Source organism: Flavihumibacter solisilvae (assembly GCF_000814475.1).
In the GTDB taxonomy this organism is placed as follows: Bacteria; Bacteroidota; Bacteroidia; order Chitinophagales; family Chitinophagaceae; genus Flavihumibacter; species Flavihumibacter solisilvae.
In genome coordinates, this window is record NZ_JSVC01000008.1 from 57,672 (window position 1) to 173,014 (window position 115,343).

Sequence of the window (115,343 nt, forward strand, 5' to 3'; positions counted from 1 at the left end):
GGCGTGGGAGTACGGGTATGGGTACACTGGCAGGCTCTTTACCCTAAACTGGATGAAGCATTTGCCTTGTTTGAGAAATGGGGACTTCAAGGCATGATGGTTGATTTCATGGACAGGGACGACCAGCAAATGGTAAACATCCAGGAAGAAATCCTGAAAAAAGCTGCCCGCCATAAGCTGCACATCCAGTTTCATGGTGCTTACAAACCAACAGGAATGCACCGTACCTATCCTAATGAATTTACCCGTGAAGGCACTTTGAACTATGAGGTGAATAAATGGGATACGATCATGAATGCAGATCATGACATCAATATACCCTTCACCCGGATGCTTGCCGGATCTACAGATTATCACCTCGGCGGCTTTCGTGCCGTGGCTGAAAAAGACTTCAGGGTACAATACCTGAAGCCACTGATGATGAGCACCCGCTGCCATATGCTGGCCATGTATGTTGTTCTGGAAAACTACCAGGGAATGTTATGCGATTATCCTGAAGCCTATGAGGGGCAGCCCGGGTTCGATTTCCTGCGCGGGGTACCCGTGACCTGGGATGAGACACGCGTTTTACACGCCGTTCCCGGAAAATATATCTGCATCGCCCGGCGCCGAAACAACGACTGGTATCTCGGTGCAATCACCAACAGGGAGGCGCGGAATATAACTGTCGACCTCGGTTTTCTCGGAACCGGAACCTTCAATGCTGAAATTTATACGGATGCCGCTGACGCAGGCAAGCATCCAGACCATCTGCAGCAAAGGAGCATGCCGGTTACGAAGAAAAGCACGATCGCCCTTCCCCTTGCCATTGGCGGAGGTGCAGTTATACATCTGAAGAAATCGCTATAGCATCCGGAATAGATTTCACTTTTTCATAATTTACTGCACCACGCTGACTGTCAAGTATATATGTTGATGTCTTCGATTGGTGGACAAATTTTGAACTTTGCATTTTCCCTTTTGACTTCATAATCGCGTACATTTGCGGCCCGAAAGGGCGAATGCCCAATCGGCGATTATTATTATGAATATTAGAAACATTGCAATCATTGCGCACGTTGACCACGGTAAGACTACACTGGTTGACCGTATTCTCCACACAACCAAGGTATTCCGCGACAACCAGGAGACCGGGGAGCTGATCATGGATAACAACGACCTGGAGCGTGAAAGGGGTATCACCATCTTCAGTAAGAACGCGGCCGTTACCTATAAAGACGTGAAAATCAACGTGATCGACACGCCTGGCCACGCCGACTTCGGCGGGGAGGTAGAACGCGTACTCAAAATGGCGGATGGCGTGATCCTGCTGGTAGACGCCTTCGAAGGGCCGATGCCACAGACCCGCTTTGTATTGCAGAAGGCATTACAACTCAACCTGAAACCCATCGTGGTGATCAATAAGGTCGACAAGCCCAACTGTCGCCCTGATGAAGTACACGACGCGGTTTTCGAACTCTTCTTCAACCTCGACGCTACTGAAGAGCAGCTGAACTTCCCCACTTTCTACGGAAGTGGTAAGAATGGCTGGTTCAACGACAGCCTCACACAATGCGAGGATATTACACCACTTATGGATGGTATCCTGAAATATGTTCCGGAGCCAAAAGTCAGCGAAGGACCCCTGCAGATGCAGATCACTTCCCTCGATTACTCTTCCTTCCTCGGCCGTATTGCCATCGGTAAAGTAAGCCGCGGAACCATTAAGGAAAACCAGCAGATCGCGCTCATGCAGGGCGATGGCGTGGTGAAAAAACAACGTGTCCGCGAACTGTATGTGTTTGAAGGCATGGGCAAGCGTAAGGTCTCCGAAGTAATGGCTGGTGACCTTTGTGCTGTTGTAGGCCTTGAAGATTTCAACATCGGAGATACGATTTCGGATCCTGAAATTATGGAGGCGCTGCCGGTTATCAGCGTTGACGAACCAACCATGAACATGCTGTTCAGCATTAATAACTCTCCTTTCTTCGGTAAGGATGGTAAGTTCGTTACCTCGCGTCACCTGCGCGACCGCCTCATGAAAGAAACTGAAAAGAACCTCGCACTTCGCGTATACGATACAGACAGCGGCGACAGCTTCCAGGTTTACGGACGTGGAATTCTTCACCTTGGTGTACTCATCGAAACGATGCGCCGTGAAGGATATGAACTCACAGTTGGCCAGCCGCAGGTGATCGTGAAAACGATCGATGGCAAAAAAAATGAGCCATATGAGATCCTCGTGGTAGACGTTCCGCAGGAATTCGCTTCCAAGGTGATTGACCTCGTTACCCGTCGCAAAGGCGAAATGCATGTGATGGAAACAAAAGGTGACATGCAACACCTCGAATTTGAAATTCCGTCACGCGGATTGATCGGACTCCGCACCCAGATGCTTACAGCAACAACTGGTGAAGCAGTTATGGCTCACCGTTTCAGCGAATACAAGCCCTGGAAAGGACCCATCCCCGGACGTAACAACGGCGTACTGATCTCGAAGAACTCAGAAAAGACGACGGGTTACTCCATCGATAAACTGCAGGACAGGGGAACTTTCTTCGTTGATCCGGGAGAAGATGTGTACGCCGGCCAGATCGTTGCCGAGAACATCAAGCCTGGTGATCTCGTTGTTAACGTTACAGAAGGTAAGAAGCTGACCAACCACCGTGCGAGCGGAAGTGACGATGCCACCCGCATTGCACCGAAAACATTGATGACGCTTGAAGAATGTATGGAATATATCCAGCATGACGAGTGTATCGAAGTAACTCCGAATTTTATCAGGATGCGGAAAATTTACCTCGATGAAAACGAGCGGATCAGGTTCCAGAAAATGATGAAGACAGAAGAAGTTGGATAACATTCTTTTTTAATAGATTCAGGCCCGGCATACCTACTTGCCGGGCTTTTTTATATCGCTTTCTTTTTCGTTATTTGCGGCCGGATTGGCCAGCATCGCAATTTACATGAAGGTAGCACCCCCATATCAGCACGTATTCCAGCAACGCAAGGCCTGCGTGCTTATACCCACCTACAATAACGCTTCCTCCCTGGCAGGCGTGATCGAAGATGTCAGCCGCTTTACGCATGACATTATCGTGGTAAATGATGGCTCAACTGATGAAACACTTTCCGTTCTTGAGGCTTACCCCCAGGTTCAATTGGTCAGCTACCAGAAGAACCGGGGAAAAGGCTGGGCCCTACGGAAAGGATTCGCTTTTGCACTTGACAGCGGCTATGAATATGCCATTACACTGGATGCCGACGGCCAGCATTATGCGTCTGATCTTCCAGCCATGCTGGATATGATCGTCAGCAATCCCGGATCGATCGTAATCGGAGCAAGGAATATGAATACCGACAACGTTCCGGGCAAGAGCAACTTCGGCAACAGGTTTTCCAATTTCTGGTTTCATCTCTACACAGGAGTAACTGCACCAGATACCCAAAGCGGGTACCGCCTGTATCCTTTAACGCGACTGCAGCCGATCAGATTTTTCACGACCCGCTATGAATTCGAGGTGGAAGTTCTGGTAAGGGCAGCCTGGAACAATGTTGATGTGCTGTTTGTTCCGGTAAAAGTTTATTATCCGCCTGCCGAAGAAAGGGTGAGCCACTTCAGGCCATTCAAGGATTTTTCGCGGATAAGTGTACTTAATAGCCTGCTGTTTTTTGTTGCCTTTTTATATATAAAGCCGAGGAATTTTTTTCGCTCGATCATTGAGGCGGATAAAAGGGAGCAACTCTACCTGAAACTGCTGGAGCCCACGCAGTCTGCCGAAAGAAAAGCATTCAGTATCGGGTTCGGCATCTTTATGGGCATCGTTCCGATCTGGGGATTCCAACTTATGATCGCTATTTTCTTTTCAGTCCTGCTGCGTTTGAACAAGGCATTGGTTATTGCCACTGCCAATATCAGCATTCCACCCATGATCCCGGTAATCTTATATGCCAGCTTTATAGCCGGTGCGCCATGGATGGGTGACAAGGCCGCCACAATTCCACTTAGCTCTGATCTTTCCTTTTCAACGATTGAACATAACCTGCAGCAATACCTGGCAGGCAGTGTCACGCTTGCTCTTGTTGCCGGCCTCACAATCGGCCTGGTTTCCTATGCATTCATGAAACTGTTAAACAGAAAGACCGGTGCTGCCATTTAATCACCGGACAGCCTATGGAAAATATTTTTGTGCTGATCGACAGATTCTTCAAAAAATACCGGGTGTTGTTCTGGTGCTTTTTTGTTTTGTCATGCGGCATTCCTGCGTTTATCGCAAAGGACATAAGGCTTGAAGAGGATATTACTGCAATCATCCCACAGGATTCTGCCACCCGGCAGCTGAACGAGATTTTTCAGCGATCGAAGCTGCTCGATAAAATGATCGTTACGGTTTCGCTCACCGATAGCATCAATGCCGACGCCGACAGCCTCGTCGCTTTTGCCGATGTACTGGCAGGTGAATTGACCGGGCAATTGCAGCCTTATGTCAGCCAGGTCATGCACCAGGTCAGTGATTCCTCTTCGCTACGCATGATGGAGATGATCAATGAACACCTTCCGGTCTTCCTGGAAGAAGGAGATTATGCGGCAATCGATTCAATGATCAGCGCGGAAGGAGTGCGCACAACACTTGAAAGGAATTACAGGTTACTCACATCGCCTGCTGGTCTCGCACTTAAACAGTTTATCGCGCGCGACCTCAGCGGTATCTCAACGCCGGCACTGAAGAAATTACAGCTTCTCCAGTTTGATCCGCAGTTTGAACTGTACGATAATCATATTCTCACCCGGGACAGGAAAAATCTCATAATGTTCGTGAGTCCTGCATTCCCGAAAAATAATACTGGCGCCAACGCGGAATTTCTAAAAAGACTCGATGCTGTTCTCGATAGCCTGCATGCTAATCAGCCTTCGATAAAAGCTACCTATTTTGGCGGTACTGCTGTTGCAGCAGGCAACGCCGTGCAGCTACGCCGCGACACGCTGATGACACAGGGGATTACCTTAGTTTTCCTGGTCATTTTCCTCGCCTGGTATTTCCGGCGGCCCGAAGCGCCAATTGTAATTCTCGTTCCGGCAGTATTCGGCGCTGTGTTTTCGATCGCCTGCATAACCCTGCTGAAAGGTTCATTGTCTGTCATCGCCCTGGGAACAGGCTCCGTCATCCTGGGTATCGCAGTCAATTATTCGCTTCACGTTTTCAACCATTACCGGCATCACCCGGACATGGAAAAGGTGTTACGCGATCTCAGTCATCCCATGACCATCGGTGGCATTACTACCATCGGTGGATTTCTCTGCCTGCAATTTGTTGAATCGAATATGTTGCGTGACCTCGGATTGTTCGCCGCATTAAGCCTGGTAGGCGCCTCACTTTGTTCGCTTGTCTTCCTTCCCCAGCTGATCCGGAAAAGAAAAGTGACAGCAACACATGCACCTGGCTGGGTTGACCGTCTTGCCACCTGGCGTCCCCGTTCGCATAAATGGATTATTCTTTCCATCCTGGGATTGACAGTTTTCTTTGCCTTCTTTATGGACAGGGTTCAGTTTGAACCGGATATGAACCGGATGAATTACGTGTCGCCACAGCTGCGTGAAGCGGAAAAACAGGTTAATAACATTAACGCCTACGCGCTTCAGTCGCTGTACGTGGTGTCGTCCGGACCTGACCTCCAACACGCTTTGCAACAGAATGAAATTGCAGTACAGAAACTTAACAGCCTGGCGGCTTCCGGCACCATAAAAAAATATACCGGCGTTTCTGCGCTTCTCGTATCCGATTCACTTCAACAAAAGCGAATCGCACAGTGGAATGCTTTCTGGACTCCCGAACGCAGAACGCAGTTGCTGAAAAATCTCGATGAACAGGGAAAGCTTGCCGGCTTCAGTACAAAAGCATTTGAGCCCGTAAAGCAGTTGCTGGAAAAACAATACAGTGTGATACCGGCCGAAAAGGCAATTGAAGCAGGAGGCGGGCTGGTGGAAAATTATCTTATCAGCAAACCGGGAGAAGTACAGGTATTGTCGATGGTCAGGACCGAACAGGCTTCAAGGAATGAAGTGTACAAATCATTCCGGCAGCTGAACGGTGTGTCGGTGATCGATATGCAATATGTGACCGGCAAACTGGTTGAAATGGTACGGAATGATTTTAACAGCATCAGCTGGATGGTTGCATTGATAGTTTTCACTGTTCTGCTAATCTCTTTCGGCCGGCTGGAACTTGCCCTGATCGCATTTATCCCCATGCTCATTACCTGGGTATGGATCCTGGGTATAATGGCGTTGTTTGGAATCAAATTCAACATCGTCAATATTATCATCTCTGCTTTGATCTTCGGACTTGGTGACGATTACAGCCTGTTCACACTCGACGGCCTGCTGCAGGAATATAAGACCGGCGAAAAGATCACGTCGTCATTCCGTTCCTCGATCCTGCTTTCTGCAATTACGACGGTAGCAGGACTTGGAGTGCTCATCTTTGCAAAGCATCCGTCGCTTCAAAGCATTGCACTGATAGCAATCACAGGCATCCTCTGTGTAGTCCTGGTTTCACAGGTTATGATTCCCTTTCTTTTCCGCGTACTGATCAGCAACCGCACGAATGCCGGCAAACCTCCGCTTACTATCTGGACAGCCATCAAATCTGTATTTGCCTTCCTTTATTTCACGGTCGGTGCGTTGATTCTAAGCTTGCTGGGGTTTTTACTGCTGCGTGCAAATCCATTTGCAGGGGAGCGGGCGAAATACTGGTACCATGTACTTGTGTCAAAATTCGCGTGGAGCCTGATGTATGTTATGGGCAACGTGAAAAAACGCATCATAAACCCCTTGCGGGAAAATTTTGAAAAGCCTTCTGTCATTGTCAGTAACCACCAGTCTTTCCTGGATATTCTTTTGCTGATCATGCTGCACCCGAAGATCATCCTGTTGACAAATGACTGGGTCTGGAAATCACCGGTGTTTGGATATGTTGTCCGCCTCGCGGATTACATGCCGGTAACAACCGGCGTGGAAAATAATATGGCCATGCTTGCCGACAGGGTGAAAAACGGTTATTCCATTGCTGTGTTTCCTGAAGGCACCAGGTCACCTGACGGCAAAATGAAACGGTTCCATAAAGGGGCTTTTTTTCTCGCAGATCAACTCGGTGTTGACGTACTCCCCATCCTGCTGCATGGAACTGGTTACACCATGAGCAAATATGATTTTATGCTCAAAGACGGAACAGTAACCGTGGAGTTCCTGCCCCGGATAACCCCCGACAACCAGGCATTTGGAAAGGGTTATGCAGAACGCACAAAGATGATCAGCCGTCATTTTAAAAGCGTTTACCAGCAACGGCTGGAACAATATGAGCATACCGGATTTTTCCGTGAACAGCTTATTGCGAACTATCTTTACAAAGGGCCTGTGCTGGAATGGTATATCCGGATCAAAACAAAGCTGGAGAAGAACTACACGCTTTTTGACCAGCTGGTGCCCAAATCAGGAAAGATCCTGGATATCGGTTGTGGTTACGGTCCGATGACTTACATGTTACATTTCATGTCATCGGAACGGGAGCTGACCGGCGTGGATTATGATGAGGAAAAAGTCACGACAGCAAATCATTGTTTCAGCAGGAACGGTCAAATCCGTTTTGTGCAGGGCGATGTGACAAAGTTTGAATTTGAGGCCCATGATGCCATCCTGTTGTGCGATATGTTACACTACCTTGATCCCGCGCAGCAGGAACAGGTGATTGAAAAATGTATGCGTCAGCTTCTTCCCGGTGGAAGAATAATTATCCGCGAAGGCAATAGCGAAATGCAGAAACGTCATGCAGGTACCAGGCTGACAGAATTTTTCTCAACCCGGGTATTCGGGTTCAATAAAACACGTGAAGGAGGATTGTCCTTCCTGTCCGCAAGCATGATCCGGTCCCTGGCCCGGAAGAATGGGTTCAGGTGCAGTGAAATTGATGAAAACACATTTACCTCCAATATAATTTTCATACTGGAGAAAATCGAAACCTCGAATGAAAGCTGAATACGATATCGTGATAATCGGGAGCGGGTTGGGAGGACTCATCTGCGGTGCGATCCTTAGCGATGCGGGTTTCAGCGTTTGCATGCTTGAGAAAAATCGCCAGCTGGGTGGCAGCCTGCAGACGTTCGCAAGGGACAAGGTTTTATTTGACAGCGGCGTGCATTATATCGGTGGACTGGCAAAAGGACAGAATCTTTACCAGGTGTTCAAATATCTCGGTCTCATGGATGCAATGAAACTGCAGCGCATGGATGAAGAGGTGTTCGACCGGATAGTATTCCTGGAAGACGGAAAGGAATATTCAATGGCCCAGGGTTATGAACGTTTTATTGCAACCCTGTCGGCCGACTTCCCCGAAGAGGAAGAGAACATCCGCAATTACTGCGACAAGATCCGCGAAGTGTGCAGTAAGTTCCCTTTATATAATCTCCGGATCGGTGATGGCTATGCTGAAAAGGCAACAGTTCTGGAGATCGATGCCAAATCATTTATTGAATCGGTCACTTCAAATGTTCGCCTGCAGGAAATTCTCGCCGGGAACAATATCCTGTATGCCGGCGTTGCCAATAAAACGCCCCTATATGTACATGCCCTGGTAACAAACAGTTATATCGAAAGCTCCTGGAAATGCATTGACGGCGGTTCACAGATCACAAAACATCTTGCATCGCGGATAAGAAAAAATGGCGGTGTGATCAGGAATTACAGTACCGTTGCCCGCATTGTGGAAGGAGAAGGTAAGGTCAGCCATGTTGAACTTGCCGATGGTGAAAAAGTCTATGCTAAACAATTCATTTCGAATTTGCATCCACAGCAGACTCTTGAAATGACCAGCTCCACCATCCTCCGTAATATGTACCGGAAAAGGATCGCTTCACTCGAAAACAGTGTTTCATCTTTTACTATCCATGCAGTTCTGAAGCCGGGAACCATGCCTTATTTTGGTCATAACTTCTATCTCCACGAAAAAGATGGTGTGTGGGACGCGATCAGTTGTGATGAAGAAATGTGGCCGCACAGCTGCGGTGTTTTCTTCGCAGCTTCCTCCCGCACGTCAGCTCACGCCGAATCTATATGCCTGCTCGCCTATATGCGGTTCGATGAATTCAGTGAATGGCAGCATACATTCAATACTGAAGCGGCTCCCGCCGGCAGGGGAGAAGCATACGAAGCATTCAAGAATGAGAAAGCAGAAAAGTTAATCGCATTTGCAGAACGAAAATTTCCGGGGCTGAGAAATAATATTCAATCCTATTATACCTCAACTCCCTTGTCATACCGTGATTATATCGGCAGCGCCGACGGTTCTATGTATGGTATCAGCAAAGATTACCGTGATCCGGTTAGTACGTTTATTGCCACCCGGACAAAAATTCCGAACCTTTACCTGACGGGACAGAACCTGATGCTGCACGGCATCCTTGGGGTAACAATCAGTGCCCTGACCACCTGTGGGGAATTCATTGACCTGGCACCATTGGTTGAAAAGATAAAAAACGCGTAACGAAGAATGAGGCAACTGAAAAAAATTGGGAAGTGGTTATTGTATCTCACCTGCACATTGTTGTTGCTGCTGGTGATCCTTTTCATCTACCTCTACAATGTTTCGAAAATTGATCCGCCGCAAATTGCTGATACTTCAATTATGAAGCAGCAGCGCACGGATGCAGGTAATGGGTTCTATTACCTTGGAAACAGCTGGTTCCGGAAAAGTAATTCCGGGCTGTATGAACTTTACCTCGAAGGCGATTCATTCGAGAGAGGAGTGGTTAACGGGAAGCTTACAAAAGAGCTGGTCCAGCGCCAGGAAGATCATTTCAGTGAGCAGATCAACAAAATGATCCCGTCAAATTTTTACCGTCATTTCCTGAAATATTTTATTGGCTGGTTCAACCGCAATCTGCCAGGGCAGGTTAAAGATGAATACAAGGAAGAAATTTATGGTGTATCTCTTGCTGCATCTGATAAATATAATTATATCGGCACCCCCTACCAACGGATCCTGAATTACCATGCGGCTCACGATATCGGCCACGCGTTGCAAAGCATGGCGCTCGTTGGCTGCACGTCCTTCGCAACCTGGAATGGTCATTCGAAAGACAGCGCATTCATCATCGGAAGGAATTTTGATTTTTACGTAGGCGATAAGTTTGCCGAAGACAAGATCATCGCATTTATCAGGCCTTCGGATGGGTATGGTTATATGACCGTGACCTGGGGAGGATTTACAGGCGCGGTTTCTGGGATGAATGAGAAAGGGCTTACTGTCACCATTAATGCTGCGAAAACAGCCATGCCTTCAGGCTCGGCAACTCCTGTGTCGCTGGTCGCACGCGAGATCCTGCAATATGCTTCCAATATAAGCGAGGCCTATAAAATTGCCCAATCAAGGCATATGTTCGTCTCCGAATCATTTCTCGTAGGATCTGCAGCCGACAATAAAGCTGTGGTGATTGAAAAGACCCCGGACTCTCTTGATATGTATGATCCGAACCAGGATTATATCGTTTGTGCGAATCATTTCCAGAGCAAGTCCATGGTGAATTCAGTAGCAAATGTCCAACAGATGAAAGAAAGCGCTTCGCCTTATCGCTATCGTCGGGTAATGGAACTGCTGGCGGCCGCACCACAAAATACCGTTCAGCAGACCGTCGACATCCTCCGTGATTACCAGGGAGTAGGTGGTGCGGACATAGGGATGGGTAATGAAAAAGCGATCAACCAGCTGATCGCACACCATTCGATCGTGTTTGAACCCAAAAAGCGACTGGTCTGGATTTCAACTTCGCCCTGGCAGGTTGGAAAGTTTATTTGCTATGACCTGTCAAAAGTGCTTGGCCTGTCCGGGATGCGTACCAACCATGAAGTAAGCGACAGCTCTCTTAATATTGCGCCGGATAGTTTGTTATTTTCGCGCCGGTTTGCAGAGTTCAACAAATTCAGGCATTATCGCCAGGAGATACTTGATGGGGGAACAGCAGTGCCCGATAGCATAGTGGCGAGCAACCCGCAATATTATCATAGCTATGTACTTGCAGGAAACATAAGCATGAAGAATAAGGAGTATGCGGCAGCGAAGAAATATTATGAAACTGCACTAACCATGGAGATCGCGACAATGCCGGAAAAGGAATATATCCAGAAACAGTTGGCCACCTGTAATGAGCGGCTCAGGTAATATGATATTAGGAATCGGAACAGATATAATCGAAGTGGAAAGGGTTGCCGGCAAGATCGGCAGGAATATCGGTTTCCGTGAAATGGTTTTCTCTGCTGAAGAAATCAGCTACTGCGAAAAGCAAACCCATAAGTTCGAACACTATGCTGCGAGGTTTGCTGCCAAGGAGGCATTCCTGAAAGCGTTAGGTACGGGGTGGATCAATGGTACTGCTTTCAATGAAATAGAAGTAACTCACAATATTGAAGGGCAACCGCAGATCATCCTCAGGGGTGAAACTGCTGTAACGCTTGCTTCAAAAAACATTTCCCGCATCCACGTCTCCTTATCTCATCAAAAAACTATGGCCGTAGCTTTCGTCCTGCTTGAACAATAATATGTACGCTTCAGAAATTGCATACCAGAACCCCGAACTGATCAGCAGCATGCAGGCAGAGAAACTGCAGGAGCTGATGCGCTACCTGCAACAACATTCGCCGTTCTACCGCGAGATGTTTGCTGCTTCAGGAATTGATCCGATGCAGGTAAAAAAGCTGGGTGACCTGGCCGCCCTGCCTGTGACCAACAAGGAAGACCTGCAGCGCCGGAACTGGGATTTTTTATGTGTTGACCGGAACAGGATCGCAGAGTATGTGGCAAGCTCCGGCACCCTTGGAACCCCTGTAACCATAGCACTTACTGCTAATGACCTCGACCGGCTGGCATACAACGAATATTGCTCTTTCACTATGGCCGGCGGTTCTGAAAATGACATTTACCAGCTCATGCTTACCCTCGACCGGCAATTTATGGCCGGTATTGCCTACTACCTTGGCATCCGCAGGCTTGGTGCCGGCCTGGTGAGGGTAGGACCCGGTGCGCCTTTCCTGCAATGGGAGACCATCAAACGGTTATCGCCAACTGTCATCATTGGTGTGCCTTCTTTTATCGTGAAGCTGATCGAATATGCAGAAAGTGCCGGTATTGATCTCAATTCATCGTCGGTCACTACAGCGATCTGCATCGGGGAAAGTATCCGCAGTGCCGACAACAGGCTAAACCTCCTCGGCCAAAGGATCAGTTCAGCCTGGAATATCAGGCTGGTCAGTACTTATGCGTCAACGGAAATGCAGACCGCCTTTACTGAATGCCCCGAAGGAGCGGGCGGACACCTGAACCCCGAACTGCTGATCGTTGAGTTGCTTGATGAATACAATAATCCTGTTGGTCCGGGTGAAGAGGGTGAAGTCACCATTACTACCCTCGGCGTGGAAGGAATGCCGTTACTCCGGTACAAAACCGGTGATATCTGCAGGTTTCATGGTGAACCATGCAAGTGTGGCAGGAAAACGCCCCGCCTTTCCTCAGTAATAGGCAGAAAACAGCAGATGATCAAACTGAAAGGAACCACTTTCTACCCACCGATGCTCTATGAAGTGTTGCACGAAATCAGTGAAGTGAAGGATTATGTGGTTGAATTGAAAAGTAACGAATGGGGAACTGATGAAGTGTTCCTTCACCTGCATATAACACGTGAGGATGAATCGGTTCTGCAAAAAATTAGGGAACTCCTTCGGTCGCGGCTAAGGGTAATCCCTGATATCCGCATCGTATCCGGGGCCGAACTTCACCAACTGCAATTCCCCGAAGGCGGGAGGAAGGCACAGAAACTGATTGACAACCGGTGAAATATTTGCCCACTGCGCATTTCAGCGGATTTTTGCTTATAATAGCATGAACATGTTATACATCTTGTTTCAGCTTTTCCCTATTTTTGACGGCTTAAGATAACTGCTCAATAACTGATGAAATTGATAACTGAAAAACACCTTGGTCTCGCGGACTTCAAGGCTATTGTCTGCGACGAACAAATGATTTCAATTGACAGTTCCGTACTCGGGAAAGTGTCGAAGAACCATGATTTCTTGAAAGGATTCGCATCCAACAAGATCATATACGGGATTAATACAGGTTTCGGCCCGATGGCGCAATACAGGATCAGCGAGGATAACCTGGTTGAATTGCAATATAACCTGATCCGCAGCCATAGCTCAGGCAGCGGTAAGCCCATCGATCCGGTGCTCGTACGCGGACTCCTGCTTGCACGTTTGAATAACTTCCTGCAGGGCTATTCCGGTATTCATCCTGAACTGGTTGAATTGCTGGTAAACCTGCTCAATAAAAAAGTTTATCCATGCATCTATGAGCATGGCGGTGTTGGCGCAAGCGGCGACCTCGTTCAGCTCGCGCATCTCGCACTGGCACTCATCGGTGAAGGAGAAGTCTGGTATCAGAACGAGTTACGTCCAACAGCCGAAGTGTATTCGGAACTTGGCATCAAACCTCTCCGGATCCATGTCCGCGAAGGTCTCGCGCTTATCAACGGAACCTCAGCCATGACAGGCATTGCCATGATGAACCTGCTGCAGGCGAAGAAGCTTCTCGAGTGGTCTGTACTGATGTCGGCCATGACCAACGAGGTTGTGGAAGCATATGACGATCATTTCTCACATGAACTGAATCACGTAAAGCATCATCACGGCCAGCAGACCGTTGCTGCGATGATGAGGTCATTGCTGGGCGACAGTAAAATGATCCGCTGCCGTAAGAAACACCTGTACGAAGGCGACAAGATGGATCAGGACGTGTTTGAAGACAAAGTGCAGGAATATTATTCCCTCCGCTGCATTACACAGGTGCTCGGACCCATCATGGACACGATCCAGCATGCGGAAAAAGTGATCGTTGCAGAATTTAACTCCGTTAACGATAATCCCATCATTGACCATGAGAACGCAAACATCTTCCATGGCGGAAACTTCCATGGAGACTATGTTTCGCTTGAAATGGACAAGCTGAAAATTGCTATTACAAAATTGTCGATGTTGTCGGAAAGGCAGTTGAACTATCTCCTGAATGCAAAGCTGAATGAGAAGTTCCCGCCATTCCTGAATCTTGGGGTACTGGGTCTCAACTTTGGCATGCAGGGAATGCAGTTCACTGCTACTTCCACTGTTGCTGAGAACCAGACATTATCAGGTCCGATGTATATCCATAGCATTCCGAATAACAACGACAACCAGGATATTGTGAGCATGGGCTGCAATGCTGCTTTGCTCGCGAGGCGGGTGATCGGAAATTCATTTGAAGTGCTGTCCATCCAGATGATGACCCTGCTGCAGGCCGTGGATTACCTGGAATGCCAGGACCGGATGGCAGATGCAACCGTAAGGATGTACAGGCAGATCAGGGAGATCTTCCCTTTGTTCACTGAAGATCAGCCAAAATATAAAGACCTGGAAAGAGTGAAGCGCTTTTTTGAAGCGGCAGATCCGGTGGTAAGCAATTCCGCAAGGTCAACAACCGGTAAAGCGGTATTTGCTTCATCATAAAATAAAAGCGATAACGATCTTATCTATGAAATGTGTTTTGGTTACAGGCGGCTCAAGAGGTATCGGACGTGCGATTTGTTTAAAAATGGCAACGCTCGGCTACTATGTACTGGTAAATTATAAAGGAAATGAGGTGGCAGCACTAGAGACATTGTCGCTGCTTAAAACAGCGGGTGGTGATGGCGAACTGATTCCTTTCGACGTACAGAATAAAGAACAGGTAAAATCCGTTTTAGGGGCCTGGCAGGAACAGCACCCCGATAAAACGATCGAGATTCTCGTGAACAACGCCGGTATCAAAGACGATACGCTGATGATGTGGATGAAGGACGAGCAATGGGAAAATGTACGGAGTACCAGCCTTGATGGATTTTTTTATGTTACCCGTGAAGTGCTCAGCGGAATGCTGATGCGCAAATCGGGCAGAATAATAAATATAGTTTCACTATCCGGACAAAAGGGTATGGCCGGCCAGACCAATTACTCTGCCGCAAAAGCAGGAGTGATCGGGGCAACAAAGGCACTCGCCCAGGAGATTGGAAAAAGAGGGATAACGGTAAATGCGGTAGCTCCCGGATTTATCCAGACCGATATGACGGAGGGACTGAATGAAAAGGATCTGAAGACAATGATCCCTGCTCAGCGTTTTGGCCAGCCTGAAGAAGTAGCTCATGCGGTTGCTTTCCTTGCTGCACCGGAATCCGCTTATATAACGGGAATTGTATTACCGGTAAACGGGGGACTATATACTTAATACAGGTATGAACAGAGTTGTGATAACAGGCATGGGGATTTATTCCTGTATCGGGAAGAACCTGGAAGAAGTGAGGCAATCACTTTTTGCAGGAAGATCAGGTATCATCCTGGACCCGGAACGGAAATCCTTTGGATACCGCTCCGGCCTTACTGGCTTCGTGGAAAGGCCGAATCTGAAAGGAATCCTGGACCGTCGGGCCCGGGTTATGCTTCCCGAGCAGGGGGAGTATGCCTACCTGGCAACTCTGGAAGCACTGAAACAGGCCGGGATCGGTGAAGACCTTCTCCTGAAAAAGGAGATCGGCGTATTGTATGGCAACGACAGTTCAGCAGAACCTGTCGTGACTGCCACTGATACGATGCGTGAAAAGAAGGATACCACGCTGGTGGGATCGGGTTCTGTTTTCCAGACCATGAATTCCACCGTTACCATGAACCTGGCAACCATCTTCCATCTTAAAGGAATCAACTTTACGATAAGCGCGGCCTGCGCAAGCGGGTCACATTCCATAGGACTTGGATATCATTTTATCAAATCGGGACTGCAGGAAGCAGTTATCTGCGGTGGCGCACAGGAACTGAACATTTACTCAATGGGAAGTTTCGATGCACTTTCTGCATTTTCCATCCGCGAATCGGAGCCCGAGCGCGCTTCAAGGCCCTTCGACAAAAATCGCGATGGCCTTATTCCCAGCGGCGGTGCCGCAACCGTCATCCTGGAAAGCCTCGACTCCGCATTGGAAAGAGGTGCAACAATCCTCGGTGAAGTGGTTGGTTATGGCTTTTCGTCAAATGGCGGACATATCTCAAATCCCACTGTCGACGGACCGGTAAGGGCACTGAATATGGCCCTGAAGGATGCCGGCCTTCAGCCGGGCGATATTTTTTATATCAACGCCCATGCAACTTCCACTCCGGCAGGAGATTCAAGTGAAGCAAGGGCGATTGATACGGTATTCGGGGAAACAAGGCCCTATGTGAGTTCAACCAAGTCAATGACCGGGCACGAGTGCTGGATGGCCGGTGCAAGTGAGATCATTTATTCCATGCTGATGATGCAGAACGGATTTATTGCACCCAATATAAACTTTGAAGAGCCGGACGAAGATTCCGCCCGTCTTAACATTGTTACTGAAACCATAGAGACAGAATTTAACTGCTTTTTGTCCAACTCCTTCGGGTTCGGCGGAACAAACAGTTCGCTGATCGTAAAGGCATATACCCCCTAAACCATCTTAACTATGACAGTTGAAAAAATTATTGAAAAAGTAAATCGTTTTCTTGTGGACGAATTCGAGGTTGCCCCTGAATTGATTTCACCGGAAGCAAACCTCCAGGAAACGCTGGAACTTGACAGTCTCGACTATATTGATATGGTTGTTGTACTTGAGAGCAATTTTGGATTCAAGGTTAAGCCTGAAGATTTTGTGGGCATAAACAGTTTCCAGGATTTCTATGACTATGTGTGCGACCGTGTAACCGCTAAAGAACTGGTATAATGCCTTCCTGGGAAGGAAAAAGTAAAACGACCCCGCTGGGTTACCGGATCTTTGTAGGCATATTAAAAATATTCGGCCTCAGGCCAGCATACTGGCTCTTGTATTTTGTAGCTGCTTATTATGTTATCTTTTCCCGGAAAACCACTACAGTTCTTTACCAGTTCTATCACAACCGTTTGGGATACGGAAGGTGGAAAACTTACCGGTACATCTACCGCAATTATTATCGTTTCGGCCAGACGCTGATCGATAAGGTGGCTGTTCAGTCGGGGATCCTGAACCCGTTTACCTATGACTTTGAAGGTGAACATTACCTGCGCGGGATGGTGGCCGAAGGAAAAGGTGGTCTGCTGATCAGCGCTCACATCGGGAACTGGGAAATTGCAGGGCACCTGCTAAAAAGACTCAATACCACTATTAACGTGGTAATGTACGATGGTGAGCATGAGCAGATCAAGGCCTACCTCGAACAGGTTACGGGAGGTAGAAATATGAACATCATCCTGATCCGCGAAGATCTTTCACATATTTACGCCATTAGTGAGGCGCTGCAGAACAACCAGCTGGTTTGTATGCATGCCGACCGTTTCATGGAAGGCAACAAGACCCTTCAGGCCGTAATGCTCGGAGAGTCGGCTGCACTACCCGCAGGTCCGTTTATCCTTGCCTCAAGGTTCCAGGTGCCAGTCTCCTTCGTATTTGCATTCAAGGAAACTGCCAGGCATTACCACTTATATGCAACCGAACCTCTTCCGCTTCAACAAATGGATAAGAAGGAAAAAATGGACCGCCTGCTGAAAGACTTTGTAAAGGAAATGGAAAACCGGGTGCTTCAATACCCTGAACAATGGTTCAACTATTTTGATTTTTGGAAACAATGACGGTTAACGCCGAAAATATAACATCCCTGATCCCGCAGCGGGATCCGTTCGTAATGATCGATAACCTGCTCCACGATGATGAAGTACGTACCAATACTAACTTCACCATCCGTGCAGAGAATATTTTTATGTCAGGGAATCACCTGTCCGCGGCTGCACTGGTAGAGAATATCGCGCAGACTGCCGCAGCAGGCGCTGGCTATAAAGCCATCAGCCAGGATTCGCCGGTACTGGTTGGGTTTATCGGGGCAATCAAAAACCTTGAGATTGGAGAGCTCCCCGAAGTGGGCGATGTGCTGGAAACCGAAACGAAACTGGTTAATACCGTATTCAATGTATCAATCGTAGAGGGCGTCGTAACCTGCAACGGCAGGAAACTCGCCTCCTGTGAAATGAAGATTTTCCTTCAACCGAAACCATAAAGATCAAATCTTCATTATGAAAAGTATGTTGAAAAAGCTGTTGTGTGTGTTACTGGTCGCAGGATCAGTTAATACAGGCTTCGCGCAGAAAGCAAAACCGGTCTTTGCACCGGAAACTCCCATTGTGTACCTGGGAATTGACTTCACGGAAACCCGTGTGGTGAACGATGCTGTTGCAACGGCAACTGATATAAAGGCACGTTTTTTCCCGGGCATCAACCAGGTAGTTGTGAATGAAGCAGAAAAGAAGTACGACTGGCAAAAGGCATTGGATAAATCCAACCTGTCAAACGACCTGAGCCTGGTGACTGCAATGAATGAGACTCTTGATGAGAGTAAGATCCGTTCTACCAACACTGCCGATGAAAGAAGACTGACGGAAGCAGATGTGAAGAAGGTCATTGCGAAATATAATTTCAAGGGTAAGGAAGGCGTAGGCCTGATGCTGGTAATGGAATCACTCAGCAAAACAGCCGAGGCGGGCACCATGTACGTTACTTTCATTGACATGCCTTCCGGCAAAGTGTTGATTACGGAAAGAATGACAGGAAAGGCGCAGGGTTTCGGATTCCGTAACTATTACGCCTACACGGTTTACAAAGTGATCCAGGAGATTAAGAAGAATAAAATAAGCGAATGGAGGACAAAATACGCCTCCAGGAAATAATGGAAAAAGCAACTCTGTCATACAAAACTGAAGTAGCGGTAAGGTTCAATGAAGCGGATCCACTGGGTATCGTCTGGCACGGGCATTACGTTCGGTATTTTGAAGATGGGCGCGAGGCATTCGGCCAGGAATACGGGCTGAGTTACCTGCATGTATACAACCAGGGTTACGCTGTTCCCATTGTGAGCCTGCAATGTGATTACAAGCGGTCTCTCCGTTATGGCGACAGGATGATCATCGAAACGATCTACACACCCTGCGAGGCAGCCAAGCTATTGTTCAACTACCGCCTATACAATGCGGCAACAAAAGAACTGGTGGCAAAGGGATCATCCGTACAGGTATTTCTTGACCTGAAAAACAACAGTCTTCACCTTACCAACCCGGCGTTTTTTGTCGAGTGGAAAGAAAAATATAAAATGACCTGAGGAATGGCGAAGAAGGGAACATACGTGGTTGCTGACAACGTGGTTACGCCATTAGGGTACTCCACCGCTGCGGTTCTGCAGGAGATCACTGCGGGCAATACCGGCGTGCAGGTGAATGAAGGTCAGCAGTTTCGTGACCAGCCAGTTTGCGCTTCACTGTTTTCAGCGGGCCAATGGTCAGAAATTGAAGCCGCCACCGCCCCCGGGTTTACACAGTTTGAGCAACTGTTGCTGTTTTCAGTACAACAGGCCATGCAACAGGCAAACATTGATCTCAGTGACGATCGTACGCTTTTACTGATCGCATCAACAAAAGGAAATATCGGTCTGCTTGAAGCAGGGAGCGATGATCCCGAAGGCACTACAGCCCTGTACCTTTCCGCTGCAAAAGTGGGGGTACAACTGAAATACCATTCCACACCAATCGTGGTTTCGAATGCATGCATTTCGGGCATGACAGCCCTTCTGGTCGCAAAAAGACTTATGGAATCAGGGCACTATGATCATGCCGTGGTGACTGGCGCAGATGTGATCTCGCCATTCATAGTCGCAGGATTCCGTTCATTCCAGGCATTGAGCGATGAAGTCTGCCAGCCATTCGACCAGCACCGCAAGGGGATAAATCTTGGGGAAGCAGCGGCTACCATCATCCTGTCGGTGAACCCTTCCGGGATCCGCCTGTCGGGTGGAAGTTCCAGCAGCGACGCCAACCATATTTCAGGTCCTTCACGCACCGGCGCAGAAATGGCCCAGGCCATTAGAGCAGCGCTGGAATCTTCGGCTGTTGATGCCCGCGAGATTGGTTTTGTGTCGGCTCACGGAACGGCCACGCCATTCAATGATGAAATGGAAGCAAAGGCCTTTATGCTTGCCGGTCTCAACGAATCACCGGTGTTCAGTCTCAAAGCTTATTTCGGCCATACCCTTGGAGCAGCCGGGTTATTGGAGTCTGCCGTTTCCATCGAAGCTATGCGCCGTGATACTATAATTGCTTCGAAAGGTTACAGCACGCATGGGGTAAGCCAACCTGTAAAGGTTTCAAACAGTACCACACATTCCGAAGGAATCAAACATATTTTGAAAACAGGATCCGGCTTTGGCGGGTGCAATGCTGCACTCGTCTTCAGTAAAGCCGGGTAAAATTTTTTTAGAGAGAAAATGAATCATTTTTCGAAGGATACCAGGACGGCAGTAGAAGCCAAGGAAGAAGCACAACGTATAGCATTCGGACCCGTTATGTTCCAGGCCGCTCAGGCAATGAGGAAGAACGGACTGCTGATGATTCTGCGCAATGCAGGCAAAGCCGGCATCACCGTTGAAGACGCTGCAGAAAAAGCGGGATTGTCTGTATACGGCGCCAGGGTATTGCTGGAAGCAGGGCTGGGTATGGGTGTATGCATCATAAATGAAGAGAAATACACCCTGACAAAGACCGGGTTCTTCCTGCTTGCCGACCCGCTCACGGCAGTGAACATGGACTTCATAGACGATGTATGTTATGACGGACTTGCCAGCCTCGAAGAAAGCGTCGCTACCGGCAAGCCGGTCGGGCTTAAGGTTTTCGGCGAGTGGCCAACTATCTATGAGGGCTTGTCCAAGCTTCCTGAAAATATCCAGCGTAGCTGGTTCGCCTTCGATCACTACTATTCAGACGGCTCATTCCCGCTCGTTCGCAAACACGTGTTTGACCTGGGAGTGAGAAAAATGATCGACATCGGTGGCAATACCGGCAAATGGGCAATCTCAGCGGTAACAAATAATCCTGACCTGCACATCACTATGATGGATCTGCCCGGTCAACTTGCGGTGGCGCAGAAGAAAATTGCCGACCTCGGTCTCGGCGAAAGGATCAACTTTCATCCTGTAAACATCCTGGATGAAAAAGAGCAGTTCCCTAAAGGACATGATGCCATCTGGATGAGCCAGTTCCTCGATTGTTTCTCTGAAGAGGAAATAACATCTATCCTCAGGCGCTGCTACGATGCCCTCGATGAAACAGGGTACCTGCTGATCATGGAGAATTTCTGGGACTGCCAGAAGTTCGCAGCCGCTGCATTCACGCTCCAGATGACCTCCCTGTATTTCACTGCCCTGGCTAATGGCAACAGCCAGTTGTATCATTCAGAGGTATTCAAGAAATGCGTGTATGCAGCCGGATTTAAAATTGAAAATCAAATTGACCATATTGGTGAAGCGGGCCACACCCTGCTCATCTGCCGGAAAAACTGATCCGGAACCGATTGCAAAACATTAAAAAACACCTTACGTGAAAAGCATTAAAACAGATGTATTGGTAATTGGTGCCGGTCCTTCCGGTACCGTAGCTGCGTCAATCATTAAACAGGCTGGCTATTCTGTGGTAATCGTGGAGAAACTGCGATTTCCACGCTTCGTGATCGGCGAAAGCCTGCTTCCGCGCTGCATGGAAGCGCTTGATGAAGCCGGGTTCCTCGATGCCGTAAAAGCTAAGGGATTCCAGCAGAAATACGGTGCCAAGTTCGTAAAGGACGGTGTTATATGCGATTATCTGTTTGAAGATCAGTTCACGAAAGGCTGGACCTGGACCTGGCAGGTACCACGGGCCGAATTCGATAAGACGCTGGCAGATTGCTGTGAGCAAATGGGTATTCCCCTTCATTATGAAACTACGGTAACAGATATCCAATTCAATGGGACCGATTCCGTAACAACTGTGGAAGACATTGAAGGCAACAAATGGACAATCGAAGCAAAATTCATCGTTGATGGCAGCGGATACGGAAGGGTAATTCCCAAATTGTTCAATCTCGACAAGCCTTCTTCCCTGCCAGGAAGAAAAGCATTGTTCACCCATATGCGTGACCTCAACAGGCTGTCCGTTCATGAGCCAAACCGGATCACTATCGTAACCCACAAGCCCGGTGTATGGATCTGGGTGATCCCATTCTCCTCCGGCATAACATCTGTAGGTTATGTTGGCGACCCTTCTTTTTTCAAGGACTACGAGGGTAACAATACCGAAGTGTATGATCAGCTGATCGAGTCACAACCTTATCTCGCAGACCGATTCCGTGGTGCAGAGAAAATGTTTGAGACAAGGGTGCTTGAGTCGTGGTCATCAACTACTGACAAATTTTACGGTGATGGATTTGTGCTCACGGGGAATGTAACGGAGTTTCTCGACCCGATATTCTCATCCGGTGTAACACTGGCGACCGTTTCAAGCCAGAACGCTGCACACCTCGTTATCAAAAAGCTGAAAGGAGAGGAAGTGAATTGGGAGAAGGAATATATGGAACCTGTAATGCAGGGTGTGAACACTTTCCGCACCTATGTGAACTGTTGGTATGATGGCACCCTGGATACCATCTTCTTTGCGAAGAAGCAGGTTCTTGAGTACAAAAAGATGATCTGCTCAGTACTTGCAGGGTATGTGTGGGACCTGGAGAACCCGTTTGTGAAGAGACATTTGCATGAAGTGAAAAAACTGGCGCGGGTTATAGAAATGAAACAGGCGCTGGAGGAAAATAATTGATTTTGAGTAATACGTCACCACTATATATTCACGGGACCAGTCGTATTTCTGCTGGTACTACATGGAAGGATGAACAGCAGCGATTCCGGCATCCGGACCCTAAAACGGAGTCATTCCTGCCGGCTTTGTACCATGCATTGCAACTGAATTATCCGAAGTGGTATAAGATGGACAGGTTGTCACAGCTGGGAATACTTGCCGTTGACCTGTTGCTTAAGGATAGTTTCAATAGTGAAGACTATGATCCGTCGGAAGTGGCCATTGTGTTGTCCAACAGTCACTCGAGCCTCGATACCGATGCACGGTTTGTTGAGCAGCTGGCCGACATTCCGAGTCCTGCAACTTTCGTGTACACGTTGCCCAATATTATGATCGGTGAGATCGGCATCCGGCATGGGTTTAAGGGAGAGCAGGGTTGTTTTGTGACAGCCGCACCCGATGTAAAATTCATGGAGCAGTATGTACAGTCACTTTTCGCGGAGGGCAGAACAAAACGCTGCATAACAGGATGGATCGACCTGTTCAGGGATGACTATGAGGCCGTGCTTTTCCTGGTCGGCCCGGAAACAAAGGATAACATTATACACAGCGCATTTAATAAAGAAAATTTATATCAATATCTATATCATGAGCAGGGAGCAGTTAATTGAAGACCTGAAACGCCAGATTGTTGCACAATTGAATCTGCAGGTGCAACCGGAATCGATAAATGCAGATGAACCATTGTTCAATGAAGGACTCGGACTCGATTCCATTGATGCATTGGAACTGATCGTATTGATGCAACAGAACTACAAGATCAGGCTTGTAAATGCAGAAGACGGGCCGAAAGTATTTCAGTCAATCGGTACGATGGCTGATTTCATTCTTGAAAACCAGGCCGAACAAAATTGATTATGTCAGCACCGGTTTATATAGCAGGTCTCGGGGCGATTTCCGGCATCGGTAACGATGTTGCGGAGAACTTTCGTGCACTACGGGAAGGCCGTGCCGGACTCAGTGCTATACGTTACCTCGATACTGTTCATAAAAACACTTTTCCTGCCGGTGAAGTAAAATCCTCCAATGAGGAACTTGCAGAAAGATGTGGCTGGATGGGCAGCGACAGCCGTACAGCAATGCTCGGCTACCTTGCAGCCCGCGAAGCTCTCGACGATGCAGGAATCAACGGCTCTGTGGCTTACCGGACAGGCCTGATCTCCGCCACTTCTGTAGGCGGAATGGACCTGACCGAACATTTCTACCCGCACTTCCTGGCAAATAATTCCGGTGGTAAACTGCGTCAGGTAGTGGAACACGAGTGCGGTGCTGTAACTGAAAAAATGGCTGCAGCATTGCAGGTAACCGATTTCGTTTCCACTGTAAGTACAGCCTGCTCCTCTTCGGCTAATGCAATAATGTTGGGAGCACGAATGATCCGGAACGGGCTGCTCGATGTCGTTATCGCGGGTGGTACAGACGCTCTGTCCTGCTTTACACTTAACGGTTTCAATGCATTGATGATTCTCGACCAGCAGCTGTGCCAGCCGTTTGATCAGCAGCGGCGTGGCCTCAACCTCGGTGAAGGTGCCGGGTTTATTGTACTTGTCAGTGAAGCAGTGGCAAAAGATTTGTCTAAACCCGCCTATGCAAAGCTTACAGGTTATGCCAATGCCAATGATGCGTATCACCAGACCGCTTCCTCACCGGACGGTACGGGATCATTCCTGGCGATGAAGGGGGCATTGGAAATGTCCGGGCTCCAGGCTTCAGACATTGATTACATCAACCTGCATGGTACAGGCACCCAGAATAACGATGCGTCTGAAAGCACGGCAATCAGGCGGATCTTCGGCAACAGCCTTCCACGCATGAGTTCGACTAAATCTTTCACCGGTCATACTCTTGCAGCATGCGGCGGACTTGAAGCTGTTTATTCCATCAAAGCTATGGAACAGCAGTGCTTGTTACCTGGTCTGCGGATCTCCAAACCGGTAATCGAAGAAGAAGGTGTAATGGTAAACGAGTTTACTAACGGTATACCGGTTAAAAACATCCTCTCCAATTCATTTGGATTTGGAGGTAATTGTTCATCCCTGATTTTCTCAGCCATCTGACATGTTCATTACAGCAGCATCAGCCATATCGCCACAAAAGAGTTTCCGTAATGCCGATGGATTTACTGCGGTGCCCCTTACCGGAGGCAATAGATTATTGTGCTCGGAGCCCGATTACAGTTCATTGATCGAGCCCAAGCTTATCCGTCGTATGAGCCGGATCATCCGGATGGGCGTAGCTACTGCAATTGATGCCCTGCAGCAGGCAGGTGTAACTGATCCTTCCGCAATCATAACCGGTACCGCTTATGGATGTCTGGAAGACACCGGCATTTTCCTAAAGCGGATGGTGGAGAACAAGGAAGAAATGCTCACGCCAACGGCCTTTATCCAATCTACCCATAACACGGTTGGCGCGCAGATCGCACTCATGTTGAAGTGTAACTCATATAACAACACCTACGTGCACAGGGCTTTGTCGTTCGAAACGGCATTGCTCGATACCATGATGTTATTGAAGGAGAATGGTACTTCGCAGGTTTTGGTAGGTGCAGCAGATGAATTGACAGACCAGAGTTTTATTATCCTCGAGCGTTTCGGGCTTTTCAGGAAACAGCCTGCAGGTGAAGGAGCCGCATTCTTTGTTGCGAAAGCCTCGCCGGATGCGGCAATTGCAGAAGTGAAGGGGATAAGGACTTTGATCAACCCTGGTACGCAACAGGTGGAAGATGCAGTGAAAACTCTTTTACAAACTCATGGCCTTGGAGCCGATGATGTCCAGTTACTGCTAAGCGGTCGCACTGCTGATACTGCAATGGATCAGTATTATAACGTTGTGGAGCAAACGATAGGTAACGAAGCTGCAGTGATTCAGTTTAAAGCTCTTTGCGGCGAATACCCTACTTCCACTTCATTTGCACTATGGCTGGCCTGTATCACCATGCAGGGAAAAACGATGCCTGGTATGACTGATGCCAGCCACGTACGTTATGCCGTAATATATAATGCTGACAAATCAGGTTACCACTCCATTATGCTGATCAGCAAATGTTAACCTTCCGTAATACATCATTCATATTCCTGGCGATACTATTTGTCGTCCTGCTGGCAGACCTTCCATGGTATATAGCAGCATTAGTTATTTTCGTTTACTCATTAATGTTATACCTCGGTAGTTACCGGGTGAATTCACAATTTTTCCTGCCGGCTGTTTGCAGCGGCGACGGTAAAAAAAAGCAAATAGCGATAAGTTTTGATGACGGCCCGGTCAGTCCGCAAACTCCTGAATTACTTGACCTGCTGAAATCTAAGCAAACACCCGCGGCATTTTTCTGTATAGGAAATCGGATCCGTGGCAAAGAAGCTCTTATTAAACGGATCCATGAAGAAGGACATATAATAGGCAACCACACTTACAGTCACTCTGCCTGGATAGATCTCTCCATGACTTCAGCCTGGAAGCATGAACTGGCGGCAACTGCCTCGGAAGTGCAACGGGTAATTGGCTTGCGTCCCAGGTTATTTCGTCCTCCCTATGGCGTTACCACACCGAATCTTGCGGGGGCTGTAAAGCAGGAGGGACTTGTAACAGTCGGCTGGAATGTCCGTTCGCTGGATACAGTAATAAAGGAAGACGGGAAATTGTATGACCGCGTAATGCGATCTTTGCAGCCGGGTTCAATTATCCTTTTTCATGATACCGCTCATGCAACCCTCAGGATCCTTCCGTCTGTCATTGATGACGCCAGGAAGCAGGGCTATGAAATAGTGAGGCTCGATACCCTGATCAATGAACAACCATATGCGTAAGACAATATTGACATTTTTAACCCTTATTTCTGTGCTGATGGCAACGGCCCAGCATAAGGGCTTCCAGCCGGTCGCAGATATGAATGGCTTCCGTAACGCCTTTAGTACGGCATCAGCAGCGATCCATTCCATCACCAGCAATTTCACACAGGAAAAAAACCTCAGCCTGCTGTCGGAGAAGATCACCTCAAAGGGCAAATTCTGGTTCAAAAAAGAGAACCTGGTGAGGATGGAATACCAGCAACCATTTAATTACCTGATGATTATAAATGGTAACAATGTGTATATCAAGGATGGCCAGCAGGAAAACCGGATCTCGGTAAAATCAAATAAACTCTTCCAGAAGATCAATAAGATCACCATTGATTGCGTTAAAGGAACAGTTTTGTCCAATACGGATTTCAAAACGAAGGCTTTTGAGAACAGCCAGTATTACCTGATCGAAATGGTACCGGTTGCGAAAGACCTGAAAGAATTTTTTTCGATGATCCTGGTTACGGTTGACCGGAAGGACTACTCTGTTTCAAAGATCAATATGATCGAACAGGGCGGTGACAATACACTGATAAGTTTTCAGCAGAAGGAGATCAACACAACTATTGCCGATGCGGTATTTGCTGTTAAGTAATGTTATGCTTATGCTGGCAGGATGTTCGTACCCCTACAGGTCGCTCCGCAGTTTACCCGCGGACCAATTATGTGCTTCGCAGTTCAGGCCGGAGTTCAGCAATGAATTGTATAATACCCATGTAAATATTTCGGGCAGGCATTTAAGTGGATTGCTGCTTGTAAAACAAATGCCAGATACCACATACCGGGTTGTTTTTTCTACCGAAACCGGGGTTAAATTCTTCGATTTTGCTTTTGGCGGACAGGAAGACTTCAAAGTGCATTACATAATGCGGAAGCTGGATAAGAAAGTTGTGATCAATGCATTGCGGAACGATTTCAATTTCCTGCTCATGAATAACATTCCGGCCACTGCCGCACAGGTCATGAAAGGTAACGGCATGCTTTACCATGCATACCCCATGCGTGAAAAGACGGTATACTACCTTACCGACACCCTGTGTAAGAAATTCGTCCGTGCTGAAATGGGCAGTTCAAAAAAACCGCTGGCAGAAGCAACCTGGACGCCGGCAGGCAAATCATCTCCTGACTCGATCACTATCCGTCACCATAATTTCGACTTTTCCATTACCCTTAAAAAACTTGAACGCTAATGCTGATAGGAGATTTTTGCACAACCAGCCAGCCTACGCTGAAAGAAGACACTGTCGTCACCAGGCTAAAGTGGAATGAATCACATGCCATCTTCAAAGGCCATTTTCCGGGTCAGCCCGTAGTGCCAGGCGTCTGTATGATCCAGTTGGTCATGGAAGTCATGGAAGCCGCCCTCGGTAAAAGATTACAACTGCTCAGGAGCGATAATATCAAGTTCCTGCACTTTATCGATCCCGGGGTTCACCAGGATTTAGACATGCAGATCCGTTTTACCCATCCGGATGAAAAGAGTTTGTCCGTGTCAGCTTCCCTGCAGAAAAATGACCTTACTTTTTTCCGTTTCCAGGGAAATTATCTGAAAGCCGGATGAGTGAATAGACAAGCTGCAGGGAGCGTGCACGGAGGAAGAAGAGGCCCAGGCCCTTTCCACCCCCTTTCCACCCCCTTTGCAGGCCCTTTGCAGACCCCGGTTATTCGCCGCCTCTTTTTGAATTTTTTACGAAGGAGTTTACTCGCAGATCAAAGTGAAGTACAGCTCCTCCTTCATATTCTTGTACCCGCCATCAAACACGCGCTTCCATTCCTGGCAGAACTTTTCTTTCTCTGCGGTCGACATCCGCTGCCCCAGTTCCTTGGCATCACGGGTCTTGTGTTTGTCCTGCATCACCCGGGTAAAAGCATTCGCCCGGAGCTTATAAACAGCCTGTTTGTCGGAAGAAGTTTCCAGCGCTTTGTCGTAATTCTCGAATGCTGCCGTAAGGTCTCCTTCCTTCGCTTTGAAATCGCCGCGCATGATCAGGTAATCAGGATTGCCCGGGTCCAGTTCAATTGCCTTCGAAATATTGTTATATGCATCTTCCTTCATGCCCTGCTTCCAGTCAAGCTCCGCGAGTTTTGAAAAGATGCTGGCCCTGTCCTTCACATTCTTATTTTTTTCGGACATGGCGGTAATCTTCGCGTAATCGGCCTTGGCATCAGCAAGCTGGTTCAGGGAATAATTGGCATCAGCCCTTTCGAATAAGGCTGCAATGCTGGTATTCTTAGATGCCTTGATCGCTGCATCTGCAGCCGCTTTTGCTTCATCATGGCGTTTCAATCCATTAAGTGCATGCGCTTTTCCCACGTTACCGCTTTCCTTGGCATCCTTCGCTGTACACTTTGAAAGCATGGCATCAAATGTCTTCAATGCTTCATCATACTGACCGGCATCGTTTGCCTTATTACCAGTTTTCATCATCTCGTAACATTTGTTCGACATCGTGATCAGGCTTTGTGAGAAACCATGCATAGACATCACAAAGCACAACATCAGGAAGGAGATCTTTTTCATAAGCCTGTTATTTTTAAACTCTTTTATAGTGCGGAAAATTACCATATTTCGGTCGATGGCAAACTGTGCCACTTGCCTTAATTTTGTACAAATATCCGGGAATGAAGAAGAGCTTTTACATACTGTTTACTTTACTTCTGTTAGCAACGTATACCGGTACCCGGGCCCAGTGTTCTATCTGCACAAAAACCGCGCAGCAATTGGGTGAAAAACCTGCCCGCGCCCTTAATCTTGGAATTGTATACCTCGCTGCCACACCCCTCGTAATCCTCGGAATCATCGGTTTCCGCTGGTGGAAGGCCAACAGGGATATGTTTTAATGAGTTGATACCTCCCCTAATTGTGAAATTGCTGGACGAACTTGTAGAGGTTGAAGGCGTTCTTTTGCTGCAATTGTTCGATCGCTTCTTTCAGCCGTTGTTTATTGACGTCTTTCATGCGGTTCCGCTCGATCAGGTGATATGCCCGTTCAGCGAGCAGCCAGGATTTCCTGTCAGCCATTTCGTGGTGGCGTAATAGTTCTTCGAGGCTTGCATGCAGTTCGCGGATTCCTTCCTTCGCGGATGCAGTAGTCTTGATTATCGGAACAGCGGCGGTGTGGCGGCTGAAGGCCGGCGCCAGCATCGTTTTCAGGTTTTTCACAAACCTGTCCGCATCGGGACGGTCACACTTATTCACGACAAAGACGTCAGCAATTTCCATCAGGCCAGCTTTCATTGTCTGGATTTCATCGCCTGCTTCCGGAACAAGAACAACTGCAGTAACATCGGCAAGTCCTACGATTTCAATTTCACTCTGTCCAACACCGACAGTTTCAACGATAATATAATCATAAGGGGCAACCTTAAGCAACTCAGTGATCTCGATGATATGGGGATGCAATCCGCCCAGGGATCCTCTCGTCGCCAGTGAGCGGATAAACACGGCGGGGTTATTGTACCATTCACTCATCCGTACCCTGTCCCCAAGTACCGCACCCATGTTAAAAGGGGAGGAGGGGTCAACACACAATACCGCTACTTTTTTATCGGTGGCCACAATTGACCCGATCAGGGCGTCAACAAGCGTGCTCTTTCCGGCACCTGGGGGACCGGTGATCCCGATTATCGGCGTTTTGAAATGCGGCAGTGACTCCATTAGTTCTTCATAGCCGGGCACTTCATTCTCGATCAGGGATATTGCGCGTGCAATGCTTCTGACATCACCATGTAAAATATGTTGCAACATATTGATCGGCATACAGGGCAAATTAAGTTGTTGCCAGCAATGAATGGAACAAAGTTTCGTATTGCGCGGCGCAGGTGCTGATGCTGTGATGCAGGAAAAGATATTCCTTCGCCTCAGCAGTCATGGTCTCAAAAAGTTCGGGTGATGAAAGAATGGCATTAATATTATTTGCCAGGCAGGCTGCATCCGCTACTTCACAAAGCAGGCCCCTTCCTTCATCCAGCAGGTTCGCCAGTCCACCTGCCGCTGTAGACACCACCGGCACACGATTATAGAACGCATCCAGAACGCTGCTGCCGAGACCCTCTTCAACTGAACTCATTACATACACATCAAATGCCGGATAAATCGTTTCCGGATCGTGGGTGTGACCAGGTAAGAGATAAGTTGTTTCGAGGCCTTCTTTCCTTACCAGCTGCCGGATCTCTTCCTTCATTGGACCATCGCCAAAATGAATAAATACAAAATCATCCCTTTTTTTACGCAGCCCGGCAATGGCACGAACCATCGTGGCCGGATCCTTTTCGATCGTCAGGGCAGCTGCTGTTGCAACTATCTTTTTACCCCCCGGGGCAAATTGTTCGCGCAATTCAGTGATCCTGGCCTGGTCCGGTTCAGCGGGGAGGAAGGCACTGGGAATAACCGACACGTTTTTTACGCCAAACCTGTTCAGCGTCTGCCGGATGGCTTCGCTTACTCCCACTATTGCACTTGCGTGGTCGTACTTCCATTTTGTAAGCCCGCCCTTCGGTGCGAAGTTCACGCGACGGCTAAGGACAACCGGCCGACGATGAAAGCTTTTTGTGATGACGCACCAGGTAAGTTCCTTTGATCCCTGGCAATGAAGTATATCAAACTTCGAACCATTTGCCGCCAGCCACGCGGCCAGTGAAGCAGCTCCCGAAAAATCCTTTACAGGGATGCCTTTCAGTTCGCAGTGCATGGCAAGCTGGCTGTCCGTCCGCGTAGCTACTGTGACCTCGTGTCCCATATCGGCAAGGGCTACCGCAGTGTATAGCGTCTGACGCTCACCGCCACGCCAGCTCCGGGCCAGGTTGATTTCAAGGATCTTCATAAGGCAGCTTTTTGGTCAGGCTTGTTTTGTGCGGAATAATAGTGCTGCCACAACTTGGCATGTTTCTGAAAACTGGCATTGGAATGCATGATAGCTACGATGAACCCATTGCTGCCATCGAGCAGGCCGAGTTTCAGGAAATATGCCTTTATAAACCGGAAGAATGGCGAGAAGATGAGCTTAAAAAGTGAGGGTCTCTTTCCCTTGTCAACCATCTTCTGCACGGCCAGGCTGGTGTACTTGTTCTGCTTTGTGAGGTGATCGCCAAGATTGCTGATGGTATAGTGCCATAGTTTTCCATCCAGCACCCTCCGGGGTGTTGATAACGGGATTTCCAGTTCCTCGTGAACCGGCGAAAGGTTCCATTGTACTGTCCGCCTGTCATAGATCCGGGGTTTTTGTTCCGGTGCATCAAGGCCATGGTACAGGAACTTGCCATAATAATTATTCAGCCGCGTCAGCCAGAGCACTTCAGGGAGCTGACCGCTTTTTGCTTCCATGATCGAATGTATTAACTCCGGCGATAACACCTCGTCGGCATCCACGGAAAGGATATGATCAAACCTCGCTTGTGTGGCACCGAAATTCTTTTGGGGTCCAAATCCGGGCCAGCGATTCCGGATAACTTTTACGATCGGGTATGCGGAACAGATCTCAACGGTGTCGTCTGAGGAAAAACTATCAACCACAATTATCTCATCACAAACCTGTTGTAACGCATCAAGGCAGGTTGAGATGATTTTTGCTTCATTAAAGGTGATGACCAATCCGGTTATGGAAGTCATTATAGCGTTTTAGTTCCTAATTTAGTAACGGGCCTGGTTCAGTAGCCACTGCGCAAATCTAATGCTTAAGTGACAGCGAACAGCCATGACTAATTTCATCCCCATATTCCCTTTAGGTATCGTAGTATTTCCCGGCGAGGAACTTAACCTCCATATTTTCGAGCCCAGGTACATCCAGCTCATCCGCGAATGCCTCGATTCAAAAAAGCCGTTTGGAATTCCAGCCGTTATTGAAAAGAAGCTTGGCGAACTGGGCACACTTGTAAAAGTGGTTGAAGTAAGCAAGGAATATGAAGGCGGGGAAATGGATATCCGCACCCAGGGCACCAAAGTATTTCGCATACTTGAGCTTGTGAAAGAGATTCCTGATAAGCTTTACAGCGGCGCCATCGTAAATTATCCGCATAACCGCGAAGACCATGGCAAACAGGACCTCATGCAACGGGTCATTTTCGGCATCAGGGAACTGCACCGGTTGCTGCAGGTTAAAAAAGAATTCCGGAAGCCCGATGACCTGCTATTAAGTTATGATGTTGCCCACCATGCCGGTCTTTCTATTGAAGAAGAATATGAATTTCTAAGCCTGATGCAGGAAGTGCAGCGGCAGGAATACCTGAAGCGGCACCTGGCCAAAGTGTTACCCGTAATAGCTGAAATGGAGCAGCTGAAGGAAAAGGTGAAACTCAACGGGCACTTTAAAAACCTATCTTCGCTCGATTTAGATCTATAACCGGAATGGCTGCTACTACTCTCTGCTTTGATTTTGGCAACACACGACAGAAATATGCGGTGTTTAAAGATGATGCGCTCGATGCGGTTATCCACCTCGACGGTACTGACGCAGCTGTCATAAACGGGGTGATGGACACCCACCAGCCGGACAGGACCATTCTTTCTTCAGTGATCAATCATGAGCCTGCAGTGGAAGAACTGCTGGCACGCCGGTCGAAATTTCACCGCCTGTCACACCTGACCAGTCTACCTTTTACCACTCCCGTGGGAAAACCGGCTACGATTGGGGCGGACAGGCTGGCGATTGCGGCTGCAGCAGTGAACCTGTTTCCCGGAAAGAATAACCTGGCAATAGCACTGGGAACCTGTATTACCTACAATTTCATCAATAGTAATCATGAATTCCTGGGGGGCGGCATCTCGCCGGGAATGGACATGCGATTCAAAAGCCTGAAGGAATATACCGCCAAACTCCCCCTCGTAAAAGAGGATTGGAATTTCCCGCTTGTGGGCTATGATACGGTTACCAATATCACCAGCGGCGTTATTCTGGGAATGGCGAAAGAAATCGACGGGTTTATCGATGCTTACGCCGAAAGGTACGGGAACTTTAACGTGCTGTTAACCGGGGGTAATTCAGGCTATTTTGTGCCGCATCTAAAAAACAAGATATTTGCCGACCAGAATTTAATCTTTAAAGGACTGTATGCGATCAGTGAGTGCAACTAAACAACTTGTAAATCAACTCTTTCTAGCCGTACTGCTGCTGTGTGGAATGGCAGCAAACGCCCAGGAAAACTCCCCGTACTCAAGGTATGGCTGGGGCAACCTGGTTCCCAGCACTCCGATCGCCACCAGGGGAATGGGTGGCATAGGCGCCGGCTATGTTGATTTCGATCCCCGCTATAATTTCAAGAATGTTTATCCCCGTTCGCAAACTGTAAACTTCCTGAACCCGGCATCTTATTCCAGGTTGAAGATCACTTCGTTTGACCTCGGGTTCGAAGTGGAAAACCAGGTTCTCCGCGAGCAGAACAACCCGGAAAAATATAAGGCGAGCTATGTGAACTTCTCTTACCTGCAGCTTGGGATCCCCATTAGCAGGAAGCACAATTTTGCCATGGTTATGGGCCTTCGTCCGATCAGCCGCGTGAACTATAAAATTTTGTCTAATCGCCTGGAGGATAACCCGGGAACGGGAAATCCAATCGATTCGAGCCTGACCACTTATGAGGGAACGGGTGGCTCTTACCAGGCCTATGCAGGGCTGGGCAAGGCTTTTGGGAAATTCAGCATCGGTGCGAACGTTGGGTATTTCTTTGGGACCAAGGACTTCAGTACCCGTAAGGAACTTGTCAATGATTCCATTATCTATAACAAGCTGAACAACCAGACCAAGATCAGCTTCGGCGGGTTTTTCCTGAATGGAGGTGCTCAATATGCTGCTGACCTGGGCAATTCACTCAGGCTGGTACTTGGCGCAACGGCTACATTGAAGCACGATTACAATGCAAGCACAGATTTCATTATCCAGACCTTCCAATATGACGGGTCAGGTGGCATAATCGGGGTTGACAGCGTGTATGCAGAAGAGAATGTGAAAGGAAAAATCTCCTTCCCGGCATCATATTCCGGTGGTTTCACCCTGGAAAAGCAGGACAAATGGATGATCGGCGCAGATTACGTAACAACCAGCTGGGATGATTTCGCCATCTACGGCCGTGGAGATACTGTTGCTTCAAACTGGAAAGTGAAGTTTGGCGCACAGCTGATTCCTAATGCATTTGGAACAAATTACTGGGGCCGTGTTACCTATAGGGTCGGTTTCAACTTCGGACCAGATTATATCAAGTACAAAAACCAGGAGCTGAACCAGTACAATATCACTGCCGGGTTTGGTTTTCCTGTCCGCCCCAACCGCTTCAGTAACCAATACACCAACCTGAACCTTTCCCTCGAATATGGAAGAAGGGGTTCAGCAAGCACACAATTGCAGGAAAATGTTTTCCGTCTTGCGCTTGGATTTACTTTAAGCGACCTTTGGTTTGTTAAGCGGAGGTATGATTAATCGGTTCTATCATAAAAAACCGGGTACTTTCATTCTGACATTGTTGGTACTTGGCACGTTTCTCATCTCGTGTGAGAACAGTGTTGAAGAACTGAAAGCACTTTCCGACAAGCGGATCGCTGTTGAGGAAGCCGTTGATATCGAAAGTTACCTTAGCCAGGGAGGAAAAATGCGCGCGCGGCTGACCGCCCCGGTTATGAACCGTTACCAGACCGATTCCCCCTATATCGAATTTCCAAAAAAGCTTCATGTCGATTTCTATAACGACAGCCTGGTAATCGAAAGCCAGCTTGATGCCCTTTACGGCCGGTTCCGGGAAAAAGAACAGAAAGTGTTCCTGCGCGACAGTGTCGTTGTTTTCAATTTGCGCCGGGATACACTCCGTTGTAAGGAGTTGTGGTGGGACCGGAATACCCAGATGTTTTTTACTGAGAAAGAAGTACAGATCCACCAACCCGATAAAATCATTTACGGAACAGGCCTTGAAGCCGACCAGTCATTTGACTGGTGGGTGATCAAGAAACCGACAGGTTTTGTATCTGTGCCCCGGAGTGGATTCGGAGCGGCACCACCGGTTGATTCAACCACTCCGCCTATAACGGACACCGTTCCGCCAGGCAGGATTAGTCAATAAGGTATATTCAAACTAAACTTCTTTTATGGAGTATCGTCGCATGGGCCGCACCGGCCTCCAGCTAAGTGTATTAAGCTTCGGCAGCTGGGTTAGTTTTCACAAGCAGATCGATGACAGTATAGCAGATGAACTAATGGGCATCGCTTACGACAGGGGAGTCAACTTCTTTGATAATGCAGAGGTTTATGCCCTTGGTGAAAGCGAGAAAATGATGGGTCGCGTTCTCAAAATGAAGAACTGGGAACGCAGTTCCTATTCTGTTTCTTCAAAAGTATTCTTTGGCTGGCGAGGAAAGAACAATAAGCCAAACCAGACAGGACTGAGCCGCAAACACATTTTTGAAGCTTGCCACGAAGCCCTCGGTCGGCTGCAGGTCGACTATCTCGACCTTTTCTTTTGCCATCGTCCCGACCCTTCAGTTCCCATTGAAGAAGTAGTCTGGACCATGCATAACCTTATTCAACAGGGTAAGATCCTTTATTGGGGTACCAGCATGTGGAGCGGTGCGGAAATTATGGAGGCGCACCGGGTTGCGCAGCAGTATCACCTGATCGGCCCTGTTATGGAGCAACCCCAGTACAATATGTTTGAGCGGTATAAGATGGAAATGGATTACCAGCCGGTATTCCAGAACGTGGGATTGGGTACAACCATCTGGAGCCCGCTCGCAGCCGGCTTCCTGACTGGAAAATACCTTTCCGGCTTTCCTGAAGGCTCCAGGCTTGGCATGCAGGGATTTGAATGGCTAAAAGACCGCTGGATCCAGGAGGAAAAAACCAACAAATTGCGGATGCTCGATACACTTGCCAAAGAGCTCAATGTACCACTGGCACCCCTGGCAATTGCCTGGACCATCGCCAATCCGAATGTTACCACTGCTATTCTCGGGGCTACCAGGCGCGAACAGCTCGAAGAAAATTTCCGCGCACTCGAAGTGCTGCCGGTGCTGACTCCTGAAGTGATGACCCGGATAGACGAAATTTTGCAGAATAAGCCCACTTTGAATCTGATGTGAATCGAACATTCAAATACTAAAAAACCCCGGCATTGCCGGGGTTTTTTAAATTCTTTTGTACGATTCAGAACCATCAGGTCTAGGTCTTCGATAGGTACAAATTTTTCAGGTCGTTCGTTAGGATCTGGATAATTAGTGATAATGGATTTTAAACTACTTGTCAGTTAAGGGATACCAATCTTTCTGGGTCTTTCTTTGGATTTGGATAACGTCTGGTTTTGTTGGATTCCGGATTCTATTGGTTTTTCCGCTTTGGATATTGGATTCCTGGTCTTTCTGCCGTTGGTTAGGCGGCTGGATTTTTCTGGATTTTGTTGATTTGTTATCGATCAACTGACAATACAAAAGTAAAATACCTGCGCACTGTATACAAGAGCACATTTGCTGATTCTGCAGTCTTCATTTTTTACGGAGGAATTAGTAAAAATACGATGCTGAATCTGGTAGAACTCTCCTAACTTCCGTTAGGTTACATTTAATCTCAATCCGTATAACCAACTAAACCACTGAACACATGGTATTTGAAAACAAAAATGTATTGGTAACCGGCGCCAGCAGGGGAATTGGCAAAGCTATAGCCCTGCGCCTGGCTGCAGAAGGAGCCAACATTGCGATTGCCTCAAAATCTGTTGAACCTCACCCACGACTCGAAGGAACCATTTATACTGCCGCCGAAGAAATTGATAAAGCCGGAACGGGAAAAGTGCTTCCGATCCAGGCAGACATCCGGTTTGAAGACAGCATCAACGCGGCCGTAGAAACTATGGTAAAGGAATTTGGCGGCATCGATATTGTTGTCAATAATGCCAGTGCTATTACACTTACCCCTACGGAACAGACTGAACCGAAAAGATGGGACCTGATGCACGACATTAATGTGCGGGGTACTTTCCTGGTATCAAAGGCCTGTATTCCCCACCTGAAGAATGCGCTGAACCCGCATATCCTGAACCTTTCTCCGCCCCTTAATATGGATCCGCGCTGGTTCGCGCCGCACCTTGCGTATACGCTTAGTAAATACGGAATGAGTATGATCGTATTCGGGCTGGCCGAAGAACTTCGCCCTCATCGCATTGCGGCAAATGCACTATGGCCAAAAACAACGATTGCAACTGCTGCCGTGGAAAACCTGCTGGGCGGTGACTTTCTTATTCAACGGAGCCGTACGCCCGATATCGTAGCTGAGGCCGCCTTTCACATCCTGAAACGACCCTCATTTGAATGTACCGGGAACTTCTTTATCGACGAACAGGTGCTCGCTGAAGAGGGTATTACCGACCTGGAACGCTACTCGGTTAACCCGAAGCAGAAGCTGATGAATGATCTGTTTGTTTGATAGGTCGCACTGCGATCTGGAAATGCAGTCAATAAGTCAATAGGTTAATAAGTGAATATGCATAAGGTTGCATTAACGATTCACTTATTGACCTATTCACTCATTCACTGCGACAAATAAGTTCGCGGTCAATCTTCGAACTGCTCTGGCCTCATCTGCGGGAACAGCAGCACATCCTGGATTGAAGGCTGGTTGGTCATAAGCATACACAACCTGTCGATCCCGATTCCGATGCCGGCTGTTGGGGGCATCCCGTATTCAAGGGCGCGCAGGAAGTCCTGGTCAATGAACATGGCTTCATCATCACCACGTTCCATCAGGCGCACCTGCTCCTCGAAACGTTCGCGCTGGTCGATGGGATCGTTAAGCTCCGAATAAGCATTGGCGATCTCCTTGCCGTTGACCATGAGCTCAAAACGCTCCACCAGTCCGGCTTTGTTGCGATGCTTCTTGGTAAGCGGGCTCATTTCAACCGGGTAGTCGATAATGAAAGTTGGCTGAATGAAAGTGTGTTCACTGGTCGCACCGAAGATTTCATCGATCAGCTTGCCCTTGCCTATGCCGGGTGCCACATCGATCTTCAGTTGCTTGCAGACCTCACGCAAACCTGCTTCGTCTTTCTCGCTGATATCAATGCCGGTATTCTCCCTGATGGCATCGAAGATCGACAGGCGTTTGAACGGGGCTTTAAAGCTGATGATATTTTCGCCCACCTGCACATCAGTTGTGCCGTGCAACGCAACCGCCACTTTTTCAAGCAGCTGCTCGGTGGTTTCCATCATCCAGAAATAGTCCTTATAGGCAGTATACCATTCGAGGATGGTGAATTCCGGGTTGTGTGTACGGTCCATTCCTTCGTTCCGGAAGTTGCGGCTGAACTCATATACCCAGTCGAAGCCACCTACAATACAGCGCTTCAGGTACAGTTCGTTTGCAATGCGGAGATAGAAAGGAACATCGAGTGCGTTATGGTGCGTGATGAAAGGACGTGCAGCAGCACCGCCCGGGATGGCCTGGAGAACAGGTGTATCCACTTCGAGCGCACCCCTTTCATTCAGGAAGTCGCGCATTGTATTGATCAGCTTTGTACGCTTTACGAACGTATCGCGCACCTGAGGATTGATCACGAGGTCGGCATAACGCTGGCGATACTTGAATTCCGGGTCAGTAACAGCATCAAAGGTCTGGCCTTCTGCTTCCTTCACCACGGGTAATGGCTTAAGTGATTTGGTCAGTAGGGTCAGTTCCTGAACGTGAACAGAGGTCTCGCCTGTTTTTGTAGTAAAGACATATCCCTTCACCCCGATAATATCACCGATATCCACCAGGTGTTTCCAGAACTTGTCGTATAGGTTCTTGTCCTCACCCGGGCAAATATCATCGCGGCGGACATAGATCTGGATCCTTCCGGTACTATCCTGCAGCACGGCAAAGCTTGCCTTTCCCATATCGCGAATGCTCATGACCCTTCCTGCCAGGCACACTTCAGTGAAGTATGCCTTATTCTCTTCCCCCTTATAATTTTCCTTTATATATACAGCATTCGTATTTACAGGATACAATGGGGCAGGATAGGGGTCAATTCCCAGTTCCTGGAGTTGTTGCAGCTTCTCCCTGCGGATCAGTTCTTGTTCAGATAATTGCATTCGCCAAAATTTGAAGCGCAAAAATAAAGCTTACCGGGGAAAAAGCCCCCCGGTATTCATAATTCCATAATATCCGCTTAATGGCCACATAACACTGCTTTATGAAATTTGAAAAACAGTGTTATGGAAAGAAGATCAGTTGATGTAGCCATATTGTCCGACCTGCACCTGGGTACCTACGGCAGCAAAGCAAAGGAAGTGCTCCATTATCTCAGGAGCATCGCTCCCCAGATGCTGATCCTGAATGGCGATATCATCGACGGATGGCAGTTCAGCAAACATTATTTCCCTGCCTCGCATATGGCAGTAGTAAAGGAGATCCTGTTCATGATGACCAACGGAACACGCGTGATCTATATAACGGGAAATCACGATGAGATCATGCGCCGGTACTCGGGCATAGAACTTGGAAACTTCCAGCTCACCGATAAACTGGTGATCGAGATCAATAACAAAATGACCTGGATCTTCCATGGTGACGTATTTGACAATACTACCCGCGGATCAGCAAAATTCTGGGCGAAGCTGGGCAGCAAGGGATACGGTTTCCTGATCCTCGTAAACCGGATGATCAATGCGGTTATGAAAACCTTCGGACGAGGTCGTGTTTCCCTTTCAAAGTCTATCATGGCAAGTGTGAATAAGGCTGTTACCAAAATCAATGATTTTGAAATGACAGCTGCCGAGATCGCAATTGAAAAGAACTATGATTATGTGATCTGCGGACATATTCACCAGCCACAGAAAAGATGTGTTGAAACGGAAAAAGGAAAAGTAATGTACCTCAACTCCGGCGATTGGGTCGAACACATGACAGCACTCGAATTTTACCAGAACGATTGGCACATCTATGAACACGACGAATCAAAATTCGCCAATTCAAAAAATGATATCACGGTGCCGATCCTGAATGTGATCACAGACGAAGTCAATTATTACGTGAATGCATTAGCCATTTAACCATTAAACCTTTTATGAAGATTTTTTACGCCGTTCAGGCAACCGGCAACGGACACATCAGCAGGGCACAGCAGCTGCTTCCTTACCTGCAGCGATATGGAAAGGTTGATATTTTCCTGAGCGGCAGTAACAGTCAGCTGCAGGGTGATCTGCCAGTGAGGTTTCGGAGCAGGGGCCTCGGCCTTCATTACAATACGGAAGGCAGCCTTCATTACACAAAAATTGCGAAGCAACTGAATCCACAACGAATCTGGAAAGAGATCCGGCAGTTGCCCGTGGAAAAGTATGATGTGGTGATCAATGATTTCGAATGCCTCACTGCTCTTGCCTGCGCTTATAAGAATGTTCCATCTGTACAGTTCGGGCACCAGGCATCTTTCAGGTCTGACCTTGTTCCCAGGCCGGCAAAAAAGGAAGCGATCGGTGAATTCATCCTGAATCATTTCGCTAAAGCTTCAGGGTATATCGGACTGCATTTCCAGGCGTATGACCATTTTATTTTTGAACCGGTAATCAAAAAGCAGATCCTCCAGGCCGCCCCGGCAAACAAAGGACACATCACCGTTTACCTTTCAGCATATAACGACGAAACTGTAGTGCGGTACCTGTCACAACTCAAGTCGTTCCGGTTTGAAATCTTTTCTAAAGAAACAAGGCAAACTGTAAAACAAGGCAATATCACCCTCATGCCTGTGTCGGGACAACTGTTCAATGAAAGCATGATCAACAGCTATGGCGTTATTACAGGTGCTGGATTTGAAACTCCTGCTGAAGTTCTTCACCTTGGCAAGAAACTAATGGTGATCCCCATCAGGGGGCAGTATGAACAACTATGCAATGCAGCTGCACTTGAAAGACTTGGCGTGAAAGTAATTGACAGGCTTGATGAGCAGTTTTCACGTCACTTCCTGAATTGGATCGCACTTTCCCCTCGCCCTGAAATGAATTATCGCAACAACATCCCGGAGATGTTATGCTACCTGATGGACAATTATCCCGTAAAAGGAGTACCACTTGACCTGTTGATGCCCGAAGTAATTATTTAGGTCAATGTTGACCTAAATTGCAAGGAGCACCTGCCAGGCATCGCTGACACGCTGTGCATCGAGCAGTTCCTTTGCATACAGGTGAAGTTCCTTTTCCATTTCTTCCGGATTCATGGCATAATACTGGAAAATATTCTTTAGCCGTTCATCTTCGAAGGCAGGATCGATCACCGGCATTTCATTCACATTGCCCAGTTGGGCGAGGTTATTCCCGGTAAGGATCGGGCTGCTGCGGATACCTTCCGGCAGTATGTCTATTCCAATCCCCAACTTAACATTCGGTTTCTCCACTTCAAAAAGATTTGCTGGATCAACCTTGCAGTACCAATTACCGCCGAGTCGGGCAACATGGTGCAGCTTTCGCTGGTCGATCATAGTGCCGGCATCATTCAGTATACTTTCATTAACGTGTAACCGTAAAATTTCGCAGAGAACCAGGTTGCCTGCACCGCCTTCACTGCCAAGCGATTTAATTTCGAGTACCCTGCATTCCATCTTCACCTTGCTTTCCCTGACCATCGGTGGTTTCACCAGGGTTGCAGGCTCTTCTGTAAACCCGGCTTTCCCGAATTCACTGACCAGTCTCGGATACTCACAACTCGCCAGTGAGGTTTGGTAAACCATGTCGTAGTCGACAATATTGATTACCACCTCGGGAACTTCCATCACGTTTTCCAGTGTGTGTTTTATAGTGTTATCACGCACCCTTCTCGAAGGAGAAAATATCACAACCGGTGGACGGGTAGAGAATAGATTGAAGAACGAAAACGGGCTAAGGTTAACATTGCCATCCTTATCAATGGTAGAGGCAAAACAAATTGGTCTCGGCGCAATGGCAGTCTGCAGCCATTGCTGGCATTCGACCGGATTTAACTGGGAAGGATCTACAATCATCTGCACTTATTTTTTACGCGCGAGAATAGAGTATTCATTAGGCTCTGCGACTATAGTATTAGACAGTATGCCAAGTCCGTCAATCTCGAGTTCAACTGTATCGCCATCCTTCAACCACTGTTCGTTGTAATCGGGGTTGTTTAGTTTTCCCGTACCGTTCAGTTCAAGGAAGCAGCCGGTTCCAACAGTACCACTGCCGATCACATCGCCGGGATGCAGGGTCACACCATATGAACAACGTTCAATGATCTCTGCAAATGTCCAGTCCATATCACCAAGATTACCGTCACTGACCTGCACGCCATTAACGCGGCACTGCATACGAAGGTTCCAGTTCTTCCCGGTATGTCCTTCTTTCGCGGGTACTTCATATTGTTCGAGCTCGTCGAGCGTTACCAGCCATGGACCAATTACAGTGGAGAAGTCCTTACCCTTGGCAGGGCCAAGGTTCAGCAGCATTTCTTCCATCTGCAGTCTCCGGGCACTCATGTCATTCATGATCATCAGTCCCCCGATGTATTCATCTGCATTTTCTGCGTGAATATTACGTCCGGCGCGACAGATCACAATTGAAGCTTCAAGTTCAAAGTCCAGTTTCTCGAAATGGTCTGGCATGCATACGATATCGCCTGGTCCCTGGATGCTGGTATGGTTGGTGAAGTAAAAGATCGGGTATTGGTCGAACTCCGGGATCATGGGCACATTACGATTGCGGCGTGCTGCGGCAACGTGCTGGCGGAATGCGTAACCGTCACGACAGGAAGCAGGGAAAGGAACCGGTGCGAGTATATAAGCATCCTCAATCGCGAATCCACGATCTTTTGAGATCTGCCCGTTCTTCACCATCTGCTCACCTCTCAATGCAACAGGATAGGAGTCATCCCAATACTGGAGGAACATATTCATATTGCCCGGAAGATCGGGGTGAAGAACTTCCATGTCATAGAGATAACCATCTACATATATGCCCAACTGGTCATGTCCTTCGCGCAGGTAAGAAACTAATTTCATCCTAATTTGCTTTAGTGTATTATTGCGTGGCCAAAAATAGCAGGAATAATGTATAAGATTATTTTTTCCGTTTTTATGGCGTGCGCTTTTGCTGCGGATGTTTGCGGGCAGGCAGTAAATAGCCGTCAGCTGGAAAAACTTATCCGCAAAAAAGCGAGTCCGCAATTGCTGAATGTACTCGATCATCCTGAAACATTTCACTACCAGATCATATATACAGTTATTGATCGCGATGCCCGGAACCGGCCCCAATTCAGTAATCATTACCTGCGGGTCGATACCACAGATTATTTCAATCCGGCTTCGATGGTCAAGCTCCCGGTTGCGCTGATGGCACTCGAAAAGCTGAACGATCTCAACATCCGGAACCTTGGTACAGGAACCACGATGTTAACTGATTCGGCATTTGGTGGACAAAGCAGGGTAGAAACAGATTCTACATCTGCAACCGGCCTGCCCTCGGTTGGTCATTATGTCAAAAAGATCTTCGTGGTCAGCGACAATGATGCATACAACAGGTTGTATGAATTTGTCGGCCAGGAATCATTGAACGCGAGGTTGCAGCAGATGGGATATTCTTCGGGCCGGATCACACGACGGTTTGTACCGATGACGGAAGAGCAGAACCGGCATGGTAATCCATTGCGTTTCCTGGATGCCGGCGGAAACCTGGTTTATGGGCAGGCCGCATCATACAACGAACAGCCATTTGATTTTTCGAAGAAGATCCTGATCGGCAACGCACATTACAACCGTTACGATTCACTGATCCGGACACCAATGGATTTTACTACGCACAATTCGGTGCCCCTGCCGGACCTTCAGCAAATACTGCAATCGGTTATCTTCCCGGAGTCTGTCGAATCAGGTAAACGGTTTCGCCTCGACCCGGCTGACAGGAATATGCTGCTCAATTATATGTCTGAGCTGCCAGGTGAAAGTGCTTATCCAAAGTATGATACCAGCGAGTTTTTCGAAAGTTATACCAAGTTCTTCTGGTTCAAAGATGGAAAGCAAAAGATCCCTTCTTATATCCGTAGTTTCAATAAAACAGGTTGGTCGTATGGCTACCTTACCGATGTAGCCTACATCATCGATTTCCAGAATAATGTTGAATTCATGCTTAGTGCAACAATCTATGTGAACAGTGACGGGATCCTGAATGATAACAAATACGATTATGAGACCATAGGATATCCTTTCTTCAGGGAATTGGGAATGATAATATATGACCATGAACTAAAACGGAGACGGAAGTATTCACCCGATCTCTCCTCTTTTCGTTTCAGTTATAAATAAAAGCACATGAAGTTTTTCCTTACCTGGACTGTTCTTTTAGCCGCTTTAATGGTGTCTGGTCAACAGACGACCGACCAGTTTATCCGCATCAACCAGTTGGGCTACCTGCCTGCAGGTTCCAAGGTGGCTGTATGGGGTGCATTACGGGATGCTGTTATTACGGAGTTTGAGTTATTGGATGCTGCCAACGGAAAAGTAATGTTTAGAGGCAGGGCCGGCAAACCATTTGGGACATACGGGCCATTTACCCAAACTTACCGGTTGAATTTTTCAGCGTTCCGTGGTACGGGAAATTTCAAACTGAGAGCAGGAAATGCGGTATCTCCATCATTCCCGATTAATGACAAGGTTTATTCCGGAAGTGCTGACTTTTGCCTGCGTTATATGCGCCAGCAGCGCAGCGGGTTCAATCCTTTCCTGAAAGATTCCTGCCACACGCATGATGGATACACCATGTATGGTCCCATGCCCGACAGTACCCACGTGGACGTATCCGGTGGCTGGCACGATGCGAGTGATTACCTCCAGTATGTAACCACTTCTGCAAATGCTACCTATCACCTGCTGATGGCTTACCGCGATTACCCGGCTGTATTCGGGGATGCGCACCTGGCAAACGGGCTTGAAGGAACTAACGGCAGGGCAGATGTGCTGGACGAAGCGAAATGGGGTCTTGACTGGCTGCTGAAAATGCATCCGCGGAGTGACTGGATGTTCAATCAGCTGGCAGATGACAGGGATCATATCAGTATGAGGATTCCTTCGCTCGACAGCCAGTACGGGAAAGGTTATGAGCGACCCGTATATTTCGTTACCGGTCAGCCGCAGGGACTTGGGAAACACAAGAACCGGACAACCGGGAAAGCATCAACGGCGGGAAAGTTTGCCAGCGCCTTCGCCCTGGGATATTCTTTGCTGAACAAATATGACCCTGACTATGGATCCACACTGCTCGACCGGGCCGGGAGTGCCTTGAAAATCGGGATCTCAGCCCCGGGTGTTTGCCAGACCGCTCCAATGAAAGCACCCTATTTTTATGAAGAGGACAACTGGGCCGATGACATGGAACTGGCTTTTGCCTCTGCATACCGGCTGCCAAAAGGAAACAAGCCGGCAATGCTCGATTCTGCCATGCGATATGCACGGATGGAAACGACTACCCCGTGGCTGGGAAAGGACACGGCACGTCATTATCAATGGTACCCGTTTATCAATTTGGGACATCGTGAACTGGCTGTAACCGCCCCGGCAAAGGAAAAGAGCGAACTGGTCGGTTACTATAAAAAAGGAATTGAAGCAGTCTGGAACAAGGCAAGGCAGAATGCATTCTATCGCGGCGTTCCCTTCATCTGGTGCAGTAATAACCTGACCACAAGTTTTGCCATTCAATGCAAATGGTATCGCGGGCTGACAGGCGACAAAAGTTATGCGGAGCTCGAACAGGCAAATATCGACTGGCTGTTTGGTTGTAATCCCTGGGGTACGAGTATGGTTTACGGCCTTCCCGCCAATGGCGACACTCCCCTTGATCCGCATTCTGCATTTACCCACCTTAAAAAATACCCCATTGACGGTGGACTGGTCGACGGTCCTGTTTATACCAGCATTTCCCGCAGCCTGATTGGGCTTACGTTGTATGAGCCGGACGAGTATGCTCCATTTCAGAGCGACCTGGCTACTTACCACGACGATTACGGCGATTATAGTACCAATGAACCGACCATGGACGGAACAGCTTCGCTGGTTTACCTGCTCGCGGCCTGCGAGTCAGAGTCGGGTGCTGCCCGCGCCATCACCCGTGGCGATGCGGCTTCCAGGCGAATCGCGATCGTTTTCACCGGCCATGAATATGCGAATGGCGGCAGTACTATCCGCGAGGCACTTAATGAGAGCGGAACAAAAGCTTCTTTCTTCCTGACAGGGGATTTTTATTCCAATGCCCGGAACAGGTCGCTGATTGCCGGACTGAAAAACGATGGCCACTACCTGGGAGCTCACAGTAATAAACACCTGCTGTACTGTGATTGGAAAAACAGGGACAGCTTACTGGTTACAAAAAGCCGGTTTCTGTTGGACTTTCGGGAGAATGAAAAGGCTATGGCGAAACATGGCATCGATGTTGCGAAAACAAAGTATTTCCTGCCGCCTTATGAATGGTATAACGACAGCATTGTAAAATGGACCGGCAGCCTTGGCAAACAACTTATCAACTACACTCCGGGTACCCTGAGTCACGCTGATTATACTGCACCCCAGGATGCCAATTACCGCGACAATGCAACGATTCTGGAATCTATCCGATCAAAAGAACAAAAGGACGGACTTAACGGTTATATCCTTCTGTTTCACATTGGAGCTACTTCTAAGCGCGACAAGCCTTTTTTCAATGAAATCAAAAATGTAATTTTCCAGTTGAAAGAAAGAGGTTATCAACTGGTTAGGATTGACGATTTGCTTTGAGCCAAACTGCATTAGTAGCCAATTTATTTAATGCTATGAGGTTTGAAAAGATAAATAACAAAGGACAAGCAAAATTATTTGAAAACCCCGCACTTGAACTGCTGACGAAAGGACACCCTTTGGTTATCTGGGGAATGTACCTGCCCGTGATCGTTGGACTTCCCTGGTATGCGTCAACACATTTCGGTTATAAGGGATGGCATTTAGCACTCATCATTGCCGCGGGAATATTCTTCTGGACTTTTTTTGAATACATCATGCACAGGTGGATGTTTCACCTCATGTCTGAAAGTCCGAAAACACAACGGTTTATTTATATCATGCATGGTAACCACCATCATTACCCGCGTGACAGGCAGCGTCTGTTCATGCCTCCGGTTCCCAGCATTATCCTTTCATCAGCGATCTTCGGCATCCAGTACCTGGTATTGGGCAACTATGCCTTCCTGTTTTTCCCCGGCTTCATGTTCGGCTACCTGCTTTACGGATCCATGCACTATGCCATCCACGCCTGGAACCCACCCTTTAAATGGATGAAGCCTTTATGGCGTAACCATCACCTGCATCACTACAAGGATGACCATAAAGGCTTCGGAGTTAGTTCAACTATCTGGGATCATGTCTTCGGAACCATGTTCGACCTCAAAAAAGAAAAGGAAGACAAGGAAAAAGTGAAAGACCTGATGTTTGTCGACAAGTGAATTACTAGATATTCAGGCCACCACAAACACTAAGCACCTGTCCGGTCAGGTAACTTCCCATATCACTTGCAAGGAATAATGTTGTATTCGCAATTTCTTCGGTTTTGCCGAATCGTCCGAGTGGGATTTTCTTGAGGAAATCATCGCCGGCATTGCCTTCCTTCAGGTAATGCGTCATATCTGTTTCAATGAACCCGGGAGCAATGGCATTGCAGCGGATGTTGCGGCTTCCCAGCTCAAGGGCGATCGATTTGGTGAACCCGATGATTCCCGCCTTCGAGGCAGCATAACTGCTTTGGCCGGCATTCCCCTTGATTCCAATGATCGAACTCATATTGATGATACTGCCCGACTTTGCCTTCATCATCGGCCGGATCACCTGTTTGGTCATGTTATAAACGCTCTTCAGGTTGGTGAGTATAACATCATCCCACTGGTCGGGTGAGAGTCTAAGGAGGAGATTATCTTTCGAGATACCGGCATTGTTTACGCAAACATCAACGGTACCGAAAGTCTTCACTACATCATTCACGAAGGTTTCGCACTCTTCAAAGCTTCCTGCATTGCTGCGGTAGGCTTTGGCATTAACACCCAGTGCCTTCAGCTTTTCTTCGAGATCGGCTGCTTTCTGTGCACTTCCTTCACTTACATACGTAAATGCCACATGCGCTCCATGTTCTGCAAGCTTGGTGGCAATTCCTTCTCCGATTCCTCGTGCAGCGCCGGTAACTATGGCAACTTTATTCTCCAGTAACTTCATCTGATGTGATTTATAGTGAGGGCAAAACTAAAGGAATCATAGCATAGAAAGCAGGGTTTCGAGCAGATTGCGGTCGTTGCTAAGTCTCGGGACCTTGTGTTGTCCACCCAGCTTGCCTTTCAGGCTCAGCCATTCCTTGAACAGCCCTTTACGGATAGACTTGATCAGGGGCATCCTTAAAGCGATGTCCTTGTGCCTTTTTGCCTCGTAATCGCTGTTGATGTTTTTAAGGGCAGTGTCGAGTTCATACGCGAACAGGGAAAGATCTGCGGGTGGTTGCTCAAATTCTATCAGCCATTCGTGTGCGCCGTTGCCATGGTGACTGAAATATACCGGGGCGGCAGTGTAGTCATTTACCAGGGCTCCTGTTTTTTCACAGGCAATTGCTACCGCTTTATCGGTATTGTCCACGATCACTTCTTCGCCAAAGGCATTGATGTAATGTTTCAGTCTTCCGCTCACCTTGATGCGATAGGGCCGGGTCGAAGTAAACTGGATGGTATCGCCAACCAGGTAACGCCACAGGCCGCCATTGGTGCTGATTACAGGCGCATAATTCCTGCCAATTTCCACCTTATTCAAACCTACAGTATGCGGAAACCTGTTGCCATACTCTTCGATCGGCATGAACTCAAAAAATATTCCGTGCCGGGTGAACAGGAGCATGCCGTCAGAGTCCGGGCTGTCCTGTGCAGCAAAGAAACCTTCACTCGCATTGTACATTTCGAGGTACTGGATGTCCTTACCGATCAATTGCCTGAATTGCTCACGGTAAGGCACAAATGATACGCCGCCATGTATATATAGTTCCAGGTGCGGCCATACTTCGGCAATGCAGCTTTTGCCCGTCATTTCGAGGATGCGCTTCATTAGCACCAGGGTCCATGTTGGCACACCAGAAATACTGGTAACATTTTCCGGGATCGTATTCAGGGCCAGCTGCTCCAGTTTGTGTTCCCACTCATCCATGAGGGCGATCGACAGGTCCGGAGTCCGGATCCAGTGACCCCAGAAGGGTGAATTCTGCAGCAATACGGCACTCAGGTCACCATAGCTGATATCTTCCGTGAACTGGCTTACCTGGTGACTTCCCCCGATTACAAGTCCTTTCCCCGTCAATAATTCTGAATCGGGGTTCGACCGGTAATGCAGTGTCAGCACGTCCTTTGCCCCCTGGTAATGATTTTCTTCAAGGCTTTCATCGCTTACGGGGATGAACTTGCTTTTGTCACTTGTCGTGCCACTGCTCTTTGCAAACCAACTGATTGGAGTATTCCAGAGAACATTTTCCTCGCCCTGCATCATGCGTTCGATGTAAGGTTTGAGGTCGTCATATTCGTGTACCGGTACAGTCTGTTTGAAGGTCCTGACATTGAACAGCCGGTTGAACCCGAACTGTCTTCCGAATGCAGTATACTGTGCTGAAGTAACGAGTTCCTGCAATACTTCACGCTGCGCGGAAACGGGGTCTTGCACCCATTCCTCGATCTGCCAGAGCCGAAGCCTGGCCAGGCGTGATATGGCCGGTGAAATAATTTTCATACAGCACCGGCAAAATACTGAAAAATAGTATTAAAACTTGGGGAAATCGCTCATGCCCTTCATCACTTCCTCGTGCAGGTAGTCTTTTCGTTTAAGCTCAAAGTTGCGTCCCAGGTAGAGCCGGCGAACATGTTCATCAGCTGCAAGTTCTTCTGCAGTGCCATGTTTGAAGATCTTTCCTTCAATGAGCAGGTATGCCCTGTCGCAGATGGATAGTGTTTCATTTACGTTATGGTCCGTAATAAGGATGCCGATATTCTTGTATTTAAGCCTGGCGACAACAGTCTGGATGTCCTCTACCGCAATGGGATCCACACCGGCAAACGGCTCATCGAGCAGGATGAATTTGGGATCAACAGCAAGTGCGCGGGCTATTTCCGTTCTTCTTCTTTCACCACCACTAAGACTGTCACCATTGTTTTTGCGAACGTGGTGAAGGCGGAATTCGTCCAGCAGCTCTTCCAGCTTATTTTTTTGCTCCTGCCTGGTAAGCTCGGTCATTTCCAGTACTGAGCGGATATTGTCTTCAACTGTCAGGCTCCTGAAAACGGAGGCTTCCTGTGGCAGATAGCCGATTCCCAATTGTGCGCGTTTATACATGGGCAGGCTGGTAATATCTTCTTCGTTGAGGAACACCTTGCCCTCATCGGGTCTGATCAGGCCCACAACCATATAGAATGTGGTGGTCTTACCCGCTCCGTTAGGGCCGAGCAGGCCGACGATCTCACCCTGCTGAACGTTTACGGATACGTGATTTACAACGGTCCTGTTACTATAGCTTTTTACCAGCTCATTCGTTTGTATAACTAGATTCAATGTCCGGGCTTTTCGCAAAAATACCTTGTTAATTCATAATGGCGTCCTAAGTTTGTAGATAGTTTAATCATCTGCAAGCAAAACAAATGAAGGTTATAGATCATATAAACGGGGCTAAGGAAACATTGATATCTTTTGAGATCTTACCACCATTGAAAGGGAAGGGCATCAGTGCAATTTATAATCACCTCGACCCATTGATGGAGTTTAAACCATCTTTTATAAATGTTACCTATCACCGCAGTGAGACGATGTTTAAAAAGCAGGCAGATGGATCCTTTGCGAAGATCGAGGTAAGGAAACGGCCGGGAACCGTTGGCATCTGCGCTGCCATTATGCAGCATTATAATGTGGACCCGGTGCCACATCTCATCTGTGGCGGGTTTACAAAGGAAGAAACCGAAAACGCGTTGATCGACCTGGCATTCCTGGGCATTGATAACGTTTTGGTACTCCGTGGCGATGCAGCGAAAAACGAGACCTTCTTTGAACCTGAGTCCGGTGGAAACCGCTATGCGATTGACCTGCTGAAACAGGTGCTGGATCTGAATAACGGCATCTACCTCGAAGAAGAAGTGAAGAACCATGGAAATGCAAAGTTCTGTATCGGTGTTGCCGGATACCCGGAAAAACACTTCGAAGCACCCAATAAAGCAACCGATATTGCCTACCTGAAGGCCAAGGTGGATGCAGGCGCTGAGTATATTGTTACCCAGATGTTCTTCGACAACCAGAAGTATTTTGAATTCGTAGACAGCTGCCGTGCCGCTGGCATCAATGTGCCGATCCTTCCCGGGTTAAAGCCGATTACCTCTAAGAAGCAGATGAGCATCCTGCCCAGGATTTTTCATGTTGATCTTCCAACCGATCTTTCAAATGAGATCATGAAATGTAAAGAAGATGCAGATGTGGAAATCGTAGGAACCGAGTGGCTGTTGCAGCAAAGCCGTGAATTGAAAAAAGCCGGCGTTCCGGTGTTACACTATTATACGCTCGGAAAGCCAAAAGTGATTTGGAATGTGGTGAAAGAACTCGTGTAATTCGATAAGTGATTTAATCAATAATTGAATAGGTCAATGAAATACTTCATTGACCTATTTGCTATTTAATAACACCTAAATCGCCAGTAAGTGCGTACCCACTAAAGGCTGAATCCCAGCGAAAGACTCCACACCCTGTGCTTATTCTTGTCGTCTGCATTGTTGTCGCCGCCGGAATTGATCTTGGTAAGACCGTGTCCGTAGTTCACTGACAGCAATACATTGTGAAAAGTGAAGCCGGCTGTTCCGTTCAGGCCGAAATCAAAGCGCTTCATCCTTCCCATGCCTGCACCTTCTTCAGTTTCAGTTGTAGTAGGATCATCGTTGCTGAAGTCGATCTTGTCTTCAGATTCAAAGCCGACGCCGAAAATCTTTCCTTCCACTTTGTTCTTACCCGCAATACCCATAGCTGCGTATGGACCTGCGCCGATAAAAAACTTTGATTCCTTGTCGGCAAGCGGAATATTTACAGCAAGGTTCAATGGAACTTCGAGGTAATAAGGCCTTGTTGTGGCTTTATAATAACTCGCATCATCACTGCTGCCGTTCTGGAGTTTTGACCCTTTTCCTGTGAACAACAGCCCGGTTTGTACGGAAAGCATCGACGCCACGGGCAGATCCGCCATCAGTCCGGCGTGAAATGAAGGAAGGTACTTCGCATCATCTATTGCTCCGTCTTTGGTAGTCGAAATATTGGCGAGGTTGAAACCGCCTTTGATATACACCTTGTTGTCCTGCGCGTTTGTTTTCGCTGCAATGGCACCTGCGACCATCATCAACATCATCGTTTTCTTCATGGTAGTTAATTTAGTAATTCAATGGGTTTTAACGAAGATGGCTATACGCACAAACCATGCCATTACCTGTAAATACTACGCAGGACGGGAATGCTGATCTTTATGGGGAATTGTTTTTTCAATGAGTTTATCCATTCATTTTCCAGTTGCAACTGGTAGTCATTGAGCACGAGTCCACGCGAATCTTCAAAGCTTCGCGCTTCACCGGCAGGATGTTTCTTCAGTACATGAACAAAGCTGTTTGAGTTGGATTCCAGGGTCGCCAGTTCATCAGTTTCATAGCGGCCGGATTCAGCCTGAACAGTTGCTTCATTCTCCTGCAGCAGCTTTTTCCACTCCGAGGGTGAAGCATTCAGTTGCTGACGGAAATTATTTGCCTGGCTGGCATCAGCGGCCGTGAAAATAACCGCATCCACACTTTCTTTCCACTTGTATTTGCCTGCGTGGTCCTTGTAGTATTTTCTTAACACGGCGTCATCGGAGCCGGCTTTCGCCCACACTTTGCGTTGCATGGCTTCGAACAGCAGGTTGCCATCACGGAATTCGTTCACCTGTGCAGCAAATTCGGGATTATATTTCTCAAGTGTCTGCTGGTATTCAACCAGGACCATGTCTTCCAGGAACTTTTCCGCAAGCCCTTTTGTATAGGGCCCCTGCCATGATGAAAGGTAGTCTTTCAGGTCCTGGATGTAATATACCCGGCTGCGACTTGAAGCGACCTGCATATTGTCAGCGAGCGATCCCGTTGCCGGATCGATTCCAAAATAATAACGGCAGTAGTTCTCCAGCTGGACATCAGTTGCAGGACCACGCTTAAAACCGATTGCCTTTGTTGCGGTGGCCAGAACCAGGCTGGTAGCCAGTTTGCTGCGCGCATCATTGAGGACTCTCGCTTTCATGGATGCCCGCACCTGCTCATCAGTTGTATCTGCCGTATATGGGTAAGTGATGATCCGCTTAAGGATGTGAATGCCACGACTTGTCTCAAAGGGCCTGGTGATGTCGCCATCGGCGGAAAGGGAATATGCCTGGTCTTCGAACGCGGGACTATAGGTTCCTGGCTCGAAGGCCTCCAGTAATCCCTGGTTGTTATATGTTGCGTCGTCAGCACTGTAAGCAAGGGCCAGCTGCGCGAAATCCGCGCCGTTTTTCAGCGCATTGTACACAGAATCAGCCTGGCGCATTACACTGTCGCGCTGTTTCCCTGGTGATCCGGCCGGAACTGCGAAAAGGATCTGGGCAACCTGGATCCTTCCTGCGGCAGGCCTTTCTGCCGTACGGCGAAAAAGATGATAGGCATTGGTGCTCTTGTACAATGCACTGTTTTCGTTCAATGCTGTCTGGTAGGCAAGCTGCTCAAGGGCATAGGGCAGGGTAAAGGTTGTGATCCATCCCAGGTCGCCCTTGTTTTCCCGTACGCCGGCGTCCTCCGAAAATGAAAGCGCTACGGATTCAAACGAGTCACCGTTCCGTAATTGCGACATGGCCTTGCCAGCTTTGTCCCTGGCTGCTGCGCTGTCGCTGCCAGTGTATGGGATGTAGATATGGGAAATCCGGATGTCCCGGGTACTGTTGGCCAATGCTTCTGATACCAACGCATTCATAACACCGTCATCAACCAGGTAACTCTTCGCAAGCTGGTAACAGAAGTCCCCGAATTCAATTCTAAGCTGGGGAAGCGTATCGAGCTTCATCTCGTATGCCGCACGTACTTTCAGTTTATACCTGATATAAAGATCCAGGTATTGCTTAACTGCAGCACTGTCCTTCAGCGAGCCGGCATTGTTCTTTTTGTATGCCGCAATAAATTCCTTTTTGTCAACCTTGTAGGGACCATAGGTAAAAAGCGCCTGACCGTTTCCGGTAGAAAATAGGGCACACAGGAAGAGTATGCAAAGGAGAAACTGTTTTCCCATAGATTACCTGTTGGCGGATTTTTGCTTTAGCTTGAGCGTCAGCACTTCGTCCATCTGCTCATAGGTCAGCTTTTTGGCAATGATCCGCTTGTTTTCATCGAGCAGGTAAAGTACCGGTGTCTGGTAAACATCATAAAGTTGCCTGAAGCCAGGTTTGCCTGAATCCCGCTCCGCCTGCCGCTGACTTTCAGTCTGGTAAACGTGGACCCAGTCTTTCAGATTGTGTTCGCGGATATAGGTAAGCCAGTTGTCCTTTCCACCTTCCGTCATCACACCAAATATTTTAACCCCCTGCTTCTTCCACTTGTTCTGGTACAGTGAATCCAGTTTTGGGACCATCTCTTTACAATGACCACAGGTCGGGTCCCAGAAACAGATGATTGTAAAGCGGGCATTTGTTTCGTACAGGGTCGACAATTTTCCCGAGCTGTCACTCATGGCAATATCCCATGCGGGGTTGCCAATGAGATTTGCCATCAGGGAGTATGCGCGGTCGTAGATGTACTTTTTGTATTTCTCCGTAAACCAGTCTACATCCGGCTTATTATTGATATACTTTTCAAACAGGTAAACGAACACAGCATCCTGGCCCATATACTGCGGGTTAATGTATTTCTGTACAAACTGCGTAAGCAGGAACTTGTACATTTCACGGGAAGGCCGAGTCTGCAACAGGAACTGGTCGATCTCTTTTTTAATGGAATCGGGTTCTGGTGATACCAATGTCTGGAAATACCTTTCTACCCTCGATTCAAAGAACGGCGTACGCAGCAATCGCTCATCAGACAATGAAATTCCATCCCAGTAGTGAGCTTTGAAGTACCTGTAGGCATACGCTGAATCATATTTGCCCCCCGGGTGCTGGGCTGCCGGCGGGATCTGCGGTTCCTGTAAAGCAGAAAAAAGCGCCGATAAGAAACTGCCCGGGGAGTTTTTTATGTAGTCCGTACGGTATTTGAAAATCTCGCTGTTAAGTTCCTTCATCTGCTTCTGCAACTGGGCTGAATCTGTGGCCGACTTCGACTCCGCCAGTTTTTTCTGTAAGGCAGAAATGGCAGTTCCACGTTGCTGGATGTATTTGGTGTAAGCCTGGAAGTCGTAATTATCCCTGGTTCCGGAAAAGGCAGGTTCGCCCAAACGTGCTGTGTCTGCCGTTATTGAAAACTGCTGCTCCTTGTCAACCAGCACTTCGAATAACAACTCCTTTTTGGGCGAGACCACAAAATAGATTCCACCGGGAAGTGGCCGGTTACTGTTAAATACTGCCCTGCCAGCTTTGACCATTGCCGAATCAGCCAGCGCTTTTACCTTTCCGTAATGGTATCCCAGGTACATCCACTGACCCTCGTAAGCGTTGATGCTTACATCGACCCGGTATCCTGCACTCGTCTGTGAAACAGCACCTGCATTTAAAACTATTAAACAAATCAATAATATAACAAGCTGTTGTAACCGGTTTTTCATCTGGTTGATTGAGTTGCTAATTTCACGAATTGGCAACAATAATATTGTGTTTACTTTTGCCGAATGCGGAAAAAGAAGAATTTAACGTTGGAAAAGCTCAGGGTTGACGATTATGCGGCAGAAGGGAAGGCGCTGAGCAGGGTAGACGGGAAGGTGGTATTTATAGAAGGGGCCGTACCCGGAGATGTGGTGGATGTGCGGGTCACAAAGAGTAAAAAAGACTGGGCAGAAGGAAAAGCGATCCGGATCCACCAGTTTTCGAACGACAGGGTGAATCCTTTCTGTGAGCATTTCGGGATCTGCGGTGGCTGTAAATGGCAGATGCTGCCGTATGAAAAGCAGTTACAATACAAGCAACACGAGGTGGAACAGAATCTCAGGCGCATAGGTAAGGTCAGTTTGCCGCCGATAGAACCGATCCTCGGATGTACCGAAACCCGCTTTTACCGTAATAAACTGGAGTTTACCTGTAGCAATCGCCGGTATTTATTACAGGAGGAAGTTGATGCGGGCGGTGAAATTCCCATCGAGAACGCGATCGGCTTCCATGTCCCCCGTATTTTCGACAAGGTTATCGACATCCATACCTGTCACCTTATGCATGAGCCCGCCAACCTGGTCAGGAATACGATCAGGGATTATGCAGCTGAGCATGGACTTTCCTATTACGATATCCGTGAACACCATGGATTCCTGCGCACAGTTATTGTGCGGGTACTCACTACCGGTGAGGTGATGGTAAACATCTGTTTCGGTCGGGAGGACAAGTCCGCCCGCAAGGCATTGCTGGACCATCTTCTTCAAAAAATACCGGCCATTACAACATTATTGTATACCATCAATACAAAATGGAATGACAGCCTGCATGATCAGCAACCTGTTGTATATTACGGCAAAGGGTACGCGATCGAGCAGATGGAGGATTTCAGGTTCAAGATCGGCCCCAAGTCATTTTTCCAGACCAATACCCGTCAGGGAGAAAGGTTATACCAGGTTACGCGGGAATTTGCCGAACTAACCGGGAAGGAAACTGTTTATGACCTTTATTGCGGAACCGGGAGTATCGGAATCTTTGTCAGCCGTTCTGCAGCCCGGGTGATCGGGGTGGAAGTAGTGGCAGAGGCAATTGAGGATGCCAAAGAAAATGCAGCCCTTAACGATATAGAACATGCCCGCTTTTTTACCGGTGATGTGGCAGAGGTTTGTGATGATGCGTTCTTTGCCGAACATGGGCGCCCCGATGTGATCATTACCGATCCGCCAAGGGCAGGGATGCATGAAAAACTGGTAAGGAAGATCCTGGATATGGAAGCGCCCATAGTTGTTTATGTAAGTTGCAACCCGGCAACGCAGGCGCGCGACCTGAACCTGCTTGATGAAAAATACACCGTAACAAGGGTGCGACCGGTGGATATGTTTCCGCATACCCACCACATTGAAAATGTTGTACAGTTAAAATTGAAGTATAAATGAGATCATTACCAGCGGTAGTTAAAAACCTTCTTATCGCCAATGTGGTGGTTTTTCTTGCGCAATTGTTTTTCCATAGTAGCTCCACTCCGCTTGAGGCTTATTTCGCCCTTTTCCCTTTCCGCTCTCCGTATTTTAAGATCTGGCAGGTGGTAACGCATATGTTCATGCACGGTGGATGGTTTCACCTGCTTTTCAACATGTTCGCCCTGTACATGTTCGGTGCTATGCTGGAACAGTTGTGGGGAGCGAAACGGTTTTTCAATTTTTACATGATCTGCGGAATCGTGGCAGGTATTGCCCAACTGGTCTTCGACAGTAATTTCAGTTATGCTGTGGGTGCCTCTGGCGCAATAATGGGAGTACTGGCAGCATTCGCATACCTGTTTCCCAATACACCGCTTTACCTGATGTTTATCCCGATCCCGATCAAGGCAAAATATGCGATTCCCGGTCTCATGGCCCTTGATTTGTTCGGTGGATTCGCCCGGGTGCCCGGTGATAACATTGCGCATTTTGCCCACCTGGGTGGCGCTGTCGCCGGCTTTATACTGGTGCTTTTATGGAACAAAACCAACCGTAATACGTTTTATTGATATCTGATGGCTATGAACGTGCAAGAAGAAAAGAGCAGAAACAGGATTTACCTGGGGTCAGACGGTAATGCACTGGTGAACCTTGTTGTGGTGAATGCGGTGTTATTCGTACTGCTGAAATTTATATATGTAATCTACAGGTTGAGTGACCTGCAGGAAGCATCTTTCTATCACAATGTATTCAACTGGTTCATCCTTCCCGCTGATGTCGAAAAACTGGCATTCCGCCCCTGGACCATTATAACATTCATGTTTACGCACGACAGCGTAATGCATGTCATCGGCAACCTGTTGTGGCTTTGGCTGTTTGGCTATATCCTGCAGGACCTCACGGGCAACCGTAAACTGGTTCCGATTTACCTGCTCGGCGGATTCGCGGGGGCCCTGTTTTATGTAACGGCACATAACCTGGTTCCGTCGCTGCAGCCCACGCTGGCCACTGCAACCCTGGTTGGCGCCAATGCGTCGGTTATGGCAGTTGCGATTGCCACCACTTCAGTGGCCCCCGATTATCGCATTTTTCCCATGATCAATGGCGGCATACCGCTCTGGATCCTGACCGCCCTGTTCGTGATCATCGACTTTGCCACCATTTCCGTGGGTAACGCAGCTGTTTACCTGAGCCATATCGCCGGCGCAGCAATGGGCTTCATGTTCATTTACCAGATGCGTAAGGGACGGGACATGAGTGCATGGTTCAATGCTTTTTTTGACTGGATCGATAATCTCTTCAATCCCGATAAGCCTTCCACCAGGAAGAAGAGCAAAGACAGTTTCTTCTATAAGGTCAGCGGACAGGCACCGTTCAAGAAGTTTCCTCATGTTACCCAGCAACGGATCGACCAGATTCTGGATAAGATCAACCAGGAAGGATATCACTTGTTAACGGATGAAGAAAAAGACATTTTACGCCGGGCAGCAAACGAAGATGAGTTGTAAATTCACGCATGCCTTCGATTTTCCGCAGCCTGACAAAAAGGTTCTTCATAATCCTTACCATTGTGGTAACGGCATTATTCCTGCTTGCCTGCGGGTCGTGGTATATTGAACCGGCGAAATACTGGTATGTTGCATTGCTCGGAGTTGGGTTCGCTTTCCTGTTTTCGGCCATGCTTGCGATTACACTTTTCTGGCTGGCTTTCCGCTCACGATGGTTCCTCCTGCCTGTCGGCGCACTGGTGATTGGGTGGAAGCCTATCAATTCATTCTTCGCTTTCCATCCCTTTGTGTCCAGGACCGTCGCCAAGGATATCGGCAGTATCCGGATCATGCAGTGGAATGTTGCCCGCTTCGACGAAATGAGTGCAAAACCACGCTCGGGGAAATCGAAGAGAAAGAAAATACTGGAGTATATCCGCAAACAAAATCCCGACATCATCTGCATGCAGGAGTTCCTCGAATCGAACAACCTGAAACTTCTCGATGCCAACATCCCTTATTTCCGCGATACCCTCGGGTACAAATATTTTCTCTATGCCATGGATCACCGGCGCCCCGATACGGTGTACGAACATGGAATTGCCATCTTTTCCAAATACCCCATCAGGCACACACAGCGAAGAAAGTTTGGCGGCCCCAAATCAATGAAGGCCAATGAAAGTTTTATTTATACTGATATAAATGTAAATGGCAAGACTTTAAGGGTCTTCACCACGCACCTGCAATCCCTTTTGTTCACCAATGCAGAGTTCCGCCGGATCGAAGAGATCCGGCAGGTCGATGATAGCACTTTCGAAAAATCGAAAGACATTTTCCGGAAGTTCCGGAACGCCTACGAACAGCGCATGCAGCAGGCGGCCACCCTCCGGAAGCAGATGGATGAAAGTCCATATCCTGTAGTGATGTGCGGGGACTTCAACGATGTTCCCAATTCCTACGCCTACCATACCATCAAAGGCGACCTTACTGATGTTTTCACCAACAAAGGCTTCGGCGTTGGCCGCACCTTTAGCTACCTGTCACCCACTTTACGGATTGATTATATCATGGTTGATAAGCGATTCCGAGTGTTGCAATGTATGAACCCACATCCCCGTTTATCGGATCATTTTCCGGTAATCGCAGATGTGGTACTTGAAAAGCCGGAATAATGCGATATTTTTCCTGTTATTTTTGTAGCCATATGACAAAATTGAAAGTTTATAATTCCTATACAAGGCAGAAAGAAGAGTTTGAACCCATGGTACCCGGGTATGTCGGAATGTATGTGTGCGGACCAACTGTCAGTGGTGAAAGTCATCTCGGCCATGCCCGTCCATTCATCACTTTCGATGTGTTGTACCGCTATCTTACCCACATGGGATTAAAAGTCCGTTACGTAAGGAATATAACCGATGCGGGACATTTCGAAGAGGAAGGAAGGGCTGCGGAAGATAAGATCTCCAAAAAAGCGCACATCGAAATGCTGGAACCCATGGAACTGGTGCAGAAATATACCAACTTGTTCCATTGGGCGATGAAGCAATTCAATAACCTGGATCCGAGCATCGAACCAACGGCAACCGGCCACATTGTTGAACAGATCGAAATGATCAGAAAGATCATCAGCGAAGGTTATGCTTATGAAAAGAATGGCTCGGTTTATTTTGATGTGAAGAAGTACGCCGAGAAATATCCATATGGTAAACTCAGCGGCCGGGTTATGGATGACCTGCTCGAAACTACCCGTGAGCTCGAAGGCCAGGATGAAAAAAAGAACAAACAGGATTTCGCTTTGTGGAAAGCAGCTCCCCCTGAACATATCATGCGCTGGAACAGTCCCTGGGGTGAGGGTTTCCCCGGCTGGCACATCGAATGCTCAGCAATGGCAACCAAATATCTTGGGAAGGAGTTCGACATCCACGGTGGTGGTATGGACCTGCAGTTCCCGCACCACGAAAGCGAGATCGCCCAGAGCACCATCTGCAACAACCATGTGCCTGCCCGATACTGGATGCACAATAACATGATCACCATCAATGGCAAAAAGATGGGGAAGAGTTATAACAACGTGATCAAATTATCCGAACTGTTCACAGGGAATCATCCCTTGCTCGAACAGGCCTACCACCCGATGGCGGTTCGTTTCTTCATCCTGCAGACACATTATCGCAGCACACTTGATTTCAGCAACGATGCACTGCAGGCTGCCCAGAAAGGAATGAAAAGGATGTGGGAAGCCTATGACGTGCTCAAGACTTTCAGCCAGTCGAACGCCAGTGCAGGCGATGCGGAACTTGATGCCCGTTGCAGCAATCTCGTTGATGAACTCGATGAGTTCATGAACGATGATATGAATACGGCTAAAGTACTGGCGGGGATGTTTGAACTTGTACCGGTGATCAATGGCATCCGCGATAAGCATATTGCTGCCGATGCGCTTAGTGGTGCGACTATCCAAAAAATGCAGCAGGCATTTAAGACATATCTTGAGGATGTTTTCGGGTTGCTTGACGAAAGAACGGCTTCAGGCATTGACAACGGAAAGCTTGACGGTGTTTTGCAATTGCTAATTGACATCCGCAAAGAAGCAAAGGGAAGAAAGGATTTTGCAACCAGCGACAAGATCCGCAACCAGCTGCTCGACCTCGGCATTCTTCTCAAAGATGAGAAGGATGGCGGTGTCAGCATCAGTTTCGCATAAAACGCAGAACCATATGAAAATTTTCGTTTTGGCAACCCTGTTAGGGCTGTCAGGCACATTAGCGGCACAACAGAAGATGACAACTTATTCCGAGTGGGCGAATTTTGACAAGTACGGCAAGGCAAATACAGAATTAAGGGGGCAGGCCGTAGCAAAAGACCGGGTTGTATTCATGGGTAATTCCATTACAGAAGGCTGGAGCGGTGCGGACCCGGATTTTTTTAAAGGTAAGCCGTATGTGAACCGTGGCATCAGTGGCCAGACCACACCCCAGATGTTACTGCGTTTCCGTACCGATGTGATTGACCTGAAGCCCGTTGTGGTGGTAATTCTCGCCGGCATCAACGATATTGCACAGAATACCGGCCCGGCAACCATTGACCAGATCGCCGGCAATATTTTTTCCATGGTCGAACTTGCACGCGCCAACAAAATAAAAGTGGTACTGTGCTCCGTGCTTCCCGCATATGATTTTCCCTGGCGTCCGGGCCTGGCGCCCGCCGATAAAGTAGTTCAACTGAATCAAAAGATCCGCGATTATGCGAAAGCGCATAACATTGTTTACGTGGACTATTTTTCAGCCATGGCCGATGAAAGAAAAGGCCTGCCTGCTAACCTCGCAGGCGATGGAATTCACCCGACCCTTGAAGGCTACCGCATGATGGAGCCCCTGGTTGAAAAAGGAATTGCCACAGCCCTCAGGAAAAAATAATTAACTTCTCTGCCGATACAACCTACAAAAATTGGAAGACAGAAAATATCGCAGCAGTCAGTGGTTTGGTCGTTCAGGAAAAGATGGATTCATCTATCGCGCCTGGATGAAGAAACAGGGTATTCCCGACTATGAGCTCGCTGGCAAACCCATCATCGGCATTTGCAACACCTGGTCGGAACTGACACCCTGCAATTCGCATTTTCGTGAACTGGCGGAATCAGTAAAACGCGGCGTGCTTGAAGCCGGCGGATTTCCAGTTGAGTTTCCCGTGATGTCTTTGGGCGAAACACTCATCAAGCCAACGGCCATGCTCTACCGGAACCTGGTCAGCATGGATGTGGAAGAATCGATCCGTGCCAACCCGATAGACGGCGTGGTGCTGTTATGCGGCTGCGACAAAACCACTCCCTCCCTTGTAATGGGCGCATGCAGCGTTGACATTCCCACCATAGTGGTCAGTGGCGGGGCCATGCTCACCGGCAAACACCAGGGTGCAAGCATTAGCACGAGTGATGTCTGGCGATTCAGTGACGCCCTCCGCGCAGGCAAAATGACCGATGAAGAGATGACGCTCGCAGAAGCCGGAATGTGCAGAAGCGATGGACATTGCGCAGTAATGGGAACCGCTTCAACCATGGCCTGCATGGTGGAAGCGCTCGGATTAAGCCTTCCCCATAACGCTGCCATCCCGGCTGCCGATGCTGCAAGAAAAGTACTTGCCCAGCTGTCGGGAAGGGAGATCGTTAACATGGTAAAGGAAGACCGGCGGTTGTCACATATCCTTACCCGTGAGGCCTTTGAAAATGCCATCATGGTAAATGCTGCGATCGGCGGATCCACCAATTTTGTCCTTCACCTGCTTGCCATAGCCGGCAGGATCGGCGTCGAACTTTCCCTCAAAGACATAGATACTTATTCCACAGGCATTCCACTGATTGCCAACCTGCAGCCTTCGGGCGAATATTTCATGGAGGACTTCTACTATGCAGGCGGACTGCCGGTTGTGATCAGGGAATTGATGGAGAAACTTAACCGGAGCAGTATAACTGCCAATGGGAAGACGATTGAAGAAAACTATAGTAACAGCAAAGGCTATAATCCGCAGGTGATCTCGGGTCTGCCTTCACCATTTAACCCTGTTGCAGGCATTGCCGTACTGAAAGGGAATCTTTGTGCAGATGGTGCAGTGATTAAGCCGTCGGCGGCGAGTCCACACCTGATGCAACATACAGGCAGAGCAGTGGTGTTTGAAAATATTGAAGACTACAGGAGCAGGATCGATGATCCTGCCCTTGACGTGGATGAAACCTGCATTCTTGTATTAAAAGAAGTAGGCCCGAAAGGTTATCCCGGAATGCCTGAAGTGGGAAATATGGGATTGCCGGCAAAAGTCCTTTCAAAAGGAATCACCGACATGGTGCGCATTTCGGACGGCAGGATGAGCGGTACCGGGTTCGGGACCGTTGTGTTGCATGTTTCGCCGGAATCTGCAGCCGGGGGAACTCTGGGGATTGTGCAGGACGGCGACATCATTTCCCTCGATGTTCCTGGGCGCAGATTGCACCTCCACCTGAGCGATGATGAAATTGAAAGCAGGAAACAGGTAAGGGTAACCGAAACGGGAATTGGAAATCGTGGATATGTTAACCTGTACCGCCAGCATGTGGAGCAGGCACACCTGGGTGCTGACCTTGATTTTCTGAAAGGCGGTTCAGGAAGCGGCGTCACCAGGGATTCACACTGAGCAATTCACACTGAAGCAAAAAATCATTTTGGATGAGGTTTGACAACAAGGTCGTTATTGTAACAGGAGCAGGAGACGGAATTGGCCGGGAAATGTGCAGGCAGCTCGTAGATAAAGGCGCAAAAGTTATACTGAATGATATCGATGCCGCACTGGCCGAAGAGGCAGTGGCGGTGATCAGCAATGGAAGCAACAATTGTATTCCGCTTGCCGGTGATGCCGCTGACCTTGGCTTCGTCCGTGAAATGGTTGACACGGCAGTTAACCGGTTCGGTAAACTTGATATCGCAATTGCCAACGCGGGCATCACCCTGTTTGGCGACTTTATGGAATATCCACCCGATGATTTTTTCAGGGTCATGCAGGTGAATCTCGGCGGAAGTTTTTTCCTGGCACAGGCTGCGTCCAGGCAAATGAAAAAGCAGGGGTCGGGGGGATCGATCCTATTCACTTCTTCTGTCACTGCACACCAGGCACACAAGAACCTCGCAGCTTATGGCATGAGCAAAGCCGCATTGGAAATGCTCGCAAAAAACCTTGTGATCGAACTTTCGCCATTTAATATCCGCGTCAATACCATTGCGCCCGGCGCAACTTTGACCAGTCGTACACAGGACGACCCGGAATATCGTGCAACATGGTCGCGTCTCACGCCAATCGGTCATCCTGCCGAAGTAGAGGATATTGCCAACGCGGCATTGTTCCTGGTTTCTGACGAGGCAAGGCATGTCACCGGCCAGAGTCTCGTTGTTGATGGCGGGTGGACCAGCATCAGTCCTTCACCATACGAATAACGGGTTGACGGGGCAGTACGGAGCAGTATAGTCGTTAGCAGCTAATTATATAAAATTGTTGTTATGAGAAAAGTTTTCCTGCTTCCCCTGGTATTACTCATGTCAACCACTGTCGGATTCGCACAATCTGCTGTTACAGCAGTCTGGGTAGAAAATCGTGAAAATCCCCTGGGCGTGGTTTCTGCTCAGCCGCGCTTCAGCTGGCGGTTACAGAGCGACAAGCGTAATACAGTTCAAACTGCTTATGAGATAAACCTGAAGGAGGGCTCAGCCACTGCGTGGTCAACAGGCAAAGTGAACAGCAACCAGTCGGTTCATGTCGTTTATAATGGCAAGCCGTTGGAATCAGGGAAGAAATATACCTGGCAGGTCAGGGCCTGGGACAACTCCGGAAAGCCATCAGCATGGAGTAAGCCTGCATTTTTTACAATGGGATTGCTGAATGAAGCGGACTGGAAAGCCAGTTGGATCACTCCGGGTTTTACCGAGGATGAGAACCGACCGTCACCCCTTTTCCGGAAAGAGTTCGAAACAAAAAGAAAGCTCAGGTCTGCGATCGCATATGTTACCTCTCACGGAATGTATGAAGCATTCATCAATGGTAAAAGAATCGGCGACGCATACCTGACCCCTGGCTGGACATCTTACCATAATCGCCTTCAATACCAGGTGTATGACCTTACCAACCAGTTGGCATCGGGAAGGAACACGATCGGTGTACAGCTTGGAAGCGGATGGTACAGGGGAAATATCGGCTTCTCCGGCCAGTACAATGTATATGGAAAAGATATTGCCCTCCTTTTCCAGCTTGAGATTGAGTATTCCGACGGCACCAAAGAACTGGTCATTTCTGACGGATCCTGGAAAACTTCTACAGGGGAGATCCAATACGCTGAGATCTACCATGGAGAAACCATCGATCACAGGAAGGAGAAAGCCGGGTGGTTGAATCCTGGTTATAACGATTCGGAATGGAGCAGTGCGCAGGTAGCCGGGTTCCCGAAAAATACGCTCATCTCTACCATCAATGAACCGGTAAGAAAACAGGAGACCTTCAAACCAGTAAAGATCTTTACAACACCGGCAGGGGAGAAAGTGATCGACTTCGGCCAGAACCTGGTAGGCTGGGTAGTAATGAGGTTCAACGGAAAAGCAGGCGACAGCATTTTTATAACGCATGCCGAAGTGCTCGACAAACAGGGGAACTTCTATATTGACAACCTGCGTTCCGCGAAATGCAGGAACATCTTTGTACTCAGAGGTGGACAACAGGAAGTTTTTGAGCCTCACTTCACGTGGCAGGGATTCCGATATGCACGGATTGAAGGCATAAAGGGTGAACTGCTGCCGGAAAATTTTGAAGCCGTTGCGTTGTACTCCGATATGGAACCTACCGGCACGTTTACGTCTTCAAACCCGTTGATTAACCAGCTGCAGCATAATATCCAATGGGGGCAACGTGGCAATTTCCTGGATGTTCCGACTGATTGCCCGCAGCGCGACGAACGGCTGGGCTGGACCGGTGACGCACAGGCGTTTTCGCGGACCGCTTCCTTCAATATGAACGTGAACAGCTTTTTTGCAAAATGGCTGCGGGATGTTGAGGCCGACCAGGTTGAAGGGAAAGTGCCGTTTGTGGTTCCCAACGTGCTGGGAAAAAATGAAGTGAACAGCGCCGGCTGGGCCGACGTGGCAACCATTGCACCCTGGAATATGTACCTCGCGTATGGTGATAAAAGATTGCTGGAGACCCAGTACAACAGTATGAAGGAATTTGTCGAAAGCATGCGGAAGATCGCAAAAAACGATTTGTGGAACACCGGCTTTCATTTTGGGGACTGGTTGTTTTATCGTCCGGGTGATGATAACGACGGACGTGCTGCGGTTACCGATAAATACCTCATCGCACAGTGCTTCTATGCGCATTCCACTGAACTGCTTGTAAACGCCGCCAAAGTCCTGGGTAAGACAGAAGATGCGGCTTCTTATTCAGACCTGTTGAAACGCATCAGGACAGCTTTCGTCAATGAATACCTGACACCTTCGGGCCGTTTGGTTTCAAGCACACAGACCGCCTACGTGCTTGCCCTGCAATTTGACATGTTCCCTGAACAACTTCGTGAGCAGGCAGCTAAAAGGCTCGCAGACAACATTGAGTCGTATGACTATCACCTGACAACAGGCTTCCTGGGAACCCCTTATCTCTGTCATGTACTGACCCGATATGGATATTCGGATATTGCTTACCGGTTGTTGCTGCAGGATTCATATCCATCGTGGTTATACCCGGTAAAAATGGGCGCTACCACTATCTGGGAAAGGTGGGACGGCATCAGGCCGGACAGTACTTTCCAGACACCGGGTATGAACTCATTTAACCATTATGCCTATGGAGCAATTGGTGACTGGATGTATAGGTCAATGGTCGGGCTCGATACCGAGGAAGATGGACCGGGCTACCGGCATATCAGGGTAAAACCGCATATTGGTGAGGGTTTCACCCATGCGTCTGCCAGCCTTAAAACATATTACGGTACAGTATCAGGTGGATGGAAAAAAGAAAATGACGAGTTGCAGATGACTGTTGAGATCCCTGCTAATACAACTGCCAAAATCTACATTCCTGCTGCTAATGCGGAGTCGGTTACTGAATCCGGTAAAGCATTGTCTGCAATCGCGGGAATTAAAATCAACGGTGGGGAAAAAGGATATGTTGTAATCGAAACCGGTTCCGGCAAATACAATTTCATAGTAAAAAAATAGTGAAGTAAGGGAGCGGTCGAAGTAGCCAGATCTATGTCTTCAAAAAACTTAATACGTGGCGCTGCAAAAGTTGCTCCCTTACCTGCTTATTTCAAATATTCTTTGTAATCGCTTCTCCTGTTTTTCAAATTCCTTGCCAGAAGGCAAAATGGGGAATAAATAATTTGTCAATTCACAAAGGGCAACTCATCATGCTTTTCGTGCACGGACCATTTCCCGTTTACCCGGGGGACCAGGAATTTTTTCTACCTGGTAGCCTGCTGCGGTCAATGCGCGGCGCACATCACCCTTGCTGCAATAGGTAACGAGTATTCCACCGGGTTCGGTCATTCGGTAAAGTTGTGTGAACACTTCAGCAGTCCATAACTCCGGCTGTGCATTCGGTGCAAAGGCATCAAAATAAATACAGTCGAAGGGAAATTCTGACCAGAACCTGTCCAATTTAAGCAGGTGTTTCGTTAGCGTAAACTGTGGAGTAATTGCAACCGGCTGGTTCCATTCGGAATTGTGCATGAGATCGAAATAGTCCTTCATGTCAGGATGATGCAACTGTTCGCAGTAGTTAAGGTTTACTGCCACCGATGGTTCCAACGGGAATGCTTCCACGCTTTCATACCTGATGGCGATCTCCGGTCTTGATTCCGTTTGTTCGATCAATGTCAGCAGCGCATTCAACCCCGTGCCAAATCCCATTTCAAGGATGGCAACGGGCTTGTCATCCTTCCTGTTTAGCTCCCTGAAGCCAGCGTTTATGAAGACATGTAATGATTCCTGGATGGCGCCATGACGACTGTGATAGGTCACCTGCATCCCGGGAATGGAAATGGTATGTGAGCCATCGGCTGTTGCCTGTACGATTCTTTCCATGCCACAAAGTTATTGCATACTTTCGGGGTATGTCTTATATCGAACACCTGTCGAAAGATAAAAAGTTGGCCAAAATCCTCGCTAATGGTCCTTCAAAAGATCCATTCAAACTCAAAAAAGAAAAGCAGGTGTACCTACAGCTTTGCGGGTCAATTATGAGCCAACAGCTAAGCACAAAAGTGGCGGCAGTTATCTGGAAGCGGTTCCTCGAACTATATAAAGATGGAAAGCCGACGCCGGAACAAATCGTGAATACGCCTTATGATACTTTACGTGGCATCGGTTTGTCCAATGCCAAGGTCAGGTATGTACAGAATGTAGCGCAATTTGCCATTGATCATGGAATGGAGTGGACCCAGTTGCAGAAAATGAGCAACGAGGAAGTGATCACTCACCTGACCCAGATAAAAGGAGTCGGAAGATGGACAACCGAAATGCTGCTCATGTTTGCACTTGGCAGGGAAGATGTGTTTGCCATAGACGATCTGGGGATCCAGACAGCAATGATCAAACTTTATAAACTGGACAACTCGGACAAGAAATCATTCCGCGACAAAATGCTCCGGATTTCCGCAAAATGGGCCCCTTTTCGCACTTTTGCATGTCTTCACCTCTGGGAATTTAAGGATGGGAAAAAAGAATCGGAACGTTGAGCAATCGTGGTGATATCGTGATGCTATCGTAGTGCCGACGTAGACGGAATGTAGTCTCGTAAATGTCTCGTAAAGGTCTGGTGAAGGTCTGGACAAGGTCTTGTAATGTCTTCCACCATGTAGTACTCACTTTATTTATTGTCGCTCATATTTTTTGAGCACCCCGGCATCAACTGCAAAACAACCGGACGCCAGCATAAGATTTGTTTTGTCAAGATTTAAAAACGTCTTCTTGGCATCACGATTATTGTTAAAGATGATCCGCTGCCGGAACTGGTTGTCAGGGAAAACCAGGCAAACCGATTCCTCAAAGGTATCGTCACCTTCTATCACAAAAGTACCACTTGACTCAAGCTGGCCGTTCGCATGAATTTCGAATTGATTGCCACTGAATTTAATTGTATTCCCGTTGCCTGCAGGAAGGGTAGTGGTTGGCATGCTGCTGGAAACCTCCCGCAATTCCCACGTACCCGTTAAGCCATCGGGGCCTGGAGGCGGAACGCAACCACAGTCCATCTGTTTTTTGCATGTAACGCCGGTTATGACCAAAGCGATAACCACGAAGGCCGGGAGCTTATTCATAAAGCAGTTTTGACAATAGACAAGTTTTACGAGTATTTCGTTGCAATGTTGGTCAGCTTACCTGTCTGTCAGCCGCAACCTGTGACGATACCTGTAAGGTAATACGGTTGCAACGGTCCAGGTGGAACTGAAGCAATTCCTCCTTATCATACACAGCAGACAATAACTCCTTCAACATATTCTTTGCGCGGTTAAGCCTGACTTTTACATTCACTTCGCTGATGTCCAGGCAGTCCTGGATCTCGGCAATATGCATGTCCTCAATTTCACGCATAATGAACACTGTCCGGTATATTTCGGGTAGCTGCCTGATCGATCTTTCCAGCAGTGCCTTCAATTCAGTGTTATCCAGGTTGTTAAGCGGTGTTCTGTTGAGGCCGGGCAGGCGTTCCTGTAATTCCTGTTCCATTGCAGAATCATCCAGGATGATTGTTCTACCTCTCAACCTTAAGCGAAGCAGGCATTCGTTGATCATGATCCTGGTCAGCCAGGTTGCGAAACCGGACTTAAAAGAGAATTTTGAAAGACTAAAGTACGCATTCATATATGCTACCTGCATCGCATCTTCAATTTCAACATCATCATTGATAATAGACATACCAACGCGGTAAAGCCTGCGGTTATACCGTTTCACAATGACAGAGTATAATTCATTTTCACCATGGAGTATTCTTTCAATAATCTCCTGGTCTGAAAGGAGGGTTAATGCAGGTGGAACTTCTCTCATTGTTACAACACAAAATTACTTGTTTTTGTAACCTTTTCATGTCGACTTTATCTAATCAATAGATTTATGTCCTTTTCGGTTGCGCGGGAAAATCATATAGGGTTGACATCCGGGACATGAAGTTTATTCCTGCCGAACTGGAAGTGAAGAAAGGTGATAAAGTCGTTTTTGTCAACCATGACCTGGTGAACCACAATGTAATAGATGCTTCGGGTGGGAAGTGGTCGTCGTCCGTGCTTGCCCCGGATTGCAGCTTTCACCCGGTAATGAAAGGAAAAATTGTTATTAGGTAACATTAAAACGAATCCATCATGACCTACAGGAAACAACTGCTTGTTATTTTATCAATGCTCGCAGTGGTGACAATGACCGTTTGTACCCGTACAGACATCGACAAGATCCTGGACCACCATGCACCTCCCAAACTGGTGAATGAAGGAAAGAACATCTTCCGCTTCGACACCTTTGGCGACGAGGAATTCTGGTCGGGGTTGCTTCACATCGACAAAGCTATTGCCGGAAGGGATAATGGTGGCTTTGGCGATGGTGTAAGTCCGAACACCGCCCTGAAAGTGGGACTGAAGGTTGATGCGGAAGCACTGCCTCCGGATGTTGTTGCCAAAATACAATCCGGGGAGATCAGCCTTGACAATCCTGCGTCCACCCTGGCATTGCTTAAGTTAAATGCAGTAGTAGGCGTCAAAGGGAATTTCAATGAAGACGGTTCTCTGAAGAATATCGGGATCACCTGTGCCTCCTGCCATTCCACAGTTGATAATTCCTTCGGGGAGGGAATTGGGAAACGGCTCGACGGATGGCCAAACCGCGACCTGAATGTGGGAGCGATCATTTCACTGACAGACAATGCGCAACCAATAGCTGATTTGTTGCACGTCGACGAGGGCACACTTAGAACGGTTCTTGGTCTCTGGGGTCCCGGAAAATTCTCTGCTATCCTGTTTATGGATGGTAAAGCACTCCGCGACGATGGCAAGGTTGCGGCTAACCTCATCCCCGCGGCATTTGGACTCCGGGACGTGGCGCTAACCACCTATACCGGCTGGGGTGACATCACTTACTGGAACGCTTTTGTTGCCAACCTGGAAATGCATGGCAAAGGAACATTTTTTGATCCCCGCCTGAACGACCCGGTGAAATACCCGATCGCAGTGGAGAACAGCTTCTGGAATGTGAGAAACGATCCCGATCTTATCACAGCAAAGTTGCCTGCATTAAGGTTGTACCAGCACTCACTCGAAGTTCCAAAGCCATCATCCCGGGACTATAATTCAGTTGCAGCCGGAAGAGGTAAGGGACTATTCACCGGGAAAGCGAAATGTGCAACCTGCCACGCAGACCATTTGCTTAAGAATGAAAGCACAATCCTTCATTCGGCAGAAGAATTGGGCATTGACGATTTCGAAGCCATGCGGTCACCGACAGGAAAGTACAGGACTCCACCACTGGGAGGACTCTTTACGAGAACCAAAGGCGGACTTTACCATGATGGCCGGTTTGCTGACTTTAATCAACTTATTAATCATTATAACAAACAGTTCAGGCTTAAACTTAGTGATTCGGAAAAACGTGATCTCGCAGAATACCTGAAATCTTTATAATTCCTTGTCCATTTTCCGGTTGTTCTACTCTGCAATTTTGGGTTGCTTTGCATATGGAAAAGACAATGACCAGGGAAATGCAGACAGACGACATCTTCTACGAGGCGTTAGTTGCAAAAGATAGTTCCTACGAAGGAACCTTCATTGCTGCGGTTAAGACTACCGGGATCTTTTGTCGTCCGACTTGTACAGCAAGGAAGCCGAGGCGGGAGAATGTAGAGTTCTTCCGGGATACGAAAACGGCGATCCTGAAAGGGTACCGCCCATGTAAAGTGTGCCGTCCGCTAGAACAGGCCGGTGAAACCCCGTCATATGTGAGGGAATTACTGGCCGACCTGGGTAATGATCCATCTGTTAAATTCAAAGATTTTGATCTCAGGAAGCGTGGCATAGAACCAGCTACCCTCAGGCGCTGGTTCCTTAAAAACCATGGAATCACCTTCCAGGCTTACCAGCGGATGTTCCGGATCAATTCAGCATTTAAGAAAATCCAGGATGGGGAGAAAATAACGGATACCGCCTACTTATCGGGATTTGAATCACTGAGCGGATTCGGCGATTCATTCAAATCGGTCTTTGGGATCTCGCCCAAAAAAAGCAGGCAACAACAGGTGATAGACCTGGCCAGGATTGAAACTCCACTGGGCACGATGATCGCCTGCGCAACAACAGAAGGCTTATGCCTGCTCGAGTTCTCTGACCGTAAAATGCTGGAGACAGAGTTAAAGACCCTGTCAACCCGGCTGAATGCAACAATCCTGCAGGGTGATAATCCACATTTTATATTGTTGCGGAAAGAGCTTGCTGAATATTTCGACGGTCAACGCAAACAATTCACTGTTCAACTCTTTACTCCCGGTACTGCGTTCCAGCAAAAGGCCTGGAAGGCCCTGGGTGAAATTCCCTATGGTCATACTCGCTCTTACCGGCAGCAGGCCGCTCTGTTACACAGCCCGGAATCAGTGCGTGCGGTTGCGCAGGCGAATGGAATGAATACCATTTCCATCCTTGTGCCCTGTCATCGCGTAATCGGATCGGATGGCAACCTGACGGGATACGGTGGCGGTCTATGGCGCAAGAAGTGGCTGCTCGATTTTGAAAAGGAAAATAATATTGGCTAATTGGCTGCAGTGGCAACACCCATAATAAAATCACGGACCTTCTTCATAACGCTATGCATGTTGATGTCGTCCGTGTTGCTCAATAATACAAACGAAATGCCGGCATCAGGCATAAGCATGAGCTGACTTTTGTAGCCATCATCGCCGCCGGAATGCTCTGCGATGCTCTGTCCCTGGTATTTATAAAGAAACCAACTCAGGCCGATGGAGATCTGCTGTTCTTTGCGGGCAATAAATCCTGGTGTCATCATCATGGCGTGCGTCTTAGGCGTCAGGATCTGCTTGCCTTTATAAACCCCATGGTTCATGTTTGCGATCGCCCAATGCGATAACTCAAGCACATTTGAATTCAGTGTGGAACTTGGTGCATGCATCCGGTTATATGGATAGTATTGCCTCACAGTGGGAGGTATGCCGGTATGTGGACTGGTTCGCAGTGTCCCTTTGATCTCAGGGTAGTAGAAACTGCTCTCATTCATGCCTAATGGAATCAGGATATTTTCTTTGACGTATTGCTCGAAAGTGATTCCGGAAACTTTGGCAATAAGGTCGGCCATCACATCGTAAGCCATATTGCTGTAGTGGAATTCAGTTCCAGGCGCGCTGACCATCTTTTTACCTGTCAGGCTCCTGGTATAACGTTCGGCTGCGCCTGCATCGGCGACAGCCTTTTCCCATTCATAATCTTCGACATCTGGCATTCCGGAAGTATGATTGAGAATCTGGTGTATGGTAATCTGTTTGTAGCGATCATCGGCCAGCCGGAAGTAAGGTAGATATTTAACCAGTGGTTCTTCAAGGCCTACCAGGCCTTTTTCCACGAGTTGCATCACCGCTGTTGCCGTAAAAGTTTTCGAGATGGATGCCACATGAAAGATCTTCCTGGGCGTAAGTTTTTCTTCCATGATCACATTTCCTACCCCGAATGCATTGGCATAGACTATATCCTGTCCACGGGTGATCGCAACAGTGATACCCGGCACCCCGCCGGTATCTATAAGCGACTGCAGGTAGGATTCGATTTTTATTAATGTCGTGCTGTCAGTCCGCGGTGTAACCTGTGCATTGATTACCGTTGTGCATGCCAGACTTATCGTGATGAGGAATACTACAAGGAAGGTTTTTCTGATCATTTTTTGTTATATTCCAGTAGATGAAAGTTAAGAAAACTTACACAACCTCCGCTAATTGAAGACCTATGATCCGCCATTATTTCCAGGTGGCATTCCGCAATCTGTGCAGGAACCCGCTATATGCGACAATTAATATAACAGGTCTTGCATTGGGAATGTCGTGTGTATTGCTGGTTGTTTTATTTGTCAGGACTGAACTCAGCTTTGACAATTTTCATTCGAATTCGTCAAGATTGTACCGCATTACAACTACCATCACAGACAAGGAAGGCATTGTAAAAACGGTAGGCTCCACCGGCCAGGTCCAGGGACCGGCATTCAGGGAAGTCATTCCGGAAGTGCAGGAGTTCACCCGTTTTTGGAATGTGGGCGGGTTTAATATCATCGGCAACCAGAAAGCGTTTATACTGCAGGGATTGTTCGCAGACAGCAGTTTCCTGACGATGCTGGATTTTCCGGCCTTGTATGGGAATGCAGGTACCGCTCTCAAACAGCCGGCATCCATAGTGTTAACGGAAAGCACTGCACGCAAATATTTCGGCCGTACGGATGTGTTGGGGGAAGTTCTTAAAATCGAGGAACAGGGCTTTCAGCCGCTGACAGTTACCGCCGTGCTGAAGGATATTCCACCAAATTCTTCCATCAGGTTTGATGCCCTGCTTCCATTCCGGTTCGTCGAGACATTCTTTAAAGACGGGTTCTGGTTCAATCAATACCTAAGCACATTCATATTGCTTCAACCTGGTGCCGACCCAGCAAATGTTGCAAAGAAGTTCAATGCAGTATTTGCAGGGAAATCGAAAGAACAACTGGAAGATCCCAGGCAGACAGAGGGCTTTCCTGTACAGCTGAAAATGGGGCTGCAGCCTATCAGTGACATGCACCTGGGTACTGAGTCTGTTTCAAATGATAGTGCGGTCTTGTTGGGGAGCAGTCATACTGCGAACAATATGCTCATTGGCATTGCTGCATTTATCCTCCTGATGGCAACCATCAACTTCGTGAACCTGGCAATTGCTCAATCGCTTAAAAGGACCCGGGAAATCGGGATCCGGAAGATTAATGGTGGCAGTCGCCGGCAACTTGTTAGCCAGTTCATGCTGGAAGCGGGTGTGCTGTGTTTGACTGCATTCCTTCTGTCCATTGCCGTTAGTTTCCTGCTCCTGCCAACTTTCAATATTCTCACTAACCGGCAGATCCGCTTTGACCTGCTCAACGAGACTTCCACATTGATTGTACTGGCGGGTGTGGTGGTAACCAGTACTATCCTTACCGGGCTTTATCCTGCATGGATAGTTTCCCGCGTTAATGCAGTTGCGGTACTTTATAACAGGCAGAAGTTATCCTCGCGCGGATGGGTAGGAAAGAGTCTCGTCATCTTCCAGTTCACACTTGCGATCGGGCTGATAATCGCTTCTCTCGTGTATAACAGGCAGATGAATTTTATGCTGAACAAAGACCTTGGTTATACGCCACAGGGTCTGATCCAGGTTAGTCTGCCACCGCAGCGGGACCCGGACAAACTGGTAAATATGTTCCGTAATGAACTTGTTTCAGAGCCCTCCGTGTTAAGTGTTTCCGGCAGCAACTCATGGGGTACGGGGAACCCGGTGCGCTTCGGTGACCGGGAGATCGCGACTGTGAAGCTGCGGACCGATGAGCAGTTTATCCCGGTAATGGGAATCCAATTGACAGCGGGAAGAAATTTTTCTTCTTCCATGGGAGCAGATTCGCTTCAATCAATAATTGTCAACGAAACATTTGTAAAACAGGCGGGATGGCAGCATGCGATCGGTCAACAGGTGAAGACAACAGATTGGGAAGGAGAACTTAACAGGACGGTAATCGGTGTCATAAAAGATTATCATTACAGCTCAATGCGTGAAAAGATAGGCCCCCAGGTGCTGGTCATGAAACACTATGGAAACCTGGTTGTGAAAACGCAGCCCGGCCAATCTGTACGGGCGTTGGGCAGGCTGGAAAAACTATATAAAAGCAAGCTTCCGGACAGCCCTTTCCAGTTCAGTTTCCTTGATGAGGAGATCAGGAACCAGTACCAGCAGGAAAAGCTCTGGCAACGGATCATCGGATATGCCACATTGCTGGCTATTGTAATCAGTTGCCTGGGATTGTTTGGACTATCCCTGTTCGCGGCCCGGCTTCGCATCCGGGAGATCGGGATTCGTAAAGTTCTGGGTGCAACTGAAATGAATATTGTAGGCATTTTGTCTTTCGATTTCCTCAAGCCGGTTGGTTTAGCGCTTTTGATGACCATGCCATTAAGCTGGTTGCTGATGAACAAGTGGCTGGAGAATTTTGCTTACAGGATTACAATTAGCTGGTGGATCTACTTTTCAGCAGCACTCATTTCGCTGGCAATAGCGCTGTTTACCATCGGTTACCAGGCGATCCGCGCGGCTTTAGCGAACCCGGTCGACAGTTTGAGAAGTGAATGATTGTTTTTATATTCCGATCAAATAACCTTATGTCCAACTATTTCACATATGCCCGGTTCCAGACCATGGATGATGCGGAAATGCTCACGGATATGCTTACGAGGCACTCCGTGAAGTACAGAATAGAGCATGAAGCAAACCAGTTGGACAAAATTTATTTAGGTGAAAGCCTCGATCCGCTTTTCGTAATTAAAATTCAGCAGAAGGATTTTCGTGGTGTAAACAAGTTGTTGTCTTCACAGGCAGATGCAGATATCAAACACCCTCAGTTCCATCACTACTTCAGGGGTTATGATCAGCATGAGCTCGAGGAAGTAATCCGGAACCCGAATGACTGGAATGCCTACGACCACCGGATGGCAGTGCTTCTCTTAAATCGGGTTACCGGTGGACTTTCCCCTGTTGACATGCAAATCGCATTTTCATACCGGCCTGAGACGTTGGAATTCAAATGGATCATGGTTGGCTATGCCTTAAGTTGCCTTACTATTTTTGGGGTGTTTTTTGGCCTCGCCATCACGCAGGCAAAGAAAGCGCTGCCTGACGGTGAACTGGTTCAGATCTATGACAGGCAGACAATCGGGCACGGAAAAAATATGGTTGTTTTTGGAACGATTACTGCAGCCGTTGTGATCTTTTTTAAATTCATCGGTTAGCACAGTCAGGCGAAGGACATATCCAGAACAAAGTAAAATTTGTACAAGACGGAATTCCTGTTCTATTTCGACAGGTTGAAAAAAGCGAATATCGTGTATAATTAAAGGGACATGGAAAGATATACGCTGCAGCAGCTGGTGGTCTATTTCCTGAAGCTTGGAACCATAGGCTTTGGTGGTCCTGTAGCCCTTGTGGGTTATATGCACCGTGACCTCGTGGAGAAACGGCAATGGATAACCGAAGAAGACTACAGGGAAGGGATGGCGCTGTCACAGCTAGCACCCGGTCCGCTTGCTGCGCAATTGGCCATTTATATCGGGTTCATTCATTATCGGATCATAGGCGCTACGCTTGCAGGGCTTGCCTTTGTCCTGCCTTCTTTCATCATCGTGCTTGCACTCGGATTTGCCTACGTACATGCAGGTGGGCTGCCATGGATGCAGGCAATATTTTACGGGATAGGGGCAGCTGTGATCGGAATTATAACCATCAGCGGCTATAAACTGGTGCGGAAAAGCCTCGGGAGTGACAAGCTTTTGTGGATCATCTCCATTGTACTTGCAATTTCTACAGCACTCACTGAGAAAGAAAATATCTGGCTGATTCTTGCAGGTGGTGCAGCGGTATGGTTTTACCGTGAGCCGTTGGCACGCAAGATCCTAGGTACCTGGTACCCGCTTCCGATGTTGTTACAAGTGCAACAGAATTTTTTCCAGGATGAAAAGCTGGCATCACTGGGTTGGTTTTTTTTCAAGGCCGGAGCATTTGTATTTGGCAGCGGACTTGCTATCGTCCCATTTCTTTATGGTGGAGTTGTCAAAGATTACCAGTGGCTGAATGAGCAGCAATTCCTCGATTCCGTTGCTGTTGCGATGATCACCCCGGGACCGGTAGTTATAACGGTTGGCTTTATCGGTTACCTTGTTGCCGGAGTGCCGGGTGCATGTGTCGCTGCACTGGCAACTTTTCTTCCCTGTTATCTATGCACTGTGTTGCCGGCACCTTATTTCCGGAAATACGGAAAGCATCCGGGAATTAAAGCCTGGGTCGACGGCATTACTGCCGGGGCGATCGGCGCTATTGCAGGTGCAGTGTTTGTATTGGGGAAAAGACAACTTACCGATCTCCCTTCGATATGCATTGCATTAATAACCATTCTGTTACTGTTGAAGTTCAGGAAATTGCCTGAGCCGCTTTTAATCCTGCTTGCTGCAATAACGGGCCTGCTCATACGTTTCTATTCGTCGTAGTTAACAATACTTTATCCTGTCGTAGCTTTTAAATGAAAGGAACATTTTTCATCTTGATGAAGAATTCAATTCTACCCCTATGACGATAACTCTACTCAGAAACCTATGTTTCCTCATGCTGCTGGCATCATGTGCTTCCAGCTCAAAAAACACCGCCAGGGAAAACTCCCAGCCTGTAATTTTTGATACTACCGTTTACGAAGAACCGAAAATTGCCACGGATCGGAAACCATTATCATTGATGGATCTTCCGCAAAGCCAGCATGGCGGTTTTGTTCTTGCGCCAGGTTTTTATGAAGCGGAATTCAAGACTTATTGCCTTCAACCTGGTACGCCTGATCCTTCTGTAGGCGATGCATATATCCAGGGCCCTGTAACTGGTTACCGTAAAGAAATAGTTGAATCGGTATTGATGAATTCAAGAGATTATACTTCGGTAAATCAGCGGAATGTACAGTTGCTTTTGTGGTCTGTAGTCAGCGGATCAAATTTCAATAAACTTTCATCGGAAGTGCAGGCCGATGCCGCCAGGCTGCTTACGCCAAAACAGATCTTTGAATTGAAAGGCGGTGTAATAGGTGTGATCCAGACTGTATCCAATGCGACCGGAATTTTAAGTGCGAATAAGGACATTCAAAGGCTGTTTGAATTCGGGTCAAGTTCTTACGAAACCATTGAACGACTCGCTGTATTGAAAGAACCATCACGCGTACTCCGGTCAGGCGTAAAAGCAGACCAGTGGTACCGGCAGAAGGAAAACTATTATGTGCGTTATTTCCCTCTGGGTTATAAAAGAGTAAAGATCCAGGTATATGTACCGGATGGTCTCCTTGATGCGGACAATAAATCGGGCGGCGATTATGTAGTATTTGATCCCACTGGTCAGCAGGCTTATCCGGCGTTTACAAATGCACAACGATTGGGTGTAGGTGCGCCTGTAATCGAGATTGTAAGGGTGATCATCCAGGTAAATAAAGAATTGGGGAGACCGGGGCGTGTGCCAGACAGGAAGAAACCGGAGCCGACCAATCCTAAAGCGCCAACCGGGCCAAAGGGAATTTAACCCTGGTCAGCGAAACAGGCTGGGTCCCGCTGATATTACCGGAAGCTTTCGTAAATTATGTGAGAATTTTCTTTGTCACCCTTATTCTTATTACCATGGCAAAGCAACTATTCTTTGACATAGATGCGCGAAGCAAAATGAAAAGGGGCGTTGACATACTCGCCAATGCCGTGAAAGTAACGTTAGGTCCCAAAGGGCGTAATGTAGTAATGGAAAAGAAATTCGGCGCATCTGCCATAACGAAAGATGGCGTGAGTGTTGCGCGCGACATTGAGTTGGAAGACCCCATTGAGAACATGGGCGCGCAAATGGTAAAGCAGGTCGCCTCCAAAACTTCTGATATCGCAGGTGATGGAACAACTACTGCAACTGTACTTGCTCAGGCGATGATCGGGGAGGGACTAAAGAACGTAACAGCAGGGGCAAATCCAATGGACCTGAAACGCGGAATTGAGAAAGCCGTAAGCGCGATCGTCGCCCACCTCAAAACCCAGTCGATTCCGGTAGGCAGCGATACCGGTAAAATATTCCAGGTTGCTGCAATCTCCGCCAACAATGATGAAATGATCGGCCGACTGATCACCGAAGCCTTCGAAAAAGTGGGCAGGGAAGGGGTTATAACAGTCGAAGAGGCAAAGGGAATTGATACTACTGTAGACGTTGTTGAAGGGATGCAGTTCGATCGCGGTTATATTTCGCCATACTTTGCCACAGACCTGGAAAAAATGCAGGCAGTTCTCGAAGAGCCATACATTTTAATCTGTGATAAAAAGATAGCTTCAATGAAAGATATCATTGGAATTCTTGAACCCATTGCTCAAAGCGGACGACCCTTACTGATTATTGCCGAGGATGTGGAAGGCGAGGCATTGGGAACTCTGGTCGTAAACAGACTTCGTGGAACGCTAAAAGTGGCAGCAGTTAAGGCACCGGGCTTTGGTGACCGCAGGAAGGAAATGTTGCAGGATATTGCTGTTCTCACGAAGGGAGTCATGATCAGTGAGGAGCAGGGATACAGGCTGGGGAATGCAGACATGAACTACCTCGGGGCAGCGCAATCTGTAACTATTGATAAAGACACAACTACAATTATCGGTGGAGGTGGGGATAAGGACTCCATCTCCCTACGGGTTAGCCAGATCAAATCACAGGTTGAAGCTTCCACATCTGATTATGACAGGGAAAAACTCCAGGAACGTCTTGCCAGGCTTAGTGGCGGAGTTGCAGTATTGTATATCGGCGCTGCAACAGAAGTGGAAATGAAAGAAAAAAAGGACCGGGTGAATGATGCACTTCATGCTACCCGTGCAGCGGTTGAAGAGGGGATTGTTCCCGGCGGTGGGGTTGCTTACCTCAGGGCGTTGGAGGCATTGAACGAGGTTAAGGGGATTAATGCAGATGAACAAACCGGCGTTAATATCGTGAAACGTGCACTGGAGGAACCACTCCGGCAGATCGTGCTCAACTGCGGTTTGGACGGCAGTGTGGTGGTGCAGAAGGTAAAGGATGGTTCAGGTAATTACGGGTTCAACGCCCGCACCGAGGAATACGAAGACCTCTATGCAGCTGGCGTTATTGATCCCGCAAAAGTTACGCGCATAGCAATTGAGAATGCGGCTTCCATTGCAGGTCTCCTCCTGACCACGGAATGTACAGTTGCTGACAAGCCGAAGAAAGATGAATCCTATCCGCCCGGCGGCATGCCTGGCATGGGCGGAATGGACTACTGAAGATTACCTGACCAGCTTCAGTTCATCAACCAGGTGTTTTGCTCCACCGAGCTTGTCGATACACCAGAGTACATAACGGATATCAACACAGATGGTGCGGTTCAGGTCCTTGTCGAATGCAATCTTATGACTCAGCGCTTCATAGTTGCCATCGAAAGCAAGGCCGATAAGATTTCCGTTCGCATCCATAACAGGTGATCCTGAATTACCTCCCGTAATGTCATTGGTAGTTATAAATCCTACTACAAGATCGCCCCGCTGTTTGTCTATATATTGCCCATAATCCTTGCGGGAGGCCATGTCAACGAGTGATTTCGGCAGATCGAATTCATAGTCACCCGCTTTGTATTTTTCCAGTACGCCTTTCATCGTGGTGACATAGTCATAAGTAACCGCATCGCGGGGCTTGTAACTTTTTACATTTCCGTAGCTTACCCGCATGGTAAATGTTGCGTCCGGGTAAAACTTTTTTGTTGGGTTCATTTGCATAATGCCCTTCAGGTATAACCGCGCCAGGTCATTATTCCTGTTCATGAATTGTTGCGATAGTGGCGCATACTTACCTGTCCAGTTCTTCACGAAGGCCGAAGTGTACGCAAATGCCGGATCCTGCTGGATGCTTGCCGGATTTTTTTTGATGGCTTCCCATTTGTCGTCGTTTATGAGCCCTGTATTCCGAAAAATATCAGCTGCCCATTTGCGCCAGGTAGCTTCATCTTTCAGGTCGCCATAATTGGCCTTCAATGATTCAAAGTAGCCAATCGGATGCTGGCTTTTGTCTACGTTCTCATAAAACATCCGGGCAGTTGTAGCCAGGATCTTTTCATCGGCGACGAGATTAATACTTTCCAGGATCTGGTGGCGACGCTTTTCCGCTTCTTCAATTGTTTTCTTTAAGTCTTCTGCCTTGGTGTTTGGTGTAACGGCAAGTCGCTCAACATTCATCATGTAGCCCGCAAGCGCTGCAAGTGAAGATCCAAATACGCCTTCATTCAGATAAGTACGGAGTTTGGTATAAGGCGCCCAATCCTGGTACGCTTTCTCCCATTCTGTAAAAATATTCTCAAACTCAGGCTTTCCTTTAGCCCATTGCCTGAATGCTGCTTCTTCCTTTTGTTTCTGTTCGTAGACCTTATATTTAAGCAGCTGTTTGGTCTCGCCGTCGAAAAACTTCCAGTAGTTGGCGATCATTGCATAATCAGATGCAAGCTTCAACTTAACTTCCGGATCCTTTTTCATCTCTTCAAACATATATTTCAGCCGGATATCACGAAGGCCAACGAGAGAGGGATTTTCAACTTCTGTTTTGAGTTTTACGCCATAGGAAGTTTCATACCTGTTGGTACTTCCAGGATAACCGAAGATCATGGCATAATCGCCATCTTTTACACCTTTGATGGAAACGGGTAAATAATGTTTCGGCTTCAGGGGAGAATTATCCGGCGAATAGTCGGCAGGCGCATTATCCTTTCCGGTATAAACCCTGAACACCGAGAAATCACCGGTATGACGTGGCCATTCCCAGTTGTCGGTATCCCCGCCATACTTGCCAATGCTCTCGGGAGGAGTTCCTACAAGCCGGATATCTTTATATCGCTGATATATGAATAAAAGGAACTGGTTGCCTTTGAACAAAGGGCTCACCCGTGCTTCAATACTTTTCACTGAATCCCGGTATTGTGCATTGATCTTTGCGATCACTTCCGATTGTTTCTTCCAGCGGTCTGATCCCGACAATCCCTTTAATGCAGAGTCAACTGTTTTTGTAACATCCTCAATCCGCACCAGGAACTGAACACTCATTCCCTGTGCTGGAATTTCTTCCTGCCTGTTCCTTGCATAAAAACCATCCTTAAGGTAATTTTTTTCAATTGAGCTGGCGTTTGCGATCGCATCATAACCGCAATGGTGATTGGTGAAGATGAGGCCCTGGCTGCTCACAATTTCTCCCGTACAACCACCACCGAAAATGATGATCGCATCCTTGACACTTGCCTTATTGATGCTGTACAATTGTTCAGGTGTAAGTTTCAGCCCGCGTTTAACCATGTCCGCATACACTTGCTTTCCCAGCAGCAGCGGAAGCCACATACCCTCGTCCGCATAACCGCGTACGAAATGAAACAAAAGAACAATTGCTACTACCAGTTTTTTCATAACGCGAAGATTTCACCCTGCAAAGTACACGTAAATTTTCAATGGGGCATGCAACGTATATACAGTTGTAGTCATCTGAAATATATCTACTCAAACTATCATGATACTATCTACAACCAACCAACTAGATAACCGCCCGGTTCAACAATACCTCGGCGTGGTAACTGCTGAAACCATTATCGGCGCAAATGTGATCAAAGACATATTTGCGGGACTTCGCGATTTCTTCGGTGGTCGTTCCGGGACTTATGAACGCGTATTGCAGGAAGCTAAAGACACCGCGCTCCAGGAATTGATGAGCAAAGGACATTTGTTAGGTGCAAATGCGATCATTGGCGTGGATCTCGACTTTGAAACAATCGGTTCAAACGGTAGCATGCTGATGGTAATTGCTTCCGGAACTGCGGTAAAAATTTAAATATACCCGATAGTGTCATTGGGCCGTGCCGCGTAGCAGCAGTGCTTCTAAGCGCGGCTGTGATTTCAAACGACTATCTATCTGGTGGCGAACACTATCCGACATGAACCAGTTCATGGCATATGGTCCATTCGACAATGTGTCACTCCTGATTTCAAGGTCATTGTATAAATGGATGGGGTAATATGTCGCTTTAATATCCTTCAGATAAGTAATGATGCGCCTGTCGTTGACTGTTGTTTGCATGTCGTAGGCCCCGATTATGGTTAACAATGGTGCCAGTACATCGTTCTTGAACGGGCCAATCGGAACGAGTGGTACAGTTCCCTGCGGGCTGTTCGTTATGTGAATTACCCGCAACGAGATTTTACTGAAGCGATTCCTGAGAATGCTGTCTTTGGAAGCAGACATAACCTGGAACATATTCCGGATCATTTCCTGTACAACTCCTGCACCGGAGTTGTCAAAATATCCGCCGTCGACGAAATAATTGGCGCGCAATGTGTCGCCGGGTTTCGTTGAGTCGCGGGGCGGACGGTAACTGTCTATCCTGCCGGCCGGGCTTATGAATGGAAAACGTGCACCCAGGATGGCCGCAGTACTCATGCGGATTGTTTTATCCTGTTGAAGTAGTCCAAGCACATCAACCCTGCGGTTGAAGATCTCCGGGGAAAGCGAAATGTTGGAGACGACACCCGGACTGCCATCCTTTACTCTCGTGGTATTGATGAACAATATTGGCAGGTTGTGTTGCCTGCCTTTGAGGGTAATGGCTTCATCAAACCAGGTAGAGTCGAAACCCACATAATAATAGCTGTCGTCGCGTGCCCGTTCGAAAGCCTGTTCCAGAGCTTCTGCGCGGTCTTCATCCGGGATGAGAAGGTTCAGAACAGGTATGTAATTGAAGAAATCCGCTCCCAGCATGCGTCCCATTGTGTAAGTCAGGAAATCCTGCCGCAGGTAGTTGCGCGCGGCAGTTTCAAATCCGACTGTCGGAGCTTTTTCCTGCTGGTGCATCAGCATATTGTAGTAGGTAGCTATGCCGACTCCGCCGCCGGAAGTGCCCGACAAACAAAAGAGCTGCCGGGAGAATCTTGTACTACCCCGTCGGATCGAAGAATCTTCCAGTCTGCCCAATACGGAAGCCACCCAATATGCCGAACGCGATGCGCCTCCATTGGCCAGCACGACATACATCGGGTAGGAATTCATGGTATCAATCTCCGGCCGGTCACGAAGCCACCGGTTTAAGTATTCTGACAGGTCCTGCCGATGCCTGTAAATATCGGGCCGGACGTTCCTGGTACTGAGTTTTTCATTCCTGACCCTGTGGTGATCTGGCGTAGGAAGAAATGCCGCCAGTATGAATATGAAGAAGTGAAGATTGAGTCCAATCTTGCAGGACAGTCCTGAAACGATATTGCCAAACCCCATTAATACTGTAAAAGCCAGTAACATGAAGGGTAGTGGCCCGACGAATGCGCCTGCACCCATGAACAGCACCACCGAGAGATATGCAGAGAGGCCCACGAGACAGATCAGGTTGAATGCCGCGAAGTATCCTCTTTCTTCCTTTGGCAGATGGAGAAAGGCCATCAGCTTGTCTGCATATTTTCGCCATCCGTGATAGTGTACCTGCGTAATACGGGCAGACCGTCTTTCGAGTTCCTGCATCCGGTGTCGCCGGAGGTTGATGTACAACATATACACCAGCAGCAGGATTAATATGAGCAGGATTATAAAAAATGGTTTGCGGAAAAGGCCAGAGTAAGAGAAAATTATCAACAGCAGGGGAACAAGTATGGCAGCGGTGAGCAGCAGGGCTTTGAGCATCCTGCCTTCCCTTGCAAACCCGCTCAGGCGTATCATCTGCCTGTCGGCAAGCCAGAGCAGGATCATTCCAGCTATGAGAAAGAGAAAAGGTTGCGCGGTAAGCCAGGTGAGCTGGTCAAATAACGTCAGTAACGCCAGCACAATTACCAACAGGCATGAATAGCCGATAATACGTGGAAACCTGTGTAGGAAACGCAATTCCATCCGGTTCCAGTCTGTTCGCTGGCTGGTCTTGATGTATGCTACCATGCGGGATGCATACCAGCTGACATATACCCAGAAAATTATGGCAACCAGGAAAATAAACTTTGTGAGCAGGTTATTGCCCGGCGACCCCTTCGTTTCAGTGAAAGCAATTAAAATATCTTTTCCCTGGCCCAACTGGGTAAGGCAGATGAGCGCCAGTGCAACAAACAACAGCGAAGGGAAGAAGAGCCAGATACAGCGTAACAGATTAGCCAGAAATTGTACCAGGTAATTGTTGCGCATGTATTGAATTTTATGGGGATGGCTGGTTCAGCACTTTCCACAACAGGTCTTTCAATTCGGACAAACCCTGTTGGGTAACCGAAGATATAAAGACATGTGGAATATCCGGCGGTAGTTCCCGGCTGATTGCTTCTTTCAATTCATCGTCAAGCATATCGCTTTTGCTGACCGCGATCACAAAATCTTTCTGCAGCATTTCCGGGTTGTATTGTTCCAGTTCGTTATGCAGGATATCATATTCCTTTTTGTGGTCTTTACTATCTGCAGGGATCATGAACAACAGGATACTGTTCCGTTCAATGTGGCGCAGGAAGCGGTGTCCAAGGCCGCGGCCTTCTGCTGCGCCTTCGATAATGCCGGGGAGGTCCGCAATACAAAATGAAGTGCCGTTACGGTATTCAACCATTCCCAGTTGCGGGTTGATGGTTGTGAAAGCGTAATCTGCGATTTTGGGCTTTGCGGCAGTAACTACGCTCAGCAATGTGGATTTCCCGGCGTTGGGGAAACCTACGAGCCCTACATCTGCCAGTACTTTCAGTTCCAGGATTTTGAAGCCTTCCTGTCCGGGTTCTCCTGGCTGGGCATATTCAGGTGCCTGGTTGGTCGGAGTGGCGAATTGTGCGTTCCCGAGTCCGCCCCTGCCTCCCGGCATCAGGATTACTTCCTGGCCATCTTCCAGGATCTCGGCCTCTTTGACGCCGGTTTCTTCATCGAGGGCAATAGTTCCGAGAGGTACATCTATGTAAACATCTTTTCCGCTGCGACCAGTAGAGTTGTTTCCGCTGCCGCTTTCGCCATTTTCAGCGAGGATGTTTTTATGGTAACGAAGGTGCAGGAGGGTCCAAAGGTTCTTATTTCCCCTGAGGATAATATGGGCTCCCCGTCCGCCGTCGCCGCCGTCGGGACCGGCCATTGGATTGAATTTGGTACGCATGAAATGTTTACTGCCCGCACCACCATGGCCACTTCGGCAAAACACCTTGATCTGATCGACAAAATTTGATTTCTCTGCCACGTTTAAACGCTGTTAGGATGCGAAGGTAAACTCTTCCACGTTTCATAAAGCTTTTCCTGGTCAGGCCGGTCTTCAGGAACCGATTCCAAAGGCTCGCAGGGTGACCAGTCGGCCTTCATTTCCGCTGCCAGGGACTGGTACAGCCGGGTGCCGCGCGATTTCCATCCGATCATTTCATCACTCACTTCCTTGATTATCCTGGCCGGATTTCCAACCACCAGGCTCCGGGACGGAATTATTGTTCCTTCCCCGATAAAGCTCAGGGCGCCGACAATAGATTCGTCCCCGAGTTCCACGTGGTCCATCAGTACACTGTTCATGCCCACCAGGCAGTTACGGCCGATCTGAGCACCGTGGATCACCGCGCCGTGACCAATATGCGAGCCTTCCTTTAAGCGAACCGTGATACCCGGGAACATATGGATGGTACAATTTTCCTGCACATTGCACCCGTCTTCAAGGACAATGCCGCCCCAATCGCCCCTTAGCGCTGCACCGGGACCTATGTAACAATTTTTGCCTATGATTACATTGCCAGTTACCACAGCCTGTGGATGAACGAAAGATGAAGGATCGACGACGGGCGTAAAGCCCTTGTACGCATAGAACATCTTATACAAGTGTTTTGCCGGTTCGGAAACAGGTGCCCTTGAAAAGTGCCACCTGCTCGTTACGCTGGTTGTGAATAGTGATCAGGTAAACACCCGTGCTCTTTCCGTTGTGAACTTCCTTTGCTTCTGCTAATAACGTATCACCAATGACAACCTGTTTCGTAAATGTTATGGTGACATCAAGGGCTACAGACAAATTGTTGCGGTTATTGCAGGCAAAGGCGAAAGCACTGTCGGCCAGGGAAAAGGCAATTCCCCCATGAGCAATATTGAAACCATTGACCATCTCTTTACGAACCACCATTCTGATTCGGCTGTAACCCTCTTTGATTTCAAGGATTTCAATGCCCAGCCACTGGCTGAATGCATCCTGTTTCATCATCTGGTCCACAACCTGGCGATGACTGACCATATTTATAGTTTCCATGTTTATTTTCCTTTGAAAACGGGAACTCTTTTTTCCAGGAAGCTGAGTACACCTTCATTGAAATCTTCTGTTGCAGCTGCCCGTTGCTGTAGCGTGTCCTCATTCAAAAGTTGTTCCGAAAGTGAATTGGTCAACGACCATTGCAAAGCCTTTTTCGTATACGCGAGACCGGCAGTTGGCATCGATGCAAGCATGTTGGCAATCTTGTTCGCCTCGTTCATAAAGCCCTCGTCTTCGAAATATTTATAAATCATTCCCATCCGTTCTGCCTCTTCTGCACTGATCTTATCGCCCAACATCATAATGGCGCTTGCTTTCTGGTGGCCGATAAGGCGTGGAAGGAAATATGTACCTCCACTGTCGGGAATAAGTCCGATGCGGGAGAAAGCCTGTATAAAGGACGCTGAACGAGATGCCACCACGATATCACAACACAGTGCTATATTGGCGCCTGCGCCGGCTGCAACCCCATTCACAGCTGCTACCACCGGTTTTTTGAGGTCCTGGATGGCCAGGATGATCGGGTTATAATGTTCGGAAAGAATTCTCTTCATACCCGGACCATTAGGATCCACGGCTTCCGCCAGGTCCTGGCCGGCACTGAAGGCCTTGCCTGTTCCAGTGATCAATACGCAACGAACCAGGTCTGTTTCACACGCCTTTAAAGCGTCCTGCATTTCCAGCGCCATATGACGGTTAAAGCTATTGAGCTTGTCCGGCCTGTTCAGTGTAATATAACCAACGGCTTGTTCGATCCTGAAGTCAACTACGTTCATATCTCGATTTTTAGTGGCATTTGAAGTAATCAAAGGGCTCTAAGCAGTTTTCACACCTGTACAATGCCTTGCATGCCGTTGATCCGAACTCACTGATCATTTTGGTGTGCCAGGACTGACAGTGCGGGCACTGAACGGCCTCCTCACGCTTGAAGTACTCGTTATCGCAAACCTGCTGTTTTGGGTTGGGAGCCGCAATTCCGTAGGAGCGGAGTTTGTCTTTACCGGCGTCTGTCATCCATTCGGTTGTCCATGCCGGAGAAAGTACGGTTTTTATGGTAACGGGATCATAGTGTTTCGCCCGGATCAGTAACCGGATCTGCATGGAGATTACGTCCATTGCCGGGCATCCGGAATAAGTAGGAGTAATTGTCACTTCTACTGCCCTGCCTTCTACATGCACCGCACGTACAATACCCAGGTCGATTACCGAAAGAACGGGAACTTCCGGATCCATTACTTCTTCCAGCGCCTTCCAGATTTCCTTTTCAACGGGTGATATATCAGCGGTATTTACCATTCACTGTTGGGGTAGGTTCTTTGAAGGTACTGCATCTCGGCCAGCAGGAAACCTAGCTGTTCTGTGTGAATGCCCTGTTTACCGCCCTGCTGGATCCAGCCCTCTTTTGGGATGGGCAATGTCGCCTGTTCCAGGGTTGCGGTAATTTTTTTCAGCCATTCTTCTTTAAGTGATTCGGGTGCAAAACCGCCTCCCCTGCGCGCCATTTCTTCTTCGTAAGGTGCGGAAAGAAACAGTTCGCCAGTATATTTCCAGAGCGCGTCAATGGCATTGATCATGCGCTCCCGGCTTTCTTCCGTTCCGTCGCCGAGCCGGATCACCCATTCCCCGCTCCACCGAACATGGTAGGTAATTTCTTTAAGAGATTTTTCCGCAATCGCCGAAAGTGTTGTGTCAGCGCTACCTTCCAGCCTGCTGAATAGCAATTGCTGGTATGAGCTGAACAGGAATTGGCGGAGGATCGTTTTTGCCCAGTCGCCCCGGGATTGCTCTACCAGCAGGCAGTTATAAAATTCATTGGCGTCGCGGAGGTAGGCGAGGTCGTCTTCGTCAATTTCTCCGGTGACCTGCTGGAAAGCCGGGGCTTTAATAAGACCGTTTAATTCTGGCTTATTGCCGTTGTATAATGTTGCCGCATACTGGTAGAAGTTTCTCGCCTGGCCGATCAGATCCAGCGCAATATTGGAAATGGCAATATCCTGTTCAAGGATCGGCCCGTGACCCGTCCACTCACTGTTCCTATGACCCAGGATCAGTGCGTTGTCAGCCAGATGCAGCGTGTATAAAAACTCGAAATTCATTTTGTTCTTCTGTGCATTAACTAGTTGATTGACCGTTTTTGCCTTTTCACTTTTAGCTGTTCCCTACATGTGAGTTAGTTCGTCCGGCAGATTGTAAAAAGTAGGATGACGGTAAATTTTATCGTTTGCCGGATCGTAAAGACTTTCGGCTTCATCAGGATTGGAAGCATGAACGTGCTTGCTTTCCACAACCCAGATGCTTACCCCTTCCTGGCGTCGTGTATAAACGTCACGGGCGTTCTCGATGGCCATTTGCGCATCTGCGGCATGCAGGCTGCCGACATGCTTGTGGTCAAGTCCCTGTTTGCTGCGGATAAAGACCTCCCAAAGCGGCCAGTCAGCCGATCCCAGTGTTACTTCTCCTGAGCCTGCTTTTACCTGCTCACGGTCGCCGTAGTCCCCATATAAATATTTGACCATAAAAGTTTTCATATATATAGTTTCTTGGTTCAGATATAGCCTTATTGGCGGTGTTTTTTTGCATAGGCATTGGCTGCCTGCCTCACCCATTCTCCTTCTTCATGTGCTTTCACTCTTGCGTCAAGACGTTCTTTATTACATGGTCCGTTACCACTGATCACACTCCAGAATTCTTCCCAGTTGATCGGCCCGAAATCATAATGCTGCCGAACTTCGTTCCAGTTCAATAAAGGATCAGGCAATGTCATGCCAAGTAATTTTACCTGTTCTGCACAGATGTCGACAAATTTCTGACGCAGCTCATCATTGGTAAACCGCTTGATCTTCCATTTCATGCTCTGTGCCGTATGAGGCGATGCATCGTCTGATGGTCCAAACATCATAACACTTGGCCACCACCATCGGTTGATGGAATCCTGGCACATATGTCGTTGCGCTTCAGTGCCACGGCTAAGGGTAAGCAGGATTTCGAACCCCTGCCGCTGGTGAAAGCTTTCTTCCTTACAAATTCTTACCATCGCCCGGGCATAGGGTCCGTATGATGTACGGCACAACGGCACCTGGTTCATTATTGCCGCACCATCAACCAACCAGCCGATTGCCCCCATATCTGCCCATGAAATTGTCGGGTAATTAAAAATGGAGGAATATTTTGCCTTTCCGTTATGCAGTTGTTCGATCATTTCAGTGCGGCTGGTTCCCAGGGTTTCTGCTGCACTGTACAGGTAAAGACCATGCCCTGCTTCATCCTGCACTTTGGCAATGAGTGTGGCCTTGCGACGTAGGCTAGGAGCGCGGGTAATCCAGTTCCCTTCCGGCAACATTCCAACGATTTCACTGTGGGCATGTTGTGAGATCTGGCGCACGAGGGTTTGACGGTATTTGTCAGGCATCCAGTCCCGTGGTTCGATCCGGATTTCCTGGTCAACCTTGCTGTCAAACACCTGTTCCGGTGTCAGGGCAATCGCCCCCGTTTCTGTCGCAGTGTTCATTATGTAAATGTAGTCAATCCCCTGCTACCATACTAACAAATGTTAGTATATCCCGTCGGGTCCCACCCGTCGGGTCCCACCCGTCGGGTCTCACCCGTCGGGTGAGGATAGGTGAAAACACCTGAAGCTAACGATTACTTAAAACTTCATAATTTGCCGAACAAATTCATATCCCTGCGATTGCATGAATTCCTGTAACGATTCAAAAAAGCCACTCCCTGAGAATATTGCCGTGCAGATAGCTTCGGGAAGCGAAGCTTCTTTCAGGCAATTGTATCATGCATTCTATTCCCGGCTCGTTCAATTTTCTGCTGCGATTACCCGGAACACCGAATCTGCGGAAGAGATAGTAGAGGATGTGTTCGTAAAAATCTGGCAGCAAAAGGAGAAATTCGGAGAGGTCCGGAGCCTCCGGGTCTACCTGTATACAGCAGTAAAAAATGGTTCACTTAACTACGTTTCGACTGCAGCGCGAAGAAATATTACTGCTCCGTTCGATGAAATCGATATCCAGATTGCGGAAGAAACAGTTTTACCCGACCAGATCATGATTACCGCGGAAATGTTCGCCAGGCTCCATACTGCTGTTGAGTCACTGCCGCCACGATGTAAGATGATCTTCAAACTTATCCGCGAAGACGGTCTGAAATACAAAGAAGTAGGAGAGATCCTGAATATTTCCGTTAATACCATCGATGCACAGATGGCTATAGCCGTAAAGCGGCTGATGCTGGCACTTCAGACAGAATGGAAAATCACCCCACCGGCCAAAAAAGTGGAGCGTCAAAAAGGCTGAGGTTAAAAAATATTTGAATCCAGCTTAGTAGAAAGGCGCCAAAAAACTGTCTATGTAGACGGAGATTGCGCCAGCCATGCCAAATAACCATATCTATCTGCTCATATCCAGGAAACTGTCGGGTGAAGCCACGCCGGAAGAACTGGAACGTTTGCAGGATTTATTGGCAGCCAGCACCGATCAACAATTCCAGGCTGAAATCTTATCTGCCTATTTCAACACGCCACATAATTATAACTCCGAGAGCGATATATCGCAGGAGGAAAAAATTCAACGCATACTTCATGCCGGTGATGCATTTGCCCGGGACGAAGAGAATGTTGTCGGGCTGACATCCCTCAAGAGCCGAAGGAAATGGTATTTCGCTGCGGCAGCGGTATTCATGATTATGTTCACAAGTGGATGGTATTTCTTCCATCAAAAAGAAGTGATGATTCATCAGCCCTTACCACGCCAGGTTGCAGGGAACCCGGGGAAGCTGAAAGAAGTGGTCACCAGGTCTGGAGCCCGGACTATGATGGTGCTGCCCGATGGCAGCAAAGTCTGGCTAAATGCTGGCAGCAAGCTCAGGTATGATGAAGACTTCAACAAAAAACTGCGAGAAGTTGAACTTGAGGGCGAAGGATTTTTTGATGTCGTAAAAAATCCTAAAATGCCTTTCATCGTCCATACATCAGATATTGACATCAGGGTGCTGGGGACAGCCTTCAATGTTAAATCATATGCCGGGGATGATAATATTGAAGCCACATTGCTGCGGGGACAGATTGAAGTGGTTAGAAAAGACGATCCGTCAGCGCCGAAAGTAATCCTGAAACCGAACGAGAAACTGATATTCTCAAGAGAAGTAACTCCTGCTCGCGTGCGGTCTGCCGATAAAATACCAGATACCGTACCGATGTCTCCGGTGATTTCAATTACACCTGTTTCCGGCTCTATTCCTGACAGCGAAAAATCGGAAACCAGCTGGTTATATAACCGACTGGTATTCGAGGGCGACAGTTTTGCCGAACTGGCGCGCAAAATGGAAAGATGGTACGATGTAAAAATTGTATTCAGGGATGAACGTTTGCAGCACATAAGATTATCAGGTGTCTTTGATAATGAGGGACTCGAGCAGGCCCTGCAGGCACTGCAGATCATCACACCTTATTCATATGAGATCAACGGAAAGGAGGTCGTACTATATGAGAAGTAAAACACATTCGCCATAAGAAGGTAAAAACGGGAAATGTTGCCGCATTCCCCGCTGATGGATTTTTGATCAGAAACTTGTGTGTTTGACCGCACAGGCAAGTTTCCTATTTAGTAAACCCACAATTGTAAATGTATGAAAAAATGTCAACCCCCTTTACGGCGGGGGACAAAACGATTGCTCTTTAAAACCCTGGTGATCATGAAGCTATCCTTGCTCTTATTGCTTGTTGGGGTACTGCAGGTTCGGGCTAATGTACTTGCTCAGGGAAACATTACGCTTTCCATGAAGCAGGCAGAAATTGAAAAGGTTCTGAACAGGATTCAGAAATCCGGCGAATTCAAATTCCTCTACAACTTCGATCTGAAAAGTCTTCGCAAAAAAGTTGATGTTAATGTAGAGAATGCCAGCCTGAAAGAAACCCTTGACAACCTCTTTGCGAACACAGATCTCACTTACCGTGTACTTGAAAATAATCTGGTTGCGGTCATTTCCTCAGCACCTGATCAACAGGAAAAACGCATAACCGGCCGCGTTACAAGCGATGCCGGTGAACCCATTTCCGGCGTCAGTGTGATTGTAAAAGGCACAACACGTGGCACTAATTCCGATGTCAATGGGAACTATATGATTACGGTTCCGCCAAATGCAACCCTTGTGCTCAGCGCTATCGGGTTCGAGCAACAGGAAGTGGTTGTGGGTGACCAGGAAGTGGTGAATGTGAAACTGGTCACATCGAATAAGAAACTTGACGAGGTAGTGGTGATCGGATATGGATCCCAGCGACGCAGGGATGTTACCGGCGCTGTGGCAACTGTTACAGCAAAAGATTTTGAAAACAGGCCGGTGGTTACTACTGCACAGGCCTTACAGGGTAAAGCGGCAGGTGTGCAGGTAACGCAGCCTTCCGGTAAACCTGGAGTTGATTTTTCCGTGCGAATCCGCGGAGCCAGTTCTATCAATGCCAATAATGACCCGTTGTATGTTATCGATGGAATCCCGACTACTGATACCCGGGGTCTGAACCCGAACGACATTGAAAACATGCAGGTGTTAAAAGATGCTGCTTCCGCTGCGATCTATGGTGCTCGTGCTGCCAACGGTGTGGTGCTGATCACAACTAAGCGCGGTAAAGCTAACCGTTCCACAGTTGGCTTCAATACTTATCTTGGGTTTAACCAGCTGGCCAACAAGATTGATGTCCTGGATGCAGAGCAATATAAGTTACTGATGACCGAGATCCCCAGTGCAGGCCCTGTTGATCCGGCATATGACAAGAACACCGATTGGGTCGACGAAACTTTTGGAACAGGTGTTAACCAGAACTACCAGCTTTCATTCACCGGGGGCAGTGAAAAAACCCAGTATTTCCTGAGCCTTGGTTACCTGCAGGATAAGGGTATGGTGGACCCTGCAAGGTTCGATCGTTATACTGCACGACTCAACCTCGATAACAAGGTTAACAATTGGCTTAAGGTCGCAGCCAATATCAACTATAACCGTAACAGTACTACGAATACGGGCGATAACCTGAGTTCAGGTCGTGGTGGTGTGATCATGAGCGCCCTTAACACACCGCCGGTTATTGGAATTTACAAAGACGATGGAAGCGGCGAATTCGAGCAGAACCCATACCAGGGGTCATGGGAATCCCCGCTTGCCTACATGAGCCGTTCTGAAAAGACCATAACCAATCGGCTTCTTGCAAACTTCAATGCCGATGTAAGGCTGTTTCCCGGTTTTACCTATAAAATGAACATCGGTACAGATATTTCCAATACTCAGGGTGATACTTATATAGACCCGAAACGTACTGTGTATGGTCGCCAGCAGAATGGCGTTGCGAATACTACACGTAATGATTTCTTCAGTTGGATTTGGGAGAACACGTTAAATTATACCAAAAGATCAGGAGATCATAACCTGAATATTCTCGCCGGCATTTCAGCCCAGGAAAATAACTTCGGCACTTCCTGGATCAATACTCACGACTTGCATGAAACCGTTCCGACCACCAATGCAGGTAATATCATCGATGCGGCAGGAAATACCAAGACTTCAAATTCCCTGGTCTCTAACTTTGCCCGTCTGAATTATGACTTCGCCAGTAAATACCTGCTTTCGGCAGCTTTCCGTTATGATGGTTCATCCAAACTGGCATCCGGGAATAAATGGGATTTTTTCCCGGCATTCACTGCAGGATGGCGGATCTCGTCCGAATCGTTTATGCAGAATGTGGATGCAATAAATGATCTTAAAATCCGGGCCAGCTGGGGCCAGAATGGCAACCAGGAAGGAATTTCTGATTATACTTCTTTCGGGCTTTCAAGCTTCAGCAGGGTGCCGCCCACGAACCCGCTGTCCGGTCCTGCAGTTAAGCCATACAGTATTGCAAATCCCGACCTGACCTGGGAGAAAACCACTTCTTTTAACATCGGGGTTGATGTGTCCATGCTGAACAACAGGCTATCACTAACCGCGGATGCGTATTGGAAACATACAAAAGACCTGATAATGGAAGTTGTGCTGCCGGATTTTATGGGTATTCCCGCACCATTCCTTAGGAATGACGGGGAGTTGAAAAACAAGGGTTTTGAACTGGCTATTTCAAGCAAAAACACTGTAACTGAACTGCGTTGGAATACCGACCTGAACATTTCCTGGAATACCAATGAGATCACGAGTCTGAACCTGATGCCTGTCATCGACGCGGCTAACATCTATTCTACAAATCAGTATGCCACCCGGGCGACTGTAGGTCAACCTCTGGGTGCCTTTTACGGTTATATCTCCAGGGGCGTTGATCCGCAAACTGGAAAAATCATTTATGAAGATCTTGACAAGAATGGCACTATTACTCCTGACGACCGAACATTCATCGGGTATGCCGCTCCCAAATTCATTTATGGTATGACCAATACGCTTAATTACAAGAATTGGGATCTGAATATTTTCATTCAGGGAGTACAGGGCAACGATATTTTCAATGCTACCCGTGTTGACCTGGAAGGTATGTTTGACAGTAAGAACCAGTCAACAGTTGTTCTCGACCGCTGGAAGCAACCTGGTGACATTACAAGTGTACCCGGGGCCGGTGATATCAATAACTCGAACAACTCAACACGTTTTATTGAGGACGGTTCCTTCCTGCGCCTGAAAAGCATCACTTTAAGTTACTCGTTTCCGCAAAAGATGTTACAATCTGTGAAGTTGCAGCGCCTGTCTCTCTACGCTACAGCCCAGAACCTGTTCACAATCACCAGCTACAACGGGTTCGATCCTGAAGTGAACGCCTTCGGAAACAGCAGCAAAGGAACAGAAGTGGGGGTGGATTATGGAACTTATCCGCAGACACGCACGGTGGTTTTTGGACTAAATGTTGAATTCTAAACTGATTGTCATGAAAAAAACGATTATTTATTTATCCATACTCGGAGTCATCGGCACAATGGCTTCCTGCAGCAAATTCCTGGAAAAGGAGCCTATATCAGATCCGATCAGCAATCCTACCGGGGACAGCGCACTTTATAAAACTGCTGATGATGCAGAAAATGGTCTGAAGGCCGTTTATTCAGGCTTCAAAACCGACCAGAGCGAGTTGTTCATGCTGGACATTTTTGTAAATGGCGATGCACGCTCTGACGACAGTTATGCCGGTGCAGATAACCCGGCCAATTTCCAGATCGATGAATTCAAAGTAGTGTCAACCAATGCGAACGTGAGTCGCGACTGGGCATATTACTATGCACTTATAGCTCGTGCAAACAATGTGATAAACAACGTTCCTCTTGTGACCGATCCCGCACTATCAGAATCGAGGAGAAAGGAGATGATAGGAGAAGCAGCATTCGTACGGGCTTACCTGTATTTTGACATGGTACGCATCTGGGGCGAAGTTCCACTGGTATTGAAACAGGTTCAAAGTATCAGTGCAGAGAATTTCGATGAAGTGTATCCGTTACTGTATCCTGTTCGTGATTCTGTTGAGAAAATATACCAGCAGATCATATCTGACCTGAATACTGCTATCGCCGATGGACCAGCTTCCGGCGCAAGCAAGTTCGTAGCAACAAAGGCGGCTGCGCACGCGGTGCTCGCCAAAGTTTACGCAACTATTGAACCGCACGATTGGAATAAAGTGAAAGAACATACAGATGCAGTTCTCGGTTCCGGGTTCGCACTTCTGCCAAACTACGACTGGTTGTGGGATGGTGCCCATGAAAACTCAGTAGAAGCCATCTTCGAAATTGACTGTATCGATTGGGGAACAGGCGGCAATTGGGGAGTGTTCATGTTCTACGGTGATGACTGGAAAAAGTTCAACACACCATCAAATGACCTGGTAAGAGCATTCGATGCGGAAGGGGATGTGATAAGAAAAAATTCATCTATTCAGTTTCTCGATGTCAGTGGCAAGTGGACCGACAGGTATTGGCCCGCAACAACCTATCCATTTATAAACAAGGGACGTGATTTCAGCGGTGGTCAGAACTACATTCTCATTCGCCTTGCAGATATTATTTTGCTCAAAGCGGAAGCACTTAATGAGCTTGGAGACCTCGAAGGTGCGCGGGCATTGGTTGACCAGGTGAGGGATCGCGTAAATCTTGAAGGAACTACTGCCGCTTCCCAGCAGGATATGCGCCTGGCTATTGAAAAGGAAAGACGGCTTGAACTTGCATTTGAAGGTCATCGCTGGTATGACCTGGTTCGCACAGACCGCGCTATTCCAGTAATGAATGCAGTAACCGATGGCAGCGGCGCTAACCTGAACTATGGGTTGAATGAGCAGAAACTGCTCTGGCCAATTCCGCAGTCAGAACGCGACAAGAACAACAAGCTCACTCAAAACCCGGGATACTAATGTTATCCTGATTTCCTAACATTCGTTGGTCTGTGACCCTGGTTGCGGGCCAACGAATTATTTTTTCCAGGCATGCAAAACATTTTCCGATTTTCACTCTTATTTATCTGGTGCACATTCATATTTGCGACCTGTTCCAAAACCTCATCAGGGGGAAACCCACCACCCACGCCACCTGTAGATGATAAGTCTGTGCCTGTTGAATACTGGATCACCAAACCAGATTCAACAGTTCTGCTGCAAAAGCAGGCAGCCAGTCTTTCATTCAATTCCCTGTCCAATGATTATACGGTAATTGATGTTGACAGCTCACAACAGCTACAGCCTATAGAAGGTTTCGGATTTACCTTAACAGGTGGAAGTGCTTATGTGATCAACAAAATGACTCCGGCAGCAAAGGCCGCGCTGCTGAAGGAAATATACACTACTGAAAACAACGGCATCGGAGTTAGTTATATCCGGGTCAGTATCGGCGCATCTGACCTCAACGCAGAAGCATTTACTTATGATGACCTCGCTGACGGTGAGACTGATCTGAATCTCAATAAATTCAGTCTTGAAAAAGATAAGACAGATTTTATACCTGTTCTGAAAGAAGTGCTTCAGCTTAATCCTGGTCTTCCGGTATTGGCTACCCCCTGGAGTGCGCCTGCCTGGATGAAAGATAATAACAGCCTTAAAGGTGGAAGTCTCAAGCCGGAATACTATAGTGTGTATGCACAGTATTTTGTCAGGTATATCCAAGCTATGAAGGCAGAAGGCATTACCATCTCTGCGATCACACCGCAAAACGAGCCCCTGCATCCGGGCAATAACCCAAGCATGTACATGACTGCGGAGCAGCAGACAGTTTTTATCCGCGATCACCTTGGACCTGCGTTCCGGAATGCCGGCATTACAACTAAGATCATTGTATACGATCATAACTGTGATCGTCCTGATTACCCACTGACTATTCTTAATGACGCTGCAGCCCGTGAGTTTGTGCATGGATCAGCGTTTCACTTGTATGCCGGTGATATTAAAGTGCTTTCTGATGTGCATGCTGCATATCCTGATAAAGCACTATATTTTACTGAGCAATACACCGGTTCCGAAGGTCAGTTCAGTGGTGACCTGCAATGGGCACTTAAGAACATAATCATCGGTTCAACCCGTAACTGGAGCAGGGTCGCACTGGAATGGAACCTGGCTAACGATCCGCAATTCGGTCCGCATACTCCCGGCGGGTGCACTACATGTAAAGGAGCAGTTACCATTGACGGCAATTCTTTTAAACGAAATGTAGCCTATTATATAGTTGCCCACGCGTCGAAATTCGTTCCTTCAGGTTCAAAACGAATTACCAGCAATGTCAGTGGCAGTATCCAGAACGTTGCGTTCCTTCGTCCCGATGGGAAAAAAGTATTGATCGTATTAAACGATTCTCAAAACACAGCCAACTTCAGGATAAGGTTCAAGGGTCAGTGGGCAACGACCTCACTGATTGGTGGTGCTGTTGCAACATATATTTGGTAAGCTCAAAAGCAAAATAAAACCGGAACGAAATGAAAAAGATACTTTCTGCAGGTATGATTGCTTTCGCAACACTGGCCGGATGCCAATCCCCTTCAGGTAGAGATAGTGGTGCCGGAGAAGTTGCTTCTACAAAGTCTCCGGACACAAAGCAGTCATTCGATGTAACAGGGAAGGGCGCCCTGATTTACACAACTGCCGATAGTACCAATTACAGGTTGTCGCGTACAGATAGCCTCACGTTCACCGATTTCGGTCAACCGCTCGAAACGCAGCCTTGTATTTTTATTGACCCCTCACATCGCTTCCAGGAACTGTTGGGAGTAGGCGGCGCTCTAACAGACGCGTCAGCTGAAACATTTGCTAAATTACCTGTTCCAAAACAACAGGAGTTTCTGCAGGCGTATTTCAACACGGACAAGGGGATCGGGTATTCGCTTGCCCGGACGAATATTCACAGCTGTGATTTTTCCAGTGGAAGTTACACTTATGTCAGGGAGAATGACAATGAGTTAACGAGCTTCAATGTCGACCACGATAAACAATATCGGATCCCGTTTATTAAAAAGGCAATTGAGGCAGCTGGTGGTAAGCTAACCCTGTTCGCAAGTCCATGGAGTCCCCCGGCATTTATGAAGGACAATAATGACATGTTGCATGGTGGAAAATTGAAACCGGAATCCTTCCAGTCCTGGGCGAATTATTACACCAGGTTTATCAAGGCCTACGAAAAGGAAGGAATTCCCGTATGGGGAGTGTCAGTGCAGAATGAACCGATGGCAAAACAGATCTGGGAGTCATGTATTTATACGGCGGAAGAAGAACGTGATTTTGTTAAGAACTTTCTCGGACCAACAATGGCGAAAGAAGGCCTGGGTGAAAAGAAGATCATTGCCTGGGACCATAACCGTGACCTGGTTTTTCAACGGGCAAATACATTGTTGAGTGACCCGGATGCGGCTAAGTATATCTGGGGTATCGGACACCATTGGTATGAAACATGGACCGGTGGTATGCCGCAGATCGACAACCTGAAACGGGTAAAGGAAGCTTTTCCAAACATAAACCTGATGTTTACTGAAGGTTGCAATGGCCCGTTTCAAATGGAACGTGTCAGGGAATGGCATTGGGGAGAGATCTATGGCCGGAATATGATCAACGATTTCAACGCAGGTACAGTGGGTTGGGCAGACTGGAACATATTGCTTGATGAGACCGGTGGACCGAATCATGTGAAGAATTTCTGTTATTCCCCGATTCACGCTGATACCCGCTCAGGCGAGTTGATTTATACCAGTGCATATTTTTACATTGGTCATATTTCAAAATTTGTACGTCCGGGTGCCCGTCGCATCAGTGCAGCTTCCAGTCGTAGCGAACTGCTTACCACCGCATTCATTAATCCGGATGGTAAACTTGCAATAGTAGTCATGAATGAATCCGGCAAGCGTATTCCCTACCGGTTATGGATAAACGGGAAGGCGACAGGGGAAGTTATAAGCCTTCCGCATTCTATTGTTACTGCAATTATCTGAGTCTGACGAACTGGAATTATTTCGAATCGAAATCGACTACCACGGTTGTACTTCGGGGATGACTTTGGCAGGTCAGGATGAATCCCGCCTCAATCTCTTCCGGCTCGAGTGCATAATTGAGATCCATTTCCACTTCGCCGTTCACCAGTTTGGCGCGGCAGGTGGCGCATACCCCGCCTTTGCAGGCATAGGGGAGATCGGCTCCCTGCTGCAGAGCTCCATCAAGAATACTTTTTCCTTCGAAGGGAAGGTCAAAGTCGAAGGAAGACCCATCCAGCCGCACAGTTACCTTCGAAATTTCACCTTTATCTGAGGTTGATTTTTCTTTTTTTGCAGCCGCTGCCAGGTTTTGCCCGGGAGTATTGAATAGCTCAAAATGAATTTTTCCCGGATCAACACCTTTGGATACCAGGTAGTCACGTGTCAAAAAAATCATGGATTCCGGTCCGCATAAAAAAAAGTGATCAACTTTCTGCCAGTCAATGATATGCCTTCCAAGCTGTTCGCATTTTTCAACATCAATCCGGCCATGATTGAGGTCGGCATCCATTTTTTCCCGGCTTAGCACATGGATTACTCTGAACCGGTCTATGTATTTGTTTTTGAGCGCTTCAAGGCTATCCCTGAAAATAATGGAAGCCCGGTTGCGATTGCCGTACACCAACGTGAAGCTGCTTTCCGGTTCAGTTGCGAGAGTGGTTTTAATTATACTTAGTATCGGAGTTATACCACTTCCGGCAGCAAAAGCAACATATTCTTTTTTGTTTCCCGGGTGAAGCTCCGTATAAAATTTCCCGGTAGGAGGCAGTACTTCAAGTGTATCTCCTTTTTTTAGCTGCGAATTTGCAAAAGCCGAAAAACGTCCATCGGCAACGGATTTGACTGCAACCCTGAGTTCATTGTCCAACGGTGAGCTGCAGATAGAATACGAGCGGCGCAGGTCCTCACCATTTATTGACATTCGCAGCGTTATGTTTTGCCCATGCTGGAATGCAAAGACGTCCTTTAAGGATTCAGGAACTTCAAATGCGACTGATACGCAATCATTGGTTTCGTTTCGGATATCGCAAATAGTAAGTGGATGAAAATGGATGGACATAATGAACGTTCTAACTTTTGGATGTTCAGGCCTTCAGGCCTTCGGTCATGATCAGTACCATGTTGTCTTCAAGTTGCTTCGCGCTGATCTTTTCTCTGCTGCGGTGCCAGCTTTCAATGCCATTAACGGCATGGAGCATTATCAGAACAACAGTCGGGGCATCTACCGGTTTAATTTCATTATTGGCAATGCCGGCTTCAATTATCCCCGCCAGTCTCTTCCTGTATGCCCTGCGCTGATTATGAAAGTTGGAAAGGTATGGATCACTGAGGTGGCGCCAGTCGCGATCCGCAACAATGACCATTTCGTAATGTTGAAACATTTGCCTGATGTGAAAACGCAGCATTGCTTCAACCTTTTTAATTGACGGAAGATCGCTGTTCTCAATTTCATCGAACTTCTGGTTGAATTCATTCGCAACCTTGAAGCAGATCTCCTGTAGCAATTCCTCCTTAGACTGGATATGGTTATAAAGGCTGGCAGCTTCCACGCCCACAGCCTCCGCAAGGTCACGCATGGATGCAGCTTTGAACCCTTTTTCCCTGAATAGCCGGGTTGCGGCTTCAACGATCACTTCTTTTTTCGTGCCGTTGTTTTTGCTCTTGATCTTGGCCATAACTTCCAAATATACAAACGAACGGCTGTTAGTAGAGCGTAAACCCGCTCTACCGCCCGATTATTGGAAAAAAACGGCTACTTTCGCGGCCGGAAAACCGGAAATTGTACGGAATCCGGGAAATTATTCTTATCACCTTCAAAATTCATTGCTCCCCATGTCTTTAATCGCAGTTGGTACCATGGCATTTGATGCTATTGAAACACCCTTTGGAAAAAGCGGCCAGATCGTAGGCGGATCGGCCACCTACTTAGCCTGGAGTGCCTCGAATTTTGTAAAACCCGTTAACCAGCTGTCTGTAATAGGCTACGATTTCCCGAAGGAAGAACTTGACGCGCTGGAAGCCAGGGGGGTAAAACTGGATGGTGTGCAGATCAAACAGGACGAAAAGTCATTTTTCTGGGCTGGACGATATCACCTTGATATGAATACCAGGGATACGCTTGACACCCAACTGAATGTACTCGCCGGTTTTGAGCCGGTTGTACCCGAAAGCTACCAGGGTGCTGAATTCCTGATGCTGGGAAACCTGATGCCGAAGCTGCAACTCAGCGTTATCCGCCAGCTCAAAACCCGCCCCAGGCTCATTGTCCTCGATACTATGAATTTCTGGATGGATACGGCTATGGAAGACCTGGAGGCTGTATTGAAAGAAATTGATGTTCTGATGATCAATGATTCGGAAGCCCGTCAGCTCAGCGGCCAGTTTTCCCTTGTTAAAGCAGCCAAAATCATCCGCAAAATGGGGCCAAAATATCTGGTTATCAAAAAAGGGGAGCATGGCGCACTGCTCTTCCATGAAAACGAAGTGTTCTTTGCTCCGGCGCTTCCACTTGAAGAAGTGTTTGATCCTACCGGGGCTGGTGACACATTTGCCGGTGGATTTATCGGGCATCTTGCTGCCACAAAGGACATCTCTTTTGCAAACATGAAAACAGCCATCATCAAAGGGTCTGCACTTGCATCTTTCTGCGTGGAAAAATTTGGTGCAACCCGCATGAAGGAGATCACAAAGAAAGACATCGATGCCCGGGTGCAGCAGTTCGTTGACCTGGTGAATTTCGAGATTGTAATCAGTGAATAAGCTCTATGGAAAGCCCAGCGTTACCGCATGTCGGTAACGCCGGGTTTTTCCATTCAACCGGAAAATATCCGTTACTACAATATATATTCCGGCAGGCAGCCGGTTTCCTTTTTTATTTTCACCTCTCCAGCTGAACCGTCCACTCGTACCACACAGGGCATTATCTGCAAGTATCTTTTCAAGTTGCCCGTTCCAGTTATAAATACGGATGTTACATATAGTGCCAGGCTCGCTGAACTGATAACGTACTTCGCAGATTTCATCCAGACCGTCTCCGTCCGGCGTGAAAAATTCCGGTACTATTTTTACATCCTCCTTTCCTGATGCGGAAAGAACCTGCGAATTAATATAACCCGGCGTTCCATAACCAGCATGCATGGCTGCAGAGTGCCAGTTATTTCTGTCACCGGAAGCTGTATTCACATCCAATCGTTCGAGCGAAACGCCTTCACGCACGCGTATCAGTGGGGCATGCCAGTTTTCTGAATAATTGACCTCGTCAAGAATCTTACCATCCGAAGTCGCCAGTAATACAGAGCCATTTTTATCCGGATAGGGTGGTAACGATTCCAGACTTATGATTGCCCCCGGGTAACGGGAATGATAATGCTTTTGTAACCAAACTGCATCAGGTGTAAAAACTGCGTATTCGCCTGGGAAAAGGTTCCGGTTATTACATTTTACAGGTCGGGGCGAAGTAATATCCCCACGATTATTTCGGGTAGCCAAAACCAGGGTCTGCAGATTTACAATATTGCTTCCCAAATTGTAAACTTCAATGAAATCGGATCCGCCCGCAGGAGGATTGGTCATGAGTTCATTCAATACGATTCCATTCGCGACACTATCAGGAAGTGCCACCTTCACGGCCTCGCTGTTGGCATCAGCAGGTACTCCCATACAACTGCGGAGCTTAACGGGACCGATCTCATAAATGCGGTTGCGCTCGATTGGCCGGTCGAGCAGCAATTTTACTTCGCTGAAAAAAATCCCACTCGCTTCGGAAGACAGGACAGTGAGTCCTGGAAGAACAGAAAATGATGATGCCACCAACGCTTCTGCGAAATTGACAGTTTCGTTAAATACCAGGATTACACTCAGGCTATCGGGGCACCAGGCATGGCGGAGTTGGAATGGAGGGGCCGTACCTGGCTGGGGTTCATGACTATTTTTTCGCCCGGGTGTACCACCGCTTTCTGCATTACTTGGAAGCCAATTGTCAATCCTGCTGCATGCGCGGCTGAGATCAATCATTTCCAGGCTCCACCCTCCATTGCGTTTTACCCCTTCATACAGTTGCTCATTATAACCGACAGTGTGGACCGGTTTATTGTTCTGATCTGATAGGATCACGGTGTCACCTGCGTTAGTAAGGGCCGGAAAAGGGGAAATGGCAATTGTACGGCCCAGCCTTGAAAAGCCAGCCTTGCCATTAATTGAACAAATGATCACTATATCCCCGGGTAAGAGCACCGAACTGTCTGGTAATTTGCCTGTCGTTCGCCCATTCGAAACAGTCCAGCCTGAAATATCCAGCTCTACACCGCTGACATTTGTTAGCTCAATAAATTCTTCTTCCGGTAATCCAACAGAAGGCGAGGGGTCTGGGAAGACCTCACTGATCACCACCTGAAATGCCTGACCAGCAAGGCTTTCCGCCAACATTACCAGAACCGCACAAAACCATGTTCTCATCATAAACCAAAACTAACAGGCTCCGGCACTATTTGCAATAGCAAAGAATTATTTGGGTGAAAACACCCTGCACCTTATTTTCGCAAACTATGACAATGATGAAACATACAACGAAGATTAAGAAACAGCTCCCCAACCAGGAAGGTGTATAATTGTAGTGTATGTTCTCAAAATAGACTCAAGCCTTCCCAAACGGGGAGGCTTTTTTTTTAAACCAAAAGCATACAAACGAAAATGAAAGTCGCAGTTGTCGGTGCCACCGGTCTCGTCGGCACCAAAATGTTACAGGTTCTGGCAGAACGTAATTTCCCCGTTACCGAACTTCTTCCGGTAGCTTCTGAAAGGTCCGTTGGAAAAGAAGTGGAATTCAAGGGAAAGAAATACAAGGTGGTTAGCATGACAGACGCGATTGCTGCCAAACCCGCTGTTGCGATTTTTTCAGCCGGTGGTGGTACGTCACTTGAGTGGGCTCCGAAATTTGCAGAAGCAGGTATAACTGTTATCGACAATTCTTCCGCCTGGAGGATGGATCCTACAAAAGCACTTGTGGTTCCAGAGATTAATGCTGATATTCTTACAAAGGACCACAAGATCATTGCAAATCCTAATTGTTCAACCATCCAGATGGTTGTTGCGTTGAACCCACTTCACAAAAAATATAACATCAAGAGGCTGGTGGTTTCTACCTACCAGAGTGTTACAGGAACCGGCGTAAAAGCTGTTACTCAGCTGATGAACGAGCGCAATGGTGTGGAAGGTGAGATGGCGTATAAATATCCAATTGATCTTAACGTAATTCCTCAGATTGACGTTTTCCTGGACAACGGCTACACAAAGGAGGAAATGAAGATGGTCAATGAGACCAAAAAGATCATGCGTGACGACAGCATCCGTGTAACTTCTACAACTGTGCGCATACCTGTAATGGGTGGACATAGTGAGAGCGTAAATGTGGAATTTGAGAGTGACTTTAACCTGGAGGAAGTAAGATCACTCCTGTCAACATCACCTGGGGTGGTAGTGGTGGATGATCCTGCCAACGCACAATACCCGATGCCCAAAGACGCACATGAGCGTGATGATGTATTTGTTGGCCGCCTGCGTCGCGATGAATCACAGCCGAATACTCTAAACATGTGGATCGTCAGTGATAACCTTAGAAAAGGTGCCGCAACAAATGCTGTTCAGATAGCTGAATACCTGGTTGAAAAAAATCTTCTTGCGGTTTAATATTGAAATCACCGGTAGTCGAAGAGACTACCGGTGATTTTTTATTTTATCAGTTCGCTTCCTTGATATAGCCCCAGCCTTCCTTTTGTTTCGCCACAATTTCGATGATTGCATCGGGAACAACTTTCACCCCGGCTACAAGGTGGCTTTGGTCAACATTGTATCGTTTCATGGTTTGAGCACATACGACAATGTCAACATTCTTCTGATTGGCAAGTTTCCGGATGTCATCGCCTACGACAGTCTTATCCTTCAGCACCATATTGATTGCTCCGCCATAGATGACCACTTCCAACCTGGAATCCGGGTATGCTTTGCTGGTGCCGGCTACATGGCGCACGAGCGTATGATGATCAGCGGTGTCCTTGCTGGTGATGTCAAGAAGAATCCTATGTGCCGAAGCCTGAGGATAACAGTAGGCTGCCGCCAGTAAAAGCAGCGCTGTCAGGAGCTTGTACTTTTTCATGACGTAACATTTGTGTACTATAATTTATGCCTTTTTTTTCGTATCTTCTCTGCATCCCCATAGATGCAAGTTCTTTTCCATTCTTCATTTAAAGCCTATGTTATGTCAGTGAATAAGCATTCCCATCAAACCGGTCGTCGTAGTTTTTTGGAATCACTGGCCACCGGAGCGGCAGCCCTCAGCATCGCCACTTTATCTGCTCCATTAAGTCTGCAGGCTGCAGCAGATCACCTGGCATCCGATACCTTTTCAGATCCTGATGAATGGTTTAACAAAATCAGAGGAAAACATCGTGTAGTTTTTGATGTACCCGAACCTAATGGCGTTTTTCCATTTGCATGGCCACGCATTTTCCTGGTTACCAATTCAAAAACAGGTACACCGGAGAAAGATTGCAGTGTAGTTGTGGTGCTACGCCACAATGCTATGGGATATGCATTGAATGAAAACGTCTGGAGCAAATACAAACTCGGAGAGGCACTTGAAATTCCAGAGCCTGGCGGCAAAAATCCTGCAGCCAAAAACCCTTTCTGGCAACCTGCACAAGGAACTTTTAATGTGCCGGGACTTGGACCCGTTGCAATCGGAATTAATGAACTCCAGAGTAGTGGAGTGATGTTCTGCGTTTGTGATATGGCTCTTACCGTATATAGTGCTGCAGTTGCAGGTAAAACCAACCAGGATCCGGCCACAGTCAGAAAAGATTGGGTGGAAGGTGTATTGCCCGGTATCCAGGTCGTGCCGTCCGGCGTCTGGGCACTCGGACGTGCTGCTGAAAAGGGTTGTGCATATATTTATGCCAGCTGATTATTTTCTTGCTTTTGCCTGCTGATTTTTCCGGTACTCTGCGATGGGTTTAAATGGCCCATATTTATGCTGCGTTTCAGTAAACGGATCAGTATACGGACCGAAGGGGTAGTCAATTGCCTTGCGGGCAAGGTCCGGCCAATCCTCAGGAAAGTCTTTTTCAGGCCTGGGTTGTGTGTTGACATAAGCCGCCACATCCCAGGCTTCTTCATCAGTCAAAATCGGTTTCGCATGCGAGGCTCCGACAGGCATACTGCTTTTCACATAGCCGGCGAAGCGTGTCAGGCGGTAAAGTCCCGCCCCGGTATTATAGCTGCGTTCCCCCCACAATGGCGGATACACAAATCCGGACGAATCTTCATTGAACTTACCTTCCCCGTTGGTACCATGGCAACTCATGCACTTTGAAGAATAAACAAGATGTCCTTTACCAGCATCTGCTGCACGATCGATATATGGCAGCTCGGCAATATTCGCCCCATCAGGTTTTTTACCTTTCGGAACATCTCGGCCTACCCACTTGAGATAAGCAACCATTGCCTGCATTTCTTTTCCTGTACTGTCAATAGTAGAGCCATTCAGGCTTCTTTTAAGGCAGTCATTGATCCGGAATTCTATTGATTCAATTATGCCGCTTCTGGGCCGGTACATCGGGTACATCGACGATACACCGGAAAAACAATTCGCAAATGGCACTGTGCCGGCATCGATATGGCAGTTCTGGCAATTCATGCCATTGCTGATTGATGCAACGGAACCTTTCGGTCCGAGGTATCGCGAAGTGTTGGCAATCAGTTCCCGTCCATACCTGATCAAGTCGCCGTTTTCGTGTGCCCGGAGCCTGGTAATGTCAGGAGCCTGCCAGATGCCGGAGGCTGGAAGGGTTGCAGAAACGTCGGCAATGCGCGAACGGTTGCGGGATAGAATCCAGAACAACGATACGGCAAAGATTAATGTTGCAACTGCAGAAAGGAAATACCTGTATCGTGGTACCCATTTCATGGCGTAAGTATGCCACTACTTAGTGCTTACTGTAAAGTTAGCTACTTCCTCATTCCATGCTGCGATTAATAAAGGCGAGTAGTGGCTGAAGAACAACAAAAGCATCTGTAATCAGTTTGACAAGGTTTTTATCTGTCAGCATTTCATCGGGGAGATCAATAAATGCGATGTAACTTTTATACTTCAGGTATTCGGCTATCGGCGATTCCTTATCGAAATCTTTTGGAACCCGTGAAATTTTCAAAGCCGGGTCATTGTCAAGCGTTCCAAAAACCGATCTGAATTTTTTTGATTCAACTATTGACCGGAACTCGTCGGGGTTATAGTCGATCTCCTGACGCATTTTCTTCAGCTCCGTAGCTTCCGGCTGGTATAAACCCCCGCCGGCAAAACTTCCTCCGGGTTCCAGGTGAACGTAATAGTCTGCAAAAGGAAATTTCTTCGCACCAGTCCTGATCCGGACGCCAAAATTCGTTTTATAGGGTGATTTGTCTTTTGAAAAGCGGATATCACGATTTATGCGGAAAATGCATTCTTTTGCGGTTAAGGTAGCGACAAACGGATCATTTTTCGCATGTTTGTCAAGTATGGCCTGTACCAGACGCTCCACATCCGCGCGCGCTGATTCATAATCCTTCCTGTGCTCATCGAACCAAACCTTATTGTTATTTTTCTTCAGCGATCTCAGAAATGTGAGAGTGGACGGCTGTAACATTCCGGTAGTTTATCATACAGAAAAAGAACCGGTTGGCTACCGGTTCTTGGTAATTTTTTTCGCTGGCATTGCGCAATGCACGGAAACATTTTATTTCACTTTCGCCCAGTTTTCACCACTCTTGATGCGGTACATAGTCATTTCGCTTACTCCGTATTTTTCTGCTAGCTGACGGATAGTGAGCGTACGCTTCTTACTGCTCAATGTCTTCTTTATGGACCGTACCTGAGAAGCATTCAGCTTCAAACCGGTTGCACGGTTAGCCTGGATCTTCTTATAAGCCACTTTAGCGGGACTGCTCTGCTGATGTTCGATCATCTCCTCTAGTGTCGACCATTTCAGGTTCTTTACTGAGTTGTCAGTCTTGTTGTGGTTCACGTGGATCACATAACGGTGCTTCGTTGAAGCTTTTTTCAAAAAAAGGCGGGCAATTTCGCGGTGGATATACAATGTTCCATTATTACCAGGCCTGTGCAGATTCAGTGTCTTGTAACCTGTTGTCAATGAACCGTTCAGCAATTTCCCATCTTCCTGTACGGAATCTGTGTAACTGGCAACCCGGCCGCTGGAGGACAATGCATACTGTTTGCGAAGATGTTTCCATCCTGGAAACTGAAGTGGTTTCCATGATTCGCCAGATAATGGTTTAATCATCGTTCCCTTTTTTCTAAAGTTACGAAAAGATATGCAGCAAAACTATTATGCGTTTACCCATTCCCGATTAATTTCAAAAATTCTTCTTCGGTTATAATGTGGATCTGTGGGATCTTTTTGGCCTTTTCCAGCTTCGAGCCCGCATCGTCACCTACCACCAGATAATTGAGCTTGCTGCTCACTCCGCTCAGCAGCTTCCCGCCCTGTGCCTCCACCATCGATTCCGCTTCATTCCGCTTCAAGCGGTTGAGGGTTCCCGTGAACAGGAAGGTCTGCCCTGACAGGCTGCCCCCGCCCAGTTTTTCACGTTTGTCACTACTCATATTCAATCCCAGCGACTCCAGGTCTTCAATCAACTGTCGGTTGGCGGGGTTCCTGAAAAACTGGAATATACTGCCGGCCACCTTCACCCCAATGTCTTCCATTTGTTGCAACTGCTCAATACTCAGTTCGCCAAGATCATTGAGGTGATTTATTGCCTGCGCCAGGGTCTTGGCAGTCGTTTCACCCACATAACGGATACCAAGGGCGAAAATCAACCGGTGCAGTGGCTGTTTCTTAGATTGTTCTATTGCACTCGACAAGTTGCTGATCGATTTTTCACCGAATCCTTCCAGCCCGCGTAACCTCTCGAAGGGAATCCTGTATATAGACGGAATGTCAGTTAGTACACCCATCTCGTGGAATTTACGAATATTGGCCTCACCAAAGCTCCTGATATCCATTGCATCCTTTGACACGAAATGAATCATGCGCTCAAGCACCTGGGCCGGACAATCAATGTTCGTGCAGCGCCATACCGCTTCACCCGGATCACGGGATAGCGGCTTTTCACAGCGTGGGCAATCCTTAGGGAAAACAATCGGTTGCTCGTCTCCGTTACGTGCTTCCGGAAGCGATTTTACGATGTAGGGAATGACATCTCCCGCCCGTTCAACAAGTACCATATCGCCTATCATGAGATCTTTTTCCTTAATCACATCTTCATTAAAAAGCGAAATAGAGCCAACGGTTACTCCACCTATAGGGACCGGATCGATCTTCGCGACAGGAGTAATAGCCCCTGTCCGGCCAACCTGGAATTCAACAGCCCGTAAACGGCTCGTTGCCTGGCGTGCCTTGAATTTATAAGCGATTGCCCAGCGCGGATGATGCGTCGTCATTCCGAGCATGTCCTGCAGCTCAATACTATTCACCTTTATTACCATGCCATCTATCTCATAAGGAAGATCATCTCTTCCTGATTCATAGTCACTGCACCAGGCGATTACCTCATCTATTCCGGAAAAAACGCGTTTCTCTTTGGCTGGACTTCTGAATCCAAGCTGCCACAACATTTCCAACGTTCCGGAATGGGTAAGTAATGCCGGATTCGTTTCACCCGAATCAATATGATAGCTTACATGGTACAAAAACGCTTCCAGGTTACGCCGCTTTACTTCCCCGGGATCTTTGATGCGTAATGACCCCGAAGCCGCATTTCGGGGGTTCGCCAGCGGAGGGAGATTTTGCTCGGCAAGTTTGTCGTTGAATGCCTTGAAGTTTTTCTTCGTCAGCATTACTTCGCCCCGGATCTCTATTTGCTGAATATCATATGATGAGAATCGTGCTGACAATGGAACTGAGCGGATCTGCCTGATATTGGTAGTCACATCATCACCCTGAACACCGTCACCGCGCGTTGCACCACGCACCAGCAGGTCATTTTCATAGATCAGGGAAATGCTCGCTCCGTCAAACTTCGGCTCTACACTGTATTCAACAGTTTTCTGCTTTGTGCCTTCCCTGACCCGGCGGTCCCAGTCACGAAGGTCATCAGCATTATAGGAGTTATCAAGAGATAACATCGGTACCAGGTGCGCAACCGTAGGGAACGCAGATGTAAGTCCGCTTGCAACCCGTTGCGTTGGCGAATCTGTCCGGATCAGCGATGGATCCGTCTTCTCCAGCTTCTCCAGTGCCTTAAACAACTGGTCATACTCGTAATCTGCCACCAGCGGCTCATCCATCACGTAATACCGGTACTCGTGAAACCGGAGAATATTTCTCAGCTGCTCTATGTCATCAACTCCCAGTGTAGTGACCAGCGATAACAATTTTGTCGTCTGTTGCTGAAGTTCATTTGTTTGTTGCGGCGTATACATAATACGGGTTGGCGTTAAGTTAATTTGGACAATTGGTTCAATTGTGTATTTTTAACACATTATAGGATTGAACTGCCATGAGAAAATTTCTGCTGCTGGTAACCGGCACTTTATTGTATTTCTGCCTGTCTGCCCAGCTGATCAAAGTTAGCCCCGCTTTTCCGGATGATGATGATGTAGTTACTATTGTTTTTGATGCTTCGCTTGGAAACAGGGGACTCTTTGATTATAACGGTGACGTTTACGTGCATACCGGTGTCATCACCAGCCAGAGCACCGTTGCAGGTGACTGGAAATATGTGCCAACCAGCTGGAACTCCAATAACGCAGCCCATCGCCTGACTTCCCTTGGAGGCAACCGGTACAGTTTTACCATCAATGGTATCCGAAACTTTTACCAGGTACCGGCAGGCGAAGCCATAAGGAAAATGGCATTTGTTTTCAGAAGTTATAACCCTTCAGGAAATGTACTTGAAGGTAAAGCCTCAGATCTTTCTGTTGACCAGGGGAATATTTACTGGAACGTTTACCCATCCGGTACCCATGCGGTAAAAATTATCAGCCCAATCTCTGAGCCGCGTTACCAACCGCATTTTTTCCCGCCCGCCGTATCCCCTGGCGACTATATCGGTTTCCGGGCAGAGGCAAGTAAAAGTGGATTGATGCAGGTGAAGCTGAATGGAACGGTAATCAGGGAGGAGGCTGACAGTACAGGCATTTCTGTTGATGCGACGATTACAATGCCGGGTGAAAATGTGCTCATCGCAAGCTCTGAGGCGAATGGCCTGACTATCGGCGATACCTTGAAGTTTTTCGTGGCCGCGCCTGTCACAGTGCAACCCTTGCCTCCAGGTGTCAGGGAAGGTATTAATTACGAGGGAAGTGATGCAGCTACACTTGTATTGTTTGCGCCTGGCAAAACCAGGGTGAATGTTTTGGGTGATTTTAATAACTGGACGGAAACAACAGCCTACCAGATGAACCGTAGCCCGGATGGAAAATATTTCTGGTTGAAGCTTACGGCATTAGATCCTGGAAAGGAATATGCTTACCAGTACCTCATTGACGGTTCAATGAAAATTGGTGATCCGTATTGTGAAAAGATCCTGGACCCGGTAAATGATCCTTTCATTTCGTCATCAACATATCCCGACCTCATCGCGTATCCTACCGGCAAGACTACTGGAATTGTGAGTGTACTGCAGACGGATCAGGCGCCATATAGTTGGCAGGTTAACCAGTTTCAGCGGCCGGATAAGAGAAGCCTGATTATCTATGAAGTACTGGTGCGTGACTTTATTGAAAAACATGACTGGAAAACCCTTAAGGATTCCATAGGTTATTTTAAGTCGCTTGGTGTGAACGCTCTTCACCTCATGCCTTTCAATGAATTTGAAGGGAATCTTAGCTGGGGATATAACCCTTCCTACTATTTCGCTCCGGATAAATACTATGGAACAAAGAATACGTTGAAGGCCTTCATCGACGAATGTCACAAAAATGGAATAGCGGTAATCATGGATATGGTACTGAATCATTCTTTCGGTCAGTCCCCA

General features: G+C 47.8%; 104 protein-coding genes (2 of these 104 cut by a window edge). 69 read left to right on the forward strand and 35 right to left on the reverse strand.

What is annotated here, in order from left to right:
- From OI18_RS07375 to OI18_RS07505, 27 genes are all read left to right on the forward strand, one after another.
- Positions 1-849: the 3' portion of a glycoside hydrolase family 97 protein gene (locus OI18_RS07375; protein WP_039138576.1), read on the forward strand. Its footprint begins 1,122 nt before the window's first position; only the last 849 of its 1,971 coding nucleotides appear in the window; its start codon lies beyond the left edge, outside the window; it ends in the stop codon at positions 847-849.
- Between the two features lie 175 nt (positions 850-1,024).
- Positions 1,025-2,839: a translational GTPase TypA gene (typA, locus tag OI18_RS07380; RefSeq protein ID WP_205410002.1), complete on the forward strand. Its 1,815-nt coding sequence runs from the start codon at positions 1,025-1,027 to the stop codon at positions 2,837-2,839.
- A 106-nt stretch (positions 2,840-2,945) separates the two neighbouring features.
- Entirely contained in the window at positions 2,946-4,139 is a 1,194-nt protein-coding gene (locus tag OI18_RS07385) for a DUF2062 domain-containing protein (RefSeq protein WP_039138758.1), read from the forward strand.
- Positions 4,140-4,153: 14 nt separating this feature from the next.
- A complete protein-coding gene (locus tag OI18_RS07390; RefSeq protein ID WP_039138578.1) occupies positions 4,154-8,011 on the forward strand; it encodes a trifunctional MMPL family transporter/lysophospholipid acyltransferase/class I SAM-dependent methyltransferase in 3,858 nt (1,285 codons plus the stop codon).
- The gene (locus OI18_RS07395) at positions 8,001-9,515 is read left to right on the forward strand and encodes a phytoene desaturase family protein (RefSeq protein WP_039138580.1); all 1,515 of its coding nucleotides are present in this window, start codon (positions 8,001-8,003) and stop codon (positions 9,513-9,515) included. The genes OI18_RS07390 and OI18_RS07395 overlap by 11 nt, the downstream gene beginning before the upstream one ends.
- 6 nt (positions 9,516-9,521) lie before the next feature.
- A complete protein-coding gene (locus OI18_RS07400) occupies positions 9,522-11,189 on the forward strand; it encodes a C45 family autoproteolytic acyltransferase/hydrolase (RefSeq protein ID WP_039138581.1) in 1,668 nt (555 codons plus the stop codon).
- 1 nt (position 11,190) lies between these two features.
- A complete protein-coding gene (gene acpS, locus OI18_RS07405; protein WP_039138583.1) occupies positions 11,191-11,565 on the forward strand; it encodes a holo-ACP synthase in 375 nt (124 codons plus the stop codon).
- Position 11,566: 1 nt separating this feature from the next.
- Positions 11,567-12,856, forward strand: coding sequence for a flexirubin biosynthesis putative acyl-CoA ligase FlxY (flxY, locus tag OI18_RS07410; protein WP_039138585.1), 1,290 nt, complete (start codon positions 11,567-11,569; stop codon positions 12,854-12,856).
- 117 nt (positions 12,857-12,973) lie between these two features.
- Positions 12,974-14,560, forward strand: a complete 1,587-nt coding sequence (flxA, locus tag OI18_RS07415) for a flexirubin biosynthesis tyrosine ammonia-lyase FlxA (RefSeq protein WP_052272970.1) — start codon at positions 12,974-12,976, stop codon at positions 14,558-14,560.
- A 25-nt stretch (positions 14,561-14,585) separates the two neighbouring features.
- Positions 14,586-15,314, forward strand: coding sequence for a flexirubin biosynthesis SDR family reductase FlxB (gene flxB, locus OI18_RS07420; RefSeq protein ID WP_039138586.1), 729 nt, complete (start codon positions 14,586-14,588; stop codon positions 15,312-15,314).
- A gap of 7 nt (positions 15,315-15,321) precedes the next feature.
- Positions 15,322-16,545: a beta-ketoacyl-[acyl-carrier-protein] synthase family protein gene (locus tag OI18_RS07425; RefSeq protein WP_039138588.1), complete on the forward strand. Its 1,224-nt coding sequence runs from the start codon at positions 15,322-15,324 to the stop codon at positions 16,543-16,545.
- A 12-nt stretch (positions 16,546-16,557) separates the two neighbouring features.
- Complete coding sequence (locus OI18_RS07430) at positions 16,558-16,815, forward strand: acyl carrier protein (RefSeq protein WP_039138589.1); 258 nt, start codon at positions 16,558-16,560, stop codon at positions 16,813-16,815.
- Positions 16,815-17,696, forward strand: coding sequence for an LpxL/LpxP family acyltransferase (locus OI18_RS07435; RefSeq protein ID WP_039138591.1), 882 nt, complete (start codon positions 16,815-16,817; stop codon positions 17,694-17,696). Before OI18_RS07430 ends, OI18_RS07435 begins: the two co-directional genes overlap by 1 nt.
- On the forward strand, positions 17,693-18,118 hold the full coding sequence (locus OI18_RS07440; RefSeq protein ID WP_039138592.1) for a hotdog family protein: 426 nt from the start codon (positions 17,693-17,695) through the stop codon (positions 18,116-18,118). Before OI18_RS07435 ends, OI18_RS07440 begins: the two co-directional genes overlap by 4 nt.
- Positions 18,119-18,134: 16 nt before the next feature.
- Positions 18,135-18,785, forward strand: coding sequence for a hypothetical protein (locus OI18_RS07445; protein ID WP_052272971.1), 651 nt, complete (start codon positions 18,135-18,137; stop codon positions 18,783-18,785).
- Positions 18,755-19,213: an acyl-CoA thioesterase gene (locus tag OI18_RS07450; protein ID WP_039138593.1), complete on the forward strand. Its 459-nt coding sequence runs from the start codon at positions 18,755-18,757 to the stop codon at positions 19,211-19,213. The genes OI18_RS07445 and OI18_RS07450 overlap by 31 nt, the downstream gene beginning before the upstream one ends.
- A 3-nt stretch (positions 19,214-19,216) precedes the next feature.
- On the forward strand, positions 19,217-20,353 hold the full coding sequence (locus OI18_RS07455) for a beta-ketoacyl-[acyl-carrier-protein] synthase family protein (RefSeq protein WP_039138594.1): 1,137 nt from the start codon (positions 19,217-19,219) through the stop codon (positions 20,351-20,353).
- 18 nt (positions 20,354-20,371) lie between these two features.
- Positions 20,372-21,442: a methyltransferase gene (locus OI18_RS07460; RefSeq protein WP_039138595.1), complete on the forward strand. Its 1,071-nt coding sequence runs from the start codon at positions 20,372-20,374 to the stop codon at positions 21,440-21,442.
- A 37-nt stretch (positions 21,443-21,479) separates the two neighbouring features.
- Entirely contained in the window at positions 21,480-22,727 is a 1,248-nt protein-coding gene (locus OI18_RS07465; protein ID WP_039138597.1) for an NAD(P)/FAD-dependent oxidoreductase, read from the forward strand.
- A gap of 2 nt (positions 22,728-22,729) precedes the next feature.
- Entirely contained in the window at positions 22,730-23,377 is a 648-nt protein-coding gene (locus OI18_RS23695; protein ID WP_052272972.1) for a beta-ketoacyl-[acyl-carrier-protein] synthase family protein, read from the forward strand.
- Positions 23,355-23,621, forward strand: coding sequence for a phosphopantetheine-binding protein (locus OI18_RS07475; protein WP_039138599.1), 267 nt, complete (start codon positions 23,355-23,357; stop codon positions 23,619-23,621). The genes OI18_RS23695 and OI18_RS07475 overlap by 23 nt, the downstream gene beginning before the upstream one ends.
- 2 nt (positions 23,622-23,623) lie before the next feature.
- Positions 23,624-24,823, forward strand: a complete 1,200-nt coding sequence (locus OI18_RS07480) for a beta-ketoacyl-[acyl-carrier-protein] synthase family protein (protein WP_039138600.1) — start codon at positions 23,624-23,626, stop codon at positions 24,821-24,823.
- Position 24,824: 1 nt separating this feature from the next.
- Positions 24,825-25,817 carry a beta-ketoacyl synthase chain length factor gene (locus OI18_RS07485; RefSeq protein ID WP_039138602.1) on the forward strand — a complete coding sequence of 331 codons (993 nt, stop codon included), beginning with the start codon at positions 24,825-24,827 and terminating at the stop codon, positions 25,815-25,817.
- Positions 25,811-26,572: a polysaccharide deacetylase family protein gene (locus tag OI18_RS07490; RefSeq protein WP_052272973.1), complete on the forward strand. Its 762-nt coding sequence runs from the start codon at positions 25,811-25,813 to the stop codon at positions 26,570-26,572. The genes OI18_RS07485 and OI18_RS07490 overlap by 7 nt, the downstream gene beginning before the upstream one ends.
- Positions 26,565-27,200: a flexirubin biosynthesis/transport protein LolA2 gene (lolA2, locus tag OI18_RS07495; protein WP_039138768.1), complete on the forward strand. Its 636-nt coding sequence runs from the start codon at positions 26,565-26,567 to the stop codon at positions 27,198-27,200. The genes OI18_RS07490 and lolA2 overlap by 8 nt, the downstream gene beginning before the upstream one ends.
- Positions 27,178-27,795 (forward strand): flexirubin biosynthesis protein LolB2, encoded by a 618-nt coding sequence (gene lolB2, locus OI18_RS07500; RefSeq protein ID WP_039138604.1) that lies wholly within the window; start codon positions 27,178-27,180, stop codon positions 27,793-27,795. The genes lolA2 and lolB2 overlap by 23 nt, the downstream gene beginning before the upstream one ends.
- Positions 27,795-28,166 (forward strand): ApeI family dehydratase, encoded by a 372-nt coding sequence (locus OI18_RS07505; RefSeq protein ID WP_052272975.1) that lies wholly within the window; start codon positions 27,795-27,797, stop codon positions 28,164-28,166. Before lolB2 ends, OI18_RS07505 begins: the two co-directional genes overlap by 1 nt.
- 138 nt (positions 28,167-28,304) lie before the next feature.
- Here the strand turns inward: OI18_RS07505 and OI18_RS07510 are convergent, their stop codons facing one another.
- Entirely contained in the window at positions 28,305-29,126 is an 822-nt protein-coding gene (locus OI18_RS07510) for a tetratricopeptide repeat protein (protein WP_160290204.1), read from the reverse strand.
- 101 nt (positions 29,127-29,227) lie between these two features.
- On the opposite strand from OI18_RS07510, the gene OI18_RS07515 reads away from it, so the two are divergent.
- Entirely contained in the window at positions 29,228-29,446 is a 219-nt protein-coding gene (locus tag OI18_RS07515) for a hypothetical protein (RefSeq protein WP_039138606.1), read from the forward strand.
- Between the two features lie 16 nt (positions 29,447-29,462).
- On the opposite strand, the gene meaB is transcribed toward OI18_RS07515, so the two are convergent.
- The 3 genes from meaB to OI18_RS07530 are packed head-to-tail and all read right to left on the reverse strand — an operon-like array spanning position 29,463 to position 32,213.
- On the reverse strand, positions 29,463-30,365 hold the full coding sequence (gene meaB, locus OI18_RS07520) for a methylmalonyl Co-A mutase-associated GTPase MeaB (RefSeq protein WP_039138607.1): 903 nt from the start codon (positions 30,363-30,365) through the stop codon (positions 29,463-29,465).
- A gap of 10 nt (positions 30,366-30,375) precedes the next feature.
- On the reverse strand, positions 30,376-31,428 hold the full coding sequence (locus OI18_RS07525) for a glycosyltransferase (protein ID WP_039138608.1): 1,053 nt from the start codon (positions 31,426-31,428) through the stop codon (positions 30,376-30,378).
- A complete protein-coding gene (locus tag OI18_RS07530; protein ID WP_052272976.1) occupies positions 31,425-32,213 on the reverse strand; it encodes a glycosyltransferase family 2 protein in 789 nt (262 codons plus the stop codon). The genes OI18_RS07525 and OI18_RS07530 overlap by 4 nt, the downstream gene beginning before the upstream one ends.
- Before the next feature lie 85 nt (positions 32,214-32,298).
- On the opposite strand from OI18_RS07530, the gene OI18_RS07535 reads away from it, so the two are divergent.
- From OI18_RS07535 to OI18_RS07565, 6 genes are all read left to right on the forward strand, one after another.
- Positions 32,299-32,943, forward strand: a complete 645-nt coding sequence (locus OI18_RS07535; RefSeq protein WP_039138610.1) for an LON peptidase substrate-binding domain-containing protein — start codon at positions 32,299-32,301, stop codon at positions 32,941-32,943.
- Positions 32,944-32,948: 5 nt separating this feature from the next.
- Positions 32,949-33,674: a type III pantothenate kinase gene (locus OI18_RS07540; RefSeq protein WP_039138611.1), complete on the forward strand. Its 726-nt coding sequence runs from the start codon at positions 32,949-32,951 to the stop codon at positions 33,672-33,674.
- Complete coding sequence (gene bamG, locus OI18_RS07545) at positions 33,652-35,013, forward strand: BamG family beta-barrel-assembly machinery protein (RefSeq protein WP_152616762.1); 1,362 nt, start codon at positions 33,652-33,654, stop codon at positions 35,011-35,013. Before OI18_RS07540 ends, bamG begins: the two co-directional genes overlap by 23 nt.
- Positions 35,006-35,647 (forward strand): LPS export ABC transporter periplasmic protein LptC, encoded by a 642-nt coding sequence (gene lptC, locus OI18_RS07550; protein WP_072038972.1) that lies wholly within the window; start codon positions 35,006-35,008, stop codon positions 35,645-35,647. The genes bamG and lptC overlap by 8 nt, the downstream gene beginning before the upstream one ends.
- A gap of 25 nt (positions 35,648-35,672) precedes the next feature.
- Positions 35,673-36,662: an aldo/keto reductase gene (locus OI18_RS07555; protein ID WP_039138614.1), complete on the forward strand. Its 990-nt coding sequence runs from the start codon at positions 35,673-35,675 to the stop codon at positions 36,660-36,662.
- Positions 36,663-37,176: 514 nt separating this feature from the next.
- Positions 37,177-37,998, forward strand: a complete 822-nt coding sequence (locus OI18_RS07565) for an SDR family oxidoreductase (RefSeq protein WP_039138618.1) — start codon at positions 37,177-37,179, stop codon at positions 37,996-37,998.
- Positions 37,999-38,126: 128 nt separating this feature from the next.
- Here OI18_RS07565 and lysS read toward each other — a convergent pair whose 3' ends face one another.
- A complete protein-coding gene (gene lysS, locus OI18_RS07570) occupies positions 38,127-39,644 on the reverse strand; it encodes a lysine--tRNA ligase (protein ID WP_039138619.1) in 1,518 nt (505 codons plus the stop codon).
- A 123-nt stretch (positions 39,645-39,767) separates the two neighbouring features.
- Here lysS and OI18_RS07575 point away from each other — a divergent pair, with 123 nt between their 5' ends.
- Positions 39,768-40,604, forward strand: coding sequence for a UDP-2,3-diacylglucosamine diphosphatase (locus OI18_RS07575; RefSeq protein WP_039138620.1), 837 nt, complete (start codon positions 39,768-39,770; stop codon positions 40,602-40,604).
- A 14-nt stretch (positions 40,605-40,618) separates the two neighbouring features.
- Positions 40,619-41,650 carry a glycosyltransferase family protein gene (locus OI18_RS07580; RefSeq protein WP_052272977.1) on the forward strand — a complete coding sequence of 344 codons (1,032 nt, stop codon included), beginning with the start codon at positions 40,619-40,621 and terminating at the stop codon, positions 41,648-41,650.
- Positions 41,651-41,662: 12 nt separating this feature from the next.
- Here OI18_RS07580 and OI18_RS07585 read toward each other — a convergent pair whose 3' ends face one another.
- Together OI18_RS07585 and OI18_RS07590 are read right to left on the reverse strand one after the other, a co-directional pair.
- Positions 41,663-42,544 carry a flavin reductase family protein gene (locus OI18_RS07585; RefSeq protein ID WP_039138622.1) on the reverse strand — a complete coding sequence of 294 codons (882 nt, stop codon included), beginning with the start codon at positions 42,542-42,544 and terminating at the stop codon, positions 41,663-41,665.
- Positions 42,545-42,550: 6 nt separating this feature from the next.
- Positions 42,551-43,555: a fumarylacetoacetate hydrolase family protein gene (locus tag OI18_RS07590; RefSeq protein ID WP_039138623.1), complete on the reverse strand. Its 1,005-nt coding sequence runs from the start codon at positions 43,553-43,555 to the stop codon at positions 42,551-42,553.
- A gap of 48 nt (positions 43,556-43,603) precedes the next feature.
- Here OI18_RS07590 and OI18_RS07595 point away from each other — a divergent pair, with 48 nt between their 5' ends.
- The 3 genes from OI18_RS07595 to OI18_RS07605 are packed head-to-tail and all read left to right on the forward strand — an operon-like array spanning position 43,604 to position 48,015.
- Positions 43,604-44,854 (forward strand): serine hydrolase, encoded by a 1,251-nt coding sequence (locus OI18_RS07595; protein WP_039138625.1) that lies wholly within the window; start codon positions 43,604-43,606, stop codon positions 44,852-44,854.
- 6 nt (positions 44,855-44,860) lie between these two features.
- Positions 44,861-47,314 (forward strand): bifunctional glycoside hydrolase family 9 protein/polysaccharide deacetylase, encoded by a 2,454-nt coding sequence (locus OI18_RS07600; RefSeq protein ID WP_039138627.1) that lies wholly within the window; start codon positions 44,861-44,863, stop codon positions 47,312-47,314.
- A 35-nt stretch (positions 47,315-47,349) separates the two neighbouring features.
- Positions 47,350-48,015, forward strand: coding sequence for a sterol desaturase family protein (locus OI18_RS07605; RefSeq protein ID WP_039138628.1), 666 nt, complete (start codon positions 47,350-47,352; stop codon positions 48,013-48,015).
- Positions 48,016-48,019: 4 nt separating this feature from the next.
- On the opposite strand, the gene fabG is transcribed toward OI18_RS07605, so the two are convergent.
- Genes fabG through lptB form a run of 3 tightly spaced genes read right to left on the reverse strand, consistent with a single transcriptional unit; the run spans position 48,020 to position 51,133 of the window.
- Positions 48,020-48,775, reverse strand: a complete 756-nt coding sequence (gene fabG / locus OI18_RS07610) for a 3-oxoacyl-[acyl-carrier-protein] reductase (RefSeq protein WP_039138629.1) — start codon at positions 48,773-48,775, stop codon at positions 48,020-48,022.
- A gap of 36 nt (positions 48,776-48,811) precedes the next feature.
- Entirely contained in the window at positions 48,812-50,317 is a 1,506-nt protein-coding gene (locus tag OI18_RS07615) for a GH3 auxin-responsive promoter family protein (protein WP_039138630.1), read from the reverse strand.
- 30 nt (positions 50,318-50,347) lie between these two features.
- On the reverse strand, positions 50,348-51,133 hold the full coding sequence (lptB, locus tag OI18_RS07620; RefSeq protein ID WP_039138632.1) for an LPS export ABC transporter ATP-binding protein: 786 nt from the start codon (positions 51,131-51,133) through the stop codon (positions 50,348-50,350).
- 86 nt (positions 51,134-51,219) lie between these two features.
- On the opposite strand from lptB, the gene metF reads away from it, so the two are divergent.
- On the forward strand, positions 51,220-52,173 hold the full coding sequence (gene metF, locus OI18_RS07625) for a methylenetetrahydrofolate reductase [NAD(P)H] (RefSeq protein ID WP_039138633.1): 954 nt from the start codon (positions 51,220-51,222) through the stop codon (positions 52,171-52,173).
- A 101-nt stretch (positions 52,174-52,274) separates the two neighbouring features.
- Here the strand turns inward: metF and OI18_RS23700 are convergent, their stop codons facing one another.
- From OI18_RS23700 to OI18_RS07640, 3 genes are all read right to left on the reverse strand, one after another.
- Positions 52,275-52,970, reverse strand: a complete 696-nt coding sequence (locus OI18_RS23700; RefSeq protein ID WP_052272978.1) for a porin family protein — start codon at positions 52,968-52,970, stop codon at positions 52,275-52,277.
- A gap of 62 nt (positions 52,971-53,032) precedes the next feature.
- Complete coding sequence (locus OI18_RS07635; protein WP_039138635.1) at positions 53,033-54,886, reverse strand: peptidylprolyl isomerase; 1,854 nt, start codon at positions 54,884-54,886, stop codon at positions 53,033-53,035.
- A gap of 3 nt (positions 54,887-54,889) precedes the next feature.
- Complete coding sequence (locus OI18_RS07640) at positions 54,890-56,350, reverse strand: TlpA family protein disulfide reductase (RefSeq protein WP_039138636.1); 1,461 nt, start codon at positions 56,348-56,350, stop codon at positions 54,890-54,892.
- 63 nt (positions 56,351-56,413) lie between these two features.
- Between OI18_RS07640 and rlmD the strand changes: the two genes are divergently transcribed.
- The 9 genes from rlmD to OI18_RS07685 all read left to right on the forward strand — a co-directional run bounded on the left by rlmD (position 56,414) and on the right by OI18_RS07685 (position 68,054).
- Entirely contained in the window at positions 56,414-57,823 is a 1,410-nt protein-coding gene (rlmD, locus tag OI18_RS07645; protein WP_039138637.1) for a 23S rRNA (uracil(1939)-C(5))-methyltransferase RlmD, read from the forward strand.
- On the forward strand, positions 57,820-58,416 hold the full coding sequence (locus tag OI18_RS07650; protein ID WP_039138640.1) for a rhomboid family intramembrane serine protease: 597 nt from the start codon (positions 57,820-57,822) through the stop codon (positions 58,414-58,416). The genes rlmD and OI18_RS07650 overlap by 4 nt, the downstream gene beginning before the upstream one ends.
- A 12-nt stretch (positions 58,417-58,428) precedes the next feature.
- The gene (locus OI18_RS07655; RefSeq protein WP_039138779.1) at positions 58,429-59,355 is read left to right on the forward strand and encodes a rhomboid family intramembrane serine protease; all 927 of its coding nucleotides are present in this window, start codon (positions 58,429-58,431) and stop codon (positions 59,353-59,355) included.
- A gap of 8 nt (positions 59,356-59,363) precedes the next feature.
- Positions 59,364-60,506, forward strand: coding sequence for an endonuclease/exonuclease/phosphatase family protein (locus OI18_RS07660; RefSeq protein WP_039138643.1), 1,143 nt, complete (start codon positions 59,364-59,366; stop codon positions 60,504-60,506).
- Between the two features lie 32 nt (positions 60,507-60,538).
- Positions 60,539-62,038 carry a cysteine--tRNA ligase gene (gene cysS / locus OI18_RS07665; protein ID WP_039138645.1) on the forward strand — a complete coding sequence of 500 codons (1,500 nt, stop codon included), beginning with the start codon at positions 60,539-60,541 and terminating at the stop codon, positions 62,036-62,038.
- 13 nt (positions 62,039-62,051) lie between these two features.
- Positions 62,052-62,750 carry an SGNH/GDSL hydrolase family protein gene (locus OI18_RS07670; RefSeq protein ID WP_039138781.1) on the forward strand — a complete coding sequence of 233 codons (699 nt, stop codon included), beginning with the start codon at positions 62,052-62,054 and terminating at the stop codon, positions 62,748-62,750.
- Between the two features lie 31 nt (positions 62,751-62,781).
- Positions 62,782-64,497: an IlvD/Edd family dehydratase gene (locus OI18_RS07675; RefSeq protein ID WP_039138647.1), complete on the forward strand. Its 1,716-nt coding sequence runs from the start codon at positions 62,782-62,784 to the stop codon at positions 64,495-64,497.
- Positions 64,498-64,529: 32 nt separating this feature from the next.
- Entirely contained in the window at positions 64,530-65,291 is a 762-nt protein-coding gene (locus OI18_RS07680; protein ID WP_039138649.1) for an SDR family NAD(P)-dependent oxidoreductase, read from the forward strand.
- A 63-nt stretch (positions 65,292-65,354) separates the two neighbouring features.
- Positions 65,355-68,054 (forward strand): alpha-L-rhamnosidase, encoded by a 2,700-nt coding sequence (locus tag OI18_RS07685; protein WP_039138651.1) that lies wholly within the window; start codon positions 65,355-65,357, stop codon positions 68,052-68,054.
- 189 nt (positions 68,055-68,243) lie between these two features.
- Here OI18_RS07685 and mnmC2 read toward each other — a convergent pair whose 3' ends face one another.
- Entirely contained in the window at positions 68,244-68,921 is a 678-nt protein-coding gene (mnmC2, locus tag OI18_RS07690; protein ID WP_039138653.1) for a tRNA (5-methylaminomethyl-2-thiouridine)(34)-methyltransferase MnmC2, read from the reverse strand.
- 29 nt (positions 68,922-68,950) lie between these two features.
- Between mnmC2 and OI18_RS07695 the strand changes: the two genes are divergently transcribed.
- The gene (locus OI18_RS07695) at positions 68,951-69,574 is read left to right on the forward strand and encodes a DNA-3-methyladenine glycosylase family protein (RefSeq protein ID WP_039138654.1); all 624 of its coding nucleotides are present in this window, start codon (positions 68,951-68,953) and stop codon (positions 69,572-69,574) included.
- A 135-nt stretch (positions 69,575-69,709) separates the two neighbouring features.
- Here the strand turns inward: OI18_RS07695 and OI18_RS07700 are convergent, their stop codons facing one another.
- Together OI18_RS07700 and OI18_RS07705 are read right to left on the reverse strand one after the other, a co-directional pair.
- Complete coding sequence (locus tag OI18_RS07700; RefSeq protein WP_039138656.1) at positions 69,710-70,156, reverse strand: hypothetical protein; 447 nt, start codon at positions 70,154-70,156, stop codon at positions 69,710-69,712.
- 52 nt (positions 70,157-70,208) lie between these two features.
- Positions 70,209-70,883 (reverse strand): sigma-70 family RNA polymerase sigma factor, encoded by a 675-nt coding sequence (locus OI18_RS07705; protein ID WP_052272980.1) that lies wholly within the window; start codon positions 70,881-70,883, stop codon positions 70,209-70,211.
- A 107-nt stretch (positions 70,884-70,990) separates the two neighbouring features.
- Between OI18_RS07705 and OI18_RS24385 the strand changes: the two genes are divergently transcribed.
- The 3 genes from OI18_RS24385 to OI18_RS07715 are packed head-to-tail and all read left to right on the forward strand — an operon-like array spanning position 70,991 to position 73,623.
- A complete protein-coding gene (locus tag OI18_RS24385) occupies positions 70,991-71,176 on the forward strand; it encodes a plastocyanin/azurin family copper-binding protein (RefSeq protein ID WP_262493996.1) in 186 nt (61 codons plus the stop codon).
- Positions 71,177-71,194: 18 nt separating this feature from the next.
- Complete coding sequence (locus OI18_RS07710) at positions 71,195-72,502, forward strand: c-type cytochrome (RefSeq protein ID WP_240312736.1); 1,308 nt, start codon at positions 71,195-71,197, stop codon at positions 72,500-72,502.
- A gap of 53 nt (positions 72,503-72,555) precedes the next feature.
- Positions 72,556-73,623 carry a bifunctional transcriptional activator/DNA repair enzyme AdaA gene (locus tag OI18_RS07715; RefSeq protein WP_205410004.1) on the forward strand — a complete coding sequence of 356 codons (1,068 nt, stop codon included), beginning with the start codon at positions 72,556-72,558 and terminating at the stop codon, positions 73,621-73,623.
- On the opposite strand, the gene OI18_RS07720 is transcribed toward OI18_RS07715, so the two are convergent.
- Positions 73,620-74,756 (reverse strand): serine hydrolase domain-containing protein, encoded by a 1,137-nt coding sequence (locus OI18_RS07720; RefSeq protein WP_052272981.1) that lies wholly within the window; start codon positions 74,754-74,756, stop codon positions 73,620-73,622. The genes OI18_RS07715 and OI18_RS07720 overlap by 4 nt on opposite strands.
- A gap of 65 nt (positions 74,757-74,821) precedes the next feature.
- Here OI18_RS07720 and OI18_RS07725 point away from each other — a divergent pair, with 65 nt between their 5' ends.
- The 5 genes from OI18_RS07725 (at position 74,822) to groL (ending at position 81,912) form a co-directional block, all read left to right on the forward strand.
- The gene (locus tag OI18_RS07725) at positions 74,822-77,212 is read left to right on the forward strand and encodes an ABC transporter permease (protein ID WP_039138657.1); all 2,391 of its coding nucleotides are present in this window, start codon (positions 74,822-74,824) and stop codon (positions 77,210-77,212) included.
- A 29-nt stretch (positions 77,213-77,241) separates the two neighbouring features.
- On the forward strand, positions 77,242-77,868 hold the full coding sequence (locus tag OI18_RS07730) for a hypothetical protein (protein ID WP_152616763.1): 627 nt from the start codon (positions 77,242-77,244) through the stop codon (positions 77,866-77,868).
- 111 nt (positions 77,869-77,979) lie between these two features.
- Entirely contained in the window at positions 77,980-79,119 is a 1,140-nt protein-coding gene (locus OI18_RS07735; RefSeq protein WP_039138661.1) for a chromate transporter, read from the forward strand.
- A 79-nt stretch (positions 79,120-79,198) separates the two neighbouring features.
- Entirely contained in the window at positions 79,199-80,182 is a 984-nt protein-coding gene (locus tag OI18_RS07740) for a hypothetical protein (RefSeq protein ID WP_152616764.1), read from the forward strand.
- Between the two features lie 95 nt (positions 80,183-80,277).
- Entirely contained in the window at positions 80,278-81,912 is a 1,635-nt protein-coding gene (groL, locus tag OI18_RS07745; protein ID WP_039138664.1) for a chaperonin GroEL, read from the forward strand.
- 3 nt (positions 81,913-81,915) lie between these two features.
- Here the strand turns inward: groL and OI18_RS07750 are convergent, their stop codons facing one another.
- Positions 81,916-84,069 (reverse strand): S46 family peptidase, encoded by a 2,154-nt coding sequence (locus OI18_RS07750; protein WP_039138665.1) that lies wholly within the window; start codon positions 84,067-84,069, stop codon positions 81,916-81,918.
- 100 nt (positions 84,070-84,169) lie between these two features.
- Here OI18_RS07750 and OI18_RS07755 point away from each other — a divergent pair, with 100 nt between their 5' ends.
- Complete coding sequence (locus tag OI18_RS07755) at positions 84,170-84,487, forward strand: heavy metal-binding domain-containing protein (RefSeq protein ID WP_039138667.1); 318 nt, start codon at positions 84,170-84,172, stop codon at positions 84,485-84,487.
- Between the two features lie 15 nt (positions 84,488-84,502).
- Here the strand turns inward: OI18_RS07755 and OI18_RS07760 are convergent, their stop codons facing one another.
- The 9 genes from OI18_RS07760 to paaA all read right to left on the reverse strand — a co-directional run bounded on the left by OI18_RS07760 (position 84,503) and on the right by paaA (position 92,370).
- Positions 84,503-86,809, reverse strand: coding sequence for a hypothetical protein (locus tag OI18_RS07760; protein WP_039138668.1), 2,307 nt, complete (start codon positions 86,807-86,809; stop codon positions 84,503-84,505).
- Between the two features lie 10 nt (positions 86,810-86,819).
- Positions 86,820-87,824, reverse strand: a complete 1,005-nt coding sequence (obgE, locus tag OI18_RS07765; protein ID WP_039138670.1) for a GTPase ObgE — start codon at positions 87,822-87,824, stop codon at positions 86,820-86,822.
- Positions 87,825-87,826: 2 nt separating this feature from the next.
- Positions 87,827-88,435 (reverse strand): acyltransferase, encoded by a 609-nt coding sequence (locus OI18_RS07770; RefSeq protein WP_039138791.1) that lies wholly within the window; start codon positions 88,433-88,435, stop codon positions 87,827-87,829.
- 1 nt (position 88,436) lies between these two features.
- Positions 88,437-88,862, reverse strand: coding sequence for a hydroxyphenylacetyl-CoA thioesterase PaaI (gene paaI / locus OI18_RS07775; RefSeq protein WP_082037884.1), 426 nt, complete (start codon positions 88,860-88,862; stop codon positions 88,437-88,439).
- Between the two features lie 2 nt (positions 88,863-88,864).
- Positions 88,865-89,638, reverse strand: coding sequence for an enoyl-CoA hydratase-related protein (locus OI18_RS07780; protein ID WP_039138672.1), 774 nt, complete (start codon positions 89,636-89,638; stop codon positions 88,865-88,867).
- 10 nt (positions 89,639-89,648) lie between these two features.
- Positions 89,649-90,158 (reverse strand): 1,2-phenylacetyl-CoA epoxidase subunit PaaD, encoded by a 510-nt coding sequence (paaD, locus tag OI18_RS07785; protein ID WP_039138673.1) that lies wholly within the window; start codon positions 90,156-90,158, stop codon positions 89,649-89,651.
- Positions 90,152-90,958 carry a 1,2-phenylacetyl-CoA epoxidase subunit PaaC gene (gene paaC, locus OI18_RS07790; RefSeq protein ID WP_039138676.1) on the reverse strand — a complete coding sequence of 269 codons (807 nt, stop codon included), beginning with the start codon at positions 90,956-90,958 and terminating at the stop codon, positions 90,152-90,154. Before paaC ends, paaD begins: the two co-directional genes overlap by 7 nt.
- A 63-nt stretch (positions 90,959-91,021) precedes the next feature.
- Positions 91,022-91,390 (reverse strand): 1,2-phenylacetyl-CoA epoxidase subunit PaaB, encoded by a 369-nt coding sequence (gene paaB, locus OI18_RS07795; RefSeq protein ID WP_082037885.1) that lies wholly within the window; start codon positions 91,388-91,390, stop codon positions 91,022-91,024.
- A 29-nt stretch (positions 91,391-91,419) separates the two neighbouring features.
- Positions 91,420-92,370: a 1,2-phenylacetyl-CoA epoxidase subunit PaaA gene (paaA, locus tag OI18_RS07800; RefSeq protein ID WP_052272982.1), complete on the reverse strand. Its 951-nt coding sequence runs from the start codon at positions 92,368-92,370 to the stop codon at positions 91,420-91,422.
- Between the two features lie 184 nt (positions 92,371-92,554).
- Here paaA and OI18_RS07805 point away from each other — a divergent pair, with 184 nt between their 5' ends.
- The 6 genes from OI18_RS07805 to OI18_RS07830 all read left to right on the forward strand — a co-directional run bounded on the left by OI18_RS07805 (position 92,555) and on the right by OI18_RS07830 (position 102,275).
- Complete coding sequence (locus tag OI18_RS07805) at positions 92,555-93,166, forward strand: RNA polymerase sigma-70 factor (protein WP_052272983.1); 612 nt, start codon at positions 92,555-92,557, stop codon at positions 93,164-93,166.
- 76 nt (positions 93,167-93,242) lie between these two features.
- Complete coding sequence (locus tag OI18_RS07810) at positions 93,243-94,364, forward strand: FecR family protein (RefSeq protein ID WP_039138678.1); 1,122 nt, start codon at positions 93,243-93,245, stop codon at positions 94,362-94,364.
- A 198-nt stretch (positions 94,365-94,562) separates the two neighbouring features.
- Complete coding sequence (locus OI18_RS07815) at positions 94,563-97,751, forward strand: TonB-dependent receptor (RefSeq protein WP_072038976.1); 3,189 nt, start codon at positions 94,563-94,565, stop codon at positions 97,749-97,751.
- 10 nt (positions 97,752-97,761) lie between these two features.
- The gene (locus OI18_RS07820; RefSeq protein ID WP_039138801.1) at positions 97,762-99,225 is read left to right on the forward strand and encodes a RagB/SusD family nutrient uptake outer membrane protein; all 1,464 of its coding nucleotides are present in this window, start codon (positions 97,762-97,764) and stop codon (positions 99,223-99,225) included.
- Between the two features lie 72 nt (positions 99,226-99,297).
- The gene (locus OI18_RS07825) at positions 99,298-100,743 is read left to right on the forward strand and encodes a glycoside hydrolase family 30 protein (RefSeq protein WP_039138682.1); all 1,446 of its coding nucleotides are present in this window, start codon (positions 99,298-99,300) and stop codon (positions 100,741-100,743) included.
- Between the two features lie 29 nt (positions 100,744-100,772).
- On the forward strand, positions 100,773-102,275 hold the full coding sequence (locus OI18_RS07830; protein ID WP_039138686.1) for a glycoside hydrolase family 30 protein: 1,503 nt from the start codon (positions 100,773-100,775) through the stop codon (positions 102,273-102,275).
- Between the two features lie 16 nt (positions 102,276-102,291).
- Here the strand turns inward: OI18_RS07830 and paaE are convergent, their stop codons facing one another.
- Together paaE and OI18_RS07840 are read right to left on the reverse strand one after the other, a co-directional pair.
- Complete coding sequence (gene paaE, locus OI18_RS07835; protein WP_039138689.1) at positions 102,292-103,374, reverse strand: 1,2-phenylacetyl-CoA epoxidase subunit PaaE; 1,083 nt, start codon at positions 103,372-103,374, stop codon at positions 102,292-102,294.
- Between the two features lie 25 nt (positions 103,375-103,399).
- Positions 103,400-103,990 carry a TetR/AcrR family transcriptional regulator gene (locus OI18_RS07840; RefSeq protein ID WP_039138691.1) on the reverse strand — a complete coding sequence of 197 codons (591 nt, stop codon included), beginning with the start codon at positions 103,988-103,990 and terminating at the stop codon, positions 103,400-103,402.
- A gap of 157 nt (positions 103,991-104,147) precedes the next feature.
- Between OI18_RS07840 and OI18_RS07845 the strand changes: the two genes are divergently transcribed.
- Positions 104,148-105,074, forward strand: coding sequence for a PfkB family carbohydrate kinase (locus OI18_RS07845; RefSeq protein ID WP_039138802.1), 927 nt, complete (start codon positions 104,148-104,150; stop codon positions 105,072-105,074).
- 3 nt (positions 105,075-105,077) lie between these two features.
- Here OI18_RS07845 and OI18_RS07850 read toward each other — a convergent pair whose 3' ends face one another.
- Positions 105,078-106,772, reverse strand: coding sequence for a lamin tail domain-containing protein (locus tag OI18_RS07850; RefSeq protein ID WP_082037887.1), 1,695 nt, complete (start codon positions 106,770-106,772; stop codon positions 105,078-105,080).
- 231 nt (positions 106,773-107,003) lie between these two features.
- On the opposite strand from OI18_RS07850, the gene OI18_RS07855 reads away from it, so the two are divergent.
- Positions 107,004-107,999, forward strand: coding sequence for an aspartate-semialdehyde dehydrogenase (locus OI18_RS07855; RefSeq protein ID WP_039138696.1), 996 nt, complete (start codon positions 107,004-107,006; stop codon positions 107,997-107,999).
- Between the two features lie 49 nt (positions 108,000-108,048).
- Here the strand turns inward: OI18_RS07855 and OI18_RS07860 are convergent, their stop codons facing one another.
- Positions 108,049-108,465, reverse strand: coding sequence for a DsrE family protein (locus OI18_RS07860; RefSeq protein ID WP_039138698.1), 417 nt, complete (start codon positions 108,463-108,465; stop codon positions 108,049-108,051).
- 102 nt (positions 108,466-108,567) lie between these two features.
- Between OI18_RS07860 and OI18_RS07865 the strand changes: the two genes are divergently transcribed.
- Positions 108,568-109,272 (forward strand): hypothetical protein, encoded by a 705-nt coding sequence (locus tag OI18_RS07865; RefSeq protein ID WP_039138804.1) that lies wholly within the window; start codon positions 108,568-108,570, stop codon positions 109,270-109,272.
- Here OI18_RS07865 and OI18_RS07870 read toward each other — a convergent pair whose 3' ends face one another.
- The 4 genes from OI18_RS07870 to ligA form a co-directional block, all read right to left on the reverse strand.
- Positions 109,273-110,274: a c-type cytochrome gene (locus OI18_RS07870; protein WP_082037888.1), complete on the reverse strand. Its 1,002-nt coding sequence runs from the start codon at positions 110,272-110,274 to the stop codon at positions 109,273-109,275. It abuts the gene before it with no gap.
- Positions 110,275-110,323: 49 nt separating this feature from the next.
- Complete coding sequence (locus tag OI18_RS07875) at positions 110,324-110,989, reverse strand: DUF2461 domain-containing protein (protein WP_039138700.1); 666 nt, start codon at positions 110,987-110,989, stop codon at positions 110,324-110,326.
- A gap of 90 nt (positions 110,990-111,079) precedes the next feature.
- Entirely contained in the window at positions 111,080-111,643 is a 564-nt protein-coding gene (locus OI18_RS07880; protein ID WP_039138703.1) for an NUMOD4 domain-containing protein, read from the reverse strand.
- 53 nt (positions 111,644-111,696) lie between these two features.
- Positions 111,697-113,787 carry an NAD-dependent DNA ligase LigA gene (gene ligA / locus OI18_RS07885; protein WP_039138705.1) on the reverse strand — a complete coding sequence of 697 codons (2,091 nt, stop codon included), beginning with the start codon at positions 113,785-113,787 and terminating at the stop codon, positions 111,697-111,699.
- 77 nt (positions 113,788-113,864) lie between these two features.
- On the opposite strand from ligA, the gene OI18_RS07890 reads away from it, so the two are divergent.
- Positions 113,865-115,343, forward strand: the 5' portion of a protein-coding gene (locus tag OI18_RS07890; protein ID WP_039138707.1) for a DUF4961 domain-containing protein. It continues 1,419 nt past the right edge of the window; 1,479 of the gene's 2,898 nt are visible here — the first part of the coding sequence; its start codon is at positions 113,865-113,867; its stop codon lies off the right edge, out of view.

Coding starts and splice junctions, on each gene's coding strand:
- typA (WP_205410002.1), top strand. CDS start 1,025: ATGAATATTAGAAACATTGCAATCATTGCGCACGTTGACCACGGTAAG.
- OI18_RS07385 (WP_039138758.1), top strand. CDS start 2,946: ATGAAGGTAGCACCCCCATATCAGCACGTATTCCAGCAACGCAAGGCC.
- OI18_RS07390 (WP_039138578.1), top strand. CDS start 4,154: ATGGAAAATATTTTTGTGCTGATCGACAGATTCTTCAAAAAATACCGG.
- OI18_RS07395 (WP_039138580.1), top strand. CDS start 8,001: ATGAAAGCTGAATACGATATCGTGATAATCGGGAGCGGGTTGGGAGGA.
- OI18_RS07400 (WP_039138581.1), top strand. CDS start 9,522: ATGAGGCAACTGAAAAAAATTGGGAAGTGGTTATTGTATCTCACCTGC.
- acpS (WP_039138583.1), top strand. CDS start 11,191: ATGATATTAGGAATCGGAACAGATATAATCGAAGTGGAAAGGGTTGCC.
- flxY (WP_039138585.1), top strand. CDS start 11,567: ATGTACGCTTCAGAAATTGCATACCAGAACCCCGAACTGATCAGCAGC.
- flxA (WP_052272970.1), top strand. CDS start 12,974: ATGAAATTGATAACTGAAAAACACCTTGGTCTCGCGGACTTCAAGGCT.
- flxB (WP_039138586.1), top strand. CDS start 14,586: ATGAAATGTGTTTTGGTTACAGGCGGCTCAAGAGGTATCGGACGTGCG.
- OI18_RS07425 (WP_039138588.1), top strand. CDS start 15,322: ATGAACAGAGTTGTGATAACAGGCATGGGGATTTATTCCTGTATCGGG.
- OI18_RS07430 (WP_039138589.1), top strand. CDS start 16,558: ATGACAGTTGAAAAAATTATTGAAAAAGTAAATCGTTTTCTTGTGGAC.
- OI18_RS07435 (WP_039138591.1), top strand. CDS start 16,815: ATGCCTTCCTGGGAAGGAAAAAGTAAAACGACCCCGCTGGGTTACCGG.
- OI18_RS07440 (WP_039138592.1), top strand. CDS start 17,693: ATGACGGTTAACGCCGAAAATATAACATCCCTGATCCCGCAGCGGGAT.
- OI18_RS07445 (WP_052272971.1), top strand. CDS start 18,135: ATGAAAAGTATGTTGAAAAAGCTGTTGTGTGTGTTACTGGTCGCAGGA.
- OI18_RS07450 (WP_039138593.1), top strand. CDS start 18,755: ATGGAGGACAAAATACGCCTCCAGGAAATAATGGAAAAAGCAACTCTG.
- OI18_RS07455 (WP_039138594.1), top strand. CDS start 19,217: ATGGCGAAGAAGGGAACATACGTGGTTGCTGACAACGTGGTTACGCCA.
- OI18_RS07460 (WP_039138595.1), top strand. CDS start 20,372: ATGAATCATTTTTCGAAGGATACCAGGACGGCAGTAGAAGCCAAGGAA.
- OI18_RS07475 (WP_039138599.1), top strand. CDS start 23,355: ATGAGCAGGGAGCAGTTAATTGAAGACCTGAAACGCCAGATTGTTGCA.
- OI18_RS07480 (WP_039138600.1), top strand. CDS start 23,624: ATGTCAGCACCGGTTTATATAGCAGGTCTCGGGGCGATTTCCGGCATC.
- OI18_RS07485 (WP_039138602.1), top strand. CDS start 24,825: ATGTTCATTACAGCAGCATCAGCCATATCGCCACAAAAGAGTTTCCGT.
- OI18_RS07490 (WP_052272973.1), top strand. CDS start 25,811: ATGTTAACCTTCCGTAATACATCATTCATATTCCTGGCGATACTATTT.
- lolA2 (WP_039138768.1), top strand. CDS start 26,565: ATGCGTAAGACAATATTGACATTTTTAACCCTTATTTCTGTGCTGATG.
- lolB2 (WP_039138604.1), top strand. CDS start 27,178: ATGCGGTATTTGCTGTTAAGTAATGTTATGCTTATGCTGGCAGGATGT.
- OI18_RS07505 (WP_052272975.1), top strand. CDS start 27,795: ATGCTGATAGGAGATTTTTGCACAACCAGCCAGCCTACGCTGAAAGAA.
- OI18_RS07510 (WP_160290204.1), bottom strand. CDS start 29,126: ATGAAAAAGATCTCCTTCCTGATGTTGTGCTTTGTGATGTCTATGCAT.
- OI18_RS07515 (WP_039138606.1), top strand. CDS start 29,228: ATGAAGAAGAGCTTTTACATACTGTTTACTTTACTTCTGTTAGCAACG.
- meaB (WP_039138607.1), bottom strand. CDS start 30,365: ATGCCGATCAATATGTTGCAACATATTTTACATGGTGATGTCAGAAGC.
- OI18_RS07525 (WP_039138608.1), bottom strand. CDS start 31,428: ATGAAGATCCTTGAAATCAACCTGGCCCGGAGCTGGCGTGGCGGTGAG.
- OI18_RS07530 (WP_052272976.1), bottom strand. CDS start 32,213: ATGACTTCCATAACCGGATTGGTCATCACCTTTAATGAAGCAAAAATC.
- OI18_RS07535 (WP_039138610.1), top strand. CDS start 32,299: ATGACTAATTTCATCCCCATATTCCCTTTAGGTATCGTAGTATTTCCC.
- OI18_RS07540 (WP_039138611.1), top strand. CDS start 32,949: ATGGCTGCTACTACTCTCTGCTTTGATTTTGGCAACACACGACAGAAA.
- bamG (WP_152616762.1), top strand. CDS start 33,652: ATGCGATCAGTGAGTGCAACTAAACAACTTGTAAATCAACTCTTTCTA.
- lptC (WP_072038972.1), top strand. CDS start 35,006: ATGATTAATCGGTTCTATCATAAAAAACCGGGTACTTTCATTCTGACA.
- OI18_RS07555 (WP_039138614.1), top strand. CDS start 35,673: ATGGAGTATCGTCGCATGGGCCGCACCGGCCTCCAGCTAAGTGTATTA.
- OI18_RS07565 (WP_039138618.1), top strand. CDS start 37,177: ATGGTATTTGAAAACAAAAATGTATTGGTAACCGGCGCCAGCAGGGGA.
- lysS (WP_039138619.1), bottom strand. CDS start 39,644: ATGCAATTATCTGAACAAGAACTGATCCGCAGGGAGAAGCTGCAACAA.
- OI18_RS07575 (WP_039138620.1), top strand. CDS start 39,768: ATGGAAAGAAGATCAGTTGATGTAGCCATATTGTCCGACCTGCACCTG.
- OI18_RS07580 (WP_052272977.1), top strand. CDS start 40,619: ATGAAGATTTTTTACGCCGTTCAGGCAACCGGCAACGGACACATCAGC.
- OI18_RS07585 (WP_039138622.1), bottom strand. CDS start 42,544: ATGATTGTAGATCCTTCCCAGTTAAATCCGGTCGAATGCCAGCAATGG.
- OI18_RS07590 (WP_039138623.1), bottom strand. CDS start 43,555: ATGAAATTAGTTTCTTACCTGCGCGAAGGACATGACCAGTTGGGCATA.
- OI18_RS07595 (WP_039138625.1), top strand. CDS start 43,604: ATGTATAAGATTATTTTTTCCGTTTTTATGGCGTGCGCTTTTGCTGCG.
- OI18_RS07600 (WP_039138627.1), top strand. CDS start 44,861: ATGAAGTTTTTCCTTACCTGGACTGTTCTTTTAGCCGCTTTAATGGTG.
- OI18_RS07605 (WP_039138628.1), top strand. CDS start 47,350: ATGAGGTTTGAAAAGATAAATAACAAAGGACAAGCAAAATTATTTGAA.
- fabG (WP_039138629.1), bottom strand. CDS start 48,775: ATGAAGTTACTGGAGAATAAAGTTGCCATAGTTACCGGCGCTGCACGA.
- OI18_RS07615 (WP_039138630.1), bottom strand. CDS start 50,317: ATGAAAATTATTTCACCGGCCATATCACGCCTGGCCAGGCTTCGGCTC.
- metF (WP_039138633.1), top strand. CDS start 51,220: ATGAAGGTTATAGATCATATAAACGGGGCTAAGGAAACATTGATATCT.
- OI18_RS23700 (WP_052272978.1), bottom strand. CDS start 52,970: ATGAAGAAAACGATGATGTTGATGATGGTCGCAGGTGCCATTGCAGCG.
- OI18_RS07635 (WP_039138635.1), bottom strand. CDS start 54,886: ATGGGAAAACAGTTTCTCCTTTGCATACTCTTCCTGTGTGCCCTATTT.
- OI18_RS07640 (WP_039138636.1), bottom strand. CDS start 56,350: ATGAAAAACCGGTTACAACAGCTTGTTATATTATTGATTTGTTTAATA.
- rlmD (WP_039138637.1), top strand. CDS start 56,414: ATGCGGAAAAAGAAGAATTTAACGTTGGAAAAGCTCAGGGTTGACGAT.
- OI18_RS07650 (WP_039138640.1), top strand. CDS start 57,820: ATGAGATCATTACCAGCGGTAGTTAAAAACCTTCTTATCGCCAATGTG.
- OI18_RS07655 (WP_039138779.1), top strand. CDS start 58,429: ATGAACGTGCAAGAAGAAAAGAGCAGAAACAGGATTTACCTGGGGTCA.
- OI18_RS07660 (WP_039138643.1), top strand. CDS start 59,364: ATGCCTTCGATTTTCCGCAGCCTGACAAAAAGGTTCTTCATAATCCTT.
- cysS (WP_039138645.1), top strand. CDS start 60,539: ATGACAAAATTGAAAGTTTATAATTCCTATACAAGGCAGAAAGAAGAG.
- OI18_RS07670 (WP_039138781.1), top strand. CDS start 62,052: ATGAAAATTTTCGTTTTGGCAACCCTGTTAGGGCTGTCAGGCACATTA.
- OI18_RS07680 (WP_039138649.1), top strand. CDS start 64,530: ATGAGGTTTGACAACAAGGTCGTTATTGTAACAGGAGCAGGAGACGGA.
- OI18_RS07685 (WP_039138651.1), top strand. CDS start 65,355: ATGAGAAAAGTTTTCCTGCTTCCCCTGGTATTACTCATGTCAACCACT.
- mnmC2 (WP_039138653.1), bottom strand. CDS start 68,921: ATGGAAAGAATCGTACAGGCAACAGCCGATGGCTCACATACCATTTCC.
- OI18_RS07695 (WP_039138654.1), top strand. CDS start 68,951: ATGTCTTATATCGAACACCTGTCGAAAGATAAAAAGTTGGCCAAAATC.
- OI18_RS07700 (WP_039138656.1), bottom strand. CDS start 70,156: ATGAATAAGCTCCCGGCCTTCGTGGTTATCGCTTTGGTCATAACCGGC.
- OI18_RS07705 (WP_052272980.1), bottom strand. CDS start 70,883: ATGAGAGAAGTTCCACCTGCATTAACCCTCCTTTCAGACCAGGAGATT.
- OI18_RS07710 (WP_240312736.1), top strand. CDS start 71,195: ATGACCTACAGGAAACAACTGCTTGTTATTTTATCAATGCTCGCAGTG.
- OI18_RS07715 (WP_205410004.1), top strand. CDS start 72,556: ATGGAAAAGACAATGACCAGGGAAATGCAGACAGACGACATCTTCTAC.
- OI18_RS07720 (WP_052272981.1), bottom strand. CDS start 74,756: ATGATCAGAAAAACCTTCCTTGTAGTATTCCTCATCACGATAAGTCTG.
- OI18_RS07725 (WP_039138657.1), top strand. CDS start 74,822: ATGATCCGCCATTATTTCCAGGTGGCATTCCGCAATCTGTGCAGGAAC.
- OI18_RS07730 (WP_152616763.1), top strand. CDS start 77,242: ATGTCCAACTATTTCACATATGCCCGGTTCCAGACCATGGATGATGCG.
- OI18_RS07735 (WP_039138661.1), top strand. CDS start 77,980: ATGGAAAGATATACGCTGCAGCAGCTGGTGGTCTATTTCCTGAAGCTT.
- OI18_RS07740 (WP_152616764.1), top strand. CDS start 79,199: ATGACGATAACTCTACTCAGAAACCTATGTTTCCTCATGCTGCTGGCA.
- groL (WP_039138664.1), top strand. CDS start 80,278: ATGGCAAAGCAACTATTCTTTGACATAGATGCGCGAAGCAAAATGAAA.
- OI18_RS07750 (WP_039138665.1), bottom strand. CDS start 84,069: ATGAAAAAACTGGTAGTAGCAATTGTTCTTTTGTTTCATTTCGTACGC.
- OI18_RS07755 (WP_039138667.1), top strand. CDS start 84,170: ATGATACTATCTACAACCAACCAACTAGATAACCGCCCGGTTCAACAA.
- OI18_RS07760 (WP_039138668.1), bottom strand. CDS start 86,809: ATGCGCAACAATTACCTGGTACAATTTCTGGCTAATCTGTTACGCTGT.
- OI18_RS07770 (WP_039138791.1), bottom strand. CDS start 88,435: ATGTTCTATGCGTACAAGGGCTTTACGCCCGTCGTCGATCCTTCATCT.
- paaI (WP_082037884.1), bottom strand. CDS start 88,862: ATGGAAACTATAAATATGGTCAGTCATCGCCAGGTTGTGGACCAGATG.
- OI18_RS07780 (WP_039138672.1), bottom strand. CDS start 89,638: ATGAACGTAGTTGACTTCAGGATCGAACAAGCCGTTGGTTATATTACA.
- paaD (WP_039138673.1), bottom strand. CDS start 90,158: ATGGTAAATACCGCTGATATATCACCCGTTGAAAAGGAAATCTGGAAG.
- paaC (WP_039138676.1), bottom strand. CDS start 90,958: ATGAATTTCGAGTTTTTATACACGCTGCATCTGGCTGACAACGCACTG.
- paaB (WP_082037885.1), bottom strand. CDS start 91,390: ATGAAAACTTTTATGGTCAAATATTTATATGGGGACTACGGCGACCGT.
- paaA (WP_052272982.1), bottom strand. CDS start 92,370: ATGAACACTGCGACAGAAACGGGGGCGATTGCCCTGACACCGGAACAG.
- OI18_RS07805 (WP_052272983.1), top strand. CDS start 92,555: ATGAATTCCTGTAACGATTCAAAAAAGCCACTCCCTGAGAATATTGCC.
- OI18_RS07810 (WP_039138678.1), top strand. CDS start 93,243: ATGCCAAATAACCATATCTATCTGCTCATATCCAGGAAACTGTCGGGT.
- OI18_RS07815 (WP_072038976.1), top strand. CDS start 94,563: ATGAAGCTATCCTTGCTCTTATTGCTTGTTGGGGTACTGCAGGTTCGG.
- OI18_RS07820 (WP_039138801.1), top strand. CDS start 97,762: ATGAAAAAAACGATTATTTATTTATCCATACTCGGAGTCATCGGCACA.
- OI18_RS07825 (WP_039138682.1), top strand. CDS start 99,298: ATGCAAAACATTTTCCGATTTTCACTCTTATTTATCTGGTGCACATTC.
- OI18_RS07830 (WP_039138686.1), top strand. CDS start 100,773: ATGAAAAAGATACTTTCTGCAGGTATGATTGCTTTCGCAACACTGGCC.
- paaE (WP_039138689.1), bottom strand. CDS start 103,374: ATGTCCATCCATTTTCATCCACTTACTATTTGCGATATCCGAAACGAA.
- OI18_RS07840 (WP_039138691.1), bottom strand. CDS start 103,990: ATGGCCAAGATCAAGAGCAAAAACAACGGCACGAAAAAAGAAGTGATC.
- OI18_RS07845 (WP_039138802.1), top strand. CDS start 104,148: ATGTCTTTAATCGCAGTTGGTACCATGGCATTTGATGCTATTGAAACA.
- OI18_RS07850 (WP_082037887.1), bottom strand. CDS start 106,772: ATGATGAGAACATGGTTTTGTGCGGTTCTGGTAATGTTGGCGGAAAGC.
- OI18_RS07855 (WP_039138696.1), top strand. CDS start 107,004: ATGAAAGTCGCAGTTGTCGGTGCCACCGGTCTCGTCGGCACCAAAATG.
- OI18_RS07860 (WP_039138698.1), bottom strand. CDS start 108,465: ATGAAAAAGTACAAGCTCCTGACAGCGCTGCTTTTACTGGCGGCAGCC.
- OI18_RS07865 (WP_039138804.1), top strand. CDS start 108,568: ATGTCAGTGAATAAGCATTCCCATCAAACCGGTCGTCGTAGTTTTTTG.
- OI18_RS07870 (WP_082037888.1), bottom strand. CDS start 110,274: ATGAAATGGGTACCACGATACAGGTATTTCCTTTCTGCAGTTGCAACA.
- OI18_RS07875 (WP_039138700.1), bottom strand. CDS start 110,989: ATGTTACAGCCGTCCACTCTCACATTTCTGAGATCGCTGAAGAAAAAT.
- OI18_RS07880 (WP_039138703.1), bottom strand. CDS start 111,643: ATGATTAAACCATTATCTGGCGAATCATGGAAACCACTTCAGTTTCCA.
- ligA (WP_039138705.1), bottom strand. CDS start 113,787: ATGTATACGCCGCAACAAACAAATGAACTTCAGCAACAGACGACAAAA.